Annotated in this window: 96 protein-coding genes and 1 tRNA gene (2 of these 97 running past the window's edge); 53 read left to right on the top strand and 44 right to left on the bottom strand. The window is 58.4% G+C overall.

What is annotated here, in order from left to right:
- Positions 1 to 661, bottom strand: partial view of a serine hydrolase domain-containing protein gene (locus FPL19_RS07925; protein ID WP_150912443.1) — the 5' portion only. Its footprint begins 626 nt before the window's first position; the window shows 661 of its 1,287 coding nt (coding positions 1-661); its start codon is at positions 659 to 661; the stop codon falls past the left edge of the window.
- A gap of 10 nt (positions 662 to 671) precedes the next feature.
- Positions 672 to 2,255, bottom strand: coding sequence for a sensor domain-containing diguanylate cyclase (locus FPL19_RS07920; RefSeq protein WP_150911907.1), 1,584 nt, complete (start codon positions 2,253 to 2,255; stop codon positions 672 to 674).
- Positions 2,256 to 2,356: 101 nt separating this feature from the next.
- On the opposite strand from FPL19_RS07920, the gene ybaK reads away from it, so the two are divergent.
- Positions 2,357 to 2,827: a Cys-tRNA(Pro) deacylase gene (gene ybaK / locus FPL19_RS07915; RefSeq protein ID WP_150911906.1), complete on the top strand. Its 471-nt coding sequence runs from the start codon at positions 2,357 to 2,359 to the stop codon at positions 2,825 to 2,827.
- Here ybaK and FPL19_RS07910 read toward each other — a convergent pair.
- From FPL19_RS07910 to FPL19_RS07875, 8 genes are all read right to left on the bottom strand, one after another.
- Complete coding sequence (locus FPL19_RS07910) at positions 2,824 to 5,076, bottom strand: NADP-dependent isocitrate dehydrogenase (protein WP_150911905.1); 2,253 nt, start codon at positions 5,074 to 5,076, stop codon at positions 2,824 to 2,826. The two genes, ybaK and FPL19_RS07910, sit on opposite strands and share 4 nt — an antisense overlap.
- 351 nt (positions 5,077 to 5,427) lie before the next feature.
- Complete coding sequence (locus FPL19_RS07905; protein ID WP_150911904.1) at positions 5,428 to 7,419, bottom strand: acetoacetate--CoA ligase; 1,992 nt, start codon at positions 7,417 to 7,419, stop codon at positions 5,428 to 5,430.
- A gap of 16 nt (positions 7,420 to 7,435) precedes the next feature.
- Positions 7,436 to 8,215 (bottom strand): 3-hydroxybutyrate dehydrogenase, encoded by a 780-nt coding sequence (locus FPL19_RS07900; RefSeq protein ID WP_150911903.1) that lies wholly within the window; start codon positions 8,213 to 8,215, stop codon positions 7,436 to 7,438.
- 11 nt (positions 8,216 to 8,226) lie between these two features.
- Positions 8,227 to 9,591: a TRAP transporter large permease gene (locus tag FPL19_RS07895; RefSeq protein WP_150911902.1), complete on the bottom strand. Its 1,365-nt coding sequence runs from the start codon at positions 9,589 to 9,591 to the stop codon at positions 8,227 to 8,229.
- Entirely contained in the window at positions 9,591 to 10,223 is a 633-nt protein-coding gene (locus FPL19_RS07890) for a TRAP transporter small permease subunit (RefSeq protein WP_150911901.1), read from the bottom strand. The genes FPL19_RS07895 and FPL19_RS07890 overlap by 1 nt, the downstream gene beginning before the upstream one ends.
- 116 nt (positions 10,224 to 10,339) lie before the next feature.
- Positions 10,340 to 11,392, bottom strand: a complete 1,053-nt coding sequence (locus tag FPL19_RS07885; RefSeq protein WP_150911900.1) for a TRAP transporter substrate-binding protein — start codon at positions 11,390 to 11,392, stop codon at positions 10,340 to 10,342.
- Between the two features lie 323 nt (positions 11,393 to 11,715).
- Positions 11,716 to 13,128, bottom strand: coding sequence for a sigma-54 interaction domain-containing protein (locus FPL19_RS07880; RefSeq protein ID WP_150911899.1), 1,413 nt, complete (start codon positions 13,126 to 13,128; stop codon positions 11,716 to 11,718).
- Between the two features lie 145 nt (positions 13,129 to 13,273).
- Positions 13,274 to 15,373 (bottom strand): 3-hydroxybutyrate oligomer hydrolase family protein, encoded by a 2,100-nt coding sequence (locus FPL19_RS07875; protein ID WP_150911898.1) that lies wholly within the window; start codon positions 15,371 to 15,373, stop codon positions 13,274 to 13,276.
- 385 nt (positions 15,374 to 15,758) lie between these two features.
- Here FPL19_RS07875 and FPL19_RS07870 point away from each other — a divergent pair, with 385 nt between their 5' ends.
- Positions 15,759 to 16,658: an alpha/beta hydrolase gene (locus FPL19_RS07870; protein WP_150911897.1), complete on the top strand. Its 900-nt coding sequence runs from the start codon at positions 15,759 to 15,761 to the stop codon at positions 16,656 to 16,658.
- Here FPL19_RS07870 and FPL19_RS07865 read toward each other — a convergent pair.
- Positions 16,648 to 17,007, bottom strand: coding sequence for a DUF6164 family protein (locus tag FPL19_RS07865; protein WP_150911896.1), 360 nt, complete (start codon positions 17,005 to 17,007; stop codon positions 16,648 to 16,650). The genes FPL19_RS07870 and FPL19_RS07865 overlap by 11 nt on opposite strands.
- 98 nt (positions 17,008 to 17,105) lie before the next feature.
- On the opposite strand from FPL19_RS07865, the gene FPL19_RS07860 reads away from it, so the two are divergent.
- The 4 genes from FPL19_RS07860 to FPL19_RS07845 are packed head-to-tail and all read left to right on the top strand — an operon-like array spanning position 17,106 to position 21,585.
- Positions 17,106 to 18,491 carry a DUF2868 domain-containing protein gene (locus FPL19_RS07860; protein ID WP_150911895.1) on the top strand — a complete coding sequence of 462 codons (1,386 nt, stop codon included), beginning with the start codon at positions 17,106 to 17,108 and terminating at the stop codon, positions 18,489 to 18,491.
- The gene (locus FPL19_RS07855; RefSeq protein ID WP_150911894.1) at positions 18,491 to 19,921 is read left to right on the top strand and encodes a GTPase/DUF3482 domain-containing protein; all 1,431 of its coding nucleotides are present in this window, start codon (positions 18,491 to 18,493) and stop codon (positions 19,919 to 19,921) included. Before FPL19_RS07860 ends, FPL19_RS07855 begins: the two co-directional genes overlap by 1 nt.
- Before the next feature lie 50 nt (positions 19,922 to 19,971).
- Entirely contained in the window at positions 19,972 to 20,367 is a 396-nt protein-coding gene (locus FPL19_RS07850; protein WP_150911893.1) for an ectoine synthase, read from the top strand.
- A gap of 12 nt (positions 20,368 to 20,379) precedes the next feature.
- The gene (locus tag FPL19_RS07845; RefSeq protein WP_150911892.1) at positions 20,380 to 21,585 is read left to right on the top strand and encodes an MFS transporter; all 1,206 of its coding nucleotides are present in this window, start codon (positions 20,380 to 20,382) and stop codon (positions 21,583 to 21,585) included.
- A 107-nt stretch (positions 21,586 to 21,692) separates the two neighbouring features.
- On the opposite strand, the gene FPL19_RS07840 is transcribed toward FPL19_RS07845, so the two are convergent.
- Complete coding sequence (locus FPL19_RS07840; protein WP_150911891.1) at positions 21,693 to 22,868, bottom strand: type III PLP-dependent enzyme; 1,176 nt, start codon at positions 22,866 to 22,868, stop codon at positions 21,693 to 21,695.
- A 229-nt stretch (positions 22,869 to 23,097) separates the two neighbouring features.
- Here FPL19_RS07840 and FPL19_RS07835 point away from each other — a divergent pair, with 229 nt between their 5' ends.
- From FPL19_RS07835 to FPL19_RS07810, 6 genes are read left to right on the top strand one after another with little or no spacing between them, the layout of a single operon-like run.
- On the top strand, positions 23,098 to 24,414 hold the full coding sequence (locus tag FPL19_RS07835) for a flavin-containing monooxygenase (protein ID WP_150911890.1): 1,317 nt from the start codon (positions 23,098 to 23,100) through the stop codon (positions 24,412 to 24,414).
- Positions 24,415 to 24,420: 6 nt separating this feature from the next.
- A complete protein-coding gene (locus tag FPL19_RS07830) occupies positions 24,421 to 25,308 on the top strand; it encodes a bile acid:sodium symporter family protein (protein ID WP_150911889.1) in 888 nt (295 codons plus the stop codon).
- A 19-nt stretch (positions 25,309 to 25,327) separates the two neighbouring features.
- Positions 25,328 to 26,269, top strand: coding sequence for an SDR family oxidoreductase (locus FPL19_RS07825; protein ID WP_150911888.1), 942 nt, complete (start codon positions 25,328 to 25,330; stop codon positions 26,267 to 26,269).
- On the top strand, positions 26,269 to 27,054 hold the full coding sequence (locus tag FPL19_RS07820) for an SDR family oxidoreductase (protein WP_150911887.1): 786 nt from the start codon (positions 26,269 to 26,271) through the stop codon (positions 27,052 to 27,054). The genes FPL19_RS07825 and FPL19_RS07820 overlap by 1 nt, the downstream gene beginning before the upstream one ends.
- On the top strand, positions 27,051 to 27,788 hold the full coding sequence (locus FPL19_RS07815) for a sulfite exporter TauE/SafE family protein (RefSeq protein ID WP_150911886.1): 738 nt from the start codon (positions 27,051 to 27,053) through the stop codon (positions 27,786 to 27,788). The genes FPL19_RS07820 and FPL19_RS07815 overlap by 4 nt, the downstream gene beginning before the upstream one ends.
- Positions 27,789 to 27,836: 48 nt before the next feature.
- Positions 27,837 to 28,730 (top strand): translation initiation factor eIF-2B, encoded by an 894-nt coding sequence (locus tag FPL19_RS07810; protein WP_150911885.1) that lies wholly within the window; start codon positions 27,837 to 27,839, stop codon positions 28,728 to 28,730.
- Here the strand turns inward: FPL19_RS07810 and hrpB are convergent.
- From hrpB to FPL19_RS07775, 7 genes are all read right to left on the bottom strand, one after another.
- Positions 28,684 to 31,176: an ATP-dependent helicase HrpB gene (gene hrpB / locus FPL19_RS07805; RefSeq protein WP_150911884.1), complete on the bottom strand. Its 2,493-nt coding sequence runs from the start codon at positions 31,174 to 31,176 to the stop codon at positions 28,684 to 28,686. The two genes, FPL19_RS07810 and hrpB, sit on opposite strands and share 47 nt — an antisense overlap.
- Positions 31,173 to 32,378 (bottom strand): YbfB/YjiJ family MFS transporter, encoded by a 1,206-nt coding sequence (locus FPL19_RS07800; RefSeq protein WP_150911883.1) that lies wholly within the window; start codon positions 32,376 to 32,378, stop codon positions 31,173 to 31,175. Before FPL19_RS07800 ends, hrpB begins: the two co-directional genes overlap by 4 nt.
- 3 nt (positions 32,379 to 32,381) lie before the next feature.
- On the bottom strand, positions 32,382 to 33,068 hold the full coding sequence (locus FPL19_RS07795; RefSeq protein WP_150911882.1) for an SCO family protein: 687 nt from the start codon (positions 33,066 to 33,068) through the stop codon (positions 32,382 to 32,384).
- Between the two features lie 15 nt (positions 33,069 to 33,083).
- On the bottom strand, positions 33,084 to 34,007 hold the full coding sequence (gene cyoE / locus FPL19_RS07790; protein ID WP_150911881.1) for a heme o synthase: 924 nt from the start codon (positions 34,005 to 34,007) through the stop codon (positions 33,084 to 33,086).
- Entirely contained in the window at positions 34,004 to 35,035 is a 1,032-nt protein-coding gene (locus tag FPL19_RS07785) for a COX15/CtaA family protein (RefSeq protein WP_404802816.1), read from the bottom strand. Before FPL19_RS07785 ends, cyoE begins: the two co-directional genes overlap by 4 nt.
- A gap of 112 nt (positions 35,036 to 35,147) precedes the next feature.
- A complete protein-coding gene (locus FPL19_RS07780) occupies positions 35,148 to 35,798 on the bottom strand; it encodes a hypothetical protein (RefSeq protein WP_191965237.1) in 651 nt (216 codons plus the stop codon).
- Positions 35,785 to 36,519, bottom strand: coding sequence for an SURF1 family protein (locus FPL19_RS07775; protein ID WP_225314331.1), 735 nt, complete (start codon positions 36,517 to 36,519; stop codon positions 35,785 to 35,787). Before FPL19_RS07775 ends, FPL19_RS07780 begins: the two co-directional genes overlap by 14 nt.
- Before the next feature lie 50 nt (positions 36,520 to 36,569).
- On the opposite strand from FPL19_RS07775, the gene FPL19_RS07770 reads away from it, so the two are divergent.
- A complete protein-coding gene (locus tag FPL19_RS07770; RefSeq protein ID WP_150911880.1) occupies positions 36,570 to 36,773 on the top strand; it encodes a twin transmembrane helix small protein in 204 nt (67 codons plus the stop codon).
- A 12-nt stretch (positions 36,774 to 36,785) separates the two neighbouring features.
- Here FPL19_RS07770 and FPL19_RS07765 read toward each other — a convergent pair whose 3' ends face one another.
- The 3 genes from FPL19_RS07765 to coxB form a co-directional block, all read right to left on the bottom strand.
- Positions 36,786 to 37,673 (bottom strand): cytochrome c oxidase subunit 3, encoded by an 888-nt coding sequence (locus FPL19_RS07765; RefSeq protein WP_150911879.1) that lies wholly within the window; start codon positions 37,671 to 37,673, stop codon positions 36,786 to 36,788.
- A gap of 61 nt (positions 37,674 to 37,734) precedes the next feature.
- A complete protein-coding gene (gene ctaD / locus FPL19_RS07760; protein ID WP_150911878.1) occupies positions 37,735 to 39,321 on the bottom strand; it encodes a cytochrome c oxidase subunit I in 1,587 nt (528 codons plus the stop codon).
- A gap of 104 nt (positions 39,322 to 39,425) precedes the next feature.
- The gene (gene coxB / locus FPL19_RS07755; RefSeq protein WP_150911877.1) at positions 39,426 to 40,550 is read right to left on the bottom strand and encodes a cytochrome c oxidase subunit II; all 1,125 of its coding nucleotides are present in this window, start codon (positions 40,548 to 40,550) and stop codon (positions 39,426 to 39,428) included.
- A 271-nt stretch (positions 40,551 to 40,821) separates the two neighbouring features.
- Between coxB and FPL19_RS07750 the strand changes: the two genes are divergently transcribed.
- From FPL19_RS07750 to FPL19_RS07725, 6 genes are all read left to right on the top strand, one after another.
- Positions 40,822 to 42,114: an MATE family efflux transporter gene (locus FPL19_RS07750; protein ID WP_150911876.1), complete on the top strand. Its 1,293-nt coding sequence runs from the start codon at positions 40,822 to 40,824 to the stop codon at positions 42,112 to 42,114.
- A gap of 162 nt (positions 42,115 to 42,276) precedes the next feature.
- Positions 42,277 to 42,924, top strand: a complete 648-nt coding sequence (locus FPL19_RS07745) for a hypothetical protein (protein ID WP_150911875.1) — start codon at positions 42,277 to 42,279, stop codon at positions 42,922 to 42,924.
- A 23-nt stretch (positions 42,925 to 42,947) separates the two neighbouring features.
- The gene (locus FPL19_RS07740; protein ID WP_150911874.1) at positions 42,948 to 43,613 is read left to right on the top strand and encodes a methylamine utilization protein; all 666 of its coding nucleotides are present in this window, start codon (positions 42,948 to 42,950) and stop codon (positions 43,611 to 43,613) included.
- Positions 43,613 to 45,988, top strand: a complete 2,376-nt coding sequence (locus tag FPL19_RS07735; protein ID WP_150911873.1) for a putative bifunctional diguanylate cyclase/phosphodiesterase — start codon at positions 43,613 to 43,615, stop codon at positions 45,986 to 45,988. Before FPL19_RS07740 ends, FPL19_RS07735 begins: the two co-directional genes overlap by 1 nt.
- Entirely contained in the window at positions 45,985 to 46,866 is an 882-nt protein-coding gene (locus FPL19_RS07730; protein WP_150911872.1) for a DUF3034 family protein, read from the top strand. The genes FPL19_RS07735 and FPL19_RS07730 overlap by 4 nt, the downstream gene beginning before the upstream one ends.
- 16 nt (positions 46,867 to 46,882) lie before the next feature.
- On the top strand, positions 46,883 to 47,326 hold the full coding sequence (locus tag FPL19_RS07725; protein WP_150911871.1) for a group I truncated hemoglobin: 444 nt from the start codon (positions 46,883 to 46,885) through the stop codon (positions 47,324 to 47,326).
- A 9-nt stretch (positions 47,327 to 47,335) separates the two neighbouring features.
- Here FPL19_RS07725 and FPL19_RS07720 read toward each other — a convergent pair whose 3' ends face one another.
- Positions 47,336 to 49,132: a sensor domain-containing diguanylate cyclase gene (locus FPL19_RS07720; RefSeq protein WP_225314330.1), complete on the bottom strand. Its 1,797-nt coding sequence runs from the start codon at positions 49,130 to 49,132 to the stop codon at positions 47,336 to 47,338.
- A 156-nt stretch (positions 49,133 to 49,288) separates the two neighbouring features.
- On the opposite strand from FPL19_RS07720, the gene FPL19_RS07715 reads away from it, so the two are divergent.
- On the top strand, positions 49,289 to 49,519 hold the full coding sequence (locus tag FPL19_RS07715) for a DUF1653 domain-containing protein (RefSeq protein WP_150911870.1): 231 nt from the start codon (positions 49,289 to 49,291) through the stop codon (positions 49,517 to 49,519).
- 6 nt (positions 49,520 to 49,525) lie between these two features.
- Here FPL19_RS07715 and FPL19_RS07710 read toward each other — a convergent pair whose 3' ends face one another.
- Together FPL19_RS07710 and prlC are read right to left on the bottom strand one after the other, a co-directional pair.
- Positions 49,526 to 49,777: a YheV family putative zinc ribbon protein gene (locus FPL19_RS07710; protein ID WP_150911869.1), complete on the bottom strand. Its 252-nt coding sequence runs from the start codon at positions 49,775 to 49,777 to the stop codon at positions 49,526 to 49,528.
- Positions 49,778 to 49,837: 60 nt separating this feature from the next.
- Complete coding sequence (gene prlC / locus FPL19_RS07705) at positions 49,838 to 51,883, bottom strand: oligopeptidase A (protein ID WP_150911868.1); 2,046 nt, start codon at positions 51,881 to 51,883, stop codon at positions 49,838 to 49,840.
- A gap of 210 nt (positions 51,884 to 52,093) precedes the next feature.
- Between prlC and FPL19_RS07700 the strand changes: the two genes are divergently transcribed.
- The 3 genes from FPL19_RS07700 to FPL19_RS07690 all read left to right on the top strand — a co-directional run bounded on the left by FPL19_RS07700 (position 52,094) and on the right by FPL19_RS07690 (position 54,825).
- Positions 52,094 to 52,630 (top strand): gamma carbonic anhydrase family protein, encoded by a 537-nt coding sequence (locus tag FPL19_RS07700; protein WP_150911867.1) that lies wholly within the window; start codon positions 52,094 to 52,096, stop codon positions 52,628 to 52,630.
- 40 nt (positions 52,631 to 52,670) lie between these two features.
- Positions 52,671 to 54,230, top strand: coding sequence for an alkaline phosphatase family protein (locus tag FPL19_RS07695; protein WP_150911866.1), 1,560 nt, complete (start codon positions 52,671 to 52,673; stop codon positions 54,228 to 54,230).
- 139 nt (positions 54,231 to 54,369) lie between these two features.
- On the top strand, positions 54,370 to 54,825 hold the full coding sequence (locus FPL19_RS07690) for an Hsp20/alpha crystallin family protein (protein WP_150911865.1): 456 nt from the start codon (positions 54,370 to 54,372) through the stop codon (positions 54,823 to 54,825).
- Between the two features lie 37 nt (positions 54,826 to 54,862).
- On the opposite strand, the gene FPL19_RS07685 is transcribed toward FPL19_RS07690, so the two are convergent.
- The 8 genes from FPL19_RS07685 to FPL19_RS07650 all read right to left on the bottom strand — a co-directional run bounded on the left by FPL19_RS07685 (position 54,863) and on the right by FPL19_RS07650 (position 61,612).
- Positions 54,863 to 55,174, bottom strand: coding sequence for a PA4642 family protein (locus tag FPL19_RS07685; RefSeq protein ID WP_150911864.1), 312 nt, complete (start codon positions 55,172 to 55,174; stop codon positions 54,863 to 54,865).
- A 79-nt stretch (positions 55,175 to 55,253) separates the two neighbouring features.
- Positions 55,254 to 56,081, bottom strand: a complete 828-nt coding sequence (locus tag FPL19_RS07680; RefSeq protein ID WP_150911863.1) for a flagellar motor protein MotB — start codon at positions 56,079 to 56,081, stop codon at positions 55,254 to 55,256.
- Positions 56,082 to 56,084: 3 nt separating this feature from the next.
- On the bottom strand, positions 56,085 to 56,858 hold the full coding sequence (locus FPL19_RS07675; RefSeq protein ID WP_150911862.1) for a motility protein A: 774 nt from the start codon (positions 56,856 to 56,858) through the stop codon (positions 56,085 to 56,087).
- 80 nt (positions 56,859 to 56,938) lie between these two features.
- Positions 56,939 to 57,766, bottom strand: coding sequence for a shikimate dehydrogenase (aroE, locus tag FPL19_RS07670; RefSeq protein WP_150911861.1), 828 nt, complete (start codon positions 57,764 to 57,766; stop codon positions 56,939 to 56,941).
- Positions 57,759 to 58,685, bottom strand: coding sequence for an oxygen-dependent coproporphyrinogen oxidase (gene hemF / locus FPL19_RS07665; protein WP_150911860.1), 927 nt, complete (start codon positions 58,683 to 58,685; stop codon positions 57,759 to 57,761). The genes aroE and hemF overlap by 8 nt, the downstream gene beginning before the upstream one ends.
- 8 nt (positions 58,686 to 58,693) lie before the next feature.
- A complete protein-coding gene (locus FPL19_RS07660) occupies positions 58,694 to 59,269 on the bottom strand; it encodes an L-threonylcarbamoyladenylate synthase (protein WP_150911859.1) in 576 nt (191 codons plus the stop codon).
- Between the two features lie 40 nt (positions 59,270 to 59,309).
- A complete protein-coding gene (gene dprA / locus FPL19_RS07655) occupies positions 59,310 to 60,473 on the bottom strand; it encodes a DNA-processing protein DprA (RefSeq protein WP_150911858.1) in 1,164 nt (387 codons plus the stop codon).
- Between the two features lie 122 nt (positions 60,474 to 60,595).
- Complete coding sequence (locus FPL19_RS07650; protein WP_150911857.1) at positions 60,596 to 61,612, bottom strand: LysM peptidoglycan-binding domain-containing protein; 1,017 nt, start codon at positions 61,610 to 61,612, stop codon at positions 60,596 to 60,598.
- Between the two features lie 372 nt (positions 61,613 to 61,984).
- Between FPL19_RS07650 and def the strand changes: the two genes are divergently transcribed.
- The 7 genes from def to FPL19_RS07615 all read left to right on the top strand — a co-directional run bounded on the left by def (position 61,985) and on the right by FPL19_RS07615 (position 69,610).
- Positions 61,985 to 62,488 carry a peptide deformylase gene (gene def / locus FPL19_RS07645; RefSeq protein WP_150911856.1) on the top strand — a complete coding sequence of 168 codons (504 nt, stop codon included), beginning with the start codon at positions 61,985 to 61,987 and terminating at the stop codon, positions 62,486 to 62,488.
- A gap of 84 nt (positions 62,489 to 62,572) precedes the next feature.
- Entirely contained in the window at positions 62,573 to 63,508 is a 936-nt protein-coding gene (gene fmt, locus FPL19_RS07640; RefSeq protein ID WP_150911855.1) for a methionyl-tRNA formyltransferase, read from the top strand.
- Positions 63,508 to 64,803, top strand: a complete 1,296-nt coding sequence (rsmB, locus tag FPL19_RS07635; RefSeq protein ID WP_150911854.1) for a 16S rRNA (cytosine(967)-C(5))-methyltransferase RsmB — start codon at positions 63,508 to 63,510, stop codon at positions 64,801 to 64,803. Before fmt ends, rsmB begins: the two co-directional genes overlap by 1 nt.
- 16 nt (positions 64,804 to 64,819) lie before the next feature.
- Positions 64,820 to 66,193 (top strand): Trk system potassium transporter TrkA, encoded by a 1,374-nt coding sequence (gene trkA / locus FPL19_RS07630; RefSeq protein ID WP_150911853.1) that lies wholly within the window; start codon positions 64,820 to 64,822, stop codon positions 66,191 to 66,193.
- 149 nt (positions 66,194 to 66,342) lie between these two features.
- The gene (gene glyQ, locus FPL19_RS07625) at positions 66,343 to 67,368 is read left to right on the top strand and encodes a glycine--tRNA ligase subunit alpha (RefSeq protein WP_150911852.1); all 1,026 of its coding nucleotides are present in this window, start codon (positions 66,343 to 66,345) and stop codon (positions 67,366 to 67,368) included.
- 2 nt (positions 67,369 to 67,370) lie between these two features.
- A complete protein-coding gene (gene glyS, locus FPL19_RS07620; RefSeq protein ID WP_150911851.1) occupies positions 67,371 to 69,452 on the top strand; it encodes a glycine--tRNA ligase subunit beta in 2,082 nt (693 codons plus the stop codon).
- 81 nt (positions 69,453 to 69,533) lie between these two features.
- Positions 69,534 to 69,610: transfer RNA gene (locus FPL19_RS07615), tRNA-Pro, on the top strand.
- A 26-nt stretch (positions 69,611 to 69,636) separates the two neighbouring features.
- Here FPL19_RS07615 and FPL19_RS07610 read toward each other — a convergent pair.
- Positions 69,637 to 71,001 (bottom strand): OmpP1/FadL family transporter, encoded by a 1,365-nt coding sequence (locus FPL19_RS07610; protein ID WP_150911850.1) that lies wholly within the window; start codon positions 70,999 to 71,001, stop codon positions 69,637 to 69,639.
- Between the two features lie 119 nt (positions 71,002 to 71,120).
- Here FPL19_RS07610 and FPL19_RS07605 point away from each other — a divergent pair, with 119 nt between their 5' ends.
- On the top strand, positions 71,121 to 73,526 hold the full coding sequence (locus FPL19_RS07605) for a 7TM diverse intracellular signaling domain-containing protein (protein WP_150911849.1): 2,406 nt from the start codon (positions 71,121 to 71,123) through the stop codon (positions 73,524 to 73,526).
- On the opposite strand, the gene FPL19_RS07600 is transcribed toward FPL19_RS07605, so the two are convergent.
- Positions 73,523 to 75,100 (bottom strand): FAD-binding oxidoreductase, encoded by a 1,578-nt coding sequence (locus FPL19_RS07600; RefSeq protein ID WP_150911848.1) that lies wholly within the window; start codon positions 75,098 to 75,100, stop codon positions 73,523 to 73,525. The two genes, FPL19_RS07605 and FPL19_RS07600, sit on opposite strands and share 4 nt — an antisense overlap.
- A 120-nt stretch (positions 75,101 to 75,220) precedes the next feature.
- Here FPL19_RS07600 and folM point away from each other — a divergent pair, with 120 nt between their 5' ends.
- Both folM and FPL19_RS07590 read left to right on the top strand, forming a co-directional pair.
- Complete coding sequence (gene folM / locus FPL19_RS07595) at positions 75,221 to 75,928, top strand: dihydromonapterin reductase (protein WP_150911847.1); 708 nt, start codon at positions 75,221 to 75,223, stop codon at positions 75,926 to 75,928.
- A gap of 64 nt (positions 75,929 to 75,992) precedes the next feature.
- A complete protein-coding gene (locus FPL19_RS07590; protein ID WP_150911846.1) occupies positions 75,993 to 77,552 on the top strand; it encodes a BCCT family transporter in 1,560 nt (519 codons plus the stop codon).
- Positions 77,553 to 77,571: 19 nt separating this feature from the next.
- Here the strand turns inward: FPL19_RS07590 and FPL19_RS07585 are convergent, their stop codons facing one another.
- Positions 77,572 to 77,994 (bottom strand): hypothetical protein, encoded by a 423-nt coding sequence (locus FPL19_RS07585; RefSeq protein WP_150911845.1) that lies wholly within the window; start codon positions 77,992 to 77,994, stop codon positions 77,572 to 77,574.
- 77 nt (positions 77,995 to 78,071) lie between these two features.
- On the opposite strand from FPL19_RS07585, the gene FPL19_RS07580 reads away from it, so the two are divergent.
- Complete coding sequence (locus tag FPL19_RS07580) at positions 78,072 to 78,365, top strand: DUF6482 family protein (RefSeq protein ID WP_150911844.1); 294 nt, start codon at positions 78,072 to 78,074, stop codon at positions 78,363 to 78,365.
- Here FPL19_RS07580 and FPL19_RS07575 read toward each other — a convergent pair.
- Entirely contained in the window at positions 78,362 to 80,170 is a 1,809-nt protein-coding gene (locus FPL19_RS07575; protein WP_150911843.1) for an ABCB family ABC transporter ATP-binding protein/permease, read from the bottom strand. The genes FPL19_RS07580 and FPL19_RS07575 overlap by 4 nt on opposite strands.
- A 155-nt stretch (positions 80,171 to 80,325) precedes the next feature.
- On the opposite strand from FPL19_RS07575, the gene FPL19_RS07570 reads away from it, so the two are divergent.
- From FPL19_RS07570 to FPL19_RS07555, 4 genes are all read left to right on the top strand, one after another.
- A complete protein-coding gene (locus tag FPL19_RS07570; RefSeq protein WP_150912438.1) occupies positions 80,326 to 82,053 on the top strand; it encodes an ABC transporter transmembrane domain-containing protein in 1,728 nt (575 codons plus the stop codon).
- Between the two features lie 116 nt (positions 82,054 to 82,169).
- Positions 82,170 to 83,444 carry a 4-aminobutyrate--2-oxoglutarate transaminase gene (gabT, locus tag FPL19_RS07565; protein WP_150911842.1) on the top strand — a complete coding sequence of 425 codons (1,275 nt, stop codon included), beginning with the start codon at positions 82,170 to 82,172 and terminating at the stop codon, positions 83,442 to 83,444.
- Between the two features lie 123 nt (positions 83,445 to 83,567).
- Entirely contained in the window at positions 83,568 to 84,332 is a 765-nt protein-coding gene (locus FPL19_RS07560; protein WP_150911841.1) for a VC0807 family protein, read from the top strand.
- A gap of 18 nt (positions 84,333 to 84,350) precedes the next feature.
- Positions 84,351 to 86,312, top strand: coding sequence for an alkaline phosphatase D family protein (locus FPL19_RS07555; RefSeq protein WP_150911840.1), 1,962 nt, complete (start codon positions 84,351 to 84,353; stop codon positions 86,310 to 86,312).
- A 21-nt stretch (positions 86,313 to 86,333) separates the two neighbouring features.
- Here the strand turns inward: FPL19_RS07555 and gyrB are convergent, their stop codons facing one another.
- From gyrB to dnaA, 5 genes are all read right to left on the bottom strand, one after another.
- A complete protein-coding gene (gyrB, locus tag FPL19_RS07550) occupies positions 86,334 to 88,748 on the bottom strand; it encodes a DNA topoisomerase (ATP-hydrolyzing) subunit B (RefSeq protein ID WP_150911839.1) in 2,415 nt (804 codons plus the stop codon).
- Positions 88,749 to 88,816: 68 nt separating this feature from the next.
- Positions 88,817 to 89,932, bottom strand: a complete 1,116-nt coding sequence (recF, locus tag FPL19_RS07545; protein ID WP_150911838.1) for a DNA replication/repair protein RecF — start codon at positions 89,930 to 89,932, stop codon at positions 88,817 to 88,819.
- A gap of 69 nt (positions 89,933 to 90,001) precedes the next feature.
- The gene (locus tag FPL19_RS07540) at positions 90,002 to 91,273 is read right to left on the bottom strand and encodes an ABC1 kinase family protein (protein ID WP_150911837.1); all 1,272 of its coding nucleotides are present in this window, start codon (positions 91,271 to 91,273) and stop codon (positions 90,002 to 90,004) included.
- Between the two features lie 69 nt (positions 91,274 to 91,342).
- The gene (dnaN, locus tag FPL19_RS07535) at positions 91,343 to 92,446 is read right to left on the bottom strand and encodes a DNA polymerase III subunit beta (RefSeq protein WP_150911836.1); all 1,104 of its coding nucleotides are present in this window, start codon (positions 92,444 to 92,446) and stop codon (positions 91,343 to 91,345) included.
- A gap of 64 nt (positions 92,447 to 92,510) precedes the next feature.
- Positions 92,511 to 93,962, bottom strand: coding sequence for a chromosomal replication initiator protein DnaA (gene dnaA, locus FPL19_RS07530; protein ID WP_150911835.1), 1,452 nt, complete (start codon positions 93,960 to 93,962; stop codon positions 92,511 to 92,513).
- Between the two features lie 583 nt (positions 93,963 to 94,545).
- Here dnaA and rpmH point away from each other — a divergent pair.
- The 7 genes from rpmH to FPL19_RS07495 all read left to right on the top strand — a co-directional run bounded on the left by rpmH (position 94,546) and on the right by FPL19_RS07495 (position 101,900).
- Positions 94,546 to 94,680, top strand: coding sequence for a 50S ribosomal protein L34 (gene rpmH / locus FPL19_RS07525; protein WP_008172542.1), 135 nt, complete (start codon positions 94,546 to 94,548; stop codon positions 94,678 to 94,680).
- 15 nt (positions 94,681 to 94,695) lie between these two features.
- Complete coding sequence (gene rnpA / locus FPL19_RS07520) at positions 94,696 to 95,103, top strand: ribonuclease P protein component (protein WP_150911834.1); 408 nt, start codon at positions 94,696 to 94,698, stop codon at positions 95,101 to 95,103.
- Complete coding sequence (yidD, locus tag FPL19_RS07515; protein WP_150911833.1) at positions 95,103 to 95,393, top strand: membrane protein insertion efficiency factor YidD; 291 nt, start codon at positions 95,103 to 95,105, stop codon at positions 95,391 to 95,393. The genes rnpA and yidD overlap by 1 nt, the downstream gene beginning before the upstream one ends.
- Before the next feature lie 4 nt (positions 95,394 to 95,397).
- A complete protein-coding gene (gene yidC / locus FPL19_RS07510; RefSeq protein WP_150911832.1) occupies positions 95,398 to 97,122 on the top strand; it encodes a membrane protein insertase YidC in 1,725 nt (574 codons plus the stop codon).
- A gap of 78 nt (positions 97,123 to 97,200) precedes the next feature.
- On the top strand, positions 97,201 to 98,568 hold the full coding sequence (gene mnmE, locus FPL19_RS07505) for a tRNA uridine-5-carboxymethylaminomethyl(34) synthesis GTPase MnmE (protein ID WP_150911831.1): 1,368 nt from the start codon (positions 97,201 to 97,203) through the stop codon (positions 98,566 to 98,568).
- Positions 98,569 to 98,726: 158 nt separating this feature from the next.
- On the top strand, positions 98,727 to 99,509 hold the full coding sequence (locus FPL19_RS07500; protein WP_191965236.1) for a tetratricopeptide repeat protein: 783 nt from the start codon (positions 98,727 to 98,729) through the stop codon (positions 99,507 to 99,509).
- A gap of 24 nt (positions 99,510 to 99,533) precedes the next feature.
- A complete protein-coding gene (locus FPL19_RS07495; protein ID WP_225314329.1) occupies positions 99,534 to 101,900 on the top strand; it encodes a bifunctional diguanylate cyclase/phosphodiesterase in 2,367 nt (788 codons plus the stop codon).
- A 1-nt stretch (position 101,901) separates the two neighbouring features.
- Here FPL19_RS07495 and FPL19_RS07490 read toward each other — a convergent pair whose 3' ends face one another.
- Positions 101,902 to 103,722, bottom strand: a complete 1,821-nt coding sequence (locus FPL19_RS07490; protein ID WP_150911829.1) for an acyl-CoA dehydrogenase C-terminal domain-containing protein — start codon at positions 103,720 to 103,722, stop codon at positions 101,902 to 101,904.
- 279 nt (positions 103,723 to 104,001) lie between these two features.
- On the opposite strand from FPL19_RS07490, the gene FPL19_RS07485 reads away from it, so the two are divergent.
- Genes FPL19_RS07485 through FPL19_RS07475 form a run of 3 tightly spaced genes read left to right on the top strand, consistent with a single transcriptional unit; the run spans position 104,002 to position 108,791 of the window.
- Positions 104,002 to 104,514, top strand: a complete 513-nt coding sequence (locus FPL19_RS07485; RefSeq protein ID WP_150912436.1) for a DUF3833 domain-containing protein — start codon at positions 104,002 to 104,004, stop codon at positions 104,512 to 104,514.
- A 29-nt stretch (positions 104,515 to 104,543) separates the two neighbouring features.
- On the top strand, positions 104,544 to 105,638 hold the full coding sequence (locus FPL19_RS07480; RefSeq protein WP_150911828.1) for an efflux RND transporter periplasmic adaptor subunit: 1,095 nt from the start codon (positions 104,544 to 104,546) through the stop codon (positions 105,636 to 105,638).
- 3 nt (positions 105,639 to 105,641) lie between these two features.
- Positions 105,642 to 108,791, top strand: coding sequence for an efflux RND transporter permease subunit (locus FPL19_RS07475; protein WP_150911827.1), 3,150 nt, complete (start codon positions 105,642 to 105,644; stop codon positions 108,789 to 108,791).
- 18 nt (positions 108,792 to 108,809) lie between these two features.
- Here FPL19_RS07475 and FPL19_RS07470 read toward each other — a convergent pair whose 3' ends face one another.
- Complete coding sequence (locus FPL19_RS07470; protein ID WP_150911826.1) at positions 108,810 to 110,090, bottom strand: EAL domain-containing protein; 1,281 nt, start codon at positions 110,088 to 110,090, stop codon at positions 108,810 to 108,812.
- A gap of 510 nt (positions 110,091 to 110,600) precedes the next feature.
- Here FPL19_RS07470 and mnmG point away from each other — a divergent pair.
- The 5 genes from mnmG to FPL19_RS07445 form a co-directional block, all read left to right on the top strand.
- Positions 110,601 to 112,487 carry a tRNA uridine-5-carboxymethylaminomethyl(34) synthesis enzyme MnmG gene (mnmG, locus tag FPL19_RS07465; RefSeq protein ID WP_150911825.1) on the top strand — a complete coding sequence of 629 codons (1,887 nt, stop codon included), beginning with the start codon at positions 110,601 to 110,603 and terminating at the stop codon, positions 112,485 to 112,487.
- A gap of 8 nt (positions 112,488 to 112,495) precedes the next feature.
- Positions 112,496 to 113,143, top strand: a complete 648-nt coding sequence (rsmG, locus tag FPL19_RS07460; RefSeq protein WP_150911824.1) for a 16S rRNA (guanine(527)-N(7))-methyltransferase RsmG — start codon at positions 112,496 to 112,498, stop codon at positions 113,141 to 113,143.
- Between the two features lie 17 nt (positions 113,144 to 113,160).
- Entirely contained in the window at positions 113,161 to 113,955 is a 795-nt protein-coding gene (locus FPL19_RS07455; protein ID WP_150911823.1) for a ParA family protein, read from the top strand.
- Positions 113,956 to 114,022: 67 nt separating this feature from the next.
- The gene (locus FPL19_RS07450; protein WP_150912435.1) at positions 114,023 to 114,892 is read left to right on the top strand and encodes a ParB/RepB/Spo0J family partition protein; all 870 of its coding nucleotides are present in this window, start codon (positions 114,023 to 114,025) and stop codon (positions 114,890 to 114,892) included.
- 289 nt (positions 114,893 to 115,181) lie between these two features.
- Positions 115,182 to 115,343 carry the 5' end (the start) of an ATP synthase subunit I gene (locus FPL19_RS07445; protein WP_150911822.1) on the top strand. Its footprint extends 231 nt past the window's final position, so the window shows 162 of its 393 coding nt (coding positions 1-162); the start codon lies at positions 115,182 to 115,184; its stop codon lies off the right edge, out of view.

The raw sequence follows: 115,343 nt of genomic DNA, 5'->3' as shown, positions 1-115,343 counted from the left end.
GGTCAATGTAGGCCTCGATGGTGCTGCCAGTGACCTTCTCCAGCACCCTCTGCAACACGAATCCGCCGGTCACCGCATGATAGGCCACCTTGGCGCCGTCGACTTCCACCGGCTTGGCCTCGCAGAGCAGGCGCCAGATCTCATCCCGGTTCCAGAGCACATCAATCGGCGTTTCCCGCGGAATGGCCGGAATCCCCCCGCGATGGGACAGTATCTGGTGGACGGTGATCGGCCCTTTACCGTTCTGGGCAAATTCCGGGCAGTAATAGGAAACGGGGTCATTCAGATTCACCAGCCCCTGCTCGACCAGCATGTGGATCAGCAAGGCTGTCACTGCTTTAGATGCGGAAAAGTAGCAAATGGGGGTGTCCGTGGTCATCGGAACCTTGGGGGCATCCGGCGCATCATTGGGACCATTGCCACTGGCGTGGCCAATGGCACGATGGATGATCTGCTCACCCTTGTGGCGCACGGACAACTGCAGGCCCGGGTAGACCCCGGTCCGGTAGAGGCGCTCTACGCTTGCCCAGACATCGTCCACCACCTTCTGACTGACTCCCACCAGATCCGGTTTTTCACCGGCGGCATCCCGATAAGTAACCGAGGAAAGATCGCGGGGAATAACCGACGTATGGAGGGCACGGCGTGCAATTCGATTCATCATTCAACCTTCATTTTGATAAAGACGTAGGACCGGTGTTACCAGGTGATGCTACTACAACCCGATTGCGCCCGGCGGCTTTGGCCTGATACATGGCCTGATCAGCCGCGGCAATTAGCGCCGATGCGTCCTCGCCATGATCCGGAAAAATCGCGACACCCACGCTCATGGTCAGATTCACTGACCGACCATTGTCCAACTGCTGCGGGGATGACGCCACCAGCTGTCGCAGGCGCTCAGCGCTCTGTTCGGCTTCGCTGACGTCCATTTCCGGCAGCACGACAATGAACTCCTCACCACCGAAACGGCTGACAAAGTCCACCTGACGAATCCGCGAAGACAGGAGCTCACTGAATCCGCAGAGTACTTTATCGCCGGCAGCATGCCCCAACTGGTCATTGACCTGTTTGAAATGGTCCAGGTCAATCCAGAGCAGGGCCAGGGACCGCTGGTAACGCCGGGCCCGCGAAATCTCCTCCTCCAGCAGCCGGGTCGCCTCGCGGCGGTCCAGAAGGCCCGTCAAGGCATCGCGGGTTGCCATTACCGATAATTCTTCCTCCAGCACCTTGCGATCCGTGATGTCGATGATAATGCCTTCCAACACCAACTCGTCACCATCCGCGACGGCCCGGCCACGTTCCCAGACCCAGACCTTTCCACCGTCCTTGCGGTCGACAGAGTATTCCAGAGAGAACGGCTCGGCGCTGCCTATGGCGGTTTCCACCTCGCGGACCAGACGGTCGTTCTCGTCGCCGCTGATGAGGCTGGCCCAACTGATAACCCGATTATCCAGCAGCTCCTCCGGATCATAGCCGGTCAGATCACGGCAGCCGCTGGAGACAAACTTCATGGTCCAGTGCTCATCATAAAGACACCGGTAGGCCATGCCCGGCAGATTGTCCATCAGGGTGACGAGCTGCCGGTCCCGGCGTCGGATGGTATTTTCAGCAGCACGGATATCGGTCACATCCTGGCCAATAGCGATGGTACCAGCCGGTTCATCACCTTCTACGCCTTCGAGAGTGCTGGTATACCAGGAAATCACACGCTCCTGACCCTGCTTGGTCAGGATAGTGGTTTCAAAACCGACCATAGCGTCTTCATTCCTGAGAACTTCGGCGACTTTTTCGAGAATTTTCTCCCTGACGTCGGGGTCCGGGTACATCAGTTCCCACACCTGATCGGAGTGCATCACCTCGTCCCGGCGATACCCGGTAATCTCCTCTGCGGCCCGGTTCCACAGAACGATACGCCCCTTAGAGTCCAACACATTGATCCATACACTGGCCTGATCAATGACTTTCTCCCGGAAACGGTTTAGCCGCAGGATTTCATTCCTCTGCCTGGCATGAAGTGACAGCAAGGCTCGATCTTTGGAAAGCTGACGATAGAGAATCGCAAACAGCACCAGCCCGGTCACCAGCACGAACAGCGTGCCCTTGTAGGTCTGGGCAAGGCTCAAGGCCTCCGCGTCCTTAAACCATTGGGCCACAATGGCGTCAGAAAAAGTGATCCATAACCAGCCGACAAATAGGTAGGACAGGACAATCCAGAGCGAGCGCCTGATCGGAGTGCGACCTTTCAGTTTTTGCATTCACACCATCCCTGATTGAACATCTTGACCTCCGCGCCGGAGCTGTCTCTGCGCTAAGCTTAGCCTAAACTCTGGCAGATGTGACCCACAGGAGAGGCCAATTGACCCCGGGAATAAAAGCTGCCGACCGTGCAGGTATAGAATACTCATTACACGATTACAAACATGACCCGGATGCGGAATCCTGGGGACTTGAGGCTGCCGAGAAACTGGGAGTTGATCCCGGTCAGGTGTTTAAAACACTGGTGGCTATTCTGGACGGAAAGGAACTGATTGTCGGCATGGTGCCGGTCAACGCCATGCTTAACCTGAAACAGCTGGCCAGAGCGGCAGGAGGCAAGAAAGCAGCCATGGCGGATCGCCAGACAGTGGAACGCAGCACCGGCTATGTGCTTGGCGGGGTCAGTGCGCTGGGGCAGAAGAAACGTCTGCGGACATTTATCGACGCTTCGGCAGAGAAGTTTGAAACCCTGTTTATCAGTGCCGGCCGGCGCGGGCTCGACATTGAGCTGGCGCCGGCGGCTCTGACCGCTGTTACCGGGGGTACACTAGCCCCCCTGAAACAGGACTAGACGATTTCCTTCACGGACTCCCGGGCATCAGCCAGGATCTTGTTGAAGGTTTCGCTAGGCTGCATGATCTTGCAGACCTTCTCCGCAGGCGGATGATAATAGCCGCCGATGTCCGCAGGATGGCCCTGGATCACGCTCATTTCTTCAAGGATTTTGTCCTTGTTGTCTTCCAGCTGCTTTGACAGCTTCTCGAAGAAGGTCTTCAGATCCTTGTCGCTGTCCTGGTTTGCCAGTTCTTCCGCCCAGTAACGGGCCAGATGGAAATGGCTGCCACGGTTGTCCAGCTCCCCGGTGTTACGGGAAGGCGACTGGTTGTTTTCCAGCAGGCGCTCGGTGGCCTTGTCCAGGGTCAGACCCAGCAGGCGGGCACGCTCGTTGTTCTGCTTCTCGCCAAGCTCTTCAAGAGACACCGCCGTTGCCAGAAATTCACCCAGTGAATCCCAGCGCAGGTGGTTTTCCTGTAGCAACTGCTGCACGTGCTTGGGCGCAGAGCCGCCAGCACCGGTTTCGTAAAGGCCGCCGCCGTTGAGCAGCGGTACGATAGACAGCATTTTGGCACTGGTGCCCAGTTCCAGAATCGGGAACAGGTCAGTCAGGTAATCCCGCAGCACGTTGCCGGTAACGGAGATGGTATCGAGACCGCGAATCAGGCGCTCCATGGTCCAGCGAATGGCGCGTACCGGCGACTTGATGAGGATTTCCAGGCCGTCGGTGTCGTGCTCCTTCAGGTACATCTCGACTTTCTTGATCAGCTCCGCGTCGTGCGGGCGCTCGTCGTCCAGCCAGAACAGGGCCGGCATGCCAGTGGCACGGGCGCGGTTAACAGCCAGCTTGACCCAGTCGCGAATCGGCAGATCCTTGGTCTGGCAGGCACGCCAGATGTCGCCTTTCTCGACCTTGTGTTCGGTCAGCACGGTGCCATCTTCGGCAACGACGCGCACGATGCCGTCTTCCTTGATTTCATAGGTCTTGTCGTGGGAGCCGTATTCCTCGGCTTTCTGCGCCATCAGGCCAACGTTTGGAACAGTACCCATGGTGGTGGGGTCGAACGCGCCGTGGGTCTTACAGAAGTTGATCACTTCCTGGTAGATGGTGGCGTAGGTGGACTCCGGCATCACTGCCTTGGTGTCTTTGAGCTTGTTGTCCCGTGCCCACATCTTGCCAGAGTTGCGGATCATCGCCGGCATGGAGGCATCCACGATGACGTCGCTGGGGACGTGCAGGTTGGTGATGCCTTTGACCGAATCCACCATGGCGATTTCCGGACGGTGCTCGTAGCAGGCGTGCAGGTCTTCCAGAATCTGCTCCTGCTTGGATTCCGGCAGCTGCTTGATCTTTTCGGTAACGCTGGACAGGCCGTTATTGGCGTTCACGCCCAGCTCGTCGAACAGCTCGCCGTACTTGTCGAACAGCTCCTTGTAGAAAATCTTCACCGCATGGCCGAACACGATCGGATGGGAGATTTTCATCATGGTGGCTTTGACGTGCAGCGAGAACATCACGCCGGTTTTCTCGCAATCCTCGATGCAGTCCTCGAAGAATTTGCGCAGGGCCTTGCAGCTCATGAACATGCCGTCCAGCACTTCTCCTTCCTGCAGGGGCAGCTCACTTTTCAGGACGGTCTGCTTGCCCTGTTTGTTCTCAAACACGATACGGGCAGTCGTGGCCTTATCCAGCGTCAGGGACTGCTCGTTGGAATAGAAATCGCCGCCGCGCATATGGGCCACGTGGGTCCGAGAGGCCGCGCTCCACTCACCCATGGAATGGGGGTGCTTGCGCGCAAACGCTTTCACCGCCGTGGGTGCGCGACGGTCCGAGTTACCTTCCCGCAGGACCGGATTTACCGCACTGCCCAGCACTTTGGAGTAGCGGGCCTGGATTTCTTTCTCTTCGTCGGTCTGCGGATTTTCCTTGTACTCGGGAACCTTGTAGCCCTGCTCGTTCAATTCCTTTATCGCCGCCCTTAGCTGGGGAATCGAGGCGCTGATGTTGGGCAGCTTGATGATGTTGGCTTCGGGATCTTTAGTAAAATCACCCAGGGCTTTCAGATCATCCTCAACCTGTTGGTCTTTCTCCAGGTAGTCGGGAAACAGGGCGAGAATACGCGCCGCCAGAGAGATGTCGCTGGTGCCGAATTCAATGCCTGCCGGCTTGGCGTAGGTTTCAAGTATGGGTAGAAGTGACCGTGTGGCGAGAGCGGGGGCCTCGTCGGTCAGGGTGTAGATGATCTTGGCTTTGGATGATGTCATTTTCGTCCTCAGGCTAATAGGTGAGTTCAGGACGGCCATGGCCTGGTCAGTGGTCTTGTGAACTTCTGACCTTGCAATGACTGATTCGGAAACATGTGATAGGCCTACTAGGATAGCATTTTTTCGCCTTTCCAGCTTACGATTTTAGTAGAAGGACGGACCCCAAGTTCGCGAAAACCTGTGACAGGGTGATGAAATGCGGCGAATTTACGAAACTTACGGGCTTTTGGGGTTTGCGGGCATTCGTGGTGGGGCGGGGAATTTCGGAAATTCCCCGCCCCACCACTTGATGTACCTTGTTCGCGCCTTCCGTAGGTCTGATTAGGCGAAGCCGTAATCCGACAAACCAGCTCACGCTTTCGGCAATAACCCAGCTTCCGAGAAACTCTCACCAATCCGGTCCAACGCCTCCGGATTTGCCAGCGCATCCCGGTTATCCGCTTTGCTGGAGCCATTGATCAAACGGGCCACCGCCAACTCTACCTTCTTCCCACTGCGGGTGTAGGGAATGTCCGGCACCTCGATAATGTGCTTCGGAACATGTCGTGGGCTGGCGCCGGAGCGGATCCGGGATTTCAGGGTTTTCTGCAGCTCGTCGGTCAGGGCCTGGCCCTCGGCGGGAACCACCAGCAACACGACTTCCACGTCGCCGTCGATCTGTCGGCCCACTACCAGGCTGTCTTTCACCTCGTTGATGGTTTCCACCTGGCGGTAGATCTCGGCGGTGCCGATCCGGACTCCGCCTGGGTTCAGGGTGGCGTCAGAGCGGCCGTAAATGATAGCGCCGCCGTGTTCGGTGAACTCGATGAAATCGCCATGGGCCCAGACGCCGGGGAAAGTATCGAAATAGGCGCTGCGGTAGCGCTCGCCGTCCGGGTCGTTCCAGAAGCGCACGGGCATGGACGGCAGCGGCTGGCGGCAGACCAGTTCCCCCCTGCCTTCGCTGACGGGCTTGCCATCATCGTCGTAGGCCACGGCATCGACACCCAGGAAGCGACACTGGATTTCCCCGCGGCGTACGGGCAGCAATGGCGTAGAACCCACGAAGCAGCCGCATATGTCGGTTCCGCCGGCAATAGAGCCCAGCAGGGCATCAGGGGCGCCGTTGCCATAAACCCAGTCGTAGTCTTCCGGCAAGAGCGGTGATCCAGTGGAGAACACCACCCTCAGCGCGCTCAGATCGAGCGTTTTTGCCGGAGCCAGTTCGGCCTTGCGACAGCCCGCAATGAAGCGGGCACTGGTGCCATAGTGGGTGATCTTCTCATCAGCCACCACCTGCCAGAGGTAGTTCAGATCCGGGTAACCGGGAGAGCCGTCGACGGTGATCACTGCCGCACCGGTGAGCAGGGCAGATGCCTGCCAGTTCCACATCATCCAGCCGCAGGTAGTGAAATAGAGGAAGCGGTCATCCGGTCCCACATCACCGTGCAGCATCAACTCCTTGGCGTGATTCACCAGCAGGCCGGCATTGCCGTGAACAATACACTTTGGCTTTCCGGTAGTGCCGGAGGAATAAAGGATATACACCGGATGATCCGGTGGCAGAGGCGTAAATGAAGGCGCCTGGCCCTGCCCTTCGGCAAGGGCATCGTTCCAGTGGGTAACAAGGTCCCCTGGTATGGCAGCTTCCCCCGGCAATTGTTCGATACTGACCGCGCAGCGCAGGGTTGGCAGGCCATCAATCAGGCCGGCAAAGTCGTCCTGGCGGTTGAACACCTTGCCGCCATAGCCATAGCCATTGACGACAATCAGCGCTGCGGGCTCAATCTGACCGAAGCGGTCCAGAATCGCGCCAACGCCGAAATCCGGCGACGCAGAACTCCAGATAGCCCCCAGACTGGTGGTCGCCAACATACCTACCAGAGCCTCGTAACCGTTGGTCACCACCCCGGCTACACGGTCGCCCTGCTGGATACCCTTATTGCGCAGGAAGGTTTCCAGGGCGCCGGTATCGGCCTTCAGTTGCGCATAGCTCCGGCGCAGTACCGGGCGGGTTTCGCAGTAAGCCACCACGGCTTCGCGGTCAGCATGCTCACCCTCCGCCAGCCGCAATAGGTTGGCGGCAAAGTTGAGCTTCATGCCCGGAAACCATTCCGCGCCCGGCATATCACGCTTTCCCAGCACCTTCTCCGCCGGGGTGTCGCACACAAGGCCACAGTAGTCCCAGACCTTTTGCCAGAAGGTCTCCAGATCATCAATCGACCACTGGTGCAGGGCGTGGTAGTCGGCAAACGGCCCGAAGCCCTGTCGCTCAAGCCAGGCCTTGAAACGGCCCATTTGGCAGTTCCTCATTGTCGCTTCCGAGGGAGACCAGACTACCGGTGATTGTTCTGTGTTACTCATCCGTCTCTCCTGTTGCTTACTGCATATGCCAGCCATGGCTGACCACGATAGACTGTCCGGTCAGTGCCGCCGAGGGGAAAGCTGCCAGGTGCACCGCCAGCTCGGCAACATCTTCCAGGGTGGTGAACTTGCCGTCGACGGTGTTCTTCAGCATCACCTTGCTGATCACCTCCTCCTCGGAGATACCCAGCTCCTTCGCTTGTTCCGGTATCTGCTTGTCCACCAGCGGCGTGCGGACAAATCCCGGGCAGATAATGTTGCTGCGTACACCATGCTCCGCCCCTTCTTTTGCCACCGCACGGCACAGGCCCAGCATGCCGTGCTTGGCGGCTACATAGGGCGCCTTCAGCGGCGAGGCCTCGAGGGAATGGACCGACCCCATGTAAAGCATGGTGCCACCCCCACCGGCGTACATCTGCTTGAGAGCCGCCCGGGTAACCAGAAAAGCCCCATCCAGGTGGACACTGATCACTTTGCTCCAGTCGGCAAAGGCGAGCTTGTGCACCGGGTCGATATGCTGGACACCAGCGTTGGCCAGGGCAATATCCAGCCCTCCCCACTTGTCGACGATAGCAGCAATACCCTGCTCAACTGCCTCTTCATTGGTGACGTCCATGGCAAGGGCCATGGCCGTGCCACCGGCGCGCTCTATGGCGTCAACCGCTTCGCGGGCACTCTCAAGGGTGAGGTCGGCGACGGCAACGCGCGCACCCTCACGGCCATACTGCTCGGCAATAGCCCGGCCAATGCCGCGTCCCGCGCCGGTAATCAGGGCGACTTGGTTTTCTAGACGCATTTTTGATCTCCTTATTTGTAAGCCACGCCGGGCAGCCAGGTAGCGATTTCGGGCACCAGGAATACGATGGACAGTCCCACTAACTGAATGATGATGAAGGGTATTACACCCTTGTAGATGTCCATCACGTTGATTTCCGGCGGCGCAACACCCTTGATATAGAACAGGGCAAAGCCTACCGGCGGCGTCAGGAACGAGGTCTGCAGGCACATGGCGAAGAGGATGGTGAACCACACCAGATCAAAACCCAGCGTTTGAACCACCGGGGCCACCAGCGGAAGGATAATAAGGGTGATCTCGACCCAATCCAGGAAGAAGCCAAGCAGGAACACCGCAAACAGAATCGTCAGCACCACGCCATAGGGGCCAAAGGGCAGTCCCAACAGCGCGTCTTCGATGACCTGGTCGCCACCCAGGCCCCGCAGTACCACGGAGAATGCCGTCGCACCCAGGAAAATGGCAAATATGAACGCCGCCGTGCGGGTCGTCTGTTGCAACGAGGAGTTGAGCACTTCCAGGTTCAGGCGTCTTGCCATCAACGCCAGCAAAAGCGCCCCCAGAGCACCGACACCGGAAGCCTCCGTGGGCGTGGCGATACCCGCAAAGATGGAACCCAGAACACCCAGGATCAGCGCGGCCGTTGGAACAACGGCTTTTGCCACTTCCCACACGATACCCCAGGACACTTTTTCAGTGCCCGCTGGCACCGGTGCAATGTGGGGTTGCAGCATGGGCCGGATGATAGCGTAGGCCACATACATGGCGCCCAGCATCAGGCCGGGGAAGAAGGCACCCATAAACAGATCGCCCACTGACGCCTCTGGTACCGCCAGCCGGTCTGCCATCAGCACCAGCATAATGGACGGGGGGATCAGTATTCCCAGGGTGCCAGTGGCACAGGCAGTGCCTACGGCAAAACCCTTGTCATACTTGTTTTCCATCATCACCGGCAGGGAAAGCATCCCCAGAAGCACCACGGAGGCACCGATAATACCGGTGGTGGCTGCCAGCAGTACGCCGATCACAATGACCGTGACTGCATAGCCACCGCGAACCGCCCCAAAGAGCTTTACCATGGCATTCATCAGTCTTTCGGCGACACCGGACTGGTCAAGCATGATACCCATGAAGATAAACATGGGCAGAGCTACAAGGGTTTCGCTGTTTACGATGCTCCATATCCGCTCAGGCACAAGCCCCATGGAGGACGAATAATCAAACCAGAGATTGGCACCAAAATTTTCAACGGCGACGACGCCAATGACTGTCCAGATGACTGCGGTGCCACCCAACACCCAGGCCACCGGATAACCGGTCATCAACAGGGCGCCGAACGTCAGGAACATGCCGATTACAAAAACAACTTCGAGCTCCATCAGGACGCATCCTCATTCTTGTTATCGCCGGACTCGATCCGGATTGGCTTTGGAAAGCCGAAAAGTAGAGCCGTTACCTTCAGCAATCGGGAGAGGGCTGCGACAATCAGAAGCACAAACGACAATGCCAGAATGCTCTTGAGAACCCAGCGGTAGGGAAGCCCGGCCGGCGCCTGGCTGGTCTCGCCCTGTTGCCAGGAACTGAAGGCGTAGGGGATCATTTCGTAGACCGCCATCCCGAGAAACGGTAACAACAGGAATAACAGGCCTAACAGTTCAATCCAGGCCTGGCCTTTCAGGGACAGGCGTTCATGAATCACGTCGACCCTTACATGATCATCGGTGACCAGCGTGTAGCCGAGACCCAATAACCAGCCTGCACCGGCCAGATGCCACTGGACTTCTTCCAGGGTGACCGAGCCCATGCCAAAGGCATAGCGCCCCACCACTGCGTAGATAATCACGCCGGTGACCACGACCCATAGCCAGGAAGCACTCTTGCCGATTGCCGAAATGGCACGATCCATAACCCGGCTGGGCCAGGTTGTCGGAAATTTCGTGTGGTGATGAATAAACTGACCGGCGTCCGACGCCCGCGCACCCGGCGGTGAGTCTTTATCAGACACTCCCATACAACAGCTCCTCGTTCAGAAAGCCTGCCGTGAAACAAGGATGGCCCCGCAGGGCCATCCAGAGTTGATCATAGCGCACCGGAATTTCTTCCGGCGATCAGAGTCAGCCCCGACCCTTAGAGGTCCGTCGGAACATAGGCACGTGAATCCCACACCTTGTAGGTTTCCATGAACTCGTTCTGGCTTTCATAGACGCGCTTGAAGTCCGCATCCTTGGATGCTTCCTCTTCAAGCACCTGTTCGGTCACTTCCTGCAGCTGTTTCAGAACGTCACGGGGAATCTGGTCGGCCTGAACGCCCTTGTCCTGGAACTCGGCCAGCACCTTGCCGTTCTTGTACTCACCCTCAGCCAGACCACGAGTGGTCGCCGCGGTGCATGAAGCCTCAACCAGCGCCTTCTGGGCGTCAGTGGTGCGATTCCACTCATCCTTGTTGATCAGCATATACTGGGCTGTGAACTGCTGATGCCAGCCCGGGAACAGGTTGTACTTGACCACCTGATTGAAACCGAGGATCTGGTCAATGGCGGGCATGGAAAATTCAGTGGCATCAATGGTGCCTTTTTCCAGTGCCTGGTAGAGTTCTCCGCCGGGCATCATGGTGACAGAGGCTCCCAGTTTCTCGAGCACCTTGCCGCCGAGGCCGGCGAAACGAATCTTCAGGCCTTTGTAATCTTCCAGTGTTTTGATGGGTTCCGCGTACCAACCCGCTGTTTCAGGCCCGATAATGCCGCAGAGCTGGGCGTGCACGTCAAAGCCCTTGTTGGCATAGACTTCCTGCAACATTTCATGACCACCGCCATAGTAGTACCAGGCAGTGTAGGCCCAGGGCTTCATACCGAAAGGCACAGCCGCAAACAGCGGAATCGCAGGTACCTTGCCCTGGTCGTAACCGATCCAGGTATAACCGGCTTCAACCTTGCCATCGGAAACCGACTGCAAAATGTCGAAAGGAGGAACCAGTTTACCGGGTTCATAAACACGAACCTGGAGGCTACCACCGGAGGCCGTCGTCAGGTTGTCTGCCACCCAGGCAGCGGGGGATCCAAGGCCCGGAAGATTGGTGGCGAAAGCAACTGGCAATTTCCAACGCAGGTCCTCGGCAACCGCGGATCCTGTGGTCAGAGCGATCGCGCCGGCGATACCTGTAAGCGCCTTCAAGAGTTTCATTGGCAAGTCTCCTAGCATTGTTATTGTATGACCGACCGGAACTGGAAACCGGGGTGGCCTGAACGATGCGCCACCAGAACATGCAGACCACTTATACAGGCGGACACAGGATGCCGTCCCCAAAGTGCCATTTTGTTGTCTGCGTTATTCTGGCGACTTCCCCAGAACTGTAGCAGTGACTGTGCCAAGGATTTTTTATTCAATATTTTCAGACAGATACATATTTACTTTGTTTATTGAAAGGCCGCTTTGTCCAGGTTTCAGGACACTTTTAGACCGTAGTCGTAAGTATTTGTGCGGATATTGGGACAGGCGTCCGGATTTCAGGACAGTTTTCGCAGCTTTTCATAGAGCACGGATCGGGAAATACCCAGCATCTTGGCAGCCTTGGTACGGTTTCCACGGCTGGCTACCAGAGCGTCTTCAATCGCCTGGGACTCAGCGTCGGCAAGGGTTTTGGCCAGTGGGCGGACCGGCTGGGATGTGAGAGAAGACACCGGCCGGGTACGACCGCGGGGCAATACCTTGAACACCAGGTCGGCATCCAGCAGCCCGCTCTCCTCACCCATGGTAAGGGCTCGTTCCAGCACATTTCGCAATTCACGGATGTTGCCGGGCCAGTCGTACCCGCCCAGGGCGGCCACACCTGCATCGGTGATTTCACCACGCATGTCCAGCCCTTCGCAGATTTCGTCCAGCAACGCTTCACACAGCACCCCCAGGTCCGCCAGCCGGTCCCGTAAGGGAGGAATAGGGATTTCCAGAACATTCAGCCGGTAATACAGATCCGACCGGAATTCGCCATCGGCAATCATCGCTTCGAGATTGCGACTGGTGGCTGCAATTACCCGCACGTCCACCGACGTCACTTTATTGGAACCCAGTGGCTCGATTTCCCCTTCCTGCAGTGCACGCAGTAGTTTGGCCTGAAGCGGCAGGGGCATATCCCCGACTTCATCCAGAAACAGGGTTCCGCCGTTGGCGAGATGGAACTTGCCTTCCCGTGTACGGCGGTCCGCACCAGTGTAGGCACCGGGGGCGACACCAAAGAATTCCGCCTCCAGAAGGTTGTCGGGAATAGCCGCCAGGTTCACTCCCACGAAGGGTTTATCGGCCCGTGCAGACACCGAATGAATAGCCTGCGCCAGAACCTCTTTACCGGTACCGGTTTCGCCCAGCAACAGAACGGGCATGTCGCGACCAGCGGCAAGACGCGCCCGCCGTTTGACCTCCAGCGCAGCCGGGCTGGCCCCCACAAAGTCCGCCAGGTTGTAGCGGGTACCCCGCGCTTTCTTGGCCAGGGCCTTGCGAGCCGCAGCCAGATCCTGGTGCAGCCGGCGATACTTGGACACCAGCGGCGTCAGTGGCTGCAGGTCGTCATAAAGCACAAAGGCCACCGCGCCAATGACCCGGCCTTCATCATCGTAAAAAGGCAACCGAGTGACCACCAACTGCTGCTGGTTATGTTCCATGATGTCCAGTAGCAGGGGTTTGCCGCTCTCCACCACTTCCGGCATGCGGGTCTGGGGAATTACCTGACGCACAGGCTTGCCGATAACGGATTTTGGATCGCCAAGACCCAACAGATTGGCATAGCTGCTATTGATCCAGGTAATACGGCTTTCATGATCGACCGCAATAGCACCGGCACTGGCTTCCTCGAACATGGGGAAGATCGCTTCAATCAGATCCCTGGTCAGGCCACTTTTATTGTTTTCAGTAAATAGCTCTGTCATGGAACCTGGGTCACCGGCTTGGATGTTCTGCATAAGATACCTGAGGCACCCGGCAATCCGGGTGCAGTGACGGAAGTATATGGCGCCCCCGGAACAGGGGCAAACACTGCCGGCCGAGCGCTACCCGGACCGGCTTTCGGTGACATCAGTCCGGAATCTGGACCTGATCGTTGCTGAACAGAATGCGGTCGCCAGCATCCGGGTTAGCGGCAATCGGAGTCAGGTTGGCGACCGACAGGGGGTTCGTTATGTCGCCCCGGGGAACGGTCCTTACCACCTGGCTTGGCGGCAGATCCTGCTTGTCAGTGAGATTCGCCCAAACCAGATCCAGCGCCTCGAAGTAGTAGTGATGCAGCGGCACGTATCGATCTGCAATGCCCGGAAATCCGTTGAGGACATCCAGGTGATGGGCATTGAGAATCTCGTAGTACCTCAGGTTGCTATCGCTACCTTCCACCCGCTGATTCAGGCCAAAGTAGGGACGCGAGGTGTGGTTGATGGGCAGAATGGCATCCGACCGACCGGTGACGAACACCGTCGGTTTTCCGCGCAGGTTTCCGCTGGCACGGATGGCGTCGATTCCGTCGGCAATGCGCTCAGACCAGGCCGCCGCATCTCCAGTCAGGGGCGCATCGGCAACCACGTCTGTGCCCAGGGCGAGATTCCTCAGACACAGAAGTGCGTCCAGGCCATAGTCCTGCTGGCTAGTGCTGGGTGAGGCGCTGACCGCCAGATTGGTGGGCTGGCCTTCGGCATTGTCGTACACCAGATTCACCCCGGCGCTGGGGGGAATCCCGTTGCTTGCCGAGAAGAGCGCAGCCTCCTGTGTTGAGGTGATCGGTGTCACCGCACCACCTGCACCGGTCGCCGCCAGGCTGACGCCACACAACCGGTCCTCAACCCCGGCCTGACCGTATGCATTGGCGTAGGTCACGGAAATACTCTGGGCCACAGCCAGCCCGAAATGTACGGGCGCCAGAAGATTCTGCTCTGGCTGGATACCCACTTCTTCCTCCAGGATGCGCAGCGCATCAGAGGCTCGATCATCGGTCGTCGCGCCCGTCACCAGCCCCTTGTTGGCCAGCGAGTTACAGATATTCTCTGCGACGGTAAAGTTATTAAAAACCGAATTCAGCGGCGCCACATCACGAACCTCTGGCGCAATGTTGGCGCAGCCCTGATACACCGCCAGCGCCGTGGTGTAGTCCAACAGGCTTCGGCTGTGCTCGGCTAATGCCGGGCCGTTGCCCTGGCGGATGGTAAAGCTGGTGTCCACCTGTGGATTGACATTGGGTTCGGATACCGCGACACCGTCGATCAGGCCGTTTTCATCCAACTCCGCTGCCCGCACCGAGGCGCCACCACCGTTGGATACGCTGGACGCAATAACAAGGGTCTTTTTCGGCTTGATCTTGATGACCGTGCGCCCATTCCCGGTTTCCTGACCGAATTTTTCATTTAGCACATAAAAGCCAAACTCAATCGACTGAAGCACATGCCGGCCCCAGTCTGCCTCCGGATTCACTTTCGAATGTGCGTGCTTGTAGGCAAAGCGGTCCGGCCAGGCGGTATCAAAATCACCTCTGGCTGTGTCATCGAGGTCGGCACGGAACTGAACGGGTTCTTCGGTTTGAGTCAGTGTGCCATCAATACGCTGAGCGGAATTGGTTGCCAGGTTATGGGAACCGGTACCCGAGCCCTTGTCGGTGTAGACCACGGCGCAGCCTTTTTTCAGGCCCCACTCACCGGCTGTGCCTATCGCTCCGTAGATACCACGAGAACCCGAAGACGGCGCTGTTACCATGCAAGCATTCTTCGGGTCAAAGCTGTCCGGGATCTGAACCATGACCGTGACCGGAACGTCACTGCCTTCCACCGTCATAAAGGCCAGGGTTTCTTCGCCCGAAATCAGGCCTTCGCCGCTACGATCCACCTGCGGACCGAAGAATTCACCGTAACCACCCCCCGGCACGGTATCGACCAGTGCTCGATAGTTGTTGTAGATGGCGAGTGTGCGAAGCTCCTCGGCGGTCGGATTGATCGGGTCATTAAACGCCGGGGCGGCAGGATTGGCGAGGCCGCTTGCGCCCAGCCCACCCGTGAGAAGGTCGTTGGTAACGCCATCATACTGCGTTGTCGTCACACTGCCTTGAACGAAATCCGGGAGCTGATTGAAGGGTAACTTGCAGCCTGCACCGGTGAGCGCTACCGCGCTGATCAGGCCGTATCTGAGTATCTTTTTCATAATTGTTCCCTGTTGTTATTGTTTGACATTATTTTTACAGAGGAACCCGGCTGACCAGATAAACACCGGGCACCGCCGGGGTGCCCTATGCGTATCCTGTGCCAAATATGCATATGAATGATTTTTATTGATTTTTCCCTGGTGTCTCTCAGGTCACGATGAAAGCTTCCGGTTTTCCGGACACCTGGCTTGCCTTTCGTCACCGGATAAATTGAGACGACGCCAGCTGCTGAAGGGCCTGATTGCGAAATGTCCTGAATGCAGGACGCTGTCCCGAAATCCGGACATACCCGGTCGAAGCCCGCATCCTGGCAATGGATATGGCGCATCCGCAGGCGACATCCGAACGTATGACAATGACTTGGTTTATGACCCAGGACAATCAATGAAACTTTTTACTTTCCTGGCGACACTAACGGTCACCGCTCTGGCAGGCTGTGCATCCCATAAAAACGCACCTGAGCAGTCGGCACCCTTACCCGATACAGAATTCCGCGTTGAAAGCGTTGTCGTCTACACCCCCGCAGACTGGCCGGAGCCGCTGCAGGCCGATATTTACGTCCCAAAGCGGAAAGGTTCTGGACCCGGTGTTATGTTGGTTCATGGCGGTGGCTGGGAAAGACGCTCTCGGGACGACATGACCTGGATTGCAGAAGAACTGGCGGGGCGGGGCTTCGTCGTGATGAACATCGACTACCGCTTCGCTCCCGAATACACCTTCCCCAGCCAGCTTTATGATCTCCAGCTCGCCATGAACTGGTTACACTCCCGAGCCGATACCTACGGACTGGAACGGGACGCCATTGGCGCCTTCGGCTTTTCCTCCGGCGCTCACCTGGTCAGCCTGATGGCGCTGGTGGCTGACACCGGCCACCCCCTCAATGAACCCCATGGCGGCGCAAAGGCCAGACCCGTGGCGGTCGTTGCCGGCGGGTTGCCGGCCGACCTGCGCGCCTTCGGTTCCGGTAAACTGATCCGGCAGTTCCTGGGCGGCGAGCAGTCAGAGATCCCGGAGGTTTACGAAACCGCGTCACCCATCACCCACATCACCGCCAGCGCACCGCCGTTTTTCCTGTTTCATGGCGGCATGGACATGTTGGTACCGGTCACTCAGGCCGAGAGTTTTCGGGCGGAACTGAATGAACATCAGGTTGAAAACGAGCTCTACCTGATGCATCTGAGAGGACACGTCACCAGCTTCCTGACCGCGGGGACGGTTCTGGATGAGGCGGCGGATTTTCTTATCCGTCACACCCGCCAGGAGCAGCAGGCACTCAAAGATTGATGAAAGGCGCCAGGCTGAAACCGAGGATAACCAGGATGGCAATGCAGGCTGCCAGGGTGGTCACCGGCTTGTGGCGGAGGCGATGCCAGAAACCACCCACTCGCCCTTCGATCAGGTCCTGTCTGAAGGCTTTCCGCTGACGCTCCAGCCGTTCTTTCTGGTAGCTATCCAGCAGCTCCCGGGCTCGCCTGGCCTCTTCGCCATCATGAACCCAGAAACCGCCCATGCTGATACCCCAGCGGCTTGGCGGCGTTTCGTAGAAGGGAACCTCGTTTTCCTCGAACAGCGCGCGGATTTCATCCGCTTCGTCGTCGGGCACATGGCGCAGGTTCATCAGATGGTGAGGCATGGTAGGTCTGTTGTCAGGAATTGATATACCCTTATCCTAGCACCATCCTGGCACCCCCGGGCAGGCCGCACTTCATACCGAATCGAACAGGAATGTCCATGGCAGACAGCAGATTACGGAGACTACTGGCGTTTGACCGCCAGGTAAGGCGCGACCGGGCGCAGTCTCCGGTGTTTCTCCATCGGCGCGACCGTCGCTTTGCCCTGGATTGCCAGGACAGGAATCAGGCCCCATCCATCGACCGCTGGCTGGCACATCTTGCACGGGTTGGTGGTCTGGATGACACCGGCGACATCAAAGCGCAAAGCCAGGTTCTGTCGGGATGGCATCGGCTGATGCTGGCATTCACTCTGGTGGGGCTGATTGCCGGCGCTCTTGCCATGGCGGGGTTGCTCTACTACGAGGGAGGTCAACGCATCAACCTCACGGCGTTACTGGCTTTCGCCGCCCTGCAGACTCTGCTGGCGCTGATCACCATCGTACAATCCGCCGTCGAATGGCAGCCTTGGCGACCGTTGTTGCGGCGTTTCATGCCAGGCGTCAGCGATTCAGCCCTGCGCCCCCTGATGCCAGCGTTGATGGCCCGTATTGCCCATGCCGGTGGCGTGTGCTTTGGTCTGGCCGGGGTGGCTACACTGCTGGTGCTGGTGGTGATTCAGGACCTGGCTTTCGGCTGGAGCACTACCCTGAGCACCGGCGCTGAAGGTTACCACCGCCTGCTTGCCGCCCTTGCCTGGCCCTGGCAGCACCTATGGCCCGCTGCCGTGCCGGAACTGTCACTGGTGGAAGCCACCCGCTTCTTCAGGGCCGAAAGCACCGATGCGCAGACGGCGCCCGAACGTTGGGGCCAGTGGTGGCCCTTCGTGATGATGGTCTGGCTGGTCTATGTCGTGTTTCCAAGACTGGTGGGCCTTGCCCTGGCCCAGTGGCAAATCCACCGCGGCGCCCGGCGCGCACTGGCGGGCCATCCCGGCATGATAGCGCTGGAATACCGCATGGAAACCCCCACCGTGGACACTGGCAATGAACACAATGATGCCGCCGACAGCCCGGACGTACAGACCGCCGCCCAGTGTCGGGATCTGCCCGACAGCCAGATTCTGATCTGCTGGTCCGGCGCCGGCGACCCGGAGTTACCCGACAGTCTGACAGCGAGTCACCTGCTAACCGAATCCGCCGGCGGCCAGCGTTCTCTGGAGGACGACCTACACACCATTGAACGCTGCGGCGAATTGCTAGCGAAACAGAGCAAACCGGCCGTCACCCTGGTCACCCGCGCCTGGGAGCCGCCCATTGCCGAACTGGCAGACTTCATTGAACAGGCCCGTCAGCGCTGGCCGAAAAAAACCCGGGTTGCGCTGCTGCCCCTGGCCACCGCCCCTACATTGGCAGCCAGTCCGTCGCAGCTCGCCCAGTGGCTGCGTTTCGCGGACAGACTGAAGGATGACCGCGTGTTCATCAGCCAGCCGGAGGGCATGAACTGATGCCACAGACCCCCGTATTCGCCGTGGTTGGCCACCCCAACAAGGGCAAATCCAGCATTGTGGCCACCCTGTCCCAGAACGACGCCATCGCCATTGCCCTGGAGCCTGGCACCACCCGCAAGCGACAGGACTATCCCCTGTCGGTGGACGGGCACGTTGTCTACACCCTGGTTGATACGCCGGGTTTTCAGCGCCCCAGACGGGTTCTGGAGTGGCTCGAAGCCCACAGTGTGTCCGCCTCTGACCGGGCCGATACCGTCAGCGCTTTCGTAAACCAGTTCAGCGACGACCCACGCTTCAAAGACGAATGTCAGTTACTGGCTCCACTGGCTGAAGGCGCCGGCATCATCTACGTGGTGGACGGCTCGATCCCCTACAGCCCCCAGCACGAAGCCGAAATGACCATCCTGCGCTGGACCGGCCAGCCCAGCCTCGCGCTGATTAACAGCATCGGCCCGGAGGATTTCAGCGACACCTGGGAACGCGCATTGGGCCAGTTCTTCCAGGTTGTGCGACGCTTCGATGCGGTACGTGCCCCTTTCGACCAGCACCTGAGCCTGCTGAAAACCTTCGGTCAGCTGGAGCCGGCCTGGGAAGAGCCCCTGAGCGAGGCCACTCGTTATCTGTCCGAACAGCGGATTCAGCGCAGACGCGAGACCGCCAGCCTGATCGCCGATACCCTGGAGCGCATGATGTCGTTTCGGGAAAAACGCACGCTGACCCTGCAGCAGACCGCTGAAATCTCTGATCAGACGCTGGCAGAGCAGCTGCGCGACCAGTGGTACAAAAACCAGCGCAAGAAAGAAGAACACCTGCGGATTGCCATTGAGCGGTTGTACCAGCACAACCGTATTCAGCGTCAGGAAGCGGAACTGGCCTGGCACAGTGAACACGACCTGTTCAGTGAACGCAGTCGTTCGGCCTGGGGCGTGGATAGGCGATACCTGGCCACCGCCGGTTTTGGCGCGGGCGCTGTCAGCGGTGCGGGGATCGACGCGGTGACGCTGGGGCACTCGTTGGGCACCGGCGCGCTGATTGGCGGACTGGTCGGCGCGGCAGGCAGCTATTTCTATGGTGACCGGCTGACACTGCCCGTCCTGAATACCGGAATACTCAAGGACGGCCTGCGTACCGCCACCTTCGGTCCTGTACAGGACAGCCAATTCGGCTATGTTGTATTGGGAAGGGCAATAAACCACTGGTGGCATGTCAGCCAGCGTAACCATGCGGGCCGCGATCTGCTGGACCTGGCTCCGGCCGATGATCACTGGCTGGAGTATCTGGATCGCAGTCATCGCCGGGACATTCATCGGATGCTTGATCGGTGCCGTAAAAAGCGATCGATAGATGACCAGACACGCCAGGATTTTGTTGCTGCGATCGGCGCCGCCATGGACGCCTTCGACCAATGGCGCTTGAATCAGACATGACGCTGGTGTTTATACTGAATGGTAAGGCCATCACAAAACGAGGAAAGCATATGAAAATCGTACGAGTTGAGGACATCATCGGAACCGAGCGGGAAGTAACCGGGCCGGGCTGGACCAGCCGCCGTATGCTGCTCAAGAAAGACGGCATGGGTTTCTCTTTCCATGAAACCATCATTCCGGCCGGAGCCGAGCTCAACCTGTGGTACAAGAACCACCTGGAAGCCGTCTACTGCGTGGCTGGTAATGGCAGCATCCTGGACAAGGCAACCGGTGAAACCCACCAGATTTCCGACGGAACCCTCTACGCCCTGGACAAGAACGACCCGCACACACTCCGCGGCGGCACCGAGGACATGCGCCTGATCTGTGCCTTCAACCCGCCCGTGACCGGTCGTGAAGTTCACGACAAAGACGGTGCCTATGTTCTGGACACGGGTGACGTTTAAGCTTCGGGCATAGTGGGCGAGTATTCCACTCCCACCTCACCGCCACCGGCAGGCAAACTGCTTCCGGTGGCGGTTCTGCTTTGGCTGGCCGGAATCTATCTACGCATTCCGGTTCTGGTCGCGCCACCGCTGGCCCCCTTCATCAGTGACGAACTGGGACTGTCCCAAGCGCTGACCGGGGCCCTGACCACCCTGCCGATTCTGATGCTGGCCATCGGCTCCATGCCCGGCTCCCTGGCCATCTCGCGAATCGGCCCGAGAAACAGCCTGGCGCTGGCCATGGTCATCATGATGATCGGTTCTGCCGGTCGTGGCCTGGCACCAGATACCCTCACGCTGATGATTGCCAGCGCAGTCATGGGTTTTGGCGTTGCCATGATGCAGCCTTCCCTGCCGGCACTGCTGCCCCGTTGGCTGGAATCGAGACATCTGGCTATTGGTTCTGCCATCTACATGAACGGCATGCTGATGGGAGAATTCATCGGTGCGGGTATCACTTTGCCGGTACTGATGCCCCTGATGGACAACAGCTGGCGCGCCACCATGCTGGCCTGGTCACTACCGGCTCTGCTGGTTGCCGCCGCACTCTTCCTGCCCAGGCGGGATATGGGCCGCCCAGTGGAAAAGCCCGCCTGGCTGCCAGACTGGAAAAACCCCCTGACGCTAAGGCTGGGTCTGCTTCTGGGACTGTCAGGGTCGCTGTTCTTTGGCCTGAATGCCTACATGGGCAACCTGTTGGAACAACAGGGCAACTTTGACCTGCTGGCAGACGCTCTCTTCTGCTACAACCTGGCCCAGGTGGCGGCTTCACTGGTCATGCTGAAAATGGCGAAAAGCTGGGTAGGCGAAAAAGGGCCGATCATCGTGATGGCCAGCTGCAGCATCCTGGGCACTATCGGTGCGGTACTGCTGACCGGCTGGTGGTCCATCGCGAGCGCGACCGTCATGAGTTTCACCGCCGGCATCCTGCTGATCCTGCTGGTGGCTCTGCCACCGGTGCTGGTCAAATCCGGGGAAACCGGCCGGCTGTCCGCCGGTAACTTCCTGGTGGGGTACACACTGGCCTTCTCGATCCCGATGATCGGCGGCCTGCTGGCAGACTGGGGCAATGACGCCCGCTATGCCGTGATGTTCATCATCGCCTACTGTGTGCTGGTTCTTCCCTTAACCTTCACCCTGAACCTGAAACAGCACAGGGAAACCCCACCAACAGCCTGATCGCCGTGGGGTGGGGACTCTGTTTTCCGCCAGAAATGGGTGTCTGAGCGAAGCGAGTTCCATTTCCAAGGAAAACAGAGTCCCCACCTCGCGGCAGCCCCGCAGGGTCAGATGTAATAGTCCTTCAACGGAGGAAAGCCGTTGAACTCGATGGCGCTATAAGTAGTCGTATAAGCACCTGTGGACAACCAGTACATACGGTCACCGATCGCCAGGTTCAGCGGCAGCGGGTATTTGTGGTGCTCGTACATGATATCCGCGCTGTCGCAGGTGGGGCCGGCAATCACGCAGTCTTCGCCTTCGCCGACCTTTTCCGTCCAGATCGGAAACTTGATGGACTCGTCAAGAGTTTCGATCAGGCCGCCAAACTTGCCAACATCCGTAAACACCCAGCGGTGCAGGGCAGTGCGGGATTTTCTGGAAATCAGCACCACTTCACTCACCAGCACGCCCGCGTTGGAGATCAGCGAACGGCCAGGCTCAATAATGATTTCCGGCAGTGTGTCGCCAAAATCTTCGTGCAGAAAACGGGAGATTTCCTCTGCGTAGGTTTTCAGATCGTTGGTGCGGGTGATGTAGTTGGCCGGGAAGCCACCGCCCATGTTGATCATTTTCAGTTCAATGCCGTCTTCTTCTTTCAGGCGTTCGAAAATCACCTTCACCTTGCCAAGGGCAGCATCCCAGGCGCCGATTTCGCGCTGCTGTGAGCCCACGTGGAAAGACACACCGTAAGGCACCAGGCCCAGATCGCGGGCCAGGATCAGCAGGTCCATGGCCATGTCGGTCTGGCAGCCGAACTTGCGGGACAGGGGCCAGTCGGCGGTCAGGGTACCTTCCGTCAGGATGCGGACGTAAACTTTCGAGCCCGGTGCGGCCTTGGCGATGTTGCGCAGATCGGCCTCGGAGTCGGTGGCAAAAAGCCGGACACCGCGTTCGAAAAACGTGCGTACATCACGGGCTTTCTTGATGGTGTTGCCGAAGCTGATACGCTCGCCGGTCACACCCAGCGCCATCACCTTGTCCAGCTCATACACCGATGCAATATCGAAGTTGGCCCCCTTGTCTCGCAGCATGGTCAGGATCTGCGGGGCAGGGTTGGCTTTTACCGCGTAGTACACGCTCGCATAGGGGAAGCCTTCCAGAAGCTCATTGTACTGGTGCTCCACTGTGGCCGTATCAATCACCACAAAGGGTGTTTCCTTGCCATCGGCAAAGTCCTTGATGCGCTTGAAGGTTTCGGCAGTGTAGTAGTCGGCGATATTGGCGTTGGCGACTTCGGTCATGGGTGGTGTGTCCCTCCACAGGGCAAACAGACATAAAAAAGGTGCGACAGCAACGCTGCAGCACCCGTGGTGTTGCGCGATCATCGGGCTTTTTCCCGGGCCCGGATATGAGCATATCTACCCATAAAAGACAGCCGGCCACAAGGCATCTTTTTTGGTCCTGCCGTGCGAAACCGGGTAAAAAAAGCCTAAGATACGGCACTACAACAACAAAACCGGGAAATCCGCTATGTACGCAATCATCGGCGCAGGCCCCATGGGCCTTGCCTGCGCCCGCAATCTCCAGAAACAGGGCATTGCCTTTACCGGCTTCGAGCTTCACAGCGATGTGGGTGGGCTGTGGGACATCGACAACCCCCACAGCACCATGTATGAGACCGCCCACCTGATCTCATCCAAGCGGATGACGGAGTTCGCCGAATTTCCCATGGCAGACTCGGTGGCCCCCTATCCCAGCCACCAGGAACTGAAAACCTATTTCCGGAATTTCGTGGATCATTTCGGCCTTCGCGAACACTACGAGTTCGACACCCGTGTGATCAGGGTTGAGCCGGTTGGCGAGGAAGGAGAGCAGTGGCAGATCACTACCGAACATAACGGCGAACAAAAGATCCGAACCTTCGACGGGGTGATGATCGCCAATGGCACCCTGCATACTCCCAACAAGCCGGCCCTGCCCGGTAACTTCGAGGGCGAGCTGATGCATTCTGCGGACTACCGCAGCCCGGAGGTATTCCGCACCAAACGGGTGCTGATCATCGGGTGCGGCAACTCCGGCGCCGATATTGCCGTTGATGCGGTGCACCATGCCCACTCGGTGGATATGAGCCTGCGCCGGGGCTATTACTTTCTGCCCAAATTCCTCAAGGGCAGGCCGATCGATACCCTCGGCGGCAAGCTCAAACTGCCGCGACCGATCAAGCAGCGGCTGGATGCGCTGCTGATCCGCACGGTGATGGGCAAACCGTCCGACTACGGCCTGCCGGACCCGGACTACCGGATGTATGAATCCCACCCGGTGATCAACTCGCTGATTCTCCATCACCTGGGCCATGGCGACATTCAGCCCCGGCGCAGCATCGAACGGGTAGAGGGTAAAACGGTTCACTTCAGCGATGGCGAAAGCGTCGAGTACGATCTGATCCTGACGGCCACAGGCTATCTGCTGGATTACCCATTCATCGACAGAAAGCACCTGAACTGGCCGGAACAGGGTGACGCCCCACGCCTGTACCTGAACATGCTGCATCCCTATTACGACAACCTTTTCCTGATGGGCATGGTGGAAGCCACCGGCCTGGGGTGGGAGGGTCGCAACCAGCAGGCAAGGCTGGCGGCTCTGTACATTCGCAAGCAGCAGGACGGCGCCGCTGGCGCAGGGCGGATCCAGCAGAAAAAGCGGGAACACGCGGGGGAAAGGCTGGATGGGGGCTACAACTACATCAAGCTGGCCCGCATGGCCTACTATGTGAACAAGGATGCCTACCTCGACGCCCTCGCCGAGGACATTGCCGAACTCGAATCCGATTCGGTCGACATAGGGTAAAACCGCATGACCGTGCAGTTTGATCCCGCCAGCCTGGTGCTGTTGAACGTCATCATGGCGTTCATGATGTTTGGTGTGTCCCTCAATCTGAAACCGGACGATTTCCGGCGAGTGCTGGCCATTCCCAGAGCGCCCGTGGCCGGGCTGCTCGCCCAGTTTCTGTTGTTACCGGCGGTAACCTGCCTGTTCACTGCGGTTTTCCGGATCGACCCACAACTGGCCCTGGGTATGATTCTGGTGGCCTCCTGCCCGGGCGGCAGCTTCTCCAACATCATGACCTGGCTGGGCAAGGGCAGCGTGGCAGTCTCCGTCAGCATGACGGCGGTATCCAGCCTGGCCGCCACGGTGATGACGCCGCTGAACTTTGCCTTTTACGGCTGGCTCAATCCCCACACCCGGGCTTACCTGCAGGACATTGCCCTGCCGCCGGAAAACCTACTGATGCTGGTATTACTGGTGCTGGCACTGCCCCTGCTGCTGGGTATGATGACCGGTGGCCGTTTTCCGACACTAGCCCAGCGCAGCGAGAAACCCCTGCGAGTGATCTCGCTGCTGGTCTTTCTGGCGTTTGTGGCAATCGCGTTTCTCAACAACGTCGATCTGTTCCTGACCGAATTCCACACTTTCTTCTGGCTGGTGGTTGGCCACAACCTGATGGCCCTGGCGCTGGGGTTTGGCATGGCAAGGCTGATGCGCCTATCAGTGCCGGACCAGCGCGCCGTGACCATGGAAGTGGGCATCCAGAATTCCGGCCTGGGACTGGTAATCCTGTTTACCTTTTTTCCCGACGCCGGTGGCATGATGCTGATTACCGCTTTCTGGGGGGTCTGGCATCTGGTATCCGGCCTGACGCTATCCCAGATCTGGGCCCGGCGCCCGATTCCCGAACTGTAACAACAATAAGGCTGACGTCATGACCTTCGAAAAACGCATCCTTATCACCGGCGCCGCCGGTTACATCGGCCATCAGTTGGGCAACAGACTGGCGACCGACTACTTCGTCATTGGCACCGACATTCAGCACCGCGACGGGCTGCAATTCCCGCTGGAAGTGCTGGATATCCGTGACCACAAACTGGTGATCACCCTTGCAGAGTACCGCATCACCCATGTGATCCACCTGGCTTCCGTCCTTCAGGCCTCGGCAGAACGCGAGCGCGACCACGACATTGATGTAAACGGCACCCGCAATGTCATTGAAGCCTGCCTGGCCGCCAAGGTGAAGCATTTGACCGTCACCAGTTCGGGCGCCGCCTATGGCTACCATCCCGACAATCCAGCGTGGATCGATGAAGATGACCCTTTGAGAGGCAATCCTGAGTTTGCCTATTCCGACCACAAACGCCAGGTGGAGGAGCTACTGGGCAAACACCGGGAAAACCATCGGCAACTGCAACAACTGGTTTTCCGACCCGGCACCGTACTTGGGGCGGATACTCGCAACCAGATTACGGGCCTGTTTCTGGCGCCCAGACTTCTGGCCATCCGGGGCAGCGAATCGCCGTTCGTGTTCATCTGGGACCAGGACGTGCTGAACGCCATGGAGCAGGGCATCCGGGAGGACAAGACAGGCTGCTACAACATGGCCGGCGATGGCGCGCTGACGATTCGGGACATTGCGAAGCGACTCGGTAAACCGGTCATCACTCTGCCGGCCAGCGTGGTGAGAGCGGGCCTGCAAATCGCCAAATGGCTTGGCAAACCGGTGGGCCCGGAGCAGGTCAATTTCCTGCGCTATCGCCCGGTCCTCAGCAATCGCCGCCTGAAGGAGGAGTTTGGCTACCGGTTGCAGAAAACCTCGGCCGAAACCTTCGACTTCTTTATCGAACAGGCCCGCCTGAAAGGAGACCTGTAATGGTCACACTTATTACCGGCGCCGCCAGCGGCCTTGGCTGGGCCATGGCGCAACACTGGTTTAGAGCCGGTCATTCCCTGGTACTGGCAGACATCAACGTCGAGGCGCTGACAAACCGAAGGGCCGAGTTGGGAAACGACAAACGGGTACACGTCACCAAGGTAGATGTGACCCAGACCGCTGATCTGGAGCGCCTGATCGCGGAAACCGAACAGGCCTTCGGGCAGCTCGATCTGCTGGTGAACAACGCCGGCATTACCCACCGCTCACCCGCTGCCACGACCAGTCCGGACGTTTTCCGCAAGGTTATGGCCGTGGACTTTCAGGGGCCGGTGGAGCTGACCCAGTTAGCCCTGCCGCTTTTGGAAAAATCCCATGGCAGCATTATCTGTATCGGTTCCATGGCAGGCTGGATGCCGGTGCCCGGGCGGGCGGGGTATTGCGCCGCCAAAAGCGCCCTGACCCAGTTCTTTGAGGTGCTGAGGTTCGAGCTGGAGCCCAAAGGCATCCATCTGCTGATGGTCTACCCCAGTTTTCTCGACACGCCGATAGAACAGAATGCCCTGGGGGCGGACGGCAGCAAAGCCAGCCACGCCCGCTCAACGGTGGGCAGTATGGCCAGCGCCGCTGATATGGCGGCAATGATCGGCCTTGCGCTGACCGGCCGCAAACCCTGGCTGCTGCCGGAACCCCTGTCACGCTTCGGCAGCCTGCTATGGCGTATTGCGCCGCGCCTGTACCTGCGGGCCGTACGGAAGAAATTCGCGGGAGATATCCCGGCATGATCGACCCCTGGCTCTGGCTCGGCTTCGCCATTCTGCTGGCCTTTACCATCGAAACCATTACCGGGTTTGGCTCCATTGTCATTGCCCTGTCGCTTGGGGCGTTAATGTTGCCCATTCCCCAGTTGCTTCCCGTCCTGGTACCGCTAAGTGTCGTGATGAGCAGTTATCTCACCTGGAAAAACCGCCAGCACATTGACTGGCCTATTCTGACCAGACTGATACTGCCGCTGATGCTGGCCGGAACCATCACCGGCTATTTCCTGATGCCCTGGCTGGGCGACAGCGGGCTGGAAATACTGCTGGGCTGCCTGATTGTCTGGTTTGCCGGAAAAGAGCTGTGGCGGTTGTTTGGCGGCCATGTCGCCGCTCCCCATGGGCTGAAAACCAGCCGGGGCATCATACTTGCCGCTGGCGTTACCCAGGGACTTTTTGCTTCCGGCGGGCCGTTACTGGTCTACGCTCTTGCCGGCATCCAGTTGGACAAGAGCCGGACCCGCGCCACCCTGGTCAGCGTATGGCTGACTCTGAACGTCACACTCACGCTGCTGTACCTGTTCGATGGACGCCTGATTGCCACTGCTGACAGGATCGCCTGGTACCTGCCGATGCTGGTGATGGGCGTGGTGGTGGGCGATTTTCTACACCATCGCCTGGATGAAGGTTACTTCCGTCGTGCCGTTTACGGAGTGTTGCTGGTCACCGGCATCCTGCTGGTGTTCCGGGCCATTCTGTAAGGTTCCAACGCCGGGATAGCGCCGCATCTGCTAGGCTGGGTCTGGTGAATGGGTATTCCGAGGTATTCCGTGAACTGGCAACCACAGACCCGCGAGCAACTGATTCAGACCATCCGCAACGACCAGACCTCCGGCGCCGCGCAGCTGGCCGAGCTGGCGTTACAGGGTTTGCAGGCATGGCTGGCCCAGGAAGCGGTATCCGCCGGCGAGCTGAACGAGGTTCTGGACGACCTGAAGCATTCTCGGCCCAGCATGGTGGCACTGGCCAACGCTCTGGATCGCTGCCAGGACCAGTTCGAACAGTTTCCCGACCCGGATAATGTCTCAGCGGCGGCTTCAGACACCGTGGCCCGTGTGCTCGATCAGTTAACACGGGCCGGCCAGGAGGTGGCAAAACACGCGGCCGAACTGGTTTCCGACGGAGCGGTGATTCTGACCCACAGCCGCAGTTCGCAGATCCTTCAGTTCATCCAACAGCTGTCGCAACAGAGTCGCCGGTTTTCAGTAATCTGTACCCAAAGCAGCCCCGGCAACGAGGGCTTCACGCTGGCCGAAGAGCTGGATCAGCTTGCTATAGAAGTGACCGTGATTACAGACGCACAGCTGGGTCTTTTTGTGCCCGAAGCCAGTCTGGCGGTCGTCGGCTGTGATACCTGGCTTACCGACAATCACTTCGTGAACAAAAGTGGCACCTATTTGCTGGCGCTCGCGGCCCGCGAGCATAATCTGCCGGTCTGGGTACTTGCTGACTCCTTCAAACAAGGGGCTCAGTCCCATCGGACCGTCGGGCTTGAAGAGATGGCGGTGGACGAGATCGGCGCGCCAGACGGGGCTCACATTCACCCCCGGAATATCTACTTTGAATGCGTGCCTAGTCGCCTTGTCACCGGGCGGGTCAGTGAGAAGGGCGCCTCTTGGTTCCCTGCTGAGCCTGCGCCGTGAACGGGTCCTCCGGCCAGGGATGCTTCGGGTACCGACCCCGCAGTTCTTTTCGAACCTGCACATAGCCGTTCCGCCAGAAACTGGCCAGATCGGCCGTGACCGCGAGTGGGCGCTGGGCTGGGGATAGAAGATGAATCACCACCGGCACCCGACCGCCGGCAACCTTAGGCGTGTCCTGCCAGCCGAACAGGGCCTGGAGTTTAGCCGCCAGCACCGGGCCATTGTCCGCGGTGTAGTCAAGAGCCACCGACTGTCCGGTGGGAATGGTTATCCGCTCCGGTGCCTGGCTGGCAAGGGCCTGCTGCTGGTTGTAGTCCAGCAGGCTGTTCAGGGCCGGCAGCAGGTCCAGTGCCTGTACCTCCCGCCAACGAGTCAATCCCGCCAGAAAGGGCGCAAACCAGGATTCCAGCCCCGCGAGCAGGGCCGAATCCGAGACAACCGGCCAGTCTGACGGCGCCTGGGCTCGCAACAGACCAACCCGGGCCTGCCACTGGCGAGCTTGCGGCGACCAGGACAGGCTCTCCAGGCCTTTCTGTCGCACGGCCGTCAGCAGGCCCTGACGGATCAGCTCCGGGTCCGGGGCGGGCAACACGCTTTCGCTGAGGACCAGCTGGCCGATGCGCTTCACCCGTCGCGCCACCACCGTACCGCGATGATCGTCCCAGAACGCTTCTTCCTGTTCGGTGATATGGCCGGAAAGATCATCATCGAACCTTGCCGGGTCCACCGGGGCCGCCAGATAGATACCGGCCTCCCGGGCCTGGCCGTCCAGTTCCGCCGCCACCAGCCACTCATGGCTGGCGAGGTACTCGCCGTCTGCCAGTGTCGCGCCCTTGCCATTGCTGAGCTGGTACCGCCGGCTGCCGGGTTTTCGACGCCGGGCAATCCGGTCGGGGTACGACAAGGCCAGCAGCCGACCAATATCCTCGCCGGAAGGTAGATTATCCGGGGGCGGCCGTTGACCGACCAGTTTGCGGATCTGCTTTTTCAGCGGCCCCGCGCGCTCACCCGTCCGCCCCTCGCGCAGGGCCCGGATTCGTTCCTGCATATCGGCGCCGGCATGGCGGCCGAGAATGTCCCGATCTTCCAGTAAAACGGCCAGCTCCGCCGCCAGGTACTCCTGGCCCAGAGTTCTGGCGATCAGCAGCATGTGAGCCAGGCGCGGGTGCAATCCCAGATTGCGCGCCGCTGTGCCGTGAGCCGTAATCCCGCCTTCGTCGTCCAGCAGCTCCAGCCATTGCAGCAACGCCCGGGCCTGGTTCCAGTGGGCCACGGGCGGCGGGTCGATCCAGTCCAGCTGGTCGGGGCTGCGGGCGCCCCACTGGGCCAACTCCAGCACCAGCGGCGCAAGATCGGCCTGTTGTATCTCCGGTGGGGTAAAGTCCGCCAGGGAGAACTGTGTGGATTCGCTCCAGAGTCGATAACAGACGCCGGGCTCCAAACGCCCGGCCCGGCCTTTTCGCTGCTCGGCGGACGCTTTCGATACCGCCCTGGTTTCTAACCGGGTCATACCGCTGTTGGGATCGAACACGGCGCGGCGCTGCTGGCCCGCGTCAATCACCACCCTTATGCCTTCAATGGTCAGACTGGATTCGGCTATGGCCGTAGCCAATACAACCTTGCGCTGACCCTCGGGAGCCTGTGCGATGGCCAGATCCTGCTCCCGGTGGCCCAGGTTGCCGAAAAGCGGAGCAATAACCACGTCACCGTTCCTGCCTGCGCCGAGGGCCTCCCGCAACTGACGTTCGGCCCACCGGATCTCCCCGGCACCGGGCAGAAACACCAGTAAAGACCCGGTTTCCTCATCCAGGGCCTCCAGAATCACCTGGCACAGATGATCGGTCAGGCGTGCCCGCACCGGCAAAGGCCGGTAGCGTTCTTCAACCGTAAAAGCACGACCTTCCACCGTCAGCACGGGTGCATCGCCGAGCAGCTGGGCAATCGGCGCGGTGTCCAGGGTCGCGGACATTACGACCACCCGCAGATCCTCCCGCAGTGCCTGTTTTGATTCACGGACCAGCGCCAGGCCCAGGTCCGCCTGCAAGGAACGTTCGTGAAACTCGTCAAAGATTACCGCGGCGTAGTCTTCCAGGGCCGGATCGGACTGTATCATCCGGGTCAGAATGCCCTCGGTGACCACTTCGATGACCGTGCTGGCTGAAACCTGGCTATCCAGCCGGGTTCGATATCCGACCGTCCCACCCGCTTTTTCGCCACGTTGTCCCGCCATGAAGCGAGCCGCCGCCCGGGCGGCCAGGCGACGCGGCTCAAGCATGAGAATTTTCCGCTTTTGGCGCCAGGGTGCATCCATTAACGCCAGTGGCACCCGGGTGGTCTTACCGGCGCCCGGGGAGGCCTGCAGCAGTACGGTGGTGTGTGATTGCAGGGTGTAAATCAGGTCCGGAAGGATTTGATCGACGGGAAGCTCGAGCTGATCCGGGGTCATGTTGAGTGCCAGTCTGCGGGCCTGGGCACAAAAAACGCAAACAGTAGCCCGAAAGCCAACGCAGCCACGCCAATACCGAAGGCGGTGGTCAGCGAACCGCCACCATCCAGCCACTGCTTGGTGAGCCAGGGCCCGGCCATCTGGGTGAAGCCGTAGACTGAGACCATCGCCGCGGATAGACGAGGACCCTGATGAGGATGCAAGGCCCGGCCAATGCGTTGGGTGAGCATCACCGTACCCACAAACGTGCTGCCCACCAGCATTGCACACAGGCCCATACCCAGGGCCCCCGGCAGAACCACAGCCGCCAGAACTCCGGCAAGCTGGATCAGAAAGTTCAGGCGCAGGGCGCGTATATCCCCGAGGCGACTGCCAAGAAAATTCCAGAGCGAAGGCGAGAGGATGGTGGCCATCGCGGCGACAAACCAGGCGCCATCCAGAAGCCAGTGTTCGTCAGGTAGTTGCTGTCGCGCCAGCAGCGGGAGAAAAGTCATTGGCAGGATGTAGCCCAACCCGGCACCGGCGTAGGAAAGAAACAGCGGCACACTGGCCCGGTCAAACAGGGGCGAACGGGTGTGTGCGGAACGGCCGCCGCTGTCGTCGTGCATAGCCAGCTTCAGCCTGAGCAGGCGTGTGGTGGCCCACCAGGCGAGAGGAATAGAAAATATCACGGCGGGCCACCAACGCTCGCCGCCCTCAAGCCATCCGGCGCTGAAGCTTACCAGCCCGCTGGACAGGAGCAGACCGAGCCCCACCCCGATATAGAGATGCCCACTGAGAGTGGCGCGGTTACGCAGCACCAGCCACTCCAGAATTAGCGCCGGCGCCTGGACGAAGACAATCCCGTTGGCAATGCCGTTCAGCAGACGGGCGCCAGAAATGGCCGTCAGGTTATCGGTCTGGGTCATGGCCAGGGTGGTCAGCAAATGGACCAACAGCGAGGCCGGTAGCAACCTGCGGATATGGTCAATGGTATGAAAGCGGATCGCCAGTAGGGCGCCAAGCAGGTAGCCCAGGTAGTTCCAGGTCGCAATGGCAGCGCCCTGACCGGCTGTTAGCACGCCATCGTCCACCAGATAAGGCAACAGGGGTGTATAGATAAAGCGGCCAAGGCCGTGGGTCACCAGTAACAGTGTGGCGCCGGCGGCCAGTACCGTGAACAGATCAATCGGTCTTGGTGAAGACGGGCTAGTGACAGCCACGGATCAGGACTGGGCCGCCCGGGGGTGGTTTTCCCTGGCCCACTCGTAGATTTTCCGGAAAGCCGAGGCGATGTCCTTCGGTGAGTGGGGCGGCTGGATTACGGCGGCAAGCTTTCCCTCGGGGTTGATCAGCGCGAAGTGACCGCTGTGGCTGACCAGGGTTTCTCCCTCCACCTCACGCTCGGAAAACGCCGCCCCGAGGCTCTCGGCCAGCGCTCGCAGTATGGGAAGCTCACCGGTGGCCCCGTGGAAATTGTCGCCGAAGAAGCTCACATATTCCTTGAGCTTTGCCGGGGTGTCGTTTTCAGGATCCGCCGTGATCAGCAGATACTGTGGTTGCGGCAGCGTTTCCGGCAGCAGGCTCTCTGTCTGGCGTAGATTGGCCATGGCAGCGGGGCAGATATCCGGGCAGTTGGTAAAGCCCACAAAGGCAAAGGTCCAGTGCCCCTTCAGGTCTTCCGGGGTGAAGGACTCGCCGTTTTCATCCACAAGCTGAAAATCCGTCAGTGGCCGGGCCTGATCATAGACATAAGTATTGATCTCGGTGAGGTCCGGCGCCGGCGTAGGTTCTCCGGAATCCGCCAGAAAGGTCTGCCGGCCAATCACCAGCCCGAAAATCAGGATCACCACAAGTAGCATGACGGCCAGTGTCAGGCGGATGGAACGGTTTGTGGATTGGCCGGAATTCATTCAGAACGTAATCCTTCAGAAGAAGACAAAGTGGTCGACCAGTAGAAACACGAACAGGGCCATCAGGTAGGTGATGGAATACTTGAACGTTTTCAGCGCCACTCGACGATCATCGCCCCGCAACAGACGAACGGCGTACTGCAGGAACCTGAGCCCCAGTGCTACGGCGCCCACCAGGTAGATACCACCGGACATGCCGGTCACGAAAGGCAGCAGACTGACCGCAAACATAATGAGGGTATACAGAAGAATATGCAGTTCGGTGTACCGGTTGCCGTGGGTCACTGGCAGCATGGGAATACCGGCCTTGGCGTACTCTTCTTTTCGATGGATAGCCAGGGCCCAGAAATGCGGTGGTGTCCAGGCGAAGATAATCAGCACCAACAGCAGCGCGTGACCATCGATCTGACCAGTGACTGCGGTCCAGCCCAGAAGCGGCGGCATAGCGCCGGCCAGCCCCCCGATCACGATATTCTGGGGTGTCATTCGCTTCAGAAACAGGGTGTAGACCCCGGCGTAGCCCACCAGGGAGGCCAATGTCAGCCAGGCGGTCAGGGTATTCACCTGCCACACCAGTATTACCATTCCGGCCACAGCCAGACCGGTGGCAAACAGCAGCGCATCCAGGGGGGCAATCTTGCCGGTGGCCACGGGCCGTTTACGAGTGCGGGCCATGACCGTGTCGATCTTCTGGTCGACGACATGGTTGACCACGGCGGCCGCGCCGGCCAGCAGAGCAATGCCCAGGTTGCCGTATAGCAGAACCTCCCAGCCCGGAACACCCGGCGTTGCCAGCAGCATCCCGATGACCGACGTGAGGATCATCATCGCGACCACGGTGGGTTTGGTCAGTTCCAGATAGTCCCGCCAGGAGATCGCCGACGACGCTCTGGTTTCTCCGGAAGCCTGTGCGGGCAGCCTCTCAACATGCTCGCTCATGCTGGTACCTCTCGATCATTCATTATTGTATGTGGTGTTTCTTCGCCAGCCTCGCTGGCTGGCATTCGCTTCAGGCGCCAGATCAGATTGACCACGCTCAGCAACAGGCCTGCACCCATTGCATTATGCGCCACCGCCACAGACAGCGGTATATGGAAAATAACGTTGGCCAGTCCGAGCAGAATCTGTAAAACCAGAATCGTTGCCACCAATGCCACAGGCCATGCCATGGGTGTGCCCCGGACACGGCGCCACAGTAATGCCAGAAAAACGGTGAAGTACGCAAGTACGACCATGGCACCGACCCGATGAGTGACGTGAATGGCAACTCGACCGTCCGCCGTCAGCTGGCCTCCGAGATAGTTCGGGCCCACGTGCTGGGTAACGTCAAATCCGTGCTGGAAATCCATATCGTCCGGCCACCACTGGCCCTGACAGGTGGGTAGATCCGTACAGGCTACCGCGGCGTAATTCGCCGCAGTCCAGGCACCGAGGGCAATCTGCAGTACAACCAACAGGAGCCCCCCATAAAGCCAGGGCCGGAAACCGCCCAGAGTCTGCCGGTTCTGTTTTTCAACGGGTTGCGCAGACGGTTCCGGGGCCGGACGGGCATGATTTCGCAAGCGTAAGGTCAGTAGGGTCAGCAGCGTTAGGGTGGTAAAGCCCCCCAGCAGATGCAGGGCGACTATCTGGGGCCAAAGCTTGAGGGTCACCGTCCACATACCGAACGCCCCTTGCAGCAGTATAAAGGCGGCAATAAACAGTGGCAGCTTGACCGGCAGACCTTCACGGCGATGTCTTACCGCGTAACCGGCCAGGCCGAACACCACCAGGCCAAGGGTGCCGGCGGCATATCGGTGAATCATCTCAGGCCAGCCCTTTTCGGCTTCCACCGGGGTGTCCGGGAAACGGGCGTTGGCAATGGCAATGTTTGATTCGCCCTGGGGCACCGTCAAAAACCCATAACAGCCCGGCCAGTCGGGACAACCAAGCCCGGCATCCACCAAGCGAGTCCAGGCACCAAGCATGATCACGACAACGGCCAGCAATGTGGCAAACAGTGAGGCCCGGGCCAGAAAGCTGGTGCGACTGGATGATGTGGAATTATATGGATTCAACGGTTGTTCTCCGGAAACGCGGCTAGCCGATCTGCGAAAGTTTCAGCAGTTGTTTGAGATCTTCCAGCATCTGCTTGCCGGTGTGCTCACTGCCGTAATGCATAATGACGTTCCCGAAGGGGTCAACGACCAGAATACGGGGTTGGGTGTCTGGATTGACACCTGGTGGCCACGAAGGTTCAGCGCCGTCTGTCAGTTCCAGGGTCTCCATCGACGAATACTCCGACGGCCAGCGGGCCGCAAGGTCGTCGCTGACGTTGCCAAGCCAGGCAGAACGATTCACCCGGTTGGCATTTTTGCCCAGAGCGATATTCACCTGTCGGGTCAGATACAGCAAATCTTCACAGGCAGCTTCGCAATCGCCGGCAACCACCATCATCATCCACTCGGGCTCTTCGAGTTCGGGGCCGAAGCGATCCTCCAGAGGCATGCCCCCCGCCCCCTGCAACTGTAGTTCGGCCACCGGCACCGGTGGATTCAGTAACACACCGTTATTGCTCTGCGCCGTGGGATTCATCCAGCCTGTGTAATACATGATGGTTGCCAGCACCATGGGGCCAAACCCGATGGCAAATAGCAACAAAGCCATTCTACGCCCGCGCCGGACCTGCTCCGGCGATACGTTGTGGTTGTCTTCTTCATTGTTGCGGTTCATGGATTCAGCCGTTGTCATTGTTGTTTCCCGTTCTGCGGTAGCTTGCAACCAACGTCAATATAACCAGTGCGGCGGCCAGTGAAAACCATTGCACGGCATAGCCGTAATGGGTTTGCGGCCCCATTGTGTCCGGCGCCCAGTCAGCACGGTATGCGCCGGGCTGGTCGGGGCCCTTGAGGCGCAGGACCAGCGGCGCCACGTCCGGAATCTGCGCGGACACCTCGGCCCGGATAAGCGCCTGCACCCGCTTGGGCCAGCCAACCTGATCATCGGGTGTCTGCATCAGCACAGGCGGAACAGGGTACTCGCTCAGGCGACCGGAAACCGCCACCTCGCCCTCCGGCGTGTTGATGTCCGGCAACTCGTCCCGGCGCCGTGGCGCCAGTACCCAGCCACGATTGATCACCAATGGGCTGCCGCTGTCCGGGCGAAAGAGCGTCAGAACTTCATAGCCGGCCGCACCATCACGGGTCCGATTATCCAGCAGCCACGTATTGTTTCCGTATTCGCCCGTCAGCGTCACTGGCTGACCCGGCTGCAGGCCTTCGGCAATGTGCTGAGGCCAGCTCAGTTCTGTCGCCTGCTGCTGCCATTGCGCAAGGCGGGCTTTCTTTTCTGCGGCCCGATCCAGTTGCCAGAGGCCGAGCCCGATCAACAGTGGTAGAAATATGCCGGCGAAAACCATCAGCCGCCAGTCGAACCGCCACCGACGGGGCTCGACTGAATCAGGCGCGACCATGGTCTGCTATAGTGGCCAGTAAACTCACCTTTTGTTCCACAGGATTACTCATGCTGAAAATTTCCATCGTTGTACTCATGCTTGCGGTCGTGGTGAGTCTGTTCAGCGGATTGTTTTTCCTGATAAAGGATGGCGGGAAAAGCAACAGGGTTCTGAATTCACTGGCACTGCGGGTCGCACTGAGCATCGCGCTGCTGGCGGTGATTCTTATCTCGCTATGGCAAGGGGGCCTGACACTGAATCCGACCCCCTGATCCTCATCGGGCTCAGATTACATAGACGAACACAAACAGACCGAGCCAGACCACGTCTACAAAGTGCCAGTACCAGGCCGAGGCTTCGAACCCGAAATGGTTGTCGGGCGTAAAATGTCCCTTATGAATCCGGACCAGCATGATGGTAAGCATCAGCGTACCCAGTATCACGTGCGCCCCGTGGAACCCGGTCAGCATATAGAAAGTGCTGCCGTAGATGCCGGATCCCAGCGTCAGGTTCAGGTCCTGATAGGCATGGACATACTCATAAGCCTGCACACACACAAAGACCAGAGCCAGAGCAATGGTCGCTCCCAGCCAGAGCTTGGTCTTGGGCCGGTTATCATGCTTCAAGGCGTGGTGTGCCACGGTGACGGTGAAAGACGACGTCACCAGCAGGATGGTGTTGATCAGGGGCAGGCCCCAGGGCCCAATGACAGAAGCTGGCGCCGGATAGGCTTCAGGATTGGGCGTGTTCAGCAGCGGCCAGCTGGCCTGAAACCCTTCCCAGAGCATATTGGTACTGCCTTTATCGCCCTCGCCGCCCAGCCATGGCAGGGCAAACACACGAACGTAGAACAAAGCACCAAAAAAGGCCGCGAAAAACATCACTTCGGAGAATATGAACCACATCATCCCCCAGCGGAAAGAGCGGTCCATCTGCGGGCTGTAAAGCCCGGAACGACTTTCCTTGATGACATTGCCGAACCACCCGAAAAGCATGTAGACCATGATGGCCGTGCCGGCCCAGAACATAATCCACGAGCTGGTGGTTTCTGCACCCTGCTTACTATCCACCATGATGGCTGCAAGGCCATACAGCATCACCCCAAGCCCAACGGTAGCAATGATGGGCCACTTGCTCTGTTCAGGCACGTAATATGACTGGTTGTCGGCCATGTTAATCTCCGATGGCTTTTCCGTTTTCAGTTATTGTTTTATCGAACGGCGCCGCCAGGCGCTATTTCACTTCCGGCGGCGTCGCGAACGTGTGATAAGGCGCCGGTGACGGTACCGTCCACTCCAGACCTTCAGCACCATCCCAGGGCTTGGCGGAGGCTTTCTCTCCGCCTCTTACGCATTTGACCACAATGAACAGGAACAGCAGCTGCGTCGCACCGAACATAAACGCGCCAATACTGGACACCATGTTGAAGTCGGCGAACTGCAGAGCATAGTCCGGGATACGACGCGGCATACCCGCCAGCCCCAGGAAATGCATGGGGAAGAACGCCAGGTTCATGCCCACGAACGACAGCCAGAAGTGGGTCTTGGCCAGGGTTTCATCGTACATGTGCCCGGTCCACTTGGGCAGCCAGAAATAGGCCGAGGCGAAGATACCGAAGATGGCACCGGGCACCAGCACGTAGTGGAAGTGCGCCACAACGAAGTAGGTGTCGTGGTACTGGAAGTCCGCCGGGGCGATGGCCAGCATCAGTCCGGAGAAACCGCCAATGGTGAACAGGATCACGAAGGCAACGGCAAACAGCATGGGCGCTTCAAAGGTGAGGGAACCACGGAACATGGTGGCAACCCAGTTGAACACCTTAACGCCCGTGGGCACCGCGATCAGCATGGTCGCATACATGAAGAACAACTGGCCGGCGATGGGGATCCCCACGGTAAACATGTGGTGAGCCCAGACCACAAACGACAGCAGAGCGATCGCACCTACCGCGTATACCATTGAGGCATAGCCGAACAGCGGCTTGCGGGAGAATGCCGGGATGATATGAGACACCGCACCAAAGGCCGGCAGAATCATGATGTAGACCTCGGGATGGCCGAAGAACCAGAACACATGCTGGAACAGTACGGGGTCGCCGCCGCCGGAAGCATCAAAGAAGCTCGTGCCGAAGTTGATATCCATCAGCATCATGGTGACCACGCCGGCCAGCACAGGCATAACGGCAATCAGCAGGAAAGCGGTGATCAGCCAGGTCCACACGAACAGGGGCATTTTCATCAGGGTCATACCTGGTGCACGCATGTTCAGTATGGTTGCGATCACGTTGATAGCACCCATGATGGATGAGATACCCATTATGTGAACGGCAAAGATGAAGAAGGTGGTACTCGGTGGCCCGTAAGTGGTGGACAGCGGAGCGTAGAAGGTCCAGCCGAAGTTCGGTGCGCCGCCCTGCATAAAGAGGGTGGAAACCAGAATCAGGAAGGCGCAGGGCAGAAGCCAGAAGCTCCAGTTGTTCATCCGTGGCAGGGCCATATCGGGCGCGCCCACCATCAGCGGGAGCATCCAGTTAGCCAGGCCGACAAAGGCCGGCATGACCGCGCCGAATACCATAATCAGACCGTGCATGGTCGTCATCTGGTTGAAGAATGCCGGCTCCACAATCTGCAAGCCCGGCTGGAACAGCTCGGCCCGAATCACCATTGCCATGGCCCCGCCCAACAGGAACATGGTGAAACTGAAGATCAGGTACATGGACCCGATGTCTTTATGGTTGGTCGTCAGCAACCACCGGCTGAATCCCTTGGCAGGGCCGTGGTGATGATCGTCCTGGGCGTGGGTATCTGTAACCGCACTCATGAAAACCCCCGTTTACCGCCTTTAACTACTGGCTGGTGATGTCATTAATCTGGCAGTGGTCAAAAACACACTGCCGGAGAAAGTCGCCGGCAGTGTATGTTCAATCATTCCTGGTTTTTGTAATCGAAAACCTGTTTCGGCGTCACCATTTCACCGGTGTCGTTACCCCAGGCATTCCGCTCGTAGGTAATCACGGCGGCAAGATCCACCTCGCTTAGCTGGTTACCGAAGGCCTGCATGGCCGATCCGGGCACGCCATTAACCACGACGTCCAGGTGAGCCTGCATGTCTTCCAATGCAATCTGGCTGCCCTTCAGGGCGGGGAATGCGGGTGGAGCGCCGGTGCCGTCAGGCTGGTGACAGGCCGCACAGGCGGTGGCGTAAGCTTTTTCGCCCCGCTCCATCAGTTCAGCCATGGTCCAGTCTTTCTGAGTAAGATCACGCTCAGCCTCTGCAGCGGCTGTCTGCTCGCTGACCCAGGCATCGTATTCTTCACGTGGGACCGCTCTGACCACCACGGGCATAAAGCCGTGCTTGATACCGCACAACTCGGTGCACTGACCACGATAAATGCCGGGCTCGTCTACCTGCGTCCAGATTTCGTTGATAAAGCCGGGAATTGCGTCTTTCTTGACGCCGAAGGCAGGAACCCACCAGCTATGGATGACATCGTTTGATGTCAGCAGCAACCGGACCCGGGTGTCCACCGGAATGACCAGGGGATTATCGACGTCGAGAAGATAATTTTCGGTTTTCTGCGTGCGGTTGTAGATCTCGTCATCGCTGGTGGAAATGTTCGAGAAATAGCCGAAATCCTGATCGATATAATCGTATTTCCAGCGCCACTGGTAGCCGGTTACCTTGATATCGATTTCTGCCTCGGTGGTGTCATACATATCCACGAGGGTAGCGGTGGCCGGAATGGCCATAACGACCAATATGACCAGGGGGATAATTGTCCAGAGAATTTCCACCAGAGTGTTCTCGTGGAAATTGGCCGGCTTCCGGTCCGGAGATTTGCGATGGGCAAAGATAGACCAGAACATGATGCCGAAGACCACAACGCCGATGACGACGCAGATCCAGAGGATGGTCATGTGAAGGTCGAAAATTTCATTACTGGACTTGGTTACCCCGGGGCTCATGTTCAGCGTCCAGTCCGCCATGGACATCGCTGGCAACATAAGACCACCCAAGAGTGCACCTGCCCGTCTAACTTGCACGCGCATACTGTGTCTCCACAGAGTGTTATTCTTGTCGGATTTCGCGACCAATCCCTCTGGCCCGAACAGCGCTCGCAAACACTATTCTCGTCAGAGCGGAAGCCTGCTATGGATAAATCAGCAACAAGTATAGGCACATTCCGAAAGGATTCGAAAGTCCCCGAAGGCAGAATTCCACTAAAGAAGGAACATTTTTCTGGCCACTGAACCGAGCAAAACAGCCTCTCGCAGCCTGTCACGGACAGATCAACGGCTCTGGGCGCTGGCCTGGCCGCTGATGCTGACCAACCTCACCGTGCCTCTGCTGGGCCTGGTAGATACCGCCGTACTCGGTCATCTGGACAGCCCCGAATACCTGGGCGCCGTGGCGGTAGCCGCGAACCTGTTCAGCATTCTGTACTGGACTTTCGGCTTCATGCGCATGGGCACCACCGGACTGGCGGCCCAGGCCTGGGGCCGGCGGGACGAATTCGCACAGATAGCCCTGCTATTGAGATCGGTACTGCTGGCAACCGGCATCGGGCTCGTGCTAATCCTGTTTCATCAACCCATAGTGGCATTCGGCCTGATCCTGATGAATCCCAGCCAGAACGTTGCCGAGCTGGCCGCCGAGTACGCCTCGATCCGGATCTGGAGCGCCCCTGCCGTGCTCTGTCAGTACACCCTGGTGGGCTGGCTGATCGGCACCCACTCCCCCAAGGGCCCAATGATCATGCTGATCGTGGCCAATGGCCTGAATATAGTTCTGGATGTTCTGTTCGTAACGGTTCTGGGCTGGAACAGCGCAGGTGTTGCTGTCGCCACGGTTATGGCGGAGTACTCGGCCGCGGCCGTGGGCTTTTACCTGGTACTGAAGAATATGCCCTCGGGCCAAGGGTTTACCCGTGCCCTGTTCGGCCGCGTCAGCGACTATCTGACAATCCTGCAGGTCAACCGCTACATTATGGTCCGTACCATTGCCCTGTTGCTGGTGCTGGCGTTCTTTACCGCCCAGGGCGCCCGCCAGGGTGACACGGTGCTGGCGGCCAACGCCGTGCTGATCACTTTTCTGCTGGTGATTTCCAACGGTCTGGACGGTTTTGCCAATGCCGCAGAGGCACTGATTGGCGAAGCAGTGGGACAGGGCGACCGGGCCCAGTTCAGACGCGTGTTCCGGGTGGCCCTGCGTTGGTCACTCTGGGGTTCGGTGCTTTTCACAGTGGCGTTCGTGCTTGGGGGCCGGTTCCTGATCAGCCTGCTGACCGGTATTGACGAAGTCCGCCACACAGCCTGGCAATATCTACCCTGGCTATGGACGCTGCCGCTAACCGCCGTGTGGGGGTTTCTGCTGGACGGCGTATTCATTGGCGCCACCCGCACCCGGGACATGCAGAACACAATGCTGGTATCGGCGGGGCTGGTGTTTCTGCCGGTCTGGTGGCTGACCACCGGGTGGGGCAATCATGGCCTGTGGTTTGCGCTTATCAGCCTGATGATAGCCCGTGCACTTTCCATGGGATGGCTGTGCTACCAGCACACCCGGCACGATCGCTGGTTCGACGGGAACAGCCGTTCAGGGCATACCGGTTGACCGGGCAGACTGGCGAATCTGGTCTACACTTGGGAGGATAAGCAGGCGTGTGGCCAAGCCAGCGGCATATTCCTGTCACCGGCGATTCTGCTCCTGACTCGGTTCCTGATACAGGGAGGCGCCTTGCGACCCCATTCCGTTCAGATATTGGCATCTCCTCAAATGACACCGAAGGCTGTGCTAGACATTATTGATCAGGCGAGGCGCCAGGAAGCACGCTCTGGCACCTTCCTGAGGCAGATGCAGGAGAGTGCCCTCTCGCTGCCGTCTACCATCGCCATCGAGGGGTACCAGCCCGCCAGCTGCCTGTTTCAGTTTGCCCTCGAGTACATTGAGATGGCCCCCCGACTGATCGAGTGTGTGGAAGCCTGTGCCGCCGAAGCCGGCAAATCGGAATTGTTCGCGCCATTCATAAAAGCTGCAATTGGTTACTTTACTCAGCCCTCTGTATTGCTGGTACGCTATGACGGCCTGGGGGGACTGCTGATTCGTGCCTACCTGTGCCACCGTTTAATGGAAGAGATGTGTGAGAACAACCGCTGTACCCGCGCCAGTGAACTGGTGGATGTGGAGGCAACCAGGGCCAACCTGCTGGCACATCAGCTCATTGGTGAGCCCTTTGCCAACGAGCTGGACCAATCCATCACTGTCACCGTTCTGCAGATTGCAGGCACACCGGACTATTACGAACTGAATCTGGATCCGTTCGTAGAACAGACAAGGAATGCAGCGTGGGACTGGATGAAGCAGTACTGGGACAATCTGCTGGATCGCAATCATATACGCCTTTCTCTGGGGGGCGTTGAGTAGTTGACAGGCGAGTGGTCATACCGATGTTCAAAAACTGGATTGTTCCGCTATTGCTGACCATGGCGCCCCTTGCACTGGCAGCGGAGCCGACGACGCTTTCGGTCAGAATCGTAGACAGCTCGACCGGGGAACCCGTCGAGGACGCCCGGGTTATAATCAATCACGGCCAAGCCGCCGAGCCCTCCAGCGCCGAAATGATCCAGAAAGGCCGAGAATTCCGGCCGCATTCTCTGGTCGTTCCCAGAGGATCGAAGGTCGATTTCCCCAATCGGGATAACACCCAGCATCACGTGTATTCATTCTCGCCCGCCAAATCCTTCAATATTGAGCTCTTTGCAGGCCAGCCCGAAGAACCCATCCTGTTTGACAAAACCGGCGTTGTGGAAGTTGGATGCAACATTCATGACCAGATGCAGGGCTTTATTCTGGTTACCGAAAGCGCCCTGACGGCCCGCACGGGGCCGGACGGCATGGCCGCCATCCGTCTTCCTGCCAGCGTGTCGGCCATGGCCGACGGGAAGCTGGACTTCAGCCTTTGGCATGACAGGTTGCAGAACACCACGCAAACCGTCGATGTGACGGCCAGTATTCCGTCCTCCGGCCCCTTAGAGCTGGCCCTGGACCTCAAGCTGGAACGTCCGGAAAAGGGGCGACTGGACGGTTTACAAAAACGCTTCCAGGATCTGTGATGGGAATAGCAAACCGGATCGGATTTCGGGGCAGGCTCGTGACGGCTATGGTGGCGTTGGTTGCTGTGGTCAGCATCAGCATCGGCGCCCTGCTGATGCTTTATTTGTTTGAGGATGAAAAAGCACGGGCTGTAGAGCAGCTCCGACTGGGCGAGCGGGTAGCCGCGGAAATTCTGGAGCGTCGCACCAGCCTGATCCTGTCCCGCCTGGACGTGGTGGTCAGGGACTTCGGATTTCGCTCGGCCCTGGCCAGCCGCGACCGGGCAACGGCAGACAGTGCACTGGAAAACCAGAGCCGCCGCGTCGGCGCCCGATTTGCCGTGATCATCGGTAGCGATAGCCAGGTACTGGCCACTGCCAGTACACCCCCTGAAAACCTCAGGCAGCGGGCGGAAACCCTCAAGCTGCTGGCGGAAGCCCAGGTCAACGGCTTTGCCAGCCAGATCACGGTGATCGATGGTCGTGCCATCGAACTGGTCACGCTCCCGGTGGAAGCGCCAGGATTGCGGGCGCAATTGATCGCCGGTTTCGAACTGGGCGAGGAAGTGGCGGACATTATCGAACGCCTTAGTGGCACGGAAGTACGCTATCGCGCCAAACTGCCCGGAGACGATAACTTCCAGTTTCTCTCCGACGACTCGGCCATGTCCGACGGCAGGCTCCGCGAGCTGGCCGGCGTCAGTGCCGAGAATCAGATGGGCTCGCGTTTTGTCAGCAGCCCGCATTTTTTCACCCGCATTCTTATACTGTCCGACGACCCGCAAACCAGTCTGCAGCTGCTTCTGCTGATCAACCGTGATGCCAGCCTGGCCGCCTATTACAAGCGGGCCATCGAAATTCTGTTGCTGATTAGCGGCGTGTTGATTCTGGCAGCGCTGATTGCGCTGATCGTCGCCCGTAGCCTGGGCAGACCTGTACTTGCGCTGGCCGAATACGCCAAATCCATTGGCGATGGCGCATCCCCGGAACCTCCCCGCATCCGGGCGGGCGGTGAACTGGAGGAACTGCGACATGCACTGGGGGACATGCTGGAGAAACTCAAGGACCGGGAAGCACAGATACGTTACGCGGCCAGCCACGACGAAATTACCGGCCTGCCCAATGCCCACGCCTTCCTGAACAGCGTGCGGGAAGGGTTCAGCGAGAATCAGTCCTACCGCCTGTTTGGTCTGCGCATCAATGAGCTGTCCAATATCAACGATACTCTGGGCCTGGCGTTTGGCGACAAAGTGCTTCAGGCTGTGGCAGACCGGCTGCGCCATGAACTGCCCGACCACTCGGAACTGGCCCGCACCGGCGGCGGTGAATTCCTGATGCTGGCCGACGCCTGCACGGGCGAAGCCCTGAACGCGTTGGCCCACCAGCTTCTGGACGCTGTGCAGGCGCCGCTGATGATCGATAACACCCCGTTCGCCCTACGCTGCACCATGGTTTCACTGCAACTGCCGGAAGACGCCCAGGACACCGACCAGGTCCGTCGGCGGCTGAATCTGACCTTTGAGCTGGCCCAGTCCACCCGCCAGCGGGTGACTCATTATCAGCCGGGCAGGGACGAAGACCACCTGCGAGAGCTGCAGATTATTTCGGACCTGACCTCGGCCATTGCCGATATGGGTCTGCACATGAACTATCAGCCCAAGCTGGCCATGGCCGACGGCAGTCTGCAGCAAGTAGAGGCCCTCGTGCGCTGGATTCACCCGGAGCTGGGATTTATCTCACCGGAAGAGTTCATTTTCCTCGCAGAACAGTCCGGTCAGATCACCGACCTCACCCGCCACATTCTGCGCCGCGTGGCCCAGGACGCCAGCCACTGGCATGCTTCCGGGCTCGATATTGGCGTGGCGATCAATCTGTCGACCATGGATCTCACCCGGCCTGAACTGATTGACGAGGTTGCGGATGCCTTCTCGGACTGGAAACTGCCTATGTCCGCCATAACGCTCGAGGTGACCGAAAGCGCCCTGATGGACGACCCGGAAACGGCACTGGAAACCCTCGGCAGGCTCCGCCAGTTAGGAGTCACCCTGTCTGTCGACGATTTCGGTACCGGGTATTCGTCACTGTCCCAGCTACGCAAGCTGCCGGTGCAGGAGCTGAAGATCGACAAATCCTTTGTGCTGAAGCTCGATAGCGAACCCCAGGACCAGCTGATTGTCAGGTCGACGATCGATATGGCCCATGGGCTTGGCCTGAAAATTGTCGCCGAAGGCATCGAGAACCGTGAGGCCTGGCATATCCTAAAGGGCTGGGGTTGCGAGACCGGCCAGGGCTTCTACATGAGCCGTCCCGTCGGTGCCTCTGACCTGTTGGCGACCGTCAACAAACTACAGGACATGAAACCGGAACTGGAAACCCCGGGAGAAACGACGCCATGAAAAACTACCTGAGCACTCTCGCCACTGGCTTACTGATACTGGCCTCATCCGCCCCCGCTGTGGCGGATGTTGGGAGTCGCCTATGGGCCACTGGTGGCGTGACATCCATTGAGGGCAGTGCCGGTGGCGGCCTGTCTCCCTGGGCCCTGCTGAACGGCTACGCCAGTGATGAAGAATGGGGCGGCACAGTGACGCTGTCGCGGGCCGAAACCGACGACTATTCGCTGAACGTCACCGGCGCTGGCGTTACCTGGAAAAACCGGGTGGAGCTGACGTTTGCAAGGCAGACACTGGACCTGGATTCACTGGTGTTCACCCTCAAGAACGGCTTTGGCCTGGAAGAGGAGGAGCTGGTGCAGGATGTGGCAGGCCTGAAAGTGCGATTGGTGGGGGATGTGCTTTACAGCTCCTGGGGCCAATGGTCGGCAGGCCTGCAATACAAACAGAATCGTGAATACACGGTGCCCGAAGCCATCGGTTCCCGGGACGACACAGGCGCCGACTTCTATCTCAGCGGCAGCAAACTGTTTTTTGCCGCCATTGCCGGCCGCAACCTGCTGGTGAACGGCACCCTTCGGGCCACCAAAGCCAACCAGGGCGGCCTGCTGGGTTTCGGCGGCGACCGCAACGACAGTTACGAAGCCATGGCCGAGGGCAGTGTCAGCCTGTTCCTGAGCCGCCAGTGGCTGGTGGGCACCGAATATCGCCAGAAACCGGACAACCTCGGCTTTGCCACGGAAGATGACTGGTGGGACGTGTTCGTGGCCTGGGTGCCGGATCGTCGGGTGTCGGTGACCGCCGCGTGGGTCAACCTCGGTGACGTTGCCACCCTGCAAGACCAATCCGGCGCCTACCTCTCCCTGCAGGCCAGTTTCTGATTCACCGGAGGACACCATGAAAGCTTATATTCTGACTCTTGTTCTCGCCTCCGTGCTGCTCAGCGGGTGCCAGACCCTCAGCAGCAACGCTGACACCGATTCGTCACCAGAGCTCTACCAGCAGCTCGGCGAGCGCAGGGGCATCGCCACTATCGTGGAAGATCTGCTATACCTGATTGTCGAGGACGAACGGATCAACGAACACTTCGCCGGTATTGATGTGTCCCAGTTCCACACCAACCTCACAGACCAGCTGTGCAGCGTGAGCGGCGGCCCCTGCACCTACACCGGCCGGGGCATGCGGGAGAGCCATTCCGACATGAACATTACCGATACGGAGTTCAACGCCCTGGCAGAGAACCTGATTCTGGCGATGGAAGAAAACGGCGTGCCGGTCAGCGCCCAGAACCGGCTGATCAAGCGTCTGGTGCCCATGTACCCGGACATCCGCAACCTTTGATCAGACCGATCAGACCGGTTCTGCCGCCTCGCAGCCGGATTCACGGAACACCATGACCCGGTTGCGCCCGGCGTCCTTGGCCGCATAAAGCGCCTCGTCCGCATGCCTCACCAGGTCAGTTGCCACCTGGTTTCGGGTGGGAATGGCAGTGGCAACGCCCAGACTGATGGTGAGCGAGAGCGGCTGCCCGTCGCTTCCGGCGGGCAGAGGCACCGAGGCAGCGGCCTGCCTGAGGCGTTCAGCCACCGCCAGTGCGCCAGCTTCGGGGGTATCCGGCAGCAGAACCACAAACTCCTCACCGCCATAGCGGGCCAGGAGATCACCGGACCGATGGATAAGCTCACTGCAGGCTGACGCCACGCTGATAAGGCAGTCATCCCCGATCAGGTGACCATGGTTATCGTTCAGCTTCTTGAAATGATCAATATCCATGAGGATTACGCTAAGCGGATAGCCTTGACGACAGGCGCGATTGAATTCCGTTGCCAGGCAGTCGTCAAAGCGGCGCCGGTTGGCTACCTGGGTCAGGCCATCGGTTATGGTCATGGCCTTGAGCCGGTCATTCACCTGTTCCAGTTCCTCGGTCCGGGCCTGGACCCGGGCTTCCAGAGTCTGATTAGCCTGACGCTGAACTTCCAGCGTCCGTTCTTGGGCCTGCTGGCGACGCTTGCGTTCAAGACTGATGCGGGAAGCCAGGGCAAAGGACATCAGCGTCACCTCCAGAGCCACACCGATCTGCGGTGCAACATCGGTCAGGTCACTACGCGGAATCACCCCAATCTTGCTGGCGGCATTTACCAGGTGCCCCAATAAAAGGGGAGACCATGCAATCACGTAATATTTTGCCAACACCTGTCCTTTCCGCCATGCAACCAGGCCAATAATGAATGTCAGCAAGGTCACCAGCATTGTCAGCACACTGACGAAAACCGCAGAAGACTGATAGTCGCCAAAAATTCCAAAAACGATACCGAAAAGAGAGACAACGACGACGGCCTGCATAACCCGATAGGACCAGGGGCTGAATCGTCGAAGGGACAGAAAACTCATTGCAAAAAAGGCTGCAAACAGGATATTTGCGGCCACCACCGGGCCCGTGAAATATCGGTTCATGATGGGTGAATCGGGCCAGAACCATTGAAAGGTAAGGCCATTCAGATTCATGATCGCAAGCGCGGACGCAACCACCGTCAGCACGTACCAGAAATAGGCGGGATTACGGACCAACAACATCACGAAGGCGTTGTAGACCGCCATGGCAATCATGATGCCGAGAAACAAAGCCTGCCATCCGTAATCGATCTGTTCAGAGGCAATCAGATCAGCGGTGTCGCTGACGTCAATCGGCACCTGCACAGCTCCTTCGGATTGTACCCGAATGTAGGCGGTGACTGGTTCTTCCGTCTGAGGAACCGGGAACAGAAAATTTCGATGACGCACAGGGCGAGAATCGAAAGCCACGCGATCGCCGGTTTCAAACTGCGACAGCCGCTCGCCGGCGCTGACCCAATCCAACCGGACATAATCCAGCAAAGGATAGCCGATCTCGAGATAGCGCTCGAACTGGGCAGCAGGGAGGGTAAGGCGCACCCATATGTCATCGGCGTCAAAACCGGCGTTCAACGTTTCGCCTGCGGGGACCTGGCTCCAACGGGCGTCGGGCAGGGTCCTGACTTCTTGAAGCGTCAGACCGCCGCTCGGCGCCTTAATCCAGTCAACAGCGTAATCTGCCCCATGGGCAAAGTTCGCCGCCGCTGACAACAGCATCAACAAACAACCAACAAGGCCACAAGTTATAGGCTTCATAGAGCAGCGTTACCTGAAATCGGAACTTAGGCTAGACTTAAAGGCCCCAAACGGCCAGACGACATTGCCTGACGCCGTGGCTGTCAGTCTAGTCGCTGAAGGGGAGGTCTGCTGCCCGTAAATCCGTAGCATGAAGATACAGAAAAGAGTTTACCAATGACTGACAAGAAAACGGAAATCCGTCCGGGAAGATATCGTCATTACAAGGGCCGGGACTATCAGGTGATCGACATCGCCCGACACAGTGAAACCGAGGAAAAGATGGTGGTATACCGCTGCCTGTACGGCGACAGGAGCCTGTGGGTCAGGCCCCTCGCCATGTTTCGCGAAACCGTGGAAGTCGCGGGCGAACAGGTGCCCAGGTTCGCCTTTGTAGCGGAAGAATAACCCGTCTCAATCCTCTGAGCCGGATTTGAAAAACACTACCTGCTGGACCGTGTGGTCGTCGGTGTTTTTACGCTTGTTTACGCGGGTTTGCAGTTCAGCGTCTTCCGGCTTCGGTGTGTCTGAAACCGCGTCCGTAAAACCGCAAGCCACACATTCGCGCACCTGGTCGTCATCATCCGTGGTGAACATCATGATCTTGTCCATTTCCGCGCAACGCGGGCAGACCGCGCCGGCGATAAAACGTTTTGGACTGGCCATTGCTTTGTTCTCCAAAAAAGCACGCGTATTGCCGGGCTGCCCCGGCAATACGCCTTTGGTTCAGGCAGCGTCGTCGGTGATACCGGTCTGCTTCAACAGGGCATCCACCTGGGGTTCACGTCCACGGAAGGCCTTGAACAGCTCCATGGGCTCCTGGGAGCCGCCTTTTTCAAGAATGTTGTGTAGGAATGACTTGCCGGTTTCCTGATCGAAAATGCCGTTCTCCTCGAACAACGAGAAGGCGTCCGCCGCGAGCACTTCCGCCCACTTGTAGCTGTAATAACCCGCCGCATAACCACCGGCAAAGATGTGCGAGAAGCTGTTGGGAAAGCGATTGAACTCCGGCGCCTGGACCACGGCGATTTCTTCCCGTACCTGCCGGTGCATATCCAGAGGGTTGGTGGGCGCATCCGGCGTGAACTCGGCGTGCAGACGGAAATCGAACAGAGAAAATTCCAGCTGCCGAACCATGGCCATACCAGACTGGAAGTTCTTCGCCGCCAGCAGCTTCTGAAGCAGATCCTGGGGCAGCGGCTCACCGGTTTCGTGGTGGCTGGCAATCAGTTCCAGTGACTCCGGATTCCAGCACCAGTTCTCCAGGAACTGCGAGGGCAGCTCCACGGCATCCCAGGCCACACCGTTGATACCGGACACGTCCATTACATCAACCTGGGTAAGCATGTGGTGAAGACCATGGCCGAACTCGTGGAACAGCGTGGTGACTTCATCGTGAGTCAGCAGTGACGGTTTGCCATTCACAGGCGGCGTAAAGTTGCAGGTCAGGAAGGCCACCGGCAACTGCAGGGTGCCGCGCAGGTTGCGCCAGCGAACGCGGCAGTCCGCCATCCAGGCACCGCCACGCTTGCCCTGACGGGCGTAGGGGTCAAGATAGAACCACGACAACGGCTCGCCGCCACGGCTGATGCAGTAGGCGGTGGCGTCCTGGTGCCAGGTTTCCACTTCCGGTTTTGCTTCGATCTGAACGTCGAACAGCTTTTCCGCCACCCGGAACAGGCCGGATACCACTTTATCGGCGGGGAAATAGGGGCGCAGCGTCTCCGGCGAGATGTCGTAGCGCTGTTGACGCAGTTTTTCACTGTAATAACCAACGTCCCAGGCCTGCAGATCGTCCACACCGTAGGTGTCGCGGGCGAAGGCTTTCAGTTCACCGAACTCACGCTGGGCAATGGGTTTGGACTTGGCAGCAAGCTGGTTCAGGAAATCCAGAACCTCATCCACACTGCGGGCCATTTTCTTGGCCAGCGACCGCTCGGCATAGTTGTTGAAGCCGAGCAACTGGGCCATGGCATGGCGGCGCTTGAGAATCTCCGCCATCACCGGGGTGTTGTCCCAGGTGCCGCCATCCGGGCCTACATCCGAGGCACGTGTCACAAAGGCTTCGTAGACTTCACGGCGCAGTTCCCGGTTGTCCCCGTAGGTCAGCACCGGATAGAAACTGGGGAAATCCAGGGTAATCACGTAACCGTCCAGTTCCCGCTGCTTCGCGGACTGCCGGGCACCCTCAAGAGCGCTTTCCGGAACACCGGCAAGATCCGCCACGTCGGTAATGTGCTTGTACCAGTGCTGGGTGGCATCCAGCACATTGTCGCTGAAACGGTTGGAAAGTTCGGACATCTCCATGGAAAGACTGGCGTACTGCTCTTTCTGCTCCTGAGGCAGGTCCACGCCGCCCAGATGGAAATCACGGAGAGTGTTCTCGACGGACTTGCGCTGGGCCTCGGACAGATCCTTGAAGTCATCCCGTGCCTGGAGCTTTTTATAGGCTTCGCACAGCTCGGCATTCTGGCTGAGTTGGGTGGTGTACTCGGTCAGTTTCTCGAGGCAGCTTTTGTAGACGTTGCGCAGCTCATCGTTGTTCATCACCCCGTTCAGGTGGGAAATTACCGACCAGGCATTTTCCAGCTTGTTTTCCAGCGCCTGCATCGGCTGAGCCAGAGTTTCCCAGGTAGGGTCCTCCTGCGCGGCAATCTGCCCGATCTTCATCCGGTTTTCGCTAAGGATCTGGTCAATCGCCTCTTCCATATGCTCAACACGGATATGGTCAAAACGCGGTAACAGATCGTCCGTCAGCAGCGGGTTATTCATAAGTCCCCTTCTCAGGAAATTGGATCTAAGGTAGTTTCATTCAATCAGACCTCGGGGGAGGTACCGGTGGGAAAGGCCCTTCCAAAACACGCTCCTTGCGGCACATCCATGTGACGCTTGGGCTCCGCCATCCATGGCTCCGCACAGTTTTGGAAGGGCCTTTCCCTCCGATACCCCGAGCCTCGGGGTAAACGTTATGAGGTATATGTAATGGCTAATGTACGAACACACAAGGGTATTACGCCACATTTCGGTAAACGCGCATGGGTGGATCCCAGCTCGGTGGTGATAGGAGACGTGCAGACCGGTGACGATGTGTCGGTCTGGCCGATGACCGTGATACGGGGGGACATGCATAAAATCCGCATTGGGGATCGCTGTAGCATCCAGGATGGATCCGTATTGCACATCACCCATGCCAGTGACTACAACCCGGGCGGCCATCCGCTGACGCTGGGAGACGATGTCACCGTCGGCCACAAGGCATTGCTCCATGGCTGCACGATTGGCAGCCGCGTACTCGTCGGGATGGGCTGCATCATTATGGACGGCGCGGTTGTCGAGGACGAAGTGATTGTCGCTGCCGGCTGCCTGGTGCCGCCAGGCAAAACGCTTGAATCCGGCCATCTATACGTAGGTTCACCCTGTAAGAAGGCACGGGAACTGACGGAGAACGAAAGAAGCTTTTTCAAATACACCGCCGCCAATTACGCCCGACTGAAGGATGAATATCTTAAGGAAGCGTAGGCCAGTGGTCTGACTGTCCCATAAAGATCGTATCTGAGCGATGCTTCTCTGGTTGCTGCTTCTCAACATCCTGTTCCTGTTTCCGTCGCTGGCATTGCCGGGGGCCGGTCCCTGGGTGTCGCTGGAAGCGCTGGTTCTTGGGGCCGTCCTCTGCAAACTGCCCAGACCGGAACGGCGCCATCGCCTGACTCTGGCCGTGGCGTTGAGTTATGGGCTGCTGGGATTTCTTGTGCTGGCAGACGCCCTGGTGCGGGAGAGTCTCGGGCGTGGATTGAACCTGTATCTGGAAGTCCGGCTGCTGGACGCCGCCTGGGATCTGATGACCACAAACCTTGGCGAAGTGCTTGCTGTTCTGGCGCTGGCACTGCTGTTGATGGTGCTGGCCGGGGCTATCTGGCTACTCCGGTATGCGCTGGAACGGCTGAAACATCATTCCCGCCCGCACCTGGCCAAACCGCTATGGCTGATCGTGGGCCTGGCCCTGGCTGCTTCAGTGACACCCTGGGTAGGCAGCCCCGCACTGGCCTTTGTCGCCAATCAGGCCTCATTGATCAGTCACACCCATCAGACCACCCGTACCTTTACCAGCCAGATCCTGACCGGGCCGGAGACGGCCAACCAGCCCGTCCCCCTGCCAGTTCTGGCCGGCAAGGACGTGGTTCTGGGTTTTATCGAATCCTACGGCATTTCTACCCTGACCGACGAGCGCTACCGGGACACGGTGGGGCCAACATTAGACTTCATGGCCCGTGAACTGGAGACAGCCGGCTTGACCGTTGCCACGGGTCGGCTGGAATCACCCATCCAGGGCGGGCAATCATGGCTTGGGCATCTTTCAGTGCTCAGCGGCCAGTGGATTAACAATCAGCTGGCTTATGAAACCCTTCTTAGCAGCGAATTTGCCACGCTTGTTGATGATTTCAGGCGTACCGGCCACCGCGCGGTCGCCATCATGCCGGCTATTACCCAGTCATGGCCGGCGGGGGAGCTTTACAGCTACGACCGGATTTACGGCCAGGGGGACCTGGGCTACCAGGGTCCCGCGTTCAACTGGGTGACCATGCCCGATCAGTATACCTGGCATCAGTTCCGCACTATCCGGCAGCAAAACAGCGGCCCGCTATTCGCCGAGCTGGCGCTGATCAGCAGCCATGCGCCCTGGGTGCCAATACTGCCGGTGCTTGAAGACTGGGAGGCCATTGCCGATGGACAGGTGTTCCGGCGTTGGGAAGGCATGGGGGAGGCACCGGTATCGCTCTGGCGGGAGCCGGAGCGGGTGCGTGAACATTACGCCCGCGCCATTGCCTACGCTCTTGAAGTCGCCGGTGGCTTTGCCTCCCGCTATATCGGCGATAACACGCTAATGATTATTCTCGGAGATCATCAACCGGCCCCGCTGATTACCGGCGAAGGGGCCAGCCGAGATGTCATCGTCCACGTTATCAGCGCGGATCCGGCGCTGGTCAGGCCATTCCTGTCCGGAGAATTACCGGGCTTCCGCCCCGGCGTCCGACCCGATCTGCAGACCCCCGGCGCCCCCATGAGCCGTTTCCGGCCGTTCCTGCACCGACACTTCGGGGAATTTTCATCGGCCCCTTGAAAAGTAAGCGGGCGCACCTACATTCCTAAATAGCAGATGTTCACGGAGAACCATCCGGCTGGCGCCACCGGCATGGAGCTGTTCCGCGAGCGAAGCTGACATCAAGACAACGATCTCAGATTCGTAGGAGGAGTTTCATATGAGCAATCTAACCCGCTGGAATCCGGTCAACGAATTCGAAGACCTGATCAACCGCTACAACCGGCAATTCGGGCTGGCTCGCAGTAACGGCGAGCGCGAGAGCCGGGATCTGTTCCGCCGCACGGACTGGGCCCCGGCCGTCGATATCAAGGAAACCGACAAGGCTTACAGCATTGAAGCTGAACTGCCGGGTATGTCAAAGGACGACATCAAGGTAACGGTGCAGGACGGTGTCCTGAGCATTCAGGGCGAGCGCCGTCAGGAGGAGGAAACCGGTGATCGCAAACATCACCGTGTAGAGCGGGTTTACGGCAGTTTTATCCGCCGCTTTACCCTGCCGGAGAATGTTGACGAAAACAGCATTGACGCCAACTTCAAGGACGGCGTGCTGTCGCTGACCCTCACCAAAGCCGAACCGGCCCAACCCAAGGCTATTGAAGTCAACGTTCAGTAGATCCGGGGTCAATTGTCCTGCCAGTGCAGCCGGGTGACTACCCGGCTGCTGTTGTTTTCGCTCCGGCCTGTTTCAGTATGTCGGCGTAAGCTGTGCTGCGGCGATGCTGTGAAATCAGATCAAGGATGGTTTCGCCGCGCTCGTTGACCCCATTAAGGTCGCGACCCGCTTCCACAAAGAACCCCACGAAACGCTCGAAATCCTCTGCCCTCATGGCCTGATAGGCCTTCAGCAGAGCATTGAAATCGGGGTTGACGGCACTGTCGTAGGGCTCGATCGCCAGGAAGCCTTTTACCCGCTCGTCGCTCCATTCCTCGCCGATTACTTTTGGTTTGTCCGGTCCACTCATGGCCTGTCTCTCTGTTTGTTCAATCAAGCTGTTTTGGTCAATCAAGGGCGCACAGTATAAAGATCTCGGCGCCCGGATGTCAGGGCGTGATCTCTACCGGAAGATCGCCAGCGGGCATATTCTCGTCGCATTCGGGATTACGGATGGAAATTTCGACCCGGCGGTTGCGGGCACGGTTTTCCGGACTGTCATTGGGCACCAGCGGGTTGGTTTCTGCTCGACCGGCCGCCGCCACCCGCTCGGCCGGCACTTCACGGTTAAGCACCAGTTCGTGCACCACAGAGACCGCCCGGGCCGCGGATAGATCCCAGTTCGACCGGTAGCGCCCGCTGGAAATGGGACGGTCGTCGGTGTAGCCCGCCACCAGGATATCCCCGCTACAGAACGACAGGACTTCCACCACGCGCTCAATAATGGGAATCATCGCCGGCTTGATTTCGGCCTCTCCGGAGCGGAAGGCGGCCTCTTCGGCGAAACGGATAATCACCCGCTCTTCGTCGTAGTTGACGCTCAGAGCGCCGGACGCCACTTCCGGTTCCAGCTCTTCTATCAGTGCCGAGGCCAGATCGATGATACCCCCGGAGATTTTCGTAGGCGCATCGCCCTCGGCGCGTTCATCGATTAGCTCAGGTTCCAGTTGCGGGTCGGTTGGCGCAGCCGGCGCTGGCTCGGTGGCAATCACCGATACCGGTTGGCCCCCGGGGACACTGGAAATCACCGGAGTGCCGCCAAGGGCAACCGCCATGGAATTGGCCATGGCCCGGTATTTCTCCACGTCCATTTCGGCAAAGGACAACAGCAGGATAAAGAACGTCAGTAGCAGGGTCGCCAGATCAGCAAACGTCACGATCCAGGCGGGGGATCCACGGCTATGCTTTTTGTGCCTGGCCGGTTTCCTCAGCACCACGGGTCAGGCCCTCCGCTCCGGGGCGAGGGCTGAGCGATGCTCCGGAGTCACGAACGAAGACAGCATTTCCGTCATCACCCGTGGGTTCTCTCCGCGCATGATATTGCGCATCGACGTGGCGATCAGGGTCTGGTTGCGGGCCTCGTCCTCGGCCTTGAGCTGCAGTTTGTCCGCCAGCGGCAGGGCAATCAGTTGCGCAATAAAGGCGCCATAGAGGGTTGTCAGCAACGCTATGGCCATGGCGGGTCCGATGGAAGCGGGGTCGTCCAGGGTGTTCAGCATCTGCACCAGACCCACCAGGGTACCCAGCATGCCGATGGCCGGGGCGGATTCACCGATACCACGAAACACCCGCTCGGCCACGTCATAGCGCTCAGCGGTTTGCTGCATTTCATGGGTCAGGATTTCCTCAATCAGCTCGGGCGGATGGCCGTCAACGCACAGGTTAATGGCTTTCTGCAGGAATTCGGTGTTGGTCTGGTGGTTTTCCAGCCCGAGGATTCCCTCTTTGCGGACCACCGCCGCCAGGCTGCTGACTTCCCGGATCAGTTCCGATGGCTGGGCCATACGGTCGGTAAACGCAGACGCCATGGCCAGGCGGAAAGCACTCATGACCGATGGCAGGCGGAATTTGATCAGCGTCACCGCCGCCGTGCCCCCGATGACAATGGCAAGGCCCGGAAGATTCAGGAAGGTCAGCACGGAGGCATTGGCCAGCATGGCCAGAAGAACAATCAATATGCCTGCCAGCAGGCCGACAAGGGTCAGAATATCCATTACAAAGCTTCCTGGGTGCGTTTACACCTGCTGAGCATAGTCCAAACTGCCGGAATAAGCCTTGCGGCCCGGTCGGCACATCAGACCGTTCGCAGCTCCTTGATCACGCTGGCTGTGTCCGGCCTCAGGCCCCGCCATACCCGGAAGGACTCGGCGGCCTGTTCCACCAACATACCCAGGCCGTCGAACACCCGGGTTGCCCCCTGATCCATCGCCCACTGGTTGAAGGGGGTGGCGTCCAGAGAATACATCATGTCGTACACTACGGTGCCCGGCCCGATCACCGCCGGAGACAGGGGCGGCAGATCCCCCTGAAGGCTGGCGCTGGTGCCGTTGATGATAATGTCAAAAGGCGCATCCGGCGCTTCGAAGCCACAGGACTCCAGGCTTGCACCGCCCGCCTCATCGGCAAACATCAGGACCAGGCCCTGGGCCCGGGAAACCGTCCGGTTGGCAATGGTGAGAGATTCCGGCTTCTGTGCCAGCAGCAGCCCCAGAACACCCCGCACGGCGCCACCAGCACCCAGCACCAGCACTCGCGCACCGGAAATCGGTATACCGTGGTTGTTCACCAAATCGCTCACCAGCCCCACGCCATCGGTGTTGTCTGCTGTCAGATGGTTTTTGTTGTCCAGATACAGGGTATTGGCGGCGCCGGCCTTCTGCGCGCGTTCCGTTCGGTAGTCAGCCAGTTTCCAGGCTTCTTCCTTGAAAGGCACAGTCACATTCAGTCCCTGGCCCCCGCGGCTGAAAAAATCGGTAACTACAGTCCGAAACTCGTTCTCCGGAGCCTGAATGGCCGTGTAATCCAGGTTTTCACCGGTCTGCTGTGCAAACAGACTGTGAATACGCGGGGATTTACTGTGGCTGATGGGATTGCCAACCACTGCATAGAGATCCTTATCCATTGTCTTGCTCCAGCCAGTTGCGCCCGGTCAGGTAATGGTCGGTCAGTTGCGCCTCTTCCGACCCCGGTTCGGGTCGGTAATCGTATTCCCAACGCACCAGCGGCGGCAGCGACATCAGGATGGATTCCGTGCGACCGCCGGACTGCAGCCCGAACAGGGTGCCGCGGTCATAGACCAGATTGAATTCCACATAACGGCCCCGGCGATACAGCTGAAACTGCCGATGACGTTCGCTGAAAGCGGTGTCCTTGCGGGCCTGCACGATGGGCTCATAGGCCTCAACGAAACTGTCGCCCACCGCCCGCATCAACGCAAAGTCCTGCTGGAAGTCCCCGGTGTTGTGATCATCGAAAAACAGCCCGCCCACGCCCCGCGGTTCGTCCCGGTGTTTCAGGTAGAAGTAGTCATCACACCAGTTTTTGAAGTGGCGGTATAGCCCGTCGCCGAAAGGGTCGCAGGCGGCTTTTGCCGTTCGGTGCCAGTGAACGCAATCTTCATCAAACCCGTAGTAGGGCGTCAGGTCGTAACCGCCACCAAACCAGTAGACCGGTTTGCTGTTTTCCGGTGTGGCAATGAAGAACCGCACATTGGCATGGGACGTTGGCACAAACGGATTGTGGGGATGCATCACCAGCGATACCCCCATGGCTTGCCAGGGTGCGCCAGCCAGATGGGGCCGGTGGGCGGTCGCCGATGCCGGCATGGTTTCGCCCATTACGTGGGAAAAATTCACACCGCCCTTTTCAAAGACCGCACCGTTGTTAATCACCCGGCTTTTGCCGCCGCCACCTTCCGGACGGTCCCAGGCGTCGGTTTCGAAAACGCCCTGGCCATCAGCGGCCGCCAGCCGCTGGCAGATGCTTTCCTGAAGACCAAGCAGATACTGTTTGACGGCTTGGACGTCGGGTTGTTCTGTCATGAAGGCTCCTAGCGCAGCTGTTGTCCGCTGACGATATCAATAATCTGGCTGGGTTGACGATGACCGCCGAGCGAACCTGCGACCACACGGTCCAACCGGTTTCCGAAATACTGCCGAACCTGCCAGGAATACCGGGCCGGTTGCCGCCCGGCCGGATTGGCGGACGTGGACACCAGGGGCGAATCTGCCGCCTGACACAGGGCCTGCACCAGCGGATGATCACTGACCCGCACGGCAATCGTTGAATGGCGGCCCCGCACCTCCTGGGGAATCTGGCCAAGCAGGTCAGGAAGAAGACAGGTGAAGGGGCCGGGCCAATAACCCAGGGCTTTTTGCTGTTGATCCTCCGGTAGCGGGTCCAACAGGAACCGCACCTGTTCCACCGAACCTGCTACCACAATCAGGCCTTTTTCCATGGGCCGCTGTTTAAGCTCGAGAATGCGTTCCACGGCGTTGGTGTTCCAGGGATCACATCCCAGCCCCCAGACGGCTTCCGTGGGGTAGGCAATGACACCGCCGGCTCGGATGGTTCGCACAGCCTGGGAGAGCTGCCAGTCGGAGAGGGGCTGTAACGGTGGTTTCATATCAGGTCAGACAGCTTGGTTCCTTGTGCGGCAACGCTGATCAGGCAATTCTCTGAAACCCGCCCGGGGCCGAATCAACCAGGCCCTCAAGCTCAAGTAACAGAAGCGACTGCATCAGCTGGTCCGGCGCTAAGCCGGTGATTGCACACAGATCGTCAGTTGATTGAGGATCATACCCTAAAGCATCCAGCACCGCGATTTCCCGGGCGTCGAGGGCGGGCCCTTCACCAGCGCCGGTGGCAGCCGGCTCCGGTCTCCAGGAGGACCAGCCGCTCTCGAATTCATTGCAGATGTCCTCCACGGATTCCACCAGTGCCGCGCCCTGCCGGATCAGCTCGTGACAGCCGCGGGCCAGCGGGTTGTGAATTGAGCCGGGAATGGCGAACACATCCCGGCCCTGCTCCAGTGCCAGACGGGCGGTAATCAGGGACCCACTCTTCAGCCCGGCTTCCACCACCAGGATACCCCGGCTGAGCCCGCTGATAATCCGGTTGCGTTGGGGAAAATGGGCCGGGCGGGCTTCGGTCCCCGGCGGGTACTCGGACACCAGCAGACCATGACTGACCACCCGGGCGGCCAGCGACCGGTGCCGGTACGGATAGGGCCGGTCAATGCCGTTGCCGATCACCGCAATGGTGGGAAAGCCGGCATCCAGTGCACCGGCGTGTGCGGCCCCATCAACGCCCAGGGCCAGACCGCTAGTCACCAGCAACCCTTGCGGCCCGAGCCCGGCGGCAAAGGATCGGGCATGCTCCAGACCGGCGCGGCTGGCATTGCGGCTGCCCACAATACCCACCTGGGGCCTTCCCAGTAGTGAACGGTCGCCCTTCAGATAAAGTACCAGTGGAGCGTCATGAATGTTTTTGAGGCTGTCCGGATAATCCTCATCGGCCCTGGTCAGGATATCTATCTGGTGGCGCTGGCAGTCCTTATGAATGGCCAACGCCCGGGCAACCACCGGATTGTCCACTCGCCCTTTCTGCCAGGCCTCGATGGCAGCCACGGTATCCGCCTGCAGACCGATGGCCGTTAATGTGGCGACATTACAGGTGGCCAGTTTTGCCAGCTCCCCCATACTTTCCAGCACCGCCTGCTGGCGGCGGGCTCTGAATTTCGGCAGGCAGGAGAGCAGTATCCAGAAACCGGTATTTGATTGCAGAAGCGGCTCATCCGCCACGGCATCAGCAGAGGGTAATGAAGACATGATGTCCATCCTTGGTGTGTAAGGTACCTGACGCTCCGCCATCCTGGCCAAGCGAGTCGGAATTATGACATAAAAAAAGAGCCGCAAAAGCGGCTCTATTCAGTGCTATGCCGGTTCAGGCATCAGGGGTTGGTTACCTTGTCGCCAACCGACAGCGGGCGAGTTGCCTGAAGAATCAGGCCGTAGCTCATCTTGTCGTAGGTCTGGAAGATCATCATCAGACCGGACCGCTCGGAAGGCAACTCGATGGTTTCACCGGTGACCGGATCCCGAACCATGTTGCCGGCTTTCAGAACCGCCAGGACATCGCCGGGCTCAAGCCCTTCGCGCTCACCACGGTTGACCGCCACAACATCAAACTGGCCGATCTGGGTAACACCGCCCTCTACCGAGATCATCTGGCCTTCGATCTCTGAATCCGGCGGGCTGGGCACGAAGCTGGTGGTAATGCGACGTTCCTCGCCAACCAGCAGGCGGTCGCCGATCCGGACTTCCTGGTTGGAATCCTTGAGCATCATGGTAAGAATGTCACCGTTTTCAGCGGTGATCTCACCCTGGCCGATACTCCGGGCCTCGAGGCCGAGGAATTCGCCGGTCACGGGATCACGGAATTCGCGGCTGCGGCGGAAAACGCCCACGCTGTCTGCCGGTTTTTCACCCCGGGCGTACACCTTGTCACCGGCGCCGGTAATAATACGACCATCCTCACCTTCCAGAATGTAGGGCGCGCCGTTCAACTCTTCCGCATCCACAATACGGGTATTGGAAAGGAAACCGTTGATGGCATCCAGCGGGATAGCGGGAATGGGGGTTTCAATCGGCTCGGAACGAACCTTGGGTGACAGCTTGACCACATCCGAGCTGGCCACTTTGGTTACCCGTGGCTTGCCATCGATATACACCAGCGCCAGACGATCACCAGGATAGATGAGGTGCGGGTTTTCAACCTGCGGATTAACGTGCCAGATTTCCGGCCAGTACCACGGGTTATTCAGAAAACGGGCAGAAATATCCCATAGGGTGTCACCCTTCACGACAGTGTAACGCTCGGGATGATCGGACCTCAGTTCCGGGGCAGCGTGGGCCCAGGAGGTTGCCAGCAGCATGCCAGCTGCGAGAGCGTACAGCAGTTTCCTCATTGTTAAATCCTTGATCGCGTGCCTGAATCCGCAGATTCTGTTCTTGGTAGTCAGCCGTTAAGGTGGCATTGATACCACTACTATAGAAGAACTCTCGCAAATTGTGATGTTATCTTTTGTTCTTCCAGTAAATTCTATCTTCAGCCCGAAAGTTTTTAACTATCAACTGATCAGTTTGTACTCAATGAGCGAGTTGAGGGATAATAACCTGAATAAACAGTTTAGTCCGTTGAATTCCGCGCTCGCATCCCGATCATAATAGACATGGGAAACAAAAAAGCGCAGTACGCTGTCGCAATTCGGAGACGGTCTTCACACCGTTACAAATCATAACGGTTAAAGTCAGCCATACAGAACAGAAGTGTACGAACCATGATACTAGAGATTCTCGAATATCCCGATCCCCGGCTGCGAACCATTGCCAAGCCGGTGGAGACGGTCACCGACGAGACCCGCAAACTGATCGATGACATGTTTGAAACCATGTACGATGCGCCCGGTATCGGCCTGGCAGCAAGTCAGGTGAACGTGCACAAGCAGATCATCGTGATGGACCTGTCGGAAGACAAGAGCGAGCCCCGGGTGTTTATCAACCCCGAAATCGAGGTTCTGGACGGGGACCTGGAAGAGATGCAGGAAGGTTGCCTGTCGGTACCTGGTTTCTATGAGGACGTCTCGCGCGTTGAGCACTGCATGATCCGGGCGATTGACCGTAACGGTGAGCCTTTCGAAATCGAGGCCCGTGGCTTGCTCGCAGTCTGTATCCAGCACGAAATGGATCATCTGAACGGCAAGCTGTTTGTGGATTACCTGAGCTCGCTGAAGCGCACCCGGATCCGCAAGAAACTGGAAAAGCTTCACAAGAAAAGCGCGTGATCCCGACGCTATAGCACAAGAACTGACAGAGACCGGGCCTGCGCCCGGTCTTTTCGTATTCAACGAACCCGAGACATCAACCCTGTGCGACTCGTTTTTGCCGGCACCCCGGACTTCGCAGCAACCGCCCTAGAAGCACTTCTTCAGACGGATCATGAAGTGGTGGGCGTGTATTCCCAGCCGGACCGCCCGTCCGGGCGGGGGCGTAAACTGACGCCCAGCCCGGTGAAGCAGGTGGCCCTGGACGCGGGCATTCCGGTTTTCCAGCCCCAGACCCTGAAAACGCCAGAAGCCCGGGAACAGCTTACCGCCCTGAATGCCGATGTGATGGTCGTGGCCGCCTACGGCCTGATTCTGCCCCAGGCCATCCTGGACATCCCGCGCCATGGTTGCCTCAACATCCACGCGTCGCTGTTGCCACGCTGGCGCGGTGCAGCACCTATCCAGCGGGCCATCGCCGCCGGTGACCGGCAGACCGGTATCACCATCATGCAGATGGACGCCGGGCTGGATACCGGGGACATGCTGCTGAAACTGACCACACCGATCACCGAATCCGACACCGGCGGCAGCCTGCATGACCGGCTGGCAGATCTGGGCGGCGACGCGATCATCGACGCCCTGGCGGGAATCATTGAAGGCACCCTGCACCCCACGCCCCAGGACGACGCCCAGGCCTGCTATGCCAGCAAACTGAGCAAGGAAGAGGGCCAGATCGACTGGACCGAGGACGCCACTGCCATCAACCGGAAGATCCGCGCGTTCAACCCCTGGCCTGGCACCTATACCGATGCCGACGACCTGCGTATCCGGCTTCATGAGTCAGAGGTCATTGATATCACCAGCGACCGCCACCCCGGCACGGTGGTCGCCCGCAGCCGTGAGGGCATCGACATAGCCTGCGGCCTGGACGTGTTACGAGTCACCCGGTTGCAACTGCCCGGCTCCCGCGCGCAATCCGTCAATGATCTGATCAACGGCGGCAAGGACATTCTGATGCCCGGGCAGGAGCTGGACTGATGCCGGGCCAGCCCATGCGGGCCGTTGCTGCCCAGGTCATGCTGGCGGTAGAGCAGGGCAGATCCCTGTCACAGTGCCTGCCGCCAGCGCTGAACCGGTTACCGGAAACCGATCGGCCGGCACTCCAGGCCCAGTGTTTCGGCACCTGCCGCTGGTTCTATCAGCTTGATGGCGAATTGCAGGGACGCCTGAAAAAACCTCTCAAACCCGCAGACCGGGTCATTCATCACCTGATGCTGGTGGCCCTGTTCCAGCTTCGTCACAGCGAACGGGCCAGTTACGCCGTGCTGAACGAAACCGTCGAGGCCTGTCGCGCCCTGGACAAACCCCACCTGACCGGCCTGGTGAACGCCATACTGCGGGCTGCGGAGCGCGAAGGCCCGCCCGGGGTAACCAGCGACTACCTGCGGTTTGCCCATCCACCCTGGATGGTGGAAAAACTTCGCCATAACTGGCCCGACGACTGGCAGAGCATCCTGGAGGCGAACAACACGCAGGCCCCCATGACCCTTCGGGTGAATGCCCGGCGCTTTACCCGCCAGGCCTATCTCGACCTGCTCGGCGACGCCGGCATTGAAGCCCGGCCCACACCTTTCGCGCCCCACGGCCTGCAGCTGGAAACCCCGGTTCCGGTGGAACGACTGCCCTATTTCGCGGACGGCGCTGTCAGTGTTCAGGACGAGGCAGCCCAGCTGTGTACCACTCTGTTGGATCTGGCACCAGGGCAACGGGTACTCGATGCCTGCGCCGCACCCGGGGGCAAAACCTGCGCCATCCTGGAAGCCTGCGAGGATCTGTCGGAAGTGGTGGCCATTGACGAATCCGCCGACCGTTTGCCCAGAATCGAGGAAAATCTGACCCGCCTGGATCTGACCGCCACGGTGCAACAGGCGGATGCAGCACAGACCGACGATTGGTGGGACGGCCAGGCTTTTGACCGAATCCTGCTGGACGTGCCCTGCAGCGCCACCGGCGTGATCCGTCGCCATCCAGATATCAAACTGCTGCGGCGGGAGTCGGATATCGTGCCCCTGGCCGGCATCCAGCTGGGCCTGCTGAACGCCCTGTGGCAGACGTTAAGACCCGGTGGCAGACTGGTCTACGCCACCTGTTCCGTGTTCCCGCAGGAGAATCACCGTATAATCCGCAGATTCCTCAAACAGACGGACCAGGCGGTATTGCTGGCGCCGGATCTGCCCTGGGGCAGGGATACGGAGGCCGGAAGACAGTTGTTGCCGACTCCGCAAAGCCACGACGGCTTTTTTTATGCCGTGCTCGAAAAATCCGAGCAATGAGAGAGCAAGCTGAGCTATGAAAATTCTGATTCTCGGTGCCGGCCAGGTCGGTGGCACACTGGCTGAAAACCTGGCCAACGAAGCCAACGACATCACCATCATCGACAGCAATGGCACCCGTTTGAGAGAGCTTCAGGATCGGCTGGATATCCGCACCGTGCAGGGCCATGGCTCCTATCCCACCGTATTGCGCCAGGCCGGCGCGGAAGATGCGGATATGCTGATCGCCGTCACCAGCAGTGACGAAGTGAACATGGTGGCCTGCCAGATCGCCAATGTGATGTTCAAGACCCCCACAAAGATCAGCCGTGTCCGCGCCAACGCTTATCTGGCCCGCAAGGAACTCTTTGGTGAGAACGGCTTTCCGGTGGACGTGCTGATCAGCCCGGAGCACCTGGTCACCAAGCACATCACCCGGCTGATTGAATACCCCGGTGCCCTGCAGGTGCTGGAATTCTCCAAGGGCCTGGTGCGACTGGTGGCCATCCGCGCCACCAAGGGCGGGCCACTCGTGGGACACGAACTGTCTTACCTGCGCAGCCACATGCCCCGCATCGATACCCGGGTCGCGGCCATTTTCCGCAAGGACCGTCCAATCATGCCCCAGGGCGATACCGTGATCGAAGACGGCGACGAAGTCTTTTTCATCGCAGGCACCGACCATATCCGCTCGGTCATGAGCGAACTCCAGCCCCTGGAAAAGCCCTACAAACGCATCTTTATCTGCGGCGGCGGCAACATCGGCCAACGACTGGCCAGCACCCTGGAATCCCGCTATCAGGTGAAACTGCTGGAACGGGACCACGACCGCTGCGTGATGCTTTCTGAAAATCTTCGCAAGACGGTGGTACTGGAAGGGGATGCCGCCAACAAGGACATCCTGCTGGAAGAGAATATCGAGAACACCGACGTATTCTGCGCGGTCACCAACGACGACGAGGCCAACATCATGGCCTCGCTGCTGGCCAAGCGTCTGGGCGCCCGCAAAGTGCTGACCCTGATCAACAACCCGGATTACGTGGATCTGATCCAGGGCGGTGACATAGACGTGGCGATTTCCCCACAGCAGACCACTATCGGCAGCCTGCTGACCCACGTCCGCCGGGGCGATGTAGTAAACGTTCACTCACTACGCCGCGGCGCTGCCGAGGCGATCGAAGCCATTGCCCACGGCGACCACCGCTCATCCAAGGTAGTGGGCAAGCGACTGGACGAGATCAACCTGCCGGAGGGTACCACCATTGGTGCGATCGTTCGACATAACGAGGTGCTGATCGCCCATGACCACCTGCGCATCCAGCCGGACGACCACGTGGTGCTCTTCCTGGTGGACAAAACCCGGATCCGGGATGTGGAGAAACTTTTCCAGGTCGGGCTGACCTTCTTCTGATTGACACTCCATTGAAACGCCCGCCTGTGAACCTCACTTAGAAATACGCGGTTTGCAGGCGTATAATGCGCCTTTTTTCAGCGCGTCCTTTTGCAAAGCCGACTATCAGGCCCGGACGCGACACACAGATCAACCAGCAGGCAAACGTTGTGACAGACAAGGGACATTCCAATAACACGCCGGATATCAAGACCTTCCAGGGTCTGATCCTGGCCTTGCAGAATTTCTGGGCGCAGCACGGCTGCGTGGTACTTCAGCCGCTGGATATGGAAGTAGGCGCCGGTACCTTTCACCCGGCCACCTTCCTGCGCTCCATCGGCCCGGAAACCTGGAATGCGGCCTATGTTCAGCCCAGCCGCCGCCCCACCGACGGCCGCTATGGCGAGAACCCCAACCGTCTGCAACACTACTATCAGTTCCAGGTAGTACTTAAACCCTCGCCGGACAACATCCAGGAACTCTATCTGGATTCCCTTAAGGCACTGGGGCTGGACCCGCTGGTTCACGACATCCGCTTTGTGGAAGACAACTGGGAGTCGCCAACGCTCGGCGCCTGGGGTCTGGGTTGGGAAATCTGGCTGAACGGCATGGAAGTCACCCAGTTCACCTACTTCCAGCAGGTGGGCGGCCTGGAATGCTTCCCGGTCACCGGCGAGCTGACCTACGGCCTGGAGCGTATCGCCATGTACCTGCAGGGCGTGGATAGCGTGTACGACCTGGTGTGGACCGAGGGCCCGGAAGGCGTGGTCACTTACGGCGACGTGTTCCATCAGAACGAGGTGGAACAGTCCACCTACAACTTCGAACACGCCGACACCGAATTCCTCTTCCACAGCTTCGACGTGCACGAGCGGGAAAGCGCCCGACTGATCGACGCGGGTCTGGCCCTGCCCGCCTATGAGCAGGTACTCAAAGCTTCTCACACCTTCAACCTGCTGGATGCCCGGCACGCGATCTCGGTGACCGAACGCCAGCGTTTCATACTTCGCGTTCGCACCCTGGCCCGCGCTGTCGCTCAGGCCTATTTCGACAGCCGCCTGAAGCTCGGCTTCCCGCTGGCGCCGGACGCCCTTCGTAAAGAAGTGATCGCCGCCAGCCAAGCCGCTGACGACAAGGCCAACGGCAAGAAAAGCAAGAAAGCGAAGAAGGCTCAGCAGGAAAAAGGGAACGCATAACCATGGCAACACAGGATTTTCTGGTCGAACTGGGCACCGAAGAACTGCCCCCCAAGGCCCTCAAGCCGCTTTCTGACGCCTTTACCCAGGGCATTGCCAAAGGCCTGGAAGATGCCGGCATTGAATTCGGCAAGGTCGAGGCCTTCGCTGCCCCCCGTCGCCTGGCGGTCCGGGTCCGTGCCCTTGGCGATGCCCAGCCCGACAAACCGGTTGAAAAGCGCGGCCCGGCGGTAAAAGCCGCCTTCGACGACTCCGGTAACCCGACCCGAGCGCTAACCGGATTTGCGACGTCCCTTGGCGTCACTCCGGACCAGCTCGATACCCTGGAAACCGACAAGGGCGCTTGGGTGGTGTATCGCACCATCGAAAAAGGCCGCCCCACCGTCGACCTGCTGCCCGAGCTGGTGGACCAGTCCCTGGCGGCGCTGCCGATTCCCAAGCGCATGCGCTGGGGTGCCCACCGCACAGAATTCGTCCGCCCGGTCCACTGGGCCATCATGCTGTTCGGTAACAAGGTGATCGACGCCCCCATCATGGGCCTGACCCCGGGCAACAAGACCCGCGGCCATCGCTTCCACTGCCCCAAGTCCCTTATCGTACCCACGCCCGGTGACTATGAAGTGGTGCTGAAGCAGGAAGGGTATGTGATCGCTGACTTCGCCGAACGCCGCGAGCAGATCCGCAGAGGCGTAAACGCCATCGCTACCCGGGAAGCCGGCGGTGAAGCTGTGATTGACGAAGACCTGCTGGACGAAGTCACCGCCCTGAACGAGTGGCCGGTGCCGCTGATGGGGCGGTTTGAAGAACGTTTTCTGGAGGTGCCCGCCGAAGCACTGATCTCTTCCATGAAAGAGCACCAGAAGTATTTTCACGTGGTGACCGCCGACGGCAAGATGCTCCCACTCTTCATCACCGTGGCCAACCTGGAAAGCAAAGACCCGAGCCAGGTGATCTCCGGCAACGAGAAGGTGATTCGTCCGCGCCTCGCTGATGCCGCTTTCTTCTACGACACGGACCGCAAGACCCGTCTGGAAGATCGCATCGACCAGCTCAAGCCCATCGTGTTCCAGGAGAAGCTGGGCAGTATTCACGACAAATCGGTACGGGTTGCGGCGCTGGCCGGTAAGATCGCCAACGCCATTGGCAGTGACCCGATGCTGGCTGAGCGTGCCGCGATGCTGGCCAAAACCGACCTGGTCACCGAAATGGTACTGGAATTCACTGACCTCCAGGGCATCATGGGCCAGTACTATGCTGCCAACGACGGCGAGAACGAAGACGTCGCCAGTGCCCTGAACGAACAATACATGCCCCGCTTTGCCGGTGATGATCTGCCGCAGACGCTGACCGGCTGTGCCGTGGCCATTGCCGACCGGCTGGATTCGCTGGTGGGCCTGTTCGGCATCAACCAGCCGCCGTCCGGCACCCGCGACCCTTTCGGCCTGCGCCGGGCGTCCCTGGGGGTGCTGCGAATCATCATTGAACGGGAACTACCGCTGGATCTGCAGACCTGCTGCGAGTGGGCAGAAGAAAACTTCACGGTGCTGACCGAACAGAACACCGCCTCAACGGTGGTGGACTATATGCTTGAACGCTTCCGTGCCCATTACGAAGAGCAGGGTATCAACGCCGAAGTCTACCTGGCCGTACACGCCCGCCGGCCCACCAGCCCGCTGGATTTCGACCGCCGCGTAAAAGCCGTGGAAGCCTTCCGCCAACTGCCGGAAGCCCTGGCCCTGGCCGGTGCCAACAAACGCGTATCGAATATCCTGACCAAACAGGGCGGTGACGATATCGGCGAAACCATCGATGATTCCCTGCTGCAGGATCCGGCGGAAAAGAAACTGGCGGAACAGATCCGCCAGCAGGCAGACACGGTACTGCCGCTGTTCGGGAAAGGTGACTACGCCGCCGCCCTGAGCTCCCTGGCCAACCTGCGGGAGCCGGTGGACAACTTCTTTGACGACGTCATGGTCATGGCCGAAGACGACGCCACCCGCAACAACCGGCTGGCGATGCTGAACATGCTGCGCAACCTGTTCCTGCGGGTCGCGGATATTTCGGTACTGCCGACCGCGGCGTAGTTATTAAAGGAAGTCGGCCGGATTGATGGACAAACGGGGCTGGAAAAACCCCGTTTTGTCCGTATAATACCGCCCGTTGATCGGCGTGTGGCGCAGCTTGGTAGCGCACTTCGTTCGGGACGAAGGGGTCGCAGGTTCGAATCCTGCCACGCCGACCATTTTCCCGCTTTGATTCCCTCCTCTTTTAAAACTCCCGGCTAAACTGCAAACCAGCTGTCCACGGCACTACGTCATACTCGCTTTTGAATGAAGTCTGGCCCTGCGCAGGATCCGTCGCCGTATAATCGATGGAAATGTCTCCCTCATAGAAAACCCGCGCGACAAACATATCCAAAGTCCAGTCACCCGCCACATCCTGCACCTGGGCACCGAAGGAAACTTGATGGTAGTCGTCGAAGGGTGTCAGAGGTGAACGCGTCTTGAGCGTAACGGGCGACTCATCGAATAGATACCCGGCCTTCAGCGACCAGGTCGGTGTCATTTTCCAGATTGCACCAACTCGCCATTGCCAGGTGTCTTTCCAACTCTGTACCTGCTCTTCAGGGGGCTGTTCAGCGGGAAAGGCCATCGGTGTAGTTTCCCGGGATACAACGGTCAACGCCGACGCATCGCTCCACTTCGCCCAGGTGGCTCCGGCAAGCAGCTTAAGCGCGTCGCTCAACTGGTGAGCAAAACCAAAACTCAGGCTTTGAGGGATCGTGATGGGAACCTCTATCTGCTCGGTGACCGTCGTCTGGGTAAGGCCGCTGGCTGACAGGGTCGGGAAGTTGTTGATAGTGCCAGTACCTTTCAAATTGAACTCGGTACCCGTACGGGCAGAGAATCCAAATGATGTTTCAGGGGTCGCCTGCCACAGCATGCCAAGGCTGAACTCGACGGCAATATCCTCACCCTCCAGCAGGGCCTGGCCGTCGCTCAAAGTACCGCTGGGCAAAGAGAAACGCGCTTCAACTCCACTGAAATCTACCGGATTGCGTTGTTCGGCGTTAGCGTAGAGCACATTGATACCGCCGCCTAAAGAGAAACCTTCACCGCTATTGACGGCGAAAGAGGGGCTCACGCCATAAGAAACCAGTTCAGTCTCATCGCCGATAAACCGTCCCGCAAACTCATCGCCATAATCGAAGCCCAGACCATAGGGGACATAAACCCCCACACCCACATCCAGCCAGTCATTCACTTCATGAGTGAGATAAACGTTGGGCACAGCAAAGGTATCAACATGATCGCCACCGCCATCACCGACAACCGGATCTCCATTGGCTCGGGTCGCCGAGGTTTGAGAGTCCCTGCCTTCGGCATCGATCTCAAACAAGATTGCTCCGAACGACAGATTGGTACCGGAAAGACGGCTCATTCCGGCGGGATTGAAAAAGATCGTTGAGGCGTTTTCCGGATTGGCGACGCTGCCGGCGTTGCTGACGCCAGAGGCGCTGGCGCTCTGGTCGCTATTGGACAGGCCGCCCGCAATAGCAGTGGTAGGAGCGAACACGGCCAATGCGAGAGCGACACAAAATTTCTTTACAAAACCTGACCTTGAGCTATACATAGAGCGTCCTTTTGAATAGGATCCGAAGTATAGTTTTTAACGACACATCGTTCCAAGTGACAGTGTCAATGTTTGTAAATTGACTAACTCAGGTGTATGGCCAAGGCAGGAAAAGCTGGATGTACCGAGTCGGAATGGGTGCCTGCAACCTTCAGATCATAACCCTCTTTCTATTTTTGTTTGCGTCTTCCAATTTGCTGGCTGATGACACGGCGGAGGGCTTTCTTGATCTGGAGCCCAGATTAGAACTGTTTCAAGGCAACTGGGATGAAGCCACTGCTCCCGACCCATCGGAAACCGGTTGGACGCCTTTGAGTAAGACGTCTTTCAGAGCCGATGACCCAAGGGAATTTGTTTGGTTACGCACGGAAATAAGCAAGTCTGAACTGAAGACGAAGCCGTGGCTTTTACTCCATCCCTATATTCAGCAAGTGACGGTGTTTGTCGACGGCAAAGCCACAACCGCTGAGCCAGTGAACTCCTGGAGCACCCCTGACGAACGACCCATACCGCACCATTTCATCGCAATACCCCTGAACACTGTGGACCTGAACCCCCTAGCTCAGAGCCATACGATCCACATCAGGGTCGAACCTCTCTTCCATATCAATACTTTTTTCTATTTGCTGAATGAGCGGGAGCTTGTTCAGGAACTAAACTTTCACACGGCCCTGGCCTTTTCGCTGCTCGCTATGATCGCAATCATGGCGATTTATAATCTGTTTCTCTATTTTAGTGTGCGGGACTCCGTCTATCTCTTCTACGTCGCAGCATCAGTTGCAACACTGACTTATTCGGCTTTGCTAACTAATGTTCAGGTTTACTTCGTTGATACAGCCAATTCTCATCCCAAATACGGATTCGTTTTCGGCTTAACCTCATTCATCCTTCACGTGCCTCTTTTCCAGAAACTTTTGGACACACGGAAAAGATATCCACGTACCCACAGAGTATCCGGCCTGATTTGCGCATGCGGCGCTCTCTTGCTGATGTTCTCTCCAATACTCGCGTATGACCTTCTCGTAGCAGGTTGGATAATGTTGGCCTACCCAATTTACTTTGGCGCCCTCGTCCTGGCATTCAGACTCGCAAAAACAGGCTACCGACCAGCGGTCTATTTCATTATCGGTTGGGTGCCTTTCCTGGTCGCAGCCACCATGACCAGCCTTGAGTACGCGTCGCTATTAAAGCCAACAAACTGGGTCTCCTATTTCGTACCAGTAGCCCTATCCTGGGAAATGGCACTCTTTTCTCTGGCCCTTGCATCCCGCATAAAAATCCTACGCGACGAACGCGACACCCTCCATGCCCAGCAGATCGAACTAAGCGAAAGCGCCCGCAAGGCCCTCGAGCGCAGCAACCGTATCAAGGATGACTTTCTGAATGCGGTCAGCCACGAGCTCCGTACGCCTCTGCATACCATTCAGGGTCAGCTTGACCTGCTTCGGGAGGCACCGCTGAACGGGGAGCAGAATCAGGCCTTCCGCCTGATCGAATACGCGAATCTTCGCATGACCCGACAGGTCGGTGGCATTCTGGATTTCGTGGATGCGCAGGACGATAAACTGCTCAGCTCACCACAGGTATTTGAGCCTCAGTCTCTATTCGATCTTCTGGAATACGAGTTCCGGGAAGCGACGCGGGCGAAACCCGTTGCGCTCGCATTCGGCCTTGATGAAACGGTGCCGGGCAAGATCTACATGGATGGACTGGTGCTGGAGAAGGTTCTCTATCAGCTGGTTGATAACGCCGTTAAGTTCACACCGGCCGGCGGTCAGGTTCTGGTAAAGGGAACCCGGCTGGAAGGCGATTCCGTCCTGTGCATCCTGGTTTCAGACACTGGCACGGGCATTCCTGACAATCATAAAGAAAAAGTGTTCCAGGCGTTCGAACAGGGCGAAGCGGGTCTTACCCGCCGGTATGGTGGCGTCGGCCTGGGCCTGCCATTGGCAAGCTCTTTGATCCGCGCCGTTGGCGGCCAGATTTCCGTCGTGGAGTCATCTGATCAGGGCACCACGCTGGAAGTCAGAGCCCCCTTTGGCGAGGTGCACCAGGCAACGCCCGATAATGAGGGCCAGGATAATTTCAGCATTATGAATAATGCTCCCAGGATCCTTGTGGTGGAAGACGATGCCGGCAACCGCACGATTCTTCGAAAACAGCTGGAGAAGATTGGGGCTGTCGCGGAAGGTGTCCAGAACGGATTGGAAGCAATAAGGGTGGCGATGAACGAACCCTGGGACATGATCCTCATGGATTGCCAGATGCCGGTCATGGATGGCATTGAAGCAACACGTGAAATCCGGCTCAAAGCCGCTGCGAACCTGGATACGCCCATCATCGCTGTTACCGCGAACGCCAGCGAAAGCTATCGCCTGCAGTGCCTGGAAGCCGGCATGGATGAATTCTGCACCAAACCCCTGCGAATGGAAAAACTGAAAACACTCGTCACCCGCTATGCGGTCCACCGCGTTGCCACCCGGATACGGAGACAACGGGGGCTCAAGGATAGCCTTTCGGATTAAACCAACACCCCCGGATTCAACATGCCCCCGGGATCCAAGGTCTTCTTCGTCGCCCATAACACCTCCCCAAACAACTCCGGCCGCTGCCGCTCATAACCGGGCATATGGTCTCGCCCAACCGCATGATGATGAGTAATGGTCCCACCCAGGTCGATCAGCGTTTCCATCACCGCCAGTTTGATCTCATCCCACTGGTTAACCTGGTCGCCCCGACGGCCCGGGGCAATCACGGTGTAGTAGGGCGCAGGGCCGTCCGGGTAGACATGGGTAAAGCGGCAGGTAACGAAGGCGCCGCCACAGACCTCTTTGGTGACCGATTTGACCTTCGCCATCACGCCCTGATGGAAGGCCTCGAATTGGTCCCAGGTGATGGCGGTTTCGAAGGTTTCCGCCACCAGCCCCAGGCGCACCAGGGCGTCGCGCATATAGGGGGCGCGGATAAACTGGTTACGCCAGTCGCCGGCCTGACCCTGGTCCGGCTTCTTGTCTTTGAGGGCCTGAACCGAGCCGCCTGCGTCCGACACGATCTCCAGGGCCCGCTCCATCCACGCATCCACCGGATGATCCGCGGATTCAAAACCGACTATTAGTAAGTGCTTACTTCCTCTGCCGATGCCATTCATCATAGCTTCTCGGGCGTCGATCAGCCGGCAGTTGGTGGGATAAAGGCCGGATTGTGACAGCCTGCGCACAGCTTCGGCGCCCTGGGCAAAATCCCCGAAATGAACGGTCCGCGTTGCCCGATAGACCGGCCTGGCCTGGAGGCGCATCCAGGCAGAGGTTACGAACCCAAGGGTGCCCTCGGAGCCCAGAAACAAGCGGTCCGGTGACGGCCCGGCACCGGACCCGGGAAGCCTGCGGGATTGCAGCGCACCCCTGGGCGTGACCACGCGGGTGGACTCCACCAGGTCATCAATGTGGGTATAAAGCGTGGCAAAGTGGCCGCCGGATCGCGTCGCTATCCAGCCGCCCAGAGTGGAAAATTCGAAAGACTGGGGAAAGTGCCGCAGGGTAAGACCATGGGGACGCAACCCGTCCTCCAGCGCCGGACCGTAGATACCACCCTCGATATGGGCCGCCCGGGACTGGGTGTCTACCTCGATAATCCGGTTGAATCGTTCCATGTCCACGGTGATGGTGCCGGCCCAGTCGCTCTCGTAGCGCGGCTCCGTGCCACCCACCACGCTGGATCCGCCGCCATAGGGAATTACAGCCGCGCCGCAGCGGCTGGCGTAATCCAGAACGTCCACCAGTTCCTGTTCGGTGGATGGGCGGGCAATCAGGTCGGGCGCACAATCAAAATCACCGTTCAGGCCCCGCACGATGTCCCGGAAAGACTTGCCATAAGTGTGGCTCGCCCGGTCCCGCCTATCCGTTGACAGGATCGAGCCCAGCGATTCGGGAATTTTAAGCCTGGGCTCAGGCATGGCCAGATCTGCCAGGAAAGGCGCGGCCTGCGCCGTCAGTTCGACGTTACCAAACTGCATGCCCACCAGTTGCCGTAATTGGTTGACCTCCCCATCGCTGAACGCGTTTTCCTCATTGCCCCAGGCCCAGAAGCTTCGTGTTGGCATGATCCATCTCCATTCTTGTTTTGGTTTCAGCATAGCTGAAAACACCCACGCTTTATTCGCCCGTTACTGACCCGCGCACCCCTTCTGAACGTAATCAGGTGCAACTGACGGGAGTTAACAATGACCTCACCCATTCTGATTACCGGCGCCGGCCAGCGCATTGGTCTGGCCTTCGCAAAGCACTGCCTGGACAGGGGCCAGCCTGTCATCGTCACCTACCGCAGCTATCGCCCGGCGGTGGACGCACTGCAGAAGGCCGGAGCCACCTGCATCCACGCGGATTTTTCCACCGGTGAGGGTATCGATCGGTTTATCCCATTACTCAGGGACAGAACCGATTCCCTGCGGGCGATTATCCACAACGCCTCGGACTGGATGCCGGAAAGCGACGACACCGACCCGGCCAATGTGATGAACGCGATGATGCAGATCCACGCCATGACGCCCTACCGGATCAATCTCGCTTTGCGGGACCTGCTGGAAAACAGCGAAACCACTGCCGACATCATTCACATGACCGATTACGTGGTAGAGAAGGGCAGCGCCAAGCATATTGCCTATGCTGCCAGCAAAGCAGCGCTGGAAAATCTGACGCTCTCTTTTTCCCGGCTTCTGGCACCAAGGGTCAAAGTGAACAGCCTTGCGCCGTCGCTGATCATGTTCAACGCGTCAGACGATGACGCCTACCGGAAGAAAACCCTTAAAAAATCCCTGATGGGCCTGGAACCCGGCGTTGCTGTAGCGGTGGACACCCTGCAGTTCCTGCTGGACAACCCCTACATCACCGGCCGCTCGATTCCGCTGGATGGTGGTCGCCATCTGGTCTGAACGGAAGTGCAATTGCATTCGGATTTCTGTAGCCTCCGCGACCTTTTTACCCAAAGGACAGACTATGACCGCAAAGACAGATTCACCGGCCCGCACTGACCGCCCCGGTGCTTTCTCCGACAGCGATCCTGTGGTTCTGATACTGACCATCGGTTTCATTCTGGTGTTTGTCGGCGCCTCGGTGATCAACAGTGAAGGGGTTGCCAGTGTGATCGGCGCCGGCTTCAGCTGGACGGCACAATACCTGGGATCGTTTTTCCAGCTGCTGTTGCTGGCGACTTTTTTTATTGCGCTGGGCACCGCTGTCAGCAAGGCGGGCAACGCCCGTATTGGCGGACTCGACAAGCCGGAAATCAGCCGCTTTCGCTGGCTTTCCATGATCATGTGTACCCTGCTGGCCGGTGGCGGCGTGTTCTTCGCGGCGGGCGAGCCGGTCTATCACTTTGTGGTGACACCACCGGCCTTCAACACTGAGGCAGGAACCGCAGCGGCGGTTGCCCCGGCACTGGCACAGTCTTTTATTCACTGGGGCTTTCTGGCCTGGGCGGTACTGGGGTCGCTGACGGCGCTGGTACTGGCCCGCGCCCATTACGATCAGGGCAAACCCCTGCAACCGCGCACCCTGCTTTATCCGGTTTTTGGTGAGAAGGTGGTCAGTGGCCGTTTTGGCGGGGTGATCGATTCCCTGTGCGTCATTGCGGTCGTGGCAGGCACTGTTGGGCCTATCGGCTTTCTGGCCACCCAGATGAGCTTTGGCCTGCACGAGCTGTTCGGTATCAATGACGGCTATGGCACACAGCTGACAGTACTGGTGGTTCTCGCTGCGGTTTACATGACCTCCGCGATGACCGGTCTGCACAAGGGCATTCAACTGCTTAGCCGGTTCAATGTGATTCTGGCGCTGGTCATCGCGGCAGTGATCTTCATCTTCGGGCCCACCCTGTTCCTGGCTAACACCTTCACCCAGGCGTTTGGTGAGTATCTGAATTCCTTCATGACCATGTCGACCATGACGGCGGAAACCGCGCCGGCCTGGTGGATGAAGTGGTGGACGGTATTCTTCTTTGCCTGGTTTATCGGCTACACGCCCCTGATGGCCGTGTTTGTCGCGCGAATCTCCCGCGGGCGCACGGTTCGCGAGATGATCATTGCGGTGGCGGTGCTCGCGCCGGTGGCCACCACTATCTGGTTCACACTGCTGGGAGGTTCCGGAATCTACCACCAGCTGGCCGGGACCTTCGATCTGACGGAGGCGCTGAACAGTTTCCGCTTTGATGTGGCTACGCTCACGGTTGCCCAGGCCCTGCCGGGGGGCACCTGGATGGCCGCAGCCATTCTACTGCTGACCACCATTTTCGTGGCCACCACAGGCGATTCCATGAGCTATTCCATCGCCATGGTCGGCGCCGGCCACGACGAGCCGAACCCCTGGATTCGCGTGTTCTGGGGCGGTGCCATGGCACTGATGGCCGCGATTCTGCTTTATATGGGCTCGGGGCAGATCGGCGTGCTGCAGCAGTTTATTGTACTAACGGCCATACCCGTGTCGTTCATCATTCTGCCCTCCCTCTGGACCGGCCCCAGGGCCGCCATGGAGATGGCAACAGAGCAAGGAATCGCCTGATCGGCACCCACAGATAGAATCAGAGCTTTGGCCAGATGATATCCATAAGCGCCTGTCGACCTGGATGGGGGAAGGAAACCGTGTTGTCAGACTGCTGGATCTGGAGAACCTCCCCCAGGTTCCGGAACAGATCAATGTGGTTATGGATGCACCGGGGAATGGCCTCGTCCCGCAGGAAACAAACATAGCGGTTGAGGTTTTCCTCATCGGAACGCCAGTGGTCGCCGAAGGCGTACCGAAACAGGGCCCGGGTGGCGATGGACCGCCACTCATCCCGGTAACTGGCCTCTAACCTCTCCGGATAAACGTACAAATCACTGATTTCCTTGTCGATTTCCACCTCAACCCGGTCCGGGGGGAAAATCAGCCGAAGGGCCAGCAGGTAATAGGGATCATCCAACTGCTCGGCAACAACCTGTTTCACCAAATCAATTCTGCTCATAACTGCTCGTTTATTGACCTGTTCTGAAAGACTCTCCGTACCCCTCTGTACGCTTTGAGCAACAAGAGAGACTTCCCATGCATATGAACGACAGCGAGCTGAAATCCCACAAGCACGACACCATTTCATCACTGGAAATTGTCTCCATGGAAGGCCGCTACTACATGGCAAGGTTCTATCTGGACGGCCAGGGATACGTGCTGACTAACTCAGATGACAAGCCCATGATGTTTTCCGGGGCCAGCGCTGCACGGGAGCATTTCCAGAATTATCATGTGGCGAGTACCGAAGTCATTCCGCCCACAGGCACGGACGAAATGATCGGCATGCCGGACGCCGATGATGATGAAACCATGCGGGTTCCTCTCTAGCCCTGGTTGTTATCACCATCCTCATCGCGGTGCTGCTGCGTCCATAGCCGGGCGTAATGGCCGTTCATCGACAGCAGCTCACTGTGATGCCCGCTCTCCACAATTCGGCCCCCATCCATAACCAGAATCGTGTCCGCATCCCGGGTGGTAGACAGGCGGTGAGCAATCACCAAAGACGTACGCTGGCGGCTGACTTCCCTCAGGGCGCCCAGAATAGCCTGTTCAGACAGCGAATCCAGCGAAGACGTTGCCTCATCCAGAATCAGCACCGGCGGGTTCTTGAGGATAATCCGGGCGATCGCCACCCGCTGTTTTTCCCCCCCGGATAATTTCAGCCCACGCTCACCCACCTGCGTTTGGTAGCCGTCCGGAAGGCTGAGGATGAAGCTTTCCAGATGGGCCATTCTGGCGGCCCGGTACACCTCTTCTTCACTGGCCGCCGGCCGTCCATAGGCAAGGTTGCGATAAAGCGTATCGTTGAAAAGGACAGTGTCCTGGGGAACCACGCCAATCGCCGACCGCAGGCTGTCCTGGGTCACGTCGCGGATATCCTGGCCGTCAATGGTGATGCTGCCCTGGTCCACATCGTAAAAGCGGAACAGCAAGCGGGCGAGGGTGGATTTACCGGCACCACTGGCGCCGACCACCGCCACCGTGTGCCCGGCCGGTATGGAAAAACTCACGTCCCGCAGAATCTGGCGGTCCTGCCGGTAAGCAAAATGAACATGATCAAACCGCACAGCGCCCTGGGTAATTTCGAGCGGCCGCGCCTGGGGTGAATCCTTGATCGAGGGTTCATCATCCAGCAGGCCGAACAGCCGTTCAACGTTGACCAGGGACTGGCGGATCTCCCGATACACGAACCCGAGGGCGTTCAAAGGAATGAATAGCTGCAACAGGTAGGCGTTCACCATGGTGAAATCGCCGAGGGTAATCTCGCCTGCGGCCACCTGCTTTACCGCCATGGCCATGATGCTGATCATCGCCAGACCGATAATAAGCGCCTGGCCGGAGTTCAGGGCCACCAGCGACAACCGGTTCTTCAGGCGGGCCTGCTCCCAGTCATCCAGGTTCTGGTCGTACAGCTGGGCTTCAAACCGCTCGTTGTTGAAATACTTGACGGTTTCGTAGTTAAGCAGGCTGTCCAGCGCCCGGGAGTTGGATTGGTTGTCCCGGGCATTGGCCTCGCGCACGTACTTGGTCCGCCATTCGGTGACCTTGATGGAAAACACCACATACACCACAACCGCCACCAGTATGGCCAGAACATACCCGAGGTTGAACGCTACAAAGAGAATGCCGGCAACCATCAGGATTTCCAGCAGGGTCGGCACGATATTGAACAGCGTGAAGCGCAGCAGGAAGCTGATGCCGTTGGTGCCTCGTTCAATGTCACGGGCCAGACCGCCGGTCTTGCGGTCAAGGTGGAAAGCCAGCTCCCGGTTATGCAGATGGCTGAATATTTTCAGGGAGACCCGACGCATGGCCCGCTCCGCCACCCGGGCAAAGACGGCGTCCCTCAGCTCGCTGAACAGGGTACTGGCAAACCGCAGCAGGCCATAGGCCACCACCAGCAGGACCGGAATCCACAGCAACAGGTCACCGCTGCGGTTCTGGTCTAGATAGTCGACGATGTATTTAAGGGCAATGGGCGTGGCAACCGTCGCCAGTTTCGCCAGAACCAGGAGTGACAGAGAAAGCGCAACGCGACCGCGAAACTCGCTGAGATAGGGCCACAACCCGGCAATGATGCGCCAGTTGAGTTTGTGATTGGCAGGGTAATCATTGTCGGCATAAGCTCGCACAGAATGGCTGTCCTTGATCTGTTCAAATCAGTCGGGTTGGATGGCGCAGGCGTATATGGTTGCGATGTTATGGTACAGCCTTACGCCTGACCCGGCACAATAGCTCACACAAAGACCCCGAGGAGTTACCCATCAAACCCACACACCGCCGTGCGCTGATACTGGCAAGAACCTTCATCAGCCCCTACAAGAAAGCGGTTGCCGGCGCTCTGACGGCGCTGATATTCACCGCCGGCGTCACGCTTGGCCTGGGTCAGGGTCTGCGCATTCTGGTGGATCAGGGGCTGGCGACCCAGTCACCGGCGATGCTGTCCCAGTCGATCGGATTTTTTTTCGTTCTGGTGGTGGCGCTGGCCTTTGGTTCCTTCGCCCGTTTCTATCTGGTGAGCTGGATTGGCGAAAGAGTAGTGGCCGATATCCGAAAACAGGTCTTCAACCACCTGATTGACCTGCACCCCGGCTTTTACGAAGAAAACCGCAGCCTGGAAATCCAGTCCCGATTTACCGCCGATACCACCGTACTGCAGTCCGTCATCGGCTCTACCGTTTCCATTGCCCTGCGCAACAGCCTGATGCTGATTGGCGGGCTGATCCTGCTGTTTGTCACCAATGCCAAGCTGGCCAGCATCATCCTGCTGGGCTTTCCGCTGGTGATCGTGCCCATCCTGATCTACGGACGCCGGGTGCGCAGCCTGTCCCGCCTCAGCCAGGACCGGGTGGCGGAAGTGGGCAGCTACGTGGGGGAGAACCTGACCCAGATCAAAACGGTTCAGGCCTTCAACCATCAGCCCCATGACCGGGCGTTCTTCAGTACGGTGGCGGAAAACGCCTTCAACATTGCCCGCACCCGCATTCGCCAGCGCGCGTTTCTGACCACTATCGCCATTACGCTGGTGATGGGGGCCGTGGGCGTAGTGCTCTGGATTGGCGGGCTGGATGTGATTTCCGGGCAGACCAGTCCCGGGGAACTGGCGGCGTTTGTGTTTTACAGCCTTCTGGTAGGCCTGGCCGCCGGCGCCATCAGCGAAGTGATTGGCGAGCTGCAGCGCGCCGCGGGGGCTGCAGCCCGAATCTTCGAGCTGCTGCAGACTGAAAGCGAACTGCCGCCGGTGCCGGCGTCGGTGCAACCACTGAAGCAGCCGGTAAAGGGCGATCTGGCGATTGAAGAACTGGGTTTCTGCTATCCCTCACGGCCGGACAGGCAGGTGATCGACAATCTGTCCGTCACCATCCGGGCCGGGGAAACCATTGCCCTGGTGGGGCCTTCCGGAGCAGGTAAATCCACCCTGTTTGACCTGCTGCTGCGCTTCTATGATCCGGATCAGGGCCGGATCCTGCTGGATGGTACCGATATCCGCCATCTGTCCCTTCATGATCTGCGACGGTGTTTTGCCCTGGTGCCCCAGACCCCATCGCTTTTTCACGGCACCATTGCCGACAACATCCGCTACGCGCGGCCGGACGCCCCGAACGCCGACATGATCCATGCCGCCCGTATTGCCCACGCCGATGAATTTATCCAGAGCTTTCCAAAGGCTTATGAGACCCGACTGGGGGATGGTGGCATCGGGCTATCCGGTGGCCAGAAACAGCGTCTGGCCATTGCCCGGGCACTGCTGGCGGATGCACCTATACTGTTACTGGATGAGGCCACCAGCGCTCTGGATGCGGAAAGCGAACACCTGATCCAGCAGGCCATGCCCGGGCTGATGTCGGATCGCACGACTCTGGTCATTGCCCACCGGCTAGCGACCGTTCGCCACGCCGACCGCATTCTCGTAATGGACAACGGTCGCCTGGCGGATATTGGCAGCCACGACGAACTGGTGGAACGAAATGCACTCTACCGAAAGCTGGCGCAGCTGCAGTTCCGCGAGGGCTAGAGGCCCTGTTAGGGGCCGCTCATGACCAAGGTCTAAGGCCGCAAAAGCCGGGTCCCTGAAAAGGGGAGGCAATTTCTGTATAATGGTTGGTCTAAACCGAGTTGAGGAGAGGCAAAGTGACGAACAAAGAATTGCAGGCACTCAAAGAACGCTATGTTGCGGCAGGTGCTGCCAGCCCGAACGAACAGTTCGCAGACCATGCAACCAACGCCGAACTCTGGGATGCTGATGGCAAGCGGATGATCGACTTTGCCGGCGGTATCGGTGTACTGAACATCGGCCATCGTCACCCGAAAGTGGTGGAAGCCGTCAAGGCACAGCTGGACAAGGTGATGCACACCTGCCAGACCGTTATGCCCTATGAAGGTTACGTCCGTCTTGCCGAGAAGCTGAGCGGCGTTGTACCGGTACGTGGCCATGCCAAGGTGATGCTGGCCAACAGCGGTGCCGAAGCCCTGGAAAACGCGGTGAAAATCGCCCGCGCTGCGACCAAACGCCCCAACGTCATCTGCTTTGATGGCGGCTATCACGGCCGTACCTTTTACACCATGGCCATGAACGGCAAGGCTGCACCCTACCAGACCGATTTCGGCCCCATGCCGGGTACCGTGTTCCGTGCGCCTTATCCCGTGGCTTACCATGGCGTGGACGAAGACGAAGCCATTCGAGGCCTGAAAATGGCCATGAAAGCCGACTCTCCCGCCCATGATACCGCGGCCATCATCATTGAACCGGTTCTGGGCGAGGGCGGTTTTTACGCTGCACCGGCCAGCTTCCTGAAGAAGATTCGCGAGATCTGCGACGAGCACGGCATCATCATGATCTGTGACGAAGTGCAGAGTGGCTTTGGCCGTACCGGCAAGATGTTCGCCATCGAGCACAGTGGTGTCGAGCCGGACATGATGACCATGGCCAAGAGTATGGCGGACGGCATGCCCATTTCTGCGATCGTCGGCACCGACAAGATCATGGACTCCTCCGGGCCCAACTCCCTGGGCGGCACCTATACCGGTAGCCCGACCGCCTGTGCGGCGGCCCTGGCGGTCATGGAAGTCTTCGAGACCGAAGATATTCTTGGCAAGAGCCAGCGTCTTGGCGAGAAGCTGAACAAGCGCTTCCAGCAGTGGCAAGAGCAGTTCCCGCAGGTGGACAATGTGCGCAATCTCGGCCCAATGGCGGCGATTGAGCTGGTTACCGACAAGAACAGCAAGGAGCCACGGGCTGACTTTGCCGGCGCCGTCACCAAATATTGCAAGGAGCACGGCCTGATCCTGCTAAGCTGTGGCATGTACGGCAACACCATCCGCTTCCTGATGCCTGTCACCATTGAGGACGAGATTCTGGAAGAGGGCTTGAACATCGTTGAAAACGCCCTGAAAGAACTGGGCTGAAACGGCCCTTCAGGTCATTCCTGGCAATGACCTGAAAACCAGAACCGGTCGGGGAAACCCGACCGGTTTTTTTGTGTTCAAATCGTCGTATACTGCGGGTTCATGTCAGACTCAGGCCGTTTTATGACCTCCAATCTTCACACCAACCAGACCACACCCACACACAAGCCGAGGCCCTGGGTCGATCTGCTTGTCAGCATTATTATCCCGTCCGTTATCCTGATGAAACTATCCGGGGACGAGTATCTGGGCAGTGTAATGGCACTGGTGGTTGGCCTGGCCTTTCCCCTGGGCTGGGGCCTGTTCGAGCTGGTGCGCTACCGCAAATACAACTTCATTGCCGTACTGGGCCTGATCAGCGTGGGCCTGACCGGCGGCATAGGGTTGCTGGAACTGAACGCCAAGTGGCTGGCAGTGAAAGAAGCGGCGGTGCCTGCGGTTATCGGTATTGCGGTGCTGATCTCCACCCGCACCCGGTATCCCCTGGTAAAAACGCTGCTGTACAACCCGACAGTACTGAATGTCGACAAAATCCAGTCCGTACTGAAACAGAATAATCGGGAAGAGGAATTCGATGCACGCCTGCAAAAGGCAAGCTATCTCTTCAGCCTGACGTTCGTATTTTCCTCCGTGATGAACTACGTTCTGGCCAAGTGGATCGTCACCAGTCCCTCCGGCACGCAGGCTTTTAATGAAGAGCTGGGTAGGATGACGCTGGTCAGCTATCCCATGATTGCTATTCCCTCCATGATCATGATGATCGCCATTTTTTATTACCTCTGGCGCTCCATCCGGAAGCTTACCGGTTACACCCTGGAGGAGGTGATGGCGCCGCATCTGGCTTCGGACGAGGGCAATAAATCATCGGATTCGTCACCCCGCTCCTGACATCCGGCGGAGAGTCCAGTGGACAGACCGGCTAACAACAACGGCTTGCCACCGGTCCTGGCGGGCCCCGTTCTCAGACACACCACCTTCCACAGACTGACTCTCTGGCTGGTAGCCTCCTTCACTCTGGACCTGCGCCTGCAACTGTATTTCGCCGACGGCCAGGCGCCATCGGTCGACCGGGTTCTGACGGATAGCGACATTACCCGAATCAGACTGGGTGACTCCGCCTGTCTGCACCTGATCGACCTGAAACTAGACGATGCCCTGCCTGCCGACACTGTTATCGGCTATGACCTGGGCGTAAAAGGGCCTTATGACGGCGGTGAGCGCTCTTACTACTGGATAAACGACTGGGGGCCGCATCTGTGCCTGCCAGACCGTCCACGTCCGGATTTCATCCTCCGGGAGCGGCTGGATAAACTTGCCCACGGATCCTGCCGCAAACCCCATTCACCGGCGGCAGACGGCCTGGTCAGGGTGGATAGCGAACTGCTGCAGGCAGGGGACGACTACTCTCAACGACCCGCCCTGATGCTGATGACCGGTGACCAGATTTACGCTGACGACGTGGCCGGGCCACTGCTTCGTGCCATTCACAGCCTGATCGAGCGCCTGGGCCTGTACGAGGAAACCATGACCGGCGCCGCAATAAACGATAGCCGGGCGTTAAGGGAAGACAACCGCACCTACTTCCATCGGGAAAATCTGCTTCCGGACGTACACAGCAACGAAGCCCTGGTAGAGCGTTTCTTTGGCGGGGTCCGCAAACCCGTCTTTACCACGGCGAATGCCCATAACCATTTGATTTCATTAAATGAAGTGGTGGCTATGTACCTTCTGGTCTGGTCACCCGTGTGCTGGCAGCTGATTGACACGGAGCAGCCACAGCTGTCCCCGGAGGACGCTAACGGCTACCAACATCAGCAAAGCCTTATAGACGATTTCGTTGACGGCCTGCCCCGAGCCGCCCGGGCTCTGGCGCATATCCCCACTTATATGATCTTCGATGATCACGATGTAACGGACGACTGGAATCTGTCCGCGCTCTGGGAAGCAACCACCTACGAGCATCCGTTTTCCCGGAGAATTGTCGGCAACGCATTGATCGCCTATCTGCTGTTCCAGGGCTGGGGAAACAACCCCGATGCCTTTGCCGACCTGATGCAGCCAGTTGGTAGGCTAATGATGTCGGCTGATGGCCAGGGTTTACTGGATCAGCGCCGCCAGGAGGAGATCATAAACCAGTTGCTGGAGTTCGAGCACTGGCACTACACCCTGCAGACATCGCCGCGAATTGTGGTGCTGGATACCCGCACCCGTCGCTGGCGCAGCGAGCTCAATCGGGCCCGGCCGTCTGGCCTTCTGGATTGGGAAGCGTTGACCGAGTTTCAACAGGATGTGATGGATCAGAAGGCCGTCATTGTGGTGTCACCGGCGCCGATGTTCGGTGTAAAACTGATCGAGGCCATTCAGAGTGTTTTCACCTTCTTCGGAAAGCCGCTGGTGGTGGACGCGGAAAACTGGATGGCGCACCGGGGGGCTGCCAGTGTCTTGCTGAATATTTTCAGCCACTCCCGCACGCCGGAAAACTTCGTGATCCTCTCCGGCGATGTGCATTACTCATTCGTCTATGACGTGCGTTTTCGCCGTCGCCCGCAACATCCCCGCATCTGGCAGATCACCAGTAGTGGAATCAAGAACGAATTTCCCCACAACCTGATGGAATGGCTGGACCGGATCAATCGCTGGCTTTACGCCCCCTGGTCGCCGCTGAACTGGTTCACCAAGCGCCGCCGTATGCGGGTGACGCCGCGAATGCCGGAAGGCCGTGATGCAGGGGAAAGGTTATGGAACCACGCCGGGATCGGCATGGTTCATCTGGATTCTGAAGGGGTTCCCACCGAGATTCGGCAACTCAATTCCGACACCGGGGGAACCCGCTTTCCAGACCGGGAGCAGTCCGGCAACTCCGGCTGACTCCCGGTGGAGCGGGCAGGGTCACACGTCCAGGTTGGTCACTTCCAGGGCATTGCTCTGGATGAACAGTCGGCGCGGCTCGACATCATCACCCATCAGTGTGGTGAAGATCTGGTCGGCGGCGAAGGCGTCCTCGATAGTCACCTTCATCATCCGGCGGGTTTCCGGATCCATGGTGGTTTCCCACAGCTGTTCCGGGTTCATCTCACCCAGTCCCTTGTAACGCTGGATGCTAAGACCTCGCTGGGCCTCTTTCATCAACCAATCCAAGGCGCCCTCGAAAGACAACACGGCCTGCTTGCGCTCGCCACGCTGGATGTAAGCGCCTTCTTCCACCAGACCGTCCAGGGTTTCACCCACGCGGGCAATCGCGGCGTAGGAGGAGGAGTCGAAGAATTCATGGCTGAACACGTGTTCGTGAGCAATACCATGCACATAAATGGTGACCTTCGGCAGGAAGATATGTCGCTCAGCATCCTTGGTCACCGAGAAGGTGTACTTGGTGCCGGTGCGGGTATCCAGTTGCAATCCGTCGCCAAGGCGCGCAACCCAGCGAGCTACCGCTTCCTCTGACTTCAGGTCTTCCATGTTCAAGGTAACGTTCTGCAGCATCTGCTCCAGTACCTTGGCAGGGTAGGCCCGTGACAGCCGGGAGATCATGTTCATCACCGCCTGATAGTCCTTCACCATGGTTTCCAGCGCGGAATCCTTGATCGCCGGAGCATCAGCGTTGACAAACAACTGCGCGCCTTCAAGGGCGGTCTGGGTGAGATAGGCCTCTTTGGCCTTCTCGTCCTTGATGTACTGCTCCTGCTTGCCCCGCTTTACCTTGTACAGTGGAGGCATGGCGATGAACACATGGCCACGCTCGATCAGTTCGCGCATCTGGCGGAACAGGAATGTCAGCAGCAGGGTGCGGATGTGGGAGCCGTCCACGTCAGCGTCGGTCATGATGATCAGCGAGTGATAGCGCAGCTTTTCCGGGTTGAATTCTTCCCGGCCGATGCCCGTACCCAGTGCAGTAATCAGGGTGCCGACTTCCGCGGAGGACAACATCTTGTCAAAACGCGCCTTTTCTACGTTCAGGATCTTACCTTTGAGCGGCAGAATAGCCTGGGTCTTCCGATCGCGGCCCTGTTTGGCACTGCCGCCGGCGGAATCACCCTCCACAATGAACAGTTCGGAAAGGGCAGGATCCTTTTCCTGGCAGTCTGCCAGCTTGCCAGGCAGCCCGGCGATATCAAGTGCGCCTTTGCGGCGGGTCATGTCCCGTGCCTTGCGGGCCGCTTCTCTGGCGCGGGCCGCGTCGATCATTTTGTTGACGATCAGCTTGGCTTCGGAAGGTTGTTCCTGGAGGAAATCGGCAAACGACTGGTAAAGTTCCTGCTCGACGGCCGTCTTTACTTCCGAGGACACCAGCTTGTCTTTGGTCTGGGAGGAGAACTTGGGATCAGGGACCTTCACACTGATGATGGCCGTCAGGCCTTCACGGGCATCGTCACCGGACGTAGCCACCTTGGCCTTCTTGCCAATGCCTTCCTGCTCGATGTAGTTATTCAGCGAACGCGTCAGGGCGGCACGGAAGCCGGCCAGATGTGTACCACCGTCTTTCTGGGGAATGTTATTGGTAAAGCAGTAGATGTTTTCCTGGAAGGCGTCGTTCCACTGCATGGCCACTTCAACAACCGTGCCGTCTTCCCGCTCCTTGATGAAATGGAACACGCGGTTGATCGGAGTCTTGTTGGAGTTCAGATGTTCTACGAACGCCCGTAGGCCGCCCTCGTATTCAAACACCTCTTCCTTGCCGGTGCGCTCGTCCTGCAGACGGATACGAACACCGCTGTTCAGGAAGGCCAGTTCCCGAAGGCGTTTGGCCAACAGGTCCCAGTGGAATTCAATGTTGGTAAAGGTGACCGGAGATGGCTTGAAATGGACCTTGGTGCCACTGGCATCGGTATCGCCAACCACGGCCAGCGGGCCCTTTGGGACGCCCTCAGCGTATGTCTGCTCGTAGACTTTACCGTCCCGTCGGATGGTAAGGGTGAGGTGGGCAGAAAGGGCGTTTACCACCGAGACACCTACACCGTGAAGACCCCCGGAAACTTTGTAGCTGTTGTCATCAAACTTACCACCCGCGTGCAGGACGGTCATGATGACCTCAGCGGCGGAAACACCTTCCTCTTCATGGAGGTCAACCGGAATGCCCCGGCCATTATCCCGCACGGTAATGGATTCATCGGCGTGAATCACAATGCCAATTTCGGAACAATGCCCTGCAAGCGCTTCGTCGATTGAGTTATCGACTACCTCGAACACCATGTGGTGCAGACCGGTGCCGTCGTCCGTGTCACCAATGTACATGCCCGGCCTTTTACGTACCGCATCCAGGCCTTTCAGAACCTTGATGCTGGAGGAATTATAAATCGATTCGCTCATTCAAAAACTCCTGAGGGTGATGTCCCGGTCGGCGGTTGTAACCATGTCAGTGCGCGCTATTCCGGGTTTTATTCTTCCGTCATTTTGCCATGTTCCACGTGGAACACTCGATACTCGGGCAACGGCTGTTGCCATAATTCTTCCGGCTTGGGCGGCTCAATAGAGGTCACAAAGACCTGGCATCTGAGCTCGTCAAGCTTTGAGGCCAGCATGGCCCGGTGGCCAACGTCCAGCTCCGCATTGATATCATCCAGCAGAAAAGTGACCTGTTTTTCCAGGTCAGCCAGTACCATGCCCTGGGCTATCTTCATGAGAATCACCAGGGTCTTCTGCTGACCACGTGAAAAGGTTTCTGCAACCGGACGCCCCTGGTATTTCAATCTCAGGTCTGCCCGGTTCGGACCATACAATGTGTGGCCCATCTTCACTTCCTGTTCCCGATGGAGTCGGAGCACATCCAATAACGACTGCCCGTCATCCCACCCCGGATAAAACAGGACCTTGAGGCCGTCGACCCAGGGAGCCGATACTTCACTCACCAGCCGAAAAAAGGCTTGATGGAAAAGTCCAAAAGTATGTTTTCTTGCCTTCGTCATGCGTTCGGCAAGCTCCACATACTGGGCGTCCCAGACCTTCATTAACGCTTCGTCCAGTCTACCATTTCTGAGGATTTGATTCCGCTGTGATGTGACTCTCTGACACTGCTGCCATAAGGAAGCATAAGAAGGTTCCACGTGGAACACTGACCAGTCCAGAAACTGGCGGCGCTTGCCCGGCCCGCCCGCAACGATATCGAAAACCCCAGGATCGATCACCGACACAGGCAAGTGCTGGGCCAGCACAGACATATTCCTGACTGCTTCACCATCCACGCGTAACGTGGTTTCTTTGGCGCTTACATCCCTGGCAATACCCAGCCGATGACGGATTGCGGTATCCCGTTCCGGATCAAAGCCCTGATCAAGACCACCGAATACCGTCAGTTTATGTTGGCCATGACTGACAACAGCTTGGTGTCGGTTCACACGGAAGGATCGGCCGAGACCCAGATAACCAATAGCTTCCAGCACACTGGTTTTGCCGCTGCCGTTTTCGCCGTAAAGCAGATTCATGGAGGGAGAGAAACTGACAGGTGAGCCCTGGAGATTCCGGAAATGTTCCGTTTGCAGTTTGACGAGCGCCATAAATCCCTGAAGTCTCAAGCCGGCCAAGGCGGGAACAATAAAGGGCAGCCAATTGGCTGCCCGGAGCGATCAGTGAAGCATGTTCAGCCGTTCGTCCATAAACACATCCATTTCCGGTGCCAGAATGTGCACGTAGCGGTCGAAATAAAGGAACTGCTTGAGAAGCAGGGCAAACTCCCTGGGGAAATGCAGCCCGTGCCCTTCACCAATCCTGACCATGTCCATCAGGATGTTATTCACATCGTCATCAGCCTGTTCCGCATAGTAGGGAACATCATCCGGCACCATCTTATCCATCTGCTGATACAGCTTACGCAGGTCGTTCGCCAGCTCGCTGACAACCACCCGCTGATGGGTGATGCCAATCCGGATCATGGCATCGGCCATGCCATCGAAATTGCCAACCATCACCGAGGAAATAAAATCGCTCACTGCCTGCCAGGTGTCCGGTCGAATGCGACCGACAATGCCGAAATCGATAAATCCGACCCGACCGTCCTTAAGCACCATCAGATTCCCCGCATGAACATCCGCATGGAAAAATTCGCATTGCGTCAGGCTGGAGAACCAGGTGTTCATCGCAGTAATCAGCGTACGCTCTGGATCGCGGGCATACCCTCGAATACTCTCCAGGTCCGTCAGCGGTACGCCATGGAATCTCTCCATGGTGAGAATACGTCGGGTGCTGGCCTCTTCGTAGACTTTCGGCACCGTGGCATCTTCATTGTGGGTGTTGTGGAGAAATTCCCGGAACACCTTGAGATTGTTCGCTTCCTTGATGAAATCGCATTCTTCCATCATGGTGCGCTGGATTTCTTCGACAATGCCCGACATGGACGTCCATGACAGCTTGGGCGCCAGGGTCTCCAGAATTCTGGCAGACAGGTAAAGGAAATTCAGGTCCGTCAGCAGAATGGTTTCCACCCCCGGCTTCTGAACCTTGATCACCACTTCCTCCCCGGTCACCAGGGTGGCGGGATGCACCTGGGCAATCGAAGCCGAGGCCAGGGCGACCGGATCAATATCGGAGAACACTTCCTCAATGGGCCGGCCCAATTCGTCCCGAATGATCTTACGGATCACGCTATAGGGCAGGCTGGGAGTTCGATCCAGGCAGTACTGGAACTCTTCCACATAGGCCTTGGGGAAGAAGGTGGGGGAGCTGGCAATAAACTGACCCAGTTTGATGTAGGTGGCCCCCAATGACTCAAAGGTCTCGCGCAACAGACGTGGTGCCGGCGGCCGCTCACCCCGCACCCAGTTGATGCCGGTGCGGCCCAGTACGGAGACCGTCTGGCCGATCCTGAAAGCGCCCTTGAGACTGTTGGTCACGGTTCCCATAATCGTTTTCCTCAAATTCCCGATGCTCGAAAGTGTCATCCTTTACCGACCCGCATTATCCATCGTGACCTAGAGCCGCATGGGCATCACTACGTACAGGCAGCGGTTATCGTTCTGGGATTCGATCAGCGCGCTGCTGTTAGGATTGGCCAGCGTAATCTTGACCTGGTCATCATCCAGCGCATTCATCACGTCCACCAGATAGCCTACGTTAAACCCGATCTGCAGGGATTCGCCCTGATACTCGACAGGCAATGCGTCTTCGGCCTGTTCCTGATCCGGGTTGTTGGCAAAGACCCCGAGCTCGTTGGGGGAGAGGTTCAGCCGCACACCACGAATGTTTTCATGAGACAGGATACCGGCACGCTGCAGGGTATTTTTCAGGGTGGCACGGTCTGCCAGCACCACCTTGTCGCCGCCGCGGGGGATAACCCGGTTGTAATCCGGGAACTTGCCCTCGATCAGTTTGGAGGTGAAGGTGTACGCGCCTACGGTGGCTCTCAGATGGTTGTCGCCAATCACCAGGGTAACCGGTGTCTCCACGTCATCCAGCAGCCGTGCCAGTTCCAGAACACCCTTGCGGGGCACAATCACCTGCCGTGGGTCCGGGCAACCGGTCGCCAGATCCACATGGGCCATGGCCAGTCGATGGCCGTCGGTAGCCACAGTACGAACGTGGTCTTTATCCACTTCCAGCAACAACCCGTTCAGATAGTACCGCACATCCTGCTGAGCCATGGCAAACGCAGTCGCGTCCAACATCCGCCCAAGTTCTTTCTGCGGCAGCTCCAGGCGAAAACTCTCTTCCTCATCTTCCACATTGGGAAAATGCTCAGCCGGCAATGTCGACAGGGTAAAATGACTGGCACCACAACGCAGGTGCAGCCGATCGCCTTCCAGCGCCAGCTCGATGGGCGCTTCCTCGCCCAGAGCCCGGCAAATATCGGAAAGCTTCCTGGCGGGAACGGTAATCCGCCCCGGCTGGTCCACATGAACCGGAGTAACCCGGCCCACCAGCTCCACTTCCATATTGGTACCGGTCAGGGTCAGGGTATTGTCTTCTGCCACCAGCAACACGTTGGATAGCACCGGCATGGTCTGTTTGCGCTCAACCACCCCGGCAATGGATTGCAGGGGAGTCAGCAGGGATTCACGACTGATTGTCAGTTTCATGGCACTCAGCATTCTTTTATTGGACGGTGAATGGGTATCAGCTAAAGAGTCATCTGCCGCTTTGTCAGGTCGTCAGTAGCCGCATAAAGTTCTGATAATCTTCCCGGATGCCCGGGTCCGTTTCCTGGAGTTCAATTATTTTCTTGCAGGCGTGAAGCACTGTGGTGTGATCACGCCCGCCAAACGCATCGCCAATTTCCGGCAGGCTGTGGTTCGTCAATTCTTTAGCCAGGGACATGGCAACCTGCCGTGGCCGGGTCACGGTCCGGGTGCGGCGCTTCGAATGCAGATCCGCCACCTTGATCTTGTAATATTCCGCCACCGTGCGCTGAATGTTATCAATACTGACCTGCTTTTCATGCAAGGCAAGCAAGTCTTTCAGGCTTTCACGGATAAACGGCGGGGTAATCTCCGAGCCCGTGAAGTGAGCATTCGCTATCACCAGACGCAGTGCGCCTTCTAACTCTCGTACGTTCGATCGAATTTTCTGGGCAATAAAAAAAGCCGCTTCGCTGCTGAGTTTAACGTTCACCTGCTCGGCTTTTTTCATCAATATCGCCACACGGGTCTCAAGCTCCGGGGGCTCGACCATCACAGTCAGGCCCCAGCCAAATCGGGATTTGAGCCGCTCTTCCATATCAACGATTTCTTTGGGAAAGCGGTCGCAGGTCACTATGACCTGTTGCCCGCCTTCCAGCAACGCATTGAAGGTATGGAAAAACTCCTCCTGGGAGCGTTCCTTACGGGCAAAAAACTGGATATCGTCAATCAGCAGTGCATCCACTGACCGGTAATAACGCTTGAATTCGTTAATGGCGTTGAGCTGTAACGCCTTGACCATATCCGCAACAAACCGCTCCGACCTCAGATAGGCCACCTTGGCGCGCGGATTGCGACGAACGATCTCGTTGCCGATGGCATGCATCAGGTGGGTCTTACCCAGACCCACGCCGCCATACAAAAACAGCGGGTTGTAGGCTCCGCCAGGGTTTTCCGCTACCTGCATGGACGCTGCCCGCGCCAGCTGGTTGGATTTACCCTCGACAAACGTGTCAAAGGTGAACCCCTCATTGAGAAAACTCTGATGCTTGATGTCGCCTTCCACCTGCACGGACGGCCGACCATTCGCGCTTTTAGCTCTGGCCCGCGGTACTGCAACCGTCTCGGCAATGCCTCTTTCTTCTTCCGTCACATGACTGCTGACCGTTTCCCGCTCGGCAGCATGGCCATTCACTGACGTTTCCGAGCGTACGACCATTTCGGCGCCGCTGGGCGCAGAACCAACCTTCATGCCCACCCTTGGCGCCTGCCCGCCTTCGAGATCCTTTAATACTTCTTCTATACGTCGCAGGTATTTTTCATTCACCCAGTCCATCACAAACCGATTGGGGGCAAACAGCATAAGCTGGCCCTCCCGGTGATCGGACTGTAATGGCCTGAGCCAGGTATTGAACTGCTGAGCGGGGAACTCGTCCCGAAGCACTTCCAGGCACTGATGCCAGAGTTTGTTGGGCACGATGTTCTGCCTCCAATGCCTAAAAATCGTGACCCAGAATTCTAACCCGCGCACCCCCCGAGTGAAAGTGTAAAACCAAACTAATAAACAGCCTGTGGAATTCTTTATTCTTTTAAATCAATTTTTTACAGACTTACCTACAGGGTTGTGTACAGAAATCTCCTGAAAAATAGTTATACACAGAGGGGTGTGCGCGAATGCCTCTGAGCCCTGTGGAGAACCCTGAAAACTTCGGTGGATAAAACCACTGATTCTGGGAACGCCAGGTTACGCACAATCCGTACTGGCTCCATCCACAAGGCTCACCCCGCCTTATGAACAGGGTTAACCTCAACGTAAGCACCTGATAAGAATTGATTTAATTGGCCTTTCCACAGAAATACCGCTGCGTAATAACAGTAGTAATAATCTTTTAAGAGATTTAAAAGAAAACCTAATGATGTAATTACCACACCGGCTACCACGGCCGCCGTTTTTACCCATTGAATTCCCTCTCCGCATTGCATAGAATGCCGCTCCTGTTTCGGTTGTTCATTTTCCAGTCAACCATTGAATTCCTAACTCGTATTGTGAGATCGACATCATGAAAAGAACGTTTCAACCAAGCGTACTGAAGCGTAAGCGCGTTCACGGTTTCCGTGCTCGCATGGCCACTGCCAACGGTCGCAAAGTTATTTCGCGTCGCCGCGCCAAAGGCCGTGCCCGTCTGTCTGCGTAACGCGTTGACTGCCTGATGAAGGCTTTGAGCTTTCCAAAGTCGTCGCGGTTGCTGACACCAAGGGATTACGCCAGAGTCTTCAACGATGTCCAGATCAGGGTTCCCCACCGGAATTTCCTGATTCTGGCAACACCGAATGAAGTTAACCAAGCCAGAATAGGCCTGGTTTTTTCCAAGAAAAACCTGAAACTGGCTGTTCAGCGGAACCGGGTAAAACGACGGGTTCGCGAAACCTTCAGACTGCAGCCTGATTTTCCTGCCCTGGACATTGTCGTTCTGGGAAGACGCGGCCTGGCGGATATCGATAACGCGGTGCTGAACCAGTTGCTGGACGATCTCTGGTCCAGACTGAAACGCAAACACCGGCATTTGACCACAACGGTGTCCCACGACCAGACGGACGCTTCCGAAGGACGGGGTTAATGCGCAAACTGTTACTCCTCCCCATTCGATTCTATCAGTACGCTATCAGTCCCATGATGGCCAGTCATTGCCGTTACTATCCAACCTGTTCCCAATATGCCGTTGAAGCCATTACCTGTCATGGTGGAATAAAAGGAATTTTTCTTGCGGTAAAACGCCTTCTCAGGTGTCATCCCTGGGCCCATGGCGGGTATGATCCCGTACCGGGCACTGACGTTCGTAAAGACTCATCATCGGTCTGTTGCGGGCCGGCTGACCAAACCCATATTCCCAACCAGACAAAACTCTAAGTGTATGGATATTCAACGAATAGTAATTTATGTCGGCCTCGCAATTGTCAGCTACATGATGATACTGGCCTGGAACGAAGACTATAATCAGCCGCAGTCGACACAGGTAGCCGAAGAACAGGCAACCGTTTCTCCATCCGGCTCCGGTGGAGATTTTGAGGTTCCCGCCACTTCATCAGGCATGTCGGGAGAGAATACCCAGGCATCGGACGGAGAATTTTCAACTCCGGAAGCCGACCAACAGACCCTGCCCAGTGCCGATACCGCCAGTGCTGAAGCCAGCGATCAGCTGATTACCGTGCGAACCGATGTCTACGAGATCACGATCGACCGGGTCGGCGGTAATCTTATCCAGAGCTCTTTACTCCAGTATGACCGTTCCCTGGACAGCGATGAGTCCCTGCGTCTGCTGCAAAATACCAAGCAGCGTACCTACATCATGGAAAGCGGCCTGATTGGTAAAAACGGCATTGATAATCGCCGGCAGGGTCAGAGTGCACTCTATTCAGCCTCGGCAAATGAATATGTACTCGAGGAAGGTGAAGATACGCTTACCGTCAATCTCGAACTGACGACCGAATCCGGCGTCAGTATTACCAAGCAGTATCAGTTTGCCCGGGACAGCTATGAAATTGACGTCCGTTACCTGATCAATAACCAGTCCAGTGAACCCTGGCAGGCCAATATGACAGGCAAAATCGTGCGGGATCAGGCACCGGACCCGACTGCACAGACCAGCCTGGGCATTCGCGCCTATCTCGGTATGGTTGTTAGCTCCTCCGAAGATCCCTACGAGAAATACGACTTTGATGATCTTCGGGAAAATCCGGTCAACCGCTCGGTAACCAACGGATGGCTGGCCTTTCTGCAGCACTATTTCCTGTCCGCATGGATACCGGAACAGGGACAACCCGCCCAGTTCCAGACAACCCAGCGTGGCAATCTGTTTGTGATGGGTTTTGTCTATCCGGCGACCCAGGTTGCGCCAGGCCAGACCGGTGAGGTAGCCGCCAGAGCCTATGTCGGCCCCAAGATCATTGAACGGCTGGAAAACGTCGCGCCCAATCTTGACCGGACTGTCGACTTCGGCTTCCTGTTCTTCATCGCCCTGCCGCTGTTCATCATTCTGGACTGGTTCTACGGCCTGGTGGGTAACTGGGGCGTGGCCATCATCCTGTTGACGGTTCTGGTCAAGGCGGTTTTCTTCAAGCTGTCGGCCACCAGCTATCGTTCCATGGCCCGGATGCGGGCGGTGGCGCCACAGCTGACACGCTTGAAAGAGCTCTATGGTGATGACCGCCAGCGCATGTCTCAGGAAATGATGGCGCTGTACAAGAAGGAAAAAATCAATCCACTGGGTGGCTGTCTGCCGATACTGGTGCAGATGCCGGTGTTCATCTCGCTCTACTGGGTTCTGTTCGAGAGCGTTCAGCTGCGCCATGCGCCCTTTATGCTCTGGATCAACGACCTGTCAGTGATGGACCCCTACTTCATCCTGCCGCTGCTGATGGGCGCGAGCATGATGTTGCAGATGCACCTGAACCCGACACCGCCGGATCCGATGCAGGCGAAAATCATGAAGATGATGCCTATTGTTTTCACAGTCTTCTTCCTGTGGTTCCCGGCTGGCCTGGTGCTTTACTGGTTGACCAACAACATTCTGTCCATCGCCCAGCAGTGGTACATTACCCGCAAGATTGAACGGGAAATGGCCGCGAAAAAAGGCTGACATCTGCCAGTGGTTTAAATAACCAGACTTTCAGAGGCTCCTAATCAGGAGCCTCTGCTGTTTCAGGAATGCAAGATAATGCTCAATGCCACCGATACAATTGCTGCGATCGCGACGGCGCCCGGCCAGTCCGGTGTCGGTATTGTGAGAATCAGCGGGCCCGGAGTCAGTGACATTGCCCGTCAGATGCTGGGCTTTGTCCCCAAACCCCGCTATGCCCACTACGGTCCTTTCTACGACACCCATAGCCAACTCATCGACGAAGGTATCGGGCTGTTTTTTCCCAACCCCCACTCTTTTACCGGTGAGGATGTACTGGAGCTTCAGGGTCATGGCGGCACGGTTATTCTCGACCTGCTGCTTCGGGCGGCTTGCGAGCTGGGAGCGAGATTGGCAAGACCGGGTGAATTTTCCGAGCGGGCGTTTCTCAACGACAAACTCGACCTGACCCAGGCCGAAGCCATCGCCGATCTGATCGAAAGCAGCTCCGAACAGGCGGCCCGATGCGCGGTTCGGTCCCTGCAGGGAGCGTTTTCACGGCGCATTGACGCACTGGTCGAAGCGGTAACGCACCTGCGGATCTATGTGGAAGCGGCGATCGACTTCCCGGAGGAGGAAATCGATTTCCTGGCAGACGGCAAAGTGGCAAACGACCTTGGCCAGCTGTTGTCAGATCTTGATGAGATACTGGCGGAGGCACAGCAGGGATCGATTCTGCGGGAAGGCATGAAAGTGGTGATCGCCGGCAGACCCAACGCCGGTAAATCCAGCCTGTTGAATGCCCTGGCCGGCCGCGAGGCCGCCATTGTCACCGCCGTGGAAGGTACCACCCGGGACGTGCTCAGGGAACATATCCACATTGACGGTATGCCGCTGCACATTATTGACACCGCGGGTCTCAGAGATAGCCCCGACGAAGTGGAGCAAATCGGCATTGCTCGGGCATGGGATGAGATTGGTCAGGCGGATCGTATCCTGCTGATGGTGGACGCCACCACCACAACCGCAACCGAACCGCATCAACTGTGGCCGGACCTGATCGACCGACTACCGGACAGCGCGCCTTTGACCGTAATTCGCAACAAGGTGGATCTGACCGGCGAAACTGTCGGCATTGAGCAGGCGGCTCACAGCGCTCCAATACTGCGGATTGCCGCCCGATCCTCGGAAGGACTGGAAGAGCTGAGGGATCACCTGAAAGCCTGCATGGGGTTTGCCAGTACCACCGAAGGCGGCTTCCTTGCCCGCCGGCGACATCTGGACGCATTGGAGCGTGCAAGAAGCGCCATGGTACAGGGCCAGGACCAGCTGCAGGGCTATGGCGCCGGTGAGTTGCTGGCCGAAGATTTGCGCGCTGCCCAGGATGCCTTGGGGGAAATCACCGGCGCCATGACACCGGATGATTTGTTGGGCAAAATTTTCAGTAGTTTCTGTATTGGCAAGTGAATGGCAGAAAGAAACAGTTTGAAGCCGTGTTCTTCCGTGTGAAACTGAGGGTTCCATTGACTGCCGTGAACGGCTGGTGAGTTCAGATGTATCGCCTATATTCGTGTTGGTTAATAGCGCTTTTTCTGTCCGGTTGCGCCAGTATTGATGGCAGCCGCATGGCCGCTATTTTCTCTGGTCCCCAGGAACCCGACTCTTCCGATGCCAGCCGCTATGAGAATGAACGCCAGACGCTGTTCAATCAGCCCTATATAGATCCGTTGACAGACTACCTGATCGAGTATCAGGGCGATCCGGACCGCACCGAGGTCCTTCGGCAAGTCAGAAGGGAGCGTGACCGCCGCTGCGACAAGGTAGCCGATGAATACGGCGGTGAACCTGCTACCGAAGTGGTGCTTGAACGTTACAACATCAGTTATGGCTACTCCTGCCCGGAACAGGTGGCAAATTTCGAAAATCGGGTGGATCGCCAGGAATCTCAGAAAGAACTGGAACCTGAATCCAAAACTGCACCTGAGACAGAAAGCCAACCGGTGACGGCAGAGATACCCGAACCTGCTGACCCGGTGGATAAGCCGGTCCTTTCTGACCAGGCCCTGAGCGATTGCTATCTACTCACCACCATCCGCAACTTCAGTGCCGCCAGAAAAGCCTGTCTGGAACCGGCAGAGAAGGGCGACGTGCGATCCCAGGCGAATATGGCGGTGATAGCCCATGCCTTCGAGGATTACACCAGCGCGTTTGAGTGGGCGGAAAAGGCCGCGGCCGGTTCCGCCGACGCCGCTTTTCTGCTGGGGCAGATGTTCGCCCGCGGACAAGGTGTCAGCCAGAATATGAATAAGGCGGTATACTGGTACCGACAAGCCGCCAGTCAGGGGCACAAGGAAGCGCGGGTGGCACTTGATAGCCAGCCTGATACCAGACCTGAAGGCGAACTCTGATTTACTGCTCGAGGATGCCTTTTAATGCCGGGGATGCTTCCCAGCCGGCGCAATAGCCGAAAAGATCTGTCGTCACGCCAGTCCATCATGTGGATGCTCGGGCTTTTGCTGCTGGTGTTTATCGCCGGCATGTTCCTGCTGTCCAGGCTGAACCTCAGCTACTCCCGGGATGCCCTGTCTGACCTGCGTCGACAGCAGATCAATGAAGTCGTAAGCGCGGGATTGTCCAGAATTGATGCCCGTCAGGCCGCGCTGGCCAGTTACACGGTGACCCTTGCCAACGTGGGGGAAAGCTTCCACCAAATGCAGGAGACAGGCTCGCCGGACATGACAGAAACCATGTTCCGGGACAGTCTGGAAAGCAGCGTGAAAGCCCATTTAAGGGATTTTGAGGGGGCTGCTGGCGCCGGCCTCTGGTTTGAGCCGGGGATTTTCTCCGAGAAGGGCAATAGTTACATGCCCTATTTCGTTAAGACGGGAGAAGCTGGCGATTTGACCCGGCTGGATACCGAGTCTCGTTTTGAAAGCTACCGCAATGCGCCCTGGTTCAACCGCACCCTTGAGCCGAAGGTAGAAGGCGTTCCCGCCAGTGCCGGCAAAGTCTACTGGTCCCCAGTATATTTTGATCTGAATACTGAACGTGCGCTGGTCACCCTGGCCAGCCCAATGTTCGACCGCACTGGAAGGCTACTGGGTATGGCCACGACCGCCTGGGGCGCAGATCAGATCATTGATCTTGTCAGCCGTATTACCGTTACCGACCACAGCTTTGCCTTTCTCAATGACCGAAATAACCGCAATCTGTCCAGCCTCAGTGAAGGAGACGACACCCTTGAGGAACAGGCACTGATTGATGCCATACTGGCGCTTGAGCTTGGCAGCAGCCTCGGGGACCAGTCCGCGGCAGCTGAGCCTGAGCGGAATACGCTGCAGACCCGTGCGCTGACCGTCGGCGGCAGGGAGTTCGAGCTTTACTTCGCGGCCACTGACGGCGGACTGGTCTATGGCGCCGGGGTTCCCCGGGACGAAATCAATGCCGTGTTGCGTCCCATGGAAAAGGCTAACCAGCGGATTCTGGTAGGAACCGTTTCTGCCATGCTGTTGCTGAGCCTGTATCTGCTGTACCGGATTATCCAGCTGATTCGGGAACTGCAGGCGTCCTATACTGATGGGCTTACCGGCCTGCCCAATCGGGTCCGCCTGTTGCGGGATCTACAGGACCGGGAGGCGGCTTCACTGCTGATCATCAACCTGGACCGCTTCAACCAGATCAACAGCCTGTTCGGCAATGAGTGCGGAGATCATGTCCTGCTGGCAGTGGCCACGCGGCTGGCAGGATTCAGCAGCCAGTACACCCCCAGACCACTGCGGATATTCCGCCTGCCCGGCGACGAGTTCGGAATCCTGGCCCCGGCAATGGATCCTGAAGCGGTTCTGGATCTTGCCAGCCAGGTTCGTCAATTGGTTACTGGCGATCGCTTTTATTGGCAACGGCAAAGCCTCATGGTGGATGTCAGCATCGGTGCGGCCATGCGCAGCAAACGCAGGCCCGAGGAAGTTGCCGATCAGCTGGTGAGCCAGGCCAAGGTGGCCGTGTTGCAGGCCCGTGAACAGGGACGTCACTATCTGCTGTACGATCCGGCGGTGGGTGTCGAGGAAAACTACGAGAACAACCTGTACTGGGCCAATCGCCTGAAAGAGGCGCTGGACAATGACCGTCTGGTGCCCTGGTTTCAGCCGATCCATAATAATCAGACAGGTGTTATCACCAAATACGAATGCCTGGTGAGGATGATTGAGCCCGATGGCAGCGTGATCAGCGCCGGACGCTTTATCGATATTGCCAACAAGTTGCGTCTCAACCGGCGAATCACCGCGTTGATGATCGAGAAATGCTTTGCCTCCTTTACCGCGCGCACCGAGGAGTTTTCCATCAACCTGTCCTACGGTGATATCGCGGAACCGGAAACCGTGGCACAGATACTGTCGGCGTTGGAATCCTCAGGCATTGGTAATCGCGTGATTTTCGAGCTTCTCGAATCAGACGGTATCTCAAGCTACGACGACATCCGTCTGTTTATCGAACGGGTCAAACCCTTCGGTTGTCGAGTGGCCATCGATGATTTTGGAACCGGCTATTCCAACTTTTCCCATCTCCTGAGTCTGAACGTGGACTACATCAAGATTGACGGCAGTCTGATTCGCAATCTCCATGAAGATCACACAGCCTTTCTGGTCACCAGCGGCATAGTTCAGTTTGCCCGCAGTCTGAACATGCGCACGGTGGCCGAGTATGTTCATAACGACGCAGTCCAGGCTCGGGTTCGCGAACTGGGCATTGATTACTCCCAGGGCGAGTATTTCAGCATGCCCGTGGCCAGCCTGACCTGAATCAGATATCGAACGCCAGTTCCTCGGCCGGTGTCTGCATCAGATTCCGGCTCGGGCTCAGCATACTGCTTGCGTGGGCCTGGGCCCTGGGCAGCAGGCGCTCGTAGTAGAATTCCGCGGTGGCCAGTTTGCTGCGATAGAAGGCCTCGGAGTCCTCCCCGCCGTCCCGTAGTTTCTGCTGGGCAACCGCCGCCATTCGCGCCCACATATAGGCCATGGTGACGTAGCCGCTGTACATCAGAAAGTCGTGGGCGGCACAGCTGACCATCTCCCGGTCCTTGCGGGCAGCGAGCATCAGGCGGACGGTCAGCAGGTTCCACTGGCCGGTCAGTTTCAGCAGTTCCACCCCGAACGGTCTCAGGCGTTTGTCAGTGAGCTGTCGGCGGGCAAAGTTGGCGACGCGGTAGGTGAAATTGCGCACCGCCCCACCCTGGGTCATCAGCAGCACTTTGCGTCCCAGCAGGTCCAGCGCCTGGATACCGGTGGTGCCTTCGTAAAGCGTGGCAATACGGGTATCCCGGACAATCTGCTCCATCCCGTGTTCGCGGATATAGCCGTGGCCGCCGAATACCTGGACACCCAGATTCGCCGCCTCGTTACCCAGTTCCGTGAGAAATCCCTTGAGAATCGGCGTCAGGAACCCGAGTTTGTCGTCGTACTGATCCGCCTTTTCCGGCTCGCCATTGGCATGGGCTTCCACCATGTGGTCGGCCAGGCGCGCGGCGTCATACAGCATGGCCCGGCCGCCTTCGGCTATGGCTTTTTGAGTCAGCAGCATGCGACGCACGTCGGCGTGATGAATCAGCCGGTCGGCTACCTGATCCGGATCTTTCTTGCCGGACACCGAGCGCATGGACCGGCGCTCCCGGGCATAAGCGAGCGCCCACTGATAGGACAGTTCCGCAGGTCCTACCCCCTGAATGGCAGTACCGATTCGAGCGGTGTTCATAAAGGTGAACATACACTCCAGCCCTTCATTTTCCGGACCGATCAGGTAGCCGGTGGCGTCGTCGAAATTCAATACGCAGGTGGCGGAGGCGTTGATGCCCATTTTCTTTTCCAGGCTGCCACAGACTACGCCGTTGCGTTCGCCTTTGCCGCCATCCGGATTCGGCAGGAATTTGGGCACAATGAACAGGCTGATGCCGCGGGTGCCCTTGGGCGCTTCCGGCAGGCGGGCCAGAACGATATGAACAATGTTCTCGGTCAGATCGTGGTCACCGGAGGAGATAAAGATCTTGGTGCCGGTTACCTTATAGCTGCCGTCGGCCTGAGGTTCGGCTTTTGTCTTTACCTGCCCCAGGTCCGTGCCGCACTGGGGCTCGGTCAGGCACATGGTGCCGGCCCAGCGGCCTTCGGTCATGGGGTGCAGGTAGGTCTGCTTCTGTTCATCACTACCGTGCAGATAGATGGTGTTCATGGCCCCCATGGACAGACCCGGGTACATGGAAAAGGGCCAGTTGGCGGTGCCCATCATTTCCTGTTTCAGCAGTCCCATGGACGCCGGCAGCCCATGCCCGCCAAATTCCTCCGGTGCGGACAGGCCTTGCCAACCGCCCATAACGTACTGGTCATAGGCTTCCTTGTATCCGGACGGCGTCTTTACCTCGCCGTCGGCCAGGGTACAGCCCTCTTCATCGCCGCTCTGGTAGAGCGGGCTGAGCACCTGTTCGGAAAATTTCGCGCACTCGGCAAGAATGGCGTCCACGATATCGGGCGTGGCGTTTTCACCGCTGGGCAGAGAGGCGTAATGGGCCGGGTAATCGAACACCTCGTTCAGCAGAAATTTCATGTCGCGCAGGGGCGCTTTATAGACAGGCATGGCGGTTCTCACCTTGAAACAGGTTAGCGTATGGATAGCAGTTGTACGCCAAACCCCCGGGCCTGCCATTGACGAAAACCGCAAGGGCGCCTGTCAAAAAAGACAATTGGTGGATGTGACCTAGTCCCGGCCAGCCAGCAGCTCTGATCGGCTTATCCCCCGCTGGCGTATTTATTCGGCACGGAAATCATCATGTGGTTCAGGAGTGTAAAAGTTATGCAAATACGTAAGGAAGCTGTGCGTCCTGCTGGTTTCGCAGGCAGGTACTCGCTATTGTTGATGGTGCTGATATTGACGGCCGCACTGACCGGTTGCGCCGGGCCGTCGCTCGATGCCTATCGTGACATGGAACCCACCCTGACGCCCCAGGAATTTTTCACCGGTGAACTCTCGGCACGGGGCGTGGTGAAGAACTACTCGGGCAAGGTTATCCGGACTTTTGACGCCGATATTTCCGCCAGTTGGAACGATCAGGGCGTCGGTACTCTGGACGAAGTCTTCCGATTCAACGATGGCGAGGTGCAGACCCGTGTCTGGACCCTGACACCCAACGAGAACGGCTGGCTTCACGCCGACGCCGGTGATGTGGTCGAACCGGGCATCATGCGCTGGCAGGGCAATGCCATCAATATGAACTACGTGCTCCGTGTGCCCTACGGCGACGGCACCATAGACGTGAGCATGGACGACTGGATGTATCTGATTACCCCGGACACCCTGATTAACGAGACCGAGATGACCAAATGGGGCTTCAAGGTCGGCGAGATTGTTCTGGTGATTCAAAAGCAATAACGGCTTTTACCTTGAGGCGGAAATGACGAATGGCAAAACAATGGATGATTGCGCTGGGACTGGTTCTGGTCGCTGGTGGCGGTGTGTTTGCCTGGAACTCGCTGAATCCCGGGGCGGCAACGGAAAGCCAGGCTGAGCGCCCGCCCAGCAAGGTCAACGTGGTGATTCCGGTGATGGATGTGGTCACCGATTCCGTAAGCGCCGTTGGCAGCCTCAGGGCCCGCGACCAGATCTCCCTGACCACCGAGCTCAGCGGCCGTGTGGTTGAACTGAATCTGAATGCCGGCAACCGGGTCAAACGCGGTGAACTGCTGCTGCGACTGGATGATCGCCAGGCCCGGGCGGACCTTCAGGTCGTCGAAGCTACCCTGGCGGACGCTCTTCGCCAACTGGAACGGGCTCGCAGCCTCCAGGCCAACAACAGTATTTCCCAGTCCCGGGTGGACGAACTTCGCACCGCCGCCGAAGTTGCCGAGGCGCAACGTTCCGCCGCCCGCACCCGCGTGGATAATCATCGCATCGAGGCGCCTTTTGAAGGGGTGATCGGCCTGAATGACATCAGTCTGGGCGCGTACCTCGCTGCCGGTACCGAAGTGGCTACCCTGGATTCCACCCGCCGGATGGAACTGGGCTTTGCCATTCCCGAGAAGTTTCTGGGCCAGATCAGCCTGGGCCAGGTTGTGCAGGGGCGTTCCCCCGCTTATCCCGATGAGCGCTTTGCCGGCGAGCTGGTGGAGCTGGGTACCCGCATTAATGAGCTCAGCCGCACCCTGCCGGTGCGGGCGCTGATCGATAATCCCGATAACAAGCTGCGTCCCGGTCAGTTCATGTCGGCAGAGCTGACTCTGCGCCAGCGTGAAGCACTGATTATTCCGGAACAGGCGGTGATGACCCGGGGTGATGAAACCTACGTTTTTGTCGCTGTGGACGGGGTCGCGCGGCGGGTATCTGTCGAGCTGGGCTCCCGCTCGCCGGGGATCGTGGAAGTTGCGTCAGGGTTAACCCTGGATGACCAGGTCATCGTGACCGGCCAGGACCGGCTCAGTAGCGGTGACCGCATCAATGTGGTGGAAGACACGGCGGCCATACCCGATAACCGCTTCGCCAATGCCCGGGATTCCTGAGCCATGATCCTCTCCGACATTTCCATTAAGCGGCCGGTGTTCGCCACGGTCATCAGCCTGCTGATTCTGGTATTCGGGCTGGCGGCCCTGCGGGGGCTGCCGGTGCGCGAATATCCGGACATTGATCCGCCGGTGGTGTCCATCTCCACCGATTACGTTGGCGCCGCTGCCGAGGTGGTAGACACCCAGATCACCCAGGTAATCGAGGGGGCCATCAGCGGCATTGAAGGTATTCGATCCATCGAATCCAGCACGGAACAGGGTGAAAGCCGTACTTCCATCGAATTCAACACCTCCCGCAATGTGGATATTGCCGCCAACGATGTCCGTGATGCGGTTGCCCGGGTCGCCAATGATCTGCCGGAAGAGGCGGATCCACCGGTGGTGCGCAAAGCCGATTCCGATGCCCGCCCGATGATGTGGCTGTCTCTGCGCAGCGATGTCTGGGACAGCGCCGAGCTGAGTGATTTTGCCGAACGGGTTCTGGTGGACCGGCTGTCGGTTCTGGACGGTGTCGCCGATGTCCGGATTGGCGGTGAACGCCGCTATGCGATTCGCATCTGGCTTGACCGGGAACGTCTTGCTGCCCGGGACATTACCGTGGCGGAGGTAGAACAGGCACTGCGTGCCAACAACGTGGAGCTGCCGGCGGGCTCGGTGGAATCCTCCACCCGGGACTTTACCGTCCGCGCCAAGGGCCGGCTTTCTGACGTGGACCAATTCCGCAATCTGGTGATCCGTCGTAACGGCAACGATCTGCTGCGTCTGGGTGAGGTGGCGAATGTGCAGATGGGCGTGGAGTCTGATATCAGCCGCCTGCGCTTCAATGGCCAGACCGCGGTGGGCCTGGGCATTATCCGCCAGTCGAAATCCAACACCGTGGCGGTGTCTGATCTGGTTCAGGCGGAGCTGGATGAAATCCGGGAAACCCTGCCACCGGAAGTCAATATCGCCCAGAGCTATGACGAATCCATCTTTATCCGGGCGTCCATTCGCGAGGTGGGCGTGACCCTGGCAATTTCGGTGTCGCTGGTAATCCTGGTCATTTTCATGTTCTTGCGATCCTGGCGGGCCACCCTGATTCCGGCGGTGACGATTCCCGTGGCGGTGATCGGTGCCTTCATTGGCCTCGGCGCCCTGGGTTTTTCCGTCAACGTACTGACGTTGCTGGCCGTTATTCTGGCCATTGGCCTGGTGGTGGACGATGCCATCGTCATGCTGGAAAACATCCAGCGGCGAATTGATGAGGGCGAGCCCCCGCTGCTGGCCGCCTACCGCGGCGCAAGGCAGGTTGCCTTTGCCGTCATCGCCACCACCCTGACTCTGATAGCGGTCTTTGTGCCGATCTCTTTCATGGGTGGCAACGTGGGCCGGCTGTTCGCGGAGTTCGGGTTTACCCTGGCCGCTGCAGTTGTGGTGTCCAGTCTGGTTGCCCTGACACTGGCGCCCATGCTGTGTTCGAAATGGCTCAGACACAGCCCGGAAACGGCCGAAGGCCACCGGCTCTGGGCTTTCAGCGAGCGCGTGCTCAATGGACTGACCCGCGGCTACGAGCGCATGCTCCGTTTTTCCCTGCGCCAGCCCGGATTGTTGCTGGGCATCGGTATGGTGGGTCTGCTGCTGGCGGTGGTGATATTTCCGAAACTGCCCCAGGAACTGGCCCCTACCGAAGATCGGGGCATCATCATTATGCCGGGCAGCGCGCCCCGTGGCTCCACGGTGGAATACACCGATCACCATGTCCGTAAGGTTGAAGAAAAGCTGTTGCCCTATCTGGAAGATGGCACGGCCAACCGGATCCTTGCCATCGTCGGTTTTCGCAATGAGGCAGACAACGCTTTCATTATCATGGGTCTCAGCCCCTGGAGCGAGCGAGCGGTCAAACAGCAGGCCGTCACCAACGAGATCCGCCGCAAACTGGCGGATGTTCCGGGTATCCGTGCCGTAGCGGTGAACCCGCCGGGTCTTGGACAGCGAGGCTTCAGCCAGCCCATCGAATTCGTTATTGGCGGGCCGGATTACGAATCGGTCCAGGCCTGGAGTGAGGAAATTGTGGAGCGGGCCAAAGCCAATCCGAATCTGCTGAGCCTGGAAACTGATTTCGAACTTACCCGTCCGGAACTGAATGTCACCATCGACCGGGAGCGCGCGGCGGATCTGGACATCACAGTGCAGGATGTGGGGCTGACCCTGCAGACCATGCTGGCCTCGCGCCAGGTGACCACTTACCTTGACCGGGGCCGGGAATACGATGTCATTGTGCAGGCTGCGGATGCGGACCGGGCCACCCCCGGCGACCTGGGCAAGATCTTTCTGCGTCCCAGACTGGGGGGTGAGCTGATCCCGCTGGAAGCACTGGTCTCCGTTGAGGAAGTGGGCGCCAACCCGGATTTACGGCGGATTGACCGCCTTCCGGCGGTGGTCATCAGCGGTTCGCTGGCGGATGGCTATGATCTGGCTTCGGCACTGAATTACCTCAACACCCTGGCGGTGGACAACCTGCCACCGGAAGCACGGGTGAGTTACAAGGGCCTGAGCCGGGAATTCCAGGATTCGTCCAGTGCCATCTACCTGACTTTCGCACTTGCATTTGTGATCGTCTTTCTGGTGTTGGCGGCACAGTTTGAAAGCTGGATCCATCCGATGATCATCATGCTGTCGGTGCCCCTTGCGGTCACTGGCGCGCTGGTTGCCCTGTTGTTCTCGGGCATCAGCCTGAATATCTACAGTCAGATCGGAATTATCATGCTGCTGGGGCTGATGGCCAAGAACGGCATTCTGATCGTGGAATTCGCCAATCAGTTGCGGGACAAGGGTTATGAGGTTACCGAGGCGATTCTGGAAGGCGCCATACTGCGCTTCCGTCCGGTGCTGATGACCACGATTTCCACGGTGTTCGGGGCCGTGCCCCTGGTGCTGGCCTCCGGCGCCGGTGCGGAAAGCCGCGCGTCGATTGGCGTGGTGATTCTGGGCGGCCTGATTTTCGCCACCACCCTTACCCTGTTTATCATTCCGGTGCTCTATAATCTGCTGGCGCGCTTCGCCAAGTCCAGTAATGCCGTGGCCGTCGAACTGGATAAACAGGCCCGGGATACCGCCGGTGGCCAGGGTATGTCGTCTGCGCCCCAGTCACGGCATCCGGACCGTTTCTAGACGCGTTGCCTCGGCGGTTTAAAGAACCGCCGGAAAACAAAGCTGTCCGTCGAAGAGTTCGTCCGGGTGGATATCCACGCAGAACACCTGCCGGGTGCTTCCCGAGGTCAGTGATGTGGACAGGGTTACCGTCCGGGCCGCATCGGGCAGGCCGACGTAGGGCCGGGAGCAGTTGATGCTCTGGGGCCGTTCCAGGGCATTCAGGAAATACTCCCGATGCGCCCAGCATGCCCCGGCTGATCGGTACAGGGGATTGAAATGCTGGGGGCTCGAGTCTTTCCTGGCAAAGGCCAGGTTACCCTGCTGCACACCGTCCGAGTTGAGCATAAAGCAGCGTTTGACCCCGCCCATATCAAACACCGCACTGCAGGCGTCGGCAAAGGCTTCGCCCCTGGCCAGCCGGTGGCAGGCCTCGAGAATTTCAAACCGCAGCAGCCGTAGGAAGCTGCTCTGATCAGAGCTTTCCTGCAGGAACCGGCGTCGGGTCTGTTCCATCATCGCTGACAGTCCCGCTTCCTGGGACGCCGCCAGCGCACTATCGACGATTCCCGGCATGCCGAACAGAAAACCCTGTAGCAGGTCCGCCTCGGTATCCAGTGCAATCCGGGCCTGAACATCGTTTTCAATGCCCTCCAGCAGCACCAGGCTGCCACTTTCCCGAATCATCCTCACCAGACTTTCCAACAGCTGGCGCGCCCGGTTGTGATGTTCGGCGTTCACCAGCAGGCTGCGATCAATCTTCACGATGGTGGGGTTTATCTGCCACAGGCGTTCGAAATTGGAGTCGCCGGTGCCAAAATCGTCGATAGCGATCCGGAACCCCCGGCTTTTCGCCATGTTCACAAACTGGATAAGGGCTTCGGTATTGTCGCTGGCAGTTTCCACCAGCTCCAGAACCAGTTTTTCCGGTGAGATGCCGCATTCGGTGCATTGATCAACCAGACGGTCCAGGGAAGAGGTCGGATGGGTGCAGGTTTCCGGGTTTATGTTCAGAAACAGCCACACCGGCTGGTCGCGGCCGGTAAAGTTATCCACATGGTGGTGCAACAGAAAGCTGTCCAGCTGGACGGTCTGGCTGGAGGTAAGGGCCCGTTCAAACAAAGCGGCAGGGGACAGCGGTCGGCTGCCATCATCCACTCGCACCAGAGCTTCAAAGCCCACCAGCTTCTGGTGGGTAGGGCTGAAGATTGGCTGATAAGCCGAGCGAACGTTCAGTCCCTCGAGCAGATCCTGCTTGTTGGTGACGGCGGCTTCTGGTGCTTTCGCCTGGTAGCGTGAAAAGGCAATGACACGGTTCATGGAACCCTCGGTTGGCAAGTCTTTCGGATATGCATCTTCAGAAGCCTGAACCGATGCGAATTTCATACCAGAACGTCAATAAAACAGCTTTTATGCGACCATTTCCACGTCAATTGTATGTCAGACCGAAAACCGGACGGATTTACTGCACTGATCTGGAGCGCAATCCCATTGGTTGCAGGAAAATGCCTCATTGTGGGGACAGGTCATCGCTGCTTGTGGATAAAACGTTGAACAACCTTCGGATAAGGTCCGTTGACTTTTGATTTGGAATATATAAATCAAAAGGTTAGGCGATTATTTCAGGGTTTCATCAATGTCCGGAAATGTGGATAACTTTTCTGAAAACCTTCATGAATAAAATCTTACAAGCTGCTGAATAAGGTCGGATTTCGGTTTTTTCTGACGGAAACGCCTGGTTAAAATTTGCACATTCCGACTGCAATTTTCAGGGTGAAGCGTTATACTCGCCGCCCAGTTTTTATACCCCGTTTTTTCCGAGGTGATGTTGTGGATTATCCAACGCGTTTTGATGTCATTGTCATTGGTGGCGGTCATGCCGGCACCGAGGCGGCGCTGGCTGCTGCCCGCATGGGCTCGCAGACCCTGCTGTTGACGCATAACATCGAGACGCTGGGTCAGATGTCCTGTAATCCGGCGATCGGTGGCATTGGTAAAAGCCATCTGGTGAAAGAGATAGACGCTCTTGGCGGCGCCATGGCAAAAGCCACAGACCGCGCCGGAATCCAGTTCCGGGTGCTGAACAGCCGCAAGGGGCCCGCCGTTCGTGCCACCCGCGCCCAGGCCGACCGTGTGCTTTACAAGGCGGCGATTCGCGAGATACTGGAAGGCCAGCCCAATCTCACCCTGTTCCAGCAGGCGGCGGACGATCTGATCGTGGAAGGCGAGCGGGTAACCGGTGTGGTCACCCAGTCGGGTATCCGTTTTCGGGCGCCGACTGTTGTGCTTACCACCGGTACCTTCCTGGGTGGCGTGATCCACATTGGTATGGAAAAGCACGCCGGCGGACGTGCCGGGGACGCGCCGGCCAACGCTCTGGCCCAGCGCCTGCGGGAACTACCCTTCAATGTCGGTCGTCTGAAAACCGGCACGCCACCGCGTCTGGACGCGCGTAGTGTGGATTTTTCCGTGATGCAGGAACAGTGGGGCGACGACCCGGCGCCGGTGATGTCGTTCCTGGGTTCGCGCAGCGAGCATCCACGGCAGGTCTGCTGCTATGTGACCCGCACCACCGAGGAGACTCACGACATCATCCGCAGCGGCTTTGACCGTTCGCCCATGTTTGCCGGTAATATTGAGGGCATCGGCCCCCGTTATTGCCCGTCCATCGAGGACAAGGTCAACCGCTTTGCGGACAAGGATTCCCACCAGATTTTCGTGGAGCCGGAAGGGCTGACCACCAACGAGCTTTACCCCAACGGCATCTCCACCAGCCTGCCGTTCGATATCCAGCTGGCGGCGGTGCGCAGCATTCCCGGCTTCGAGAATGCCCATATCACCCGGCCGGGTTACGCCATTGAGTATGATTTCCTGAATCCTCAGGACCTGCGTCATACTCTGGAAACCAAGTTTATCGGCGGCCTGTATTTTGCCGGCCAGATCAATGGCACCACCGGTTATGAAGAAGCCGGTGCCCAGGGGCTTCTGGCGGGTATCAACGCTGCCCTGCAAGCCCAGGAGAAAGAAGCCTGGTATCCCCGCCGCGACGAAGCCTATCTGGGCGTTCTGGTGGACGACCTGATCACCATGGGCACCTCCGAGCCCTATCGCATGTTCACCAGCCGCGCCGAGTATCGCTTGATCCTGCGGGAAGACAACGCCGACCTGCGCCTGACCGAAGCCGGTCATCGGCTGGGCCTGGTGGACGACCATCGCTGGCAGGCTTTCAACACCAAACGTGAGGCCATTGCAGCCGAACGCAGCCGGCTCGCAACCACCCGGATTCATCCGGGATCATCGGCCGGCGAAACGGCTAACAGTTTTCTGCGCCAGCCCATGACCCGCGATCAGTCGCTGGCGGAACTGCTGCGCCGTCCGGAGATCAACTATAGCCACATTGCGGCCATGGCCGACGGCCAGGCGGACGACCCGAACGTGGCCGATCAGGTGGAAATCGAGATCAAATACGAAGGCTACATTTCCCGCCAGGCGGACGAGATCGAGCGTCTGCGCCGGAATGAAAATACCCGGCTTCCCGACGATCTGGATTTCGACGTCATTGGTGGCCTGTCCAATGAGATCCGACAGAAGCTGAAAGAGGTAAGGCCGGAAACCGTCGCCCAGGCGTCCCGCATTCAGGGCGTCACACCGGCGGCGATCTCCCAGGTTCTGGTGCATCTGAAAAAGCGTGACTTGCTGCGCAAGCAGTCTGCCTGAGCGTCGATATGAGTGAGGCTCTATGGCAACGCCAGCTGGCCGACGGTCTGGCGCAGATGGAACTGGCGCTGGATGCTGCCACCCAGGCGAAGTTGCTGGCGTTCCTGGCGCTACTTAACAAGTGGAACCGCGCCTACAACCTCACCGCAGTCAGAGATCCCGGGCAGATGGTGTCGCGGCAATTGCTCGACAGCCTCAGCATTCTGCCTTTCGTCTCGACCGATCATCTGCTGGATGTGGGGGCTGGTGGCGGTTTGCCCGGCATCCCGCTGGCCATTGTGCGGCCGGATTCGCGATTCACACTGCTGGACAGCAACAGCAAAAAAACCCGGTTCCTGACCCAGTGTGTGCTGGAACTGGGCCTGAAGAACGTCGAAGTCATTCATGGCCGGGCGGAACAGTGCCAGCCAGATCAGCCTTTCCAGCAGATCAGCAGCCGGGCCTTTACTGCCCTGGACAATCTGGTGGCCTGGTGCGGGGATCTGCTGGCAAATGACGGCGAGTTCCTTGCCATGAAAGGTCAGTTTCCGGATGATGAAGTGTCGGCGCTGCCCGGTCACTGGCAGGTATCGCAACGGCAGTCGCTGTCGGTTCCCGGAGCTGACGGCGACCGGCACCTGCTGATTGTGCGGCGGGTAACGGAACCCCAGCTCTAAACTACAGGAGGCGAGTCATGGCGCGCGTAATGGCGGTGACCAATCAAAAAGGCGGTGTGGGCAAGACCACCACCTGCGTCAATCTGGCGGCGTCTCTTGCGGCAACCAAGCGTCGTGTCCTGCTGGTGGATATGGATCCCCAGGGCAACGCCACCATGGGCAGCGGCGTCGACAAGAATGAGCTCGAGCTGTCCGGGTACGACATGCTCACCAAACGCTCAACGGCGTCCCAGGTGATATTCCACGTGGAGGCTTCGGGTTTCGATATCCTTCCGGCCAACGGTGACCTGACCGCCGCCGAAGTGGAATTGATGAACGAGATTGGCCGCGAACACCGTTTGCGCCTCGCCCTGAACACCGTTCGTGAAAATTACGACTATATCCTGATCGACTGCCCGCCTTCCCTGAACCTGCTGACGGTAAACGCCCTGTCTGCCGCCGATTCCGTGCTGATCCCCATGCAGTGTGAATACTATGCGCTCGAGGGTCTGGCCGCGTTGATGAATACCGTCGAGCAGATCCAGGAGACGGTGAATCCGGAGCTGCAGATCGAGGGCATTCTGCGCACCATGTACGACCCCCGCAACAGTCTGACCCTGGATGTTTCCGGCCAGCTCAGCGAGTTCTTCGGCGACAAGGTCTACCGTGCGGTGATTCCCCGCAACGTAAGACTGGCCGAGGCGCCGAGCTATGGTCTGCCTGCGCTGAAGTACGACCGCACCTCCAAAGGCGCGGTGGCCTACCTGGCCCTGGCGGGGGAAATGGTCAGACGTCACGGCGCTAAAAAGACATCCGAGCCGGTTGCCGTGTAGACTACCCCTCTTGCATTCCAGCGAACCCATTTAGACAGAATTCTTATCAGGACGAATGACAGACACCATGGCGGCGAAGAAACGAGGACTGGGTGAGCGCGGCTTAGGCGCGTTGCTACAGGGATCCAGGGTCAATCTTGATCAGGAAGTGAAAGATCACGACGGTGAGCTGCGTGAAATCCCCGTGGATCTTATCCAGCGTGGCCGGTTTCAACCCCGCCGTGACATGGACCCGGCCGCTCTCCAGGAGCTGGCGGATTCCATTCGTCAGCAGGGCGTTATGCAGCCGGTGGTTGTTCGGCCCATTTCCGAGGGCCGGTTCGAACTGATTGCCGGTGAGCGCCGCTGGCGGGCCACCCAGCTGGCCGAGCTTGACCGTATTCCCGCCATCATCCGCGATGTACCGGATGACGCCGCCATCGCCATGGCGCTGATCGAAAACATTCAGCGTGAAAACCTGAACCCCATTGAAGAGGCGTTTGCGCTGCAGCGCTTGCAGGAAGAGTTTGGGCTCACCCAGTCCCAGGTAGCAGAAGCCGTGGGCAAATCCAGAACCACCATCACCAACCTGCTGCGGTTGATCAGCCTGTCGGAAGATGTGCGGGTGATGCTGGAGCACGGCGATCTGGAAATGGGCCACGGCCGGGCCATGTTAACGTTACAGCCCGAGCAGCAAATGCAGGTGGCACGGCAGGTGGTGGCTAAATCCCTGTCTGTGCGCCAGACCGAAGCGCTGGTGCGGCAGGTACAGCAGCAGAAACCGGGCAAGAAAGCCAAAGGTCAGCTCGACCCCAATATTCGTGCATTGCAGGACGATCTGGCGGAGCGGCTGGGTGCCCGGGTCTCCATTGCCCACGGCCAGCGCGGTAAGGGCAAACTGGTGATTGAGTACACATCACTGGACGAATTGGACGGCATTCTCGGCCATATCAAGTAACAGGTCCCTGAACCTCCAAGAATGTTTCGGCGATTGGGGAAATAGTTCTAAAGAAGCATGTGGCGTCATAAACACCATATGTCGTGACGGAAATGGCCCCATAGCACTACTTGTGTCATGGACAGAAGAATAGCACGCTAATCTGATCATTTTTCCATCAAGTTTTGCTTCGGCCTCTGTTGATCAACTTTCGGTTAACACATATAATTTCGCGCGCTTGCATTGACTCCGTGCGCTTGCCGGCGATGTACACAGGTTGAGCATTCAGAAACCCTGGCAGGCAGGTCCGATGCCGAATACCAGAAAGCGCATTACCCAGTTACCGTTTTTAAAGTGGCTGGCGATTGAACTGGGCCTGATTCTGATTATGGGTCTGTTGTGGAGTCTCGAAAGCCGTTTGGCAGGTTATTCCGCCGTGATTGGCGGTCTTATTTTTGTCATACCAAACGCG

It is taken from the genome of Marinobacter halotolerans (genome assembly GCF_008795985.1).
Classification (GTDB): Bacteria; Pseudomonadota; Gammaproteobacteria; order Pseudomonadales; family Oleiphilaceae; genus Marinobacter; species Marinobacter halotolerans.
The sequence above is the reverse complement of the archived record's forward strand: the minus strand, read 5'-3'. Positions and strand labels throughout refer to the sequence as shown.

Excerpts from the sequence above, each read along its gene's own strand:
- dprA (WP_150911858.1), bottom strand. The coding sequence starts at position 60,473 with ATGTCTTCATTACCCTCTGCTGATGCCGTGGCGGATGAGCCGCTTCTG.
- FPL19_RS07560 (WP_150911841.1), top strand. The coding sequence starts at position 83,568 with ATGACCTCCAATCTTCACACCAACCAGACCACACCCACACACAAGCCG.
- FPL19_RS07860 (WP_150911895.1), top strand. The coding sequence starts at position 17,106 with ATGGCAGACAGCAGATTACGGAGACTACTGGCGTTTGACCGCCAGGTA.
- FPL19_RS07605 (WP_150911849.1), top strand. The coding sequence starts at position 71,121 with ATGTACCGAGTCGGAATGGGTGCCTGCAACCTTCAGATCATAACCCTC.
- FPL19_RS07480 (WP_150911828.1), top strand. The coding sequence starts at position 104,544 with ATGGCAAAACAATGGATGATTGCGCTGGGACTGGTTCTGGTCGCTGGT.
- rpmH (WP_008172542.1), top strand. The coding sequence starts at position 94,546 with ATGAAAAGAACGTTTCAACCAAGCGTACTGAAGCGTAAGCGCGTTCAC.
- cyoE (WP_150911881.1), bottom strand. The coding sequence starts at position 34,007 with ATGAGCGAGCATGTTGAGAGGCTGCCCGCACAGGCTTCCGGAGAAACC.
- FPL19_RS07785 (WP_404802816.1), bottom strand. The coding sequence starts at position 35,035 with ATGCTTGGTGCCTGGACTCGCTTGGTGGATGCCGGGCTTGGTTGTCCC.
- FPL19_RS07815 (WP_150911886.1), top strand. The coding sequence starts at position 27,051 with ATGATCGACCCCTGGCTCTGGCTCGGCTTCGCCATTCTGCTGGCCTTT.
- FPL19_RS07590 (WP_150911846.1), top strand. The coding sequence starts at position 75,993 with ATGACCGCAAAGACAGATTCACCGGCCCGCACTGACCGCCCCGGTGCT.
- FPL19_RS07870 (WP_150911897.1), top strand. The coding sequence starts at position 15,759 with ATGAAACTTTTTACTTTCCTGGCGACACTAACGGTCACCGCTCTGGCA.
- FPL19_RS07730 (WP_150911872.1), top strand. The coding sequence starts at position 45,985 with ATGAAAAACTACCTGAGCACTCTCGCCACTGGCTTACTGATACTGGCC.
- hemF (WP_150911860.1), bottom strand. The coding sequence starts at position 58,685 with ATGACAGAACAACCCGACGTCCAAGCCGTCAAACAGTATCTGCTTGGT.
- FPL19_RS07905 (WP_150911904.1), bottom strand. The coding sequence starts at position 7,419 with ATGAGTAACACAGAACAATCACCGGTAGTCTGGTCTCCCTCGGAAGCG.
- yidC (WP_150911832.1), top strand. The coding sequence starts at position 95,398 with ATGGATATTCAACGAATAGTAATTTATGTCGGCCTCGCAATTGTCAGC.
- FPL19_RS07875 (WP_150911898.1), bottom strand. The coding sequence starts at position 15,373 with ATGAAAAAGATACTCAGATACGGCCTGATCAGCGCGGTAGCGCTCACC.
- FPL19_RS07750 (WP_150911876.1), top strand. The coding sequence starts at position 40,822 with ATGCTGACCAACCTCACCGTGCCTCTGCTGGGCCTGGTAGATACCGCC.
- FPL19_RS07495 (WP_225314329.1), top strand. The coding sequence starts at position 99,534 with ATGCCGGGGATGCTTCCCAGCCGGCGCAATAGCCGAAAAGATCTGTCG.
- FPL19_RS07855 (WP_150911894.1), top strand. The coding sequence starts at position 18,491 with ATGCCACAGACCCCCGTATTCGCCGTGGTTGGCCACCCCAACAAGGGC.
- hrpB (WP_150911884.1), bottom strand. The coding sequence starts at position 31,176 with ATGACCCCGGATCAGCTCGAGCTTCCCGTCGATCAAATCCTTCCGGAC.
- FPL19_RS07725 (WP_150911871.1), top strand. The coding sequence starts at position 46,883 with ATGAAAGCTTATATTCTGACTCTTGTTCTCGCCTCCGTGCTGCTCAGC.
- FPL19_RS07650 (WP_150911857.1), bottom strand. The coding sequence starts at position 61,612 with ATGAGGAAACTGCTGTACGCTCTCGCAGCTGGCATGCTGCTGGCAACC.
- FPL19_RS07690 (WP_150911865.1), top strand. The coding sequence starts at position 54,370 with ATGAGCAATCTAACCCGCTGGAATCCGGTCAACGAATTCGAAGACCTG.
- FPL19_RS07500 (WP_191965236.1), top strand. The coding sequence starts at position 98,727 with ATGGCCGCTATTTTCTCTGGTCCCCAGGAACCCGACTCTTCCGATGCC.
- FPL19_RS07825 (WP_150911888.1), top strand. The coding sequence starts at position 25,328 with ATGACCTTCGAAAAACGCATCCTTATCACCGGCGCCGCCGGTTACATC.
- FPL19_RS07710 (WP_150911869.1), bottom strand. The coding sequence starts at position 49,777 with ATGGCCAGTCCAAAACGTTTTATCGCCGGCGCGGTCTGCCCGCGTTGC.
- prlC (WP_150911868.1), bottom strand. The coding sequence starts at position 51,883 with ATGAATAACCCGCTGCTGACGGACGATCTGTTACCGCGTTTTGACCAT.
- def (WP_150911856.1), top strand. The coding sequence starts at position 61,985 with ATGATACTAGAGATTCTCGAATATCCCGATCCCCGGCTGCGAACCATT.
- FPL19_RS07580 (WP_150911844.1), top strand. The coding sequence starts at position 78,072 with ATGCATATGAACGACAGCGAGCTGAAATCCCACAAGCACGACACCATT.
- FPL19_RS07775 (WP_225314331.1), bottom strand. The coding sequence starts at position 36,519 with ATGGTCGCGCCTGATTCAGTCGAGCCCCGTCGGTGGCGGTTCGACTGG.
- FPL19_RS07685 (WP_150911864.1), bottom strand. The coding sequence starts at position 55,174 with ATGAGTGGACCGGACAAACCAAAAGTAATCGGCGAGGAATGGAGCGAC.
- FPL19_RS07900 (WP_150911903.1), bottom strand. The coding sequence starts at position 8,215 with ATGCGTCTAGAAAACCAAGTCGCCCTGATTACCGGCGCGGGACGCGGC.
- FPL19_RS07850 (WP_150911893.1), top strand. The coding sequence starts at position 19,972 with ATGAAAATCGTACGAGTTGAGGACATCATCGGAACCGAGCGGGAAGTA.
- FPL19_RS07890 (WP_150911901.1), bottom strand. The coding sequence starts at position 10,223 with ATGGGAGTGTCTGATAAAGACTCACCGCCGGGTGCGCGGGCGTCGGAC.
- FPL19_RS07765 (WP_150911879.1), bottom strand. The coding sequence starts at position 37,673 with ATGGCCGACAACCAGTCATATTACGTGCCTGAACAGAGCAAGTGGCCC.
- FPL19_RS07455 (WP_150911823.1), top strand. The coding sequence starts at position 113,161 with ATGGCGCGCGTAATGGCGGTGACCAATCAAAAAGGCGGTGTGGGCAAG.
- FPL19_RS07880 (WP_150911899.1), bottom strand. The coding sequence starts at position 13,128 with ATGACAGAGCTATTTACTGAAAACAATAAAAGTGGCCTGACCAGGGAT.
- FPL19_RS07610 (WP_150911850.1), bottom strand. The coding sequence starts at position 71,001 with ATGTATAGCTCAAGGTCAGGTTTTGTAAAGAAATTTTGTGTCGCTCTC.
- FPL19_RS07770 (WP_150911880.1), top strand. The coding sequence starts at position 36,570 with ATGCTGAAAATTTCCATCGTTGTACTCATGCTTGCGGTCGTGGTGAGT.
- FPL19_RS07735 (WP_150911873.1), top strand. The coding sequence starts at position 43,613 with ATGGGAATAGCAAACCGGATCGGATTTCGGGGCAGGCTCGTGACGGCT.
- FPL19_RS07490 (WP_150911829.1), bottom strand. The coding sequence starts at position 103,722 with ATGCCTGTCTATAAAGCGCCCCTGCGCGACATGAAATTTCTGCTGAAC.
- FPL19_RS07540 (WP_150911837.1), bottom strand. The coding sequence starts at position 91,273 with ATGGGAACCGTGACCAACAGTCTCAAGGGCGCTTTCAGGATCGGCCAG.
- FPL19_RS07810 (WP_150911885.1), top strand. The coding sequence starts at position 27,837 with ATGGGTATTCCGAGGTATTCCGTGAACTGGCAACCACAGACCCGCGAG.
- FPL19_RS07485 (WP_150912436.1), top strand. The coding sequence starts at position 104,002 with ATGGTGCTGATATTGACGGCCGCACTGACCGGTTGCGCCGGGCCGTCG.
- FPL19_RS07715 (WP_150911870.1), top strand. The coding sequence starts at position 49,289 with ATGACTGACAAGAAAACGGAAATCCGTCCGGGAAGATATCGTCATTAC.
- aroE (WP_150911861.1), bottom strand. The coding sequence starts at position 57,766 with ATGGATAAGGATCTCTATGCAGTGGTTGGCAATCCCATCAGCCACAGT.
- FPL19_RS07720 (WP_225314330.1), bottom strand. The coding sequence starts at position 49,132 with ATGAAGCCTATAACTTGTGGCCTTGTTGGTTGTTTGTTGATGCTGTTG.
- rsmB (WP_150911854.1), top strand. The coding sequence starts at position 63,508 with ATGCCGGGCCAGCCCATGCGGGCCGTTGCTGCCCAGGTCATGCTGGCG.
- rsmG (WP_150911824.1), top strand. The coding sequence starts at position 112,496 with ATGAGTGAGGCTCTATGGCAACGCCAGCTGGCCGACGGTCTGGCGCAG.
- rnpA (WP_150911834.1), top strand. The coding sequence starts at position 94,696 with ATGAAGGCTTTGAGCTTTCCAAAGTCGTCGCGGTTGCTGACACCAAGG.
- FPL19_RS07865 (WP_150911896.1), bottom strand. The coding sequence starts at position 17,007 with ATGCCTCACCATCTGATGAACCTGCGCCATGTGCCCGACGACGAAGCG.
- recF (WP_150911838.1), bottom strand. The coding sequence starts at position 89,932 with ATGGCGCTCGTCAAACTGCAAACGGAACATTTCCGGAATCTCCAGGGC.
- FPL19_RS07835 (WP_150911890.1), top strand. The coding sequence starts at position 23,098 with ATGTACGCAATCATCGGCGCAGGCCCCATGGGCCTTGCCTGCGCCCGC.
- mnmE (WP_150911831.1), top strand. The coding sequence starts at position 97,201 with ATGCTCAATGCCACCGATACAATTGCTGCGATCGCGACGGCGCCCGGC.
- FPL19_RS07475 (WP_150911827.1), top strand. The coding sequence starts at position 105,642 with ATGATCCTCTCCGACATTTCCATTAAGCGGCCGGTGTTCGCCACGGTC.
- FPL19_RS07920 (WP_150911907.1), bottom strand. The coding sequence starts at position 2,255 with ATGCAAAAACTGAAAGGTCGCACTCCGATCAGGCGCTCGCTCTGGATT.
- ctaD (WP_150911878.1), bottom strand. The coding sequence starts at position 39,321 with ATGAGTGCGGTTACAGATACCCACGCCCAGGACGATCATCACCACGGC.
- FPL19_RS07695 (WP_150911866.1), top strand. The coding sequence starts at position 52,671 with ATGCTTCTCTGGTTGCTGCTTCTCAACATCCTGTTCCTGTTTCCGTCG.
- FPL19_RS07450 (WP_150912435.1), top strand. The coding sequence starts at position 114,023 with ATGGCGGCGAAGAAACGAGGACTGGGTGAGCGCGGCTTAGGCGCGTTG.
- FPL19_RS07700 (WP_150911867.1), top strand. The coding sequence starts at position 52,094 with ATGGCTAATGTACGAACACACAAGGGTATTACGCCACATTTCGGTAAA.
- dnaN (WP_150911836.1), bottom strand. The coding sequence starts at position 92,446 with ATGAAACTGACAATCAGTCGTGAATCCCTGCTGACTCCCCTGCAATCC.
- FPL19_RS07600 (WP_150911848.1), bottom strand. The coding sequence starts at position 75,100 with ATGCCAACACGAAGCTTCTGGGCCTGGGGCAATGAGGAAAACGCGTTC.
- FPL19_RS07820 (WP_150911887.1), top strand. The coding sequence starts at position 26,269 with ATGGTCACACTTATTACCGGCGCCGCCAGCGGCCTTGGCTGGGCCATG.
- folM (WP_150911847.1), top strand. The coding sequence starts at position 75,221 with ATGACCTCACCCATTCTGATTACCGGCGCCGGCCAGCGCATTGGTCTG.
- FPL19_RS07885 (WP_150911900.1), bottom strand. The coding sequence starts at position 11,392 with ATGAAACTCTTGAAGGCGCTTACAGGTATCGCCGGCGCGATCGCTCTG.
- FPL19_RS07660 (WP_150911859.1), bottom strand. The coding sequence starts at position 59,269 with ATGAAACCACCGTTACAGCCCCTCTCCGACTGGCAGCTCTCCCAGGCT.
- coxB (WP_150911877.1), bottom strand. The coding sequence starts at position 40,550 with ATGCGCGTGCAAGTTAGACGGGCAGGTGCACTCTTGGGTGGTCTTATG.
- FPL19_RS07740 (WP_150911874.1), top strand. The coding sequence starts at position 42,948 with ATGTTCAAAAACTGGATTGTTCCGCTATTGCTGACCATGGCGCCCCTT.
- FPL19_RS07470 (WP_150911826.1), bottom strand. The coding sequence starts at position 110,090 with ATGAACCGTGTCATTGCCTTTTCACGCTACCAGGCGAAAGCACCAGAA.
- FPL19_RS07745 (WP_150911875.1), top strand. The coding sequence starts at position 42,277 with ATGACACCGAAGGCTGTGCTAGACATTATTGATCAGGCGAGGCGCCAG.
- FPL19_RS07840 (WP_150911891.1), bottom strand. The coding sequence starts at position 22,868 with ATGACCGAAGTCGCCAACGCCAATATCGCCGACTACTACACTGCCGAA.
- glyS (WP_150911851.1), top strand. The coding sequence starts at position 67,371 with ATGGCAACACAGGATTTTCTGGTCGAACTGGGCACCGAAGAACTGCCC.
- FPL19_RS07585 (WP_150911845.1), bottom strand. The coding sequence starts at position 77,994 with ATGAGCAGAATTGATTTGGTGAAACAGGTTGTTGCCGAGCAGTTGGAT.
- FPL19_RS07895 (WP_150911902.1), bottom strand. The coding sequence starts at position 9,591 with ATGGAGCTCGAAGTTGTTTTTGTAATCGGCATGTTCCTGACGTTCGGC.
- FPL19_RS07830 (WP_150911889.1), top strand. The coding sequence starts at position 24,421 with ATGACCGTGCAGTTTGATCCCGCCAGCCTGGTGCTGTTGAACGTCATC.
- gyrB (WP_150911839.1), bottom strand. The coding sequence starts at position 88,748 with ATGAGCGAATCGATTTATAATTCCTCCAGCATCAAGGTTCTGAAAGGC.
- yidD (WP_150911833.1), top strand. The coding sequence starts at position 95,103 with ATGCGCAAACTGTTACTCCTCCCCATTCGATTCTATCAGTACGCTATC.
- FPL19_RS07910 (WP_150911905.1), bottom strand. The coding sequence starts at position 5,076 with ATGACATCATCCAAAGCCAAGATCATCTACACCCTGACCGACGAGGCC.
- trkA (WP_150911853.1), top strand. The coding sequence starts at position 64,820 with ATGAAAATTCTGATTCTCGGTGCCGGCCAGGTCGGTGGCACACTGGCT.
- FPL19_RS07780 (WP_191965237.1), bottom strand. The coding sequence starts at position 35,798 with ATGACAACGGCTGAATCCATGAACCGCAACAATGAAGAAGACAACCAC.
- FPL19_RS07795 (WP_150911882.1), bottom strand. The coding sequence starts at position 33,068 with ATGAATTCCGGCCAATCCACAAACCGTTCCATCCGCCTGACACTGGCC.
- FPL19_RS07675 (WP_150911862.1), bottom strand. The coding sequence starts at position 56,858 with ATGGATATTCTGACCCTTGTCGGCCTGCTGGCAGGCATATTGATTGTT.